This window comes from Shimia sp. R9_3 (genome assembly GCF_017743755.1).
GTDB lineage: Bacteria > Pseudomonadota > Alphaproteobacteria > Rhodobacterales > Rhodobacteraceae > Shimia.
Genome location: NZ_JAGHRP010000004.1, coordinates 114,238 through 229,580 on the forward strand (window position 1 = coordinate 114,238; position 115,343 = coordinate 229,580).

A 115,343-nucleotide genomic window follows, 5' to 3' on the forward strand; every position below is an offset into this window, starting at 1 on the left:
CCTGCGCGGTCAGTGTTTCAATCTGGCTGAGGTGATCCATCAACACGGTCTGAAGCGCCTGCCCTTCCTGTTGGCGCATCGCCTTAAAACTCTCAAGCAGCGCAGGCACCTCCGCCATCAGCGCCTGCAACAGCGCTTTGGTGTCGGTCTCCTCAGAAGTGGTTTCCAACACGCCCCGGATGCCCAGCACATCGCTGGCCTTTGACGGTGCGAGTTTCACACCGGCCTCTGCCGCCTGTGCCTCTGCCGTCTTGATCGCACTCAACACGGCGGCCAGCTGTCCGGCATTCACCGACAGTCCACCCTGCTCTTCATCTTTCTGAACACGCAGCGACAGGTTCACGCTCCCGCGCGCTAGCGCCTTGGACAAAGCGCCGCGCACCGCTGGCTCCAAACCTTCAATCCAGTCAGGCACCCGCAAACGCAGGTCCAACCCTTTGGCATTCACACTGCGCAGATCCCACGTCCAGCTGTGTCCCAGCGCGTCTCCCTTATGGGACGCATATCCTGTCATTGACTCCAGCATCAGATCCTCCTGCCGCTAAGCTATTGCTGCACCTAAATCTATTCTGAGCTGAAGAGCAATGTTAACGCGCCGATGCGTTAACCAATTTTGACTATTTTGGGCGCAAAACAAATAAAATGTGAGATAAGTGTTTTACGAGTTGTAAACGCTTTCCGTTCCGACAGATAATCAAGAAAGAACGAAAGCTTCTGCGTACGAGTAACGACTAACGCCATAGGTATTCGGGGAGAGAGTTGTGAGAATTTTTGGAGACGGAAAATCTGGTGCCGCCAAAGTGCACAGCATCGAGGTGATGCAGGAGGTGAAAGCCTACTGGGAAGGTCTCCGTGATGGCGACTCCATTCCATACCGCAGCGATGTTGATCCGCGCCGTATCCAGAAACTCCTGAAGCACGCTTTCATTCTGGAACGCATTGCACCGGGTCTCGCCCGTCTGCGCGTCTCCTGCAACACCCTTTCTGACGTGATGGGCATGGACATGCGCGGCATGCCAATGTCTGCCCTGATCAACGGCGACTCCCGCGAGGGCTTTGGCGAAGTGCTGGAAAAAGTGTTCTCCGCACCCGCCGTAGGCCGTTTGGAACTTACCTCCCGCCGCAGCTTTGGCCGTACCGGTCTGCAGGGCGAAATGATGCTCCTGCCCCTGCGCAGCGACTCCGGTGAGGTGAACCGTATCCTCGGCGCAATCACCATCGATGGCGACGTTGGCCGCAGCCCGGAACGCTTTGATCTGGAAGGCAGCTTCCTGCGCCGCATCGAAGCCGCAAGCGAGAACAGCTCTGAGCCGGTCGCGACTATCCTGCGCCCGCAGAAGATTTCCATGCCTCAGTTTGATCCTGCCGCGCAAAGCGCCAAAGCGCCCAAGACACCTGTGCAGACAACTCTGGCCCCCACCAAACACGCCCACCTGCGGCTTGTGGTGACTGACAGTTAAGACCTCTGGAGAACCCTCCACTGGTCACGAAAAAGGCGAGGTCTATTTGGTCATGGCACCTCGCCTTTTTTCGTTTTTTACCGTGAATTCAATGCACTAAAGAACACAGCTCGCGCATAGATATTGCCCTTGAGCCTCGCTGCGACTTTACCCTTCAAGATGAAGATAAACGCGGCGGTTCTGACGCCCTTTTTTCTCGATCTTGCCGATCCGCACGCGCCCAATCTCACCGGTACTCGCCACATGTGTCCCACCACAGGGCTGCAAATCCACCTGTTCCGTGTCAGAGCCGATCCGCACCAGCCGCACACGACCGGCGCCTTTAGGGGGCGCAACAGACATAGTCTTCACAAGCCCCGGATTGGCTTCCAGCTCTTCATCCGTGATCCAGGTCTCTGAAATCGCAAAGTCCTGAGAGATCAGCGCGTTAAGAGCATCCGATAAGGCCTCTTTGTCCTCCGGCGCCTCCGGCATATCAAAATCTAGCCGGCCTTTCTCGGTGCCAATCGACCCACCGGTCACCGGCAGCGGGATCACCACAGACAACAGATGCAGCGCCGTGTGCACACGCATGTGGCGGTGACGACGGGGCCAATCCAACACCTGCATCAGCTGCGCCCCGACGGGTGGCAGCTCCTCCGGTTCCGAAGGCACCAGCGCAATGCCGCCATCCGGCACCTTGACGGCCGTGGCGATTTTCAACGTCTTACCGTCCCAGCGCAGCTCGCCACTGTCGCCGGGTTGCCCACCGCTGGTTGCATAAAACAGCGTCTCATCCAGCAGGATGCCGCCTTCCGGCGTGTGTCCGATCACCTTTGCCGGTGCTTCCTTCAGATACGCATCTTTCAAAAACAACAAGTCTGTCATCGCCCCTCCCCGTCAGGCTCCCCCTCAGCGGTCCCGTCACCGCCCATATCCTCCGCGTCAGGCGGCGTTAGCTTGCTCTTGGCGGGCGCAACTGGCGCTCTGTCCTCCGCATCCACAGGCTTCGGCGCCGCAGCAGGTGCACTGCGCAAAGCTTCCGGATTGCGCAACCAGATATCGCGCTGCGCAAAGGGTATCTCGATGCCTTCCGCAACAAACCGCTCCGCTATCGCGTGGTTGAGATCGCTTTTCACGGTCAGCATCCAGTTCACATCCCGCAGAATGGCGCGGATTTCAAAGTCCAGCGCATCCGCGCCAAAGCCCTGAAACACCACCGCTGGCCCCGGATTGGCCAGCACCATCGGATGGCCTTCCGCGATTTCCATCAGGATCTTCTCAACCCGCCGCGTGTCTGTGCCATAGGCCACGCCCACCGGTACAATCACACGCCCAACCGTGTTACCGCGCGTGTAATTGGTCACCGTGCCAGAGATCAGGTCGGAGTTCGGCACCACCACATCTGTGCGGTCAAAGGTCTCAATCCGCGTGGAGCGCACCGAAATATCGCGCACATAGCCCATCTGGCCGCCGACCTCGATCCAGTCGCCCTCGCTCACCGGGCGCTCAATCAGCAGGATGATCCCGCTCACAAAGTTGGACACGATGGTCTGCAGACCAAAGCCGATCCCAACAGACAGCGCCCCGGCAAACAGCGCCACATTGCTCAGGTTGATGCCGGCAATCGACAGGGCCACCAGAATGGCGATGAAATTACCAATGTAGCCTGCACCCGACACAATCGCTGTCTGCCCACCCACATCCACGCGCGTCTTGGGCAGGATGTTGTCGCGCAGGAAGCTCTGCATCAAACGTGTGATGCCGTGACCGATCACAAACACGACAATCAGGATCAGGATCACCCGCGGTGACAGGGTCAGCCCGCTGAAGCTCAGCCCGTTGTTCCACTGGGTCCACAGCTCCTGAAGGTCTGCTGTGCGCACGCCCCAGGTCAGCGCCAGTATCGGCAGCGCGGCAATCACCATGGCGATGCCCGTGATCACCGCCGCCAGCGAACTTTCATCGTCATCACGCCCTTCGAGCGCGGCGTAGACCTTCTGGATCACCCGTTGGGAAACCAGCAAGAAGCCCACCAACAACATGGTCTTGGCGGTGGAGAAAATCAGGAAGCTGCCGCCGCGCACCAGACCAGCCAGCGACACCGCAATCCCGACAACCGCAGCGCCCATGGCAAAAACCGCCAGAATGCGCAGCATCTGCTCAAGCGCCGAGCGGCTCAGCGAGGTTTCATCGGTCAGGCTATGGGCATGCTTCTTGCCCAGCAAAGCGATCTGCACGAGGCAGACAGCCGCCAGAACGCAGAGCACAAAGAACACCACCGACTCTGTGCCACGATCCCAGCTTTCAAAGCGAGACATTTCGCCGGTGAGCGTCGCCAAAGCCAGCAACGCGCCCAGCACTGTCGCCGCCCGGCGTCCGCGACGTTTGTCCTTCTCCGTCAGATTGACCGGCATCAAAGGACGCTCATGGCGCGAGAAAAAGCGCTCTCCAAGCCATTTTGCCACCAACAGCTCAAAGGTCATCTGCGGCAGCAGTGACAGGATAACGCCACCACGCAGCCCCGCCAGATCAGTGGCATAAACCGCCTCTGCCAAAGCCACCGCGCCCAGCATCGGCAACAGCACTTGACCAAAGGACAGCAAAAAGACCGAGATCCAGCGCAGCGCCGACATATGCTCGCTTTGAGAAACAATCCGGCTCAGGGCCGCATCGGTCCAGCGCATACCGCGCGTCACCAGCAAGGCGCCAATCGCCAGATAGAACAGCATCAGCGGCAATGACTTGCGCAGCTCATGGCGCAGGCGTTGCTGCTTCCAGTTGCCCTCAAACTCCAGCGTCAGCAGGCGGATGGTCTTGCCCACTTCAACAAAGGCCGCAGGCCAAAGCGAGGGGATCAACGGGATTGGCCCCGGCTCCAGAAGCAGATCTGTCTGCCGGTCCCGCAGCAAAGCATCTATCGCACGGATCAGCTCATTGGCCTCCGCTTGAGCGAGCACTGCTTGCCGGATGGGGGCCTGCGCCTCAGAAAGCTGGGTTTCCAATCGCTGCCGCTCGGCGGCCACATCTGCGGCTTCACCGCCCTCAGGCACCGGCCCCAGACGGTTCAGCTGTGCCTCCAAGGTCTGAGAAGACACGCTGCTGCGCGAACTGTCGGCGGCAAACTGTCGGCGCCAGTCCACCAACTGTTTGCGCAGCTCGGTCATCGCACCTTCAGAGGCGCGATTGTTTTCAATGGCCAATTCGGCACGGGCCGCGACGGAGCGCCAATCCTCGTAGTTTGGCCCGGCATCTGGCCCGCTGGCGCTTTGCGCCCAGACCGCCGTCATCCAGACAACCAAACACAGGGTTGCCGCTAGCAGGGTCCGGGCGAAAGCGCGCATCGTCAGTTGCCCTTAGACGTCTTCAAACACGCCCGGAATGCTGGATGGGCCTTTGTTGCCCAGCCATTCCGGGGTCGGCAGGCCTTTTTCCTTCAAGAACGCCGGGTTGAAGAGTTTTGACTGATAGCGTGTGCCATAGTCACAGAGGATGGTCACAATGGTGTGGCCCGGGCCCATTTCTTTCGCCATGCGCACCGCACCGGCGATGTTCACACCGGAGGAGCCGCCAAGGCACAGGCCTTCGTCCTGCAGCAGATCAAAGACATACGGCAGCGCCTCTTCATCAGAAATCTGATAGCTCATGTCCGGGGTGAAGCCCTCAAGGTTGGCTGTGATCCGGCCCTGACCGATGCCTTCGGTGATCGAGCCACCTTCGGATTTCAGCTCACCTGTGGTGTAGAAGCTGTGCAGCGCCGCGCCCATTGGGTCGGCCAGACCGATTTTCACGCCTTTGCCCTGAATGGCTTCGGCCACACCGGCCAGCGTGCCGCCGGAGCCGACCGCACAGATAAAGCCGTCCACTTTGCCGCCGGTCTGTTCCCAAACTTCGGGGCCGGTGGTTTCCACGTGGGCGCGACGGTTGGCGACATTGTCAAACTGGTTCGCCCAGATCGCGCCGTTTGGCTCGGTCTTGGCCAGCTCTGCGGCCAGACGGCCAGAGTAGCGCACATAGTTGTTGGGGTTGCGGTAAGGCGCGGCGGGCACCTGCACCAACTCCGCACCCGCAAGGCGCAGCATATCTTTCTTTTCCTGAGATTGCGTCTCAGGGATCACAATCACGGTCTTGAACCCCATGGAGGCGCCCACCAGCGCAAGACCGATCCCGGTGTTGCCGGCGGTGCCTTCCACAATGGTGCCACCGGGCTTCAGCTCACCGCGCTCAAGCGCATCTTTGATGATGTAAAGCGCCGCACGGTCTTTCACCGACTGGCCAGGGTTCATGAATTCCGCCTTGCCGTAAATCTCACAGCCGGTCGCCTCGCTCACTTTGTTGAGACGGATCAAAGGGGTGTTGCCGATCGCTTGGGCAAGATCACGGGCAATATGCATGTTGCGCGGTCCTTTTATGGATGTTTGAAAACCTGTGTAGGCAAGGGCGCGCCGGAACTCAAGCGGTCCTGCGCAGACGATCACGATGGCGTGCCAACCACAGCGCCGCCAGCACCAGCGGCGCATTCACCGCCTGCATCTGATCCACCATCTCCATCAGCCTGTCATAGCTGAACAGATACGAGCGGATATCCTCTGCCTCCTGATCCAGACCAGAGACGCCGATCACGTCATCCGGCAGATCCGCAAGCCCGACAAATATGTTGTAAAATTCGGTCGTACAGCCCGGCGAAGCATAGCAATTGGCCACCTCATGCAGCGCGCCCAGCGTCAGTCCCGCCTCTTCTTCCGCCTCCCGACGTGCGGTGTTCTCCGCTGTTTCTCCGGCATCAATGCGCCCGGCAATCGGCTCCAACTGCCAAGGCAGCGCATCGCCACGCACATATGGGCCGGGACGGAACTGCTCAATCAGCATCACGCGGTCACGCACCGGATCATACGGCAGCACGATCACCGCGTCAGTCGCCACAAATACCGCTCGCTCCACCATTTCGCTTTGCGCACCGTCATAGCGGCGAAAGCTCAGCGTCAGCTCCTCCAGCGTGAAATACTTTGCATAGGGGCGGTTCAGCGTCACATCGCTGACGTCATCGCGGGTCATGCCGCTTGGGCTGACGGCGAGATTGCGCGCTTGCGCCTGCGCTTTGGATGTCGCCCGCGCCCGGATCATCGGCAGCATCCGGTCCACGTCCTCGCGGCTGCGCGCGCCGAAATAACTCATCTCCTCGATGGCACCGAATACTGCCGCCACACCATATCGTTCCTGCCACGCGCTGAGTGACCAAGGCCCATCCGGCACCCAACCCGCGTCCTCGCTTTTGAACACCTCCGTGGTCTGGGCCGTTCCCTCCAGATCCACAGTGACCGGCTCAAGATCATAATCAAAGCCGCCTTCATAGAACTCCAGGCGCGCCACATCCGCCTCGGTAAGTGCGCCGATCCAAAGCCCCTCGGCAACCTCTCCCGGTGCATCCTTGATGATCGGAAAATCCTGCCCCTGCACCGCGTAAACCGCGTGACCCTTCAAGCGCGCTGGCGCCAGCTTCAGGGCTTCGGCGGTTTTCCCAAGCACAGCCTCAAGCAAAGGCACGTGTCGCAACGTGCCATAAACAAACAGATTTTTCATAAATCAACCCCAGCGGCGATAAGCAAAGTTGGTGACATATCCGCTGATCACAATGCCAACCGCAAGGGTGATATAGACCGGCGTCGCTGCGAGATATTGCCCATATTTCAACGCGATGGTCACAATCATCTCAAGCGCCTCAACCGGTTCGTCAAACCGTCGGCGCATGGCAAGTCTCAGCATCTCGATGGTGCCAAACACCGCCAATCCCCAGAAAACCAAGGACACCACACCAAGCATCCCCAAACCGAAGGAGCCGCTGCGCCCGGCGCGCGGCCCCATAATGCGCCAGCCAACACAAAGCCCCACAGCTGCGGAGATCAGCGTCATATAGCCGGGGTTTGAGCCTTCCGGCATTTGCGGCTTGGCGAATTCCGCCACAAACCCGCCGACCACGGCGAGTGAGATGGCAGCAATCAGTTTGTTGGATGAGATCATGCGCCCGGTTTGGATATTGTGATTTGCGTTACGTCACAACTTCCACTGTGAAACGCCGCGGCACAAGAGGTTAGGTAAAAATTCCACATCCGGCGGAACCTTTCATCAAACCCCATGGGCTGTATGCGCTCCCATTGCGCATTAAACGTGTCATACCAGCGCCGCAGGGTCTGGCTGTAGCTCTCGCCAAACTCAATCGACCCGGTGAACAGTAGACCGGCCTTCTTGACCTCATCCTTAAGCGCGGTCGGGCTTGGCAACATGCCACCCGGAAAGATGTATTTCTGAATGAAATCAACACCTTTACGATACTCTTCAAAGCGGCTTTCGGTGATCGTGATAATCTGCAGCGTGGCCTTGGCACCGGGCTTCAGACGATCCCGGACGGTTTGGAAATAGACCGGCCAGTATTTCTCGCCCACGGCCTCAAACATCTCGATGCTGGCAATCCCGTCATAATGCGCGGTCTCGTCGCGATAATCCTGAAGCTTGAAGTCCACAAGGTCAGAAAGACCAGCCTTTTCAATGCGATCCTGCGCGTATTTGAGCTGCTCTTCTGAAATGGTCAGCCCTGTCACACGCAGCCCGCGCTCCTTGGCGGCATATTCCGCAAAACCGCCCCAGCCACAGCCGATTTCCAGCACATGATCGCCGGGCTTCACGCCCATCTGATCCACCATGGAGGCGTATTTTGCGGTTTGCGCCGCCTCCATGCTCTCTTGACCGGTTTTGAACAGGGCCGAGCTGTAGGTCATCGTGTCATCCAGCCACAGACCGTAAAATTCATTCCCCAAATCATAGTGATAGCTGATGTTCTTCTTGGCCTGCGTCTTGGAATTGTTGTTCATCCAGTGCCGCATACGTTCATAGGCGCGCACAAAAAACATCCCCGGAAAACCATCATAAAGAGCGTCATTATCCGCGCGCAGAAAATCAAAAAACGCCTGCAAGTCCGGTGTGCTCCACCAACCTTCCAGATAGGCCTCAGAGAACCCGAGCTCGCCTTCGCGCATCAAACGGCCAAATGTATCGCCATTGTGCACATGCATCTCGCAGACCGGACCGGGCTTTGGACCTTCGGCTCGGAACACACGGCCATCCTCCATCACAAAATCAATCCGCCCGTGATTGATCTTTTGGGCTGTCGCAAAAACAGCGGAAAAATAGCGCGGCAAGTTGGTCTCACCTTGTGTTGAAGTCAGGAACATCTTTCTCCCTCCTCTTAGCGTGGTCTGAATCCTAGGCGCAGAAACCGCCTAGCGGCAAGAAATTATTAAGCTTTGAAAGCCTCATAGGCGGCCAAGGCCCGTGCGCGCCCTTCTGGCAGGCTGACAATCGGCTGTATCTGCGGGCGGCCAAAACCGGCCTGCCAACTGAGCGGCATCGCCTCAAAAAACAGCTGCGCAGTCGCGCTGCCCGCACCGGCCTCATGCGCCAGCCAGCGGCGGCGATAACGCTGGTCGGGGTCAAATTTGTCGGCCTGCGTGTCTGGATTGAAGATGCGAAAATAAGGCGCCGCATCCGGCCCGCAGCCAGCCACCCATTGCCAGCCCATGGCGTTGGAGGCCGGATCCCAATCCACCAGACAGTCCTCAAACCATTTCAGGCCAAGCTTCCAGTGGATGCGCAGATGTTTGGTCAGATAGCTGGCCACAATCATGCGCGCGCGGTTGTGCATCTTGCCGGTGATGTAGAGCTCGCGCATCGCGGCATCCACCACCACCACCCCTGTGCGCCCCTGACACCAGGCCTGAAAATGCGGATGCTCCGGATCCTCGATCCAGTCAAACTGATCCCAGCTCTCGCGCCAGTTCGCCTCCGGCAGCTGCGGAAAATGCCACAGCAAATGCCAGGCAAACTCACGCCAGACGACCTCTTTGAGGAAATGCTCCGCACCCGCCGCACCACTCTGAAGCGCTCGCTGGCCACCGTGCCACATCTGCGCCGGGCTGATCTCCCCAAAGGTCAGCGCATCAGACAGCTCAGAGGTCGCCGCCTGATCCAACTGGTCCCGCGCCTCTTTGTAATCCGCGATTTTTTCTCCCAGAAACCGCGCCAGAGTTTCCTGAGCTGCAGCTTCGCCAGCGCTCACAAACTGCGCCACCACAGCGCCGCCGCGGCGCATGCCAGCCGAAAGACCCCAGTTTTCCAAATCGTCGCTTTCAGGCCAAGCCTGAGGAGCTGTCAGCTCTGGCGCCGCAAGCGGCGCCTCAACAAAGCGCCCCCGCACAGCCTTCCAGAACGGCGTATAAACCCGATAGGGCATGCCCTGCCCGGTCTCCACCGTCCAGGGCTCAAACAAAAGCGTGCCAGCAAAGCTTTGCGCATCAAGGCCTGCGGCCTTTAATGTCGCTTTGACCTCAGTGTCCCGCGCCACCCAATCCGGCGCATGGGCCCGGCTCCAATGCACCGCATCTGCGCCGGTTTCCTCTGCGATCTCTCGGAGTATGTCCGCTGGCGCGCCACGGCGCAGGATCAGCCGCATTCCGTGCGCGTCCAGATCCTGCGCCAGCGCCCTTAACGACATCTCAAGCCGCAGCTTTGACGCTGCCCCCAGTCGCTTGACTGCGTCGTCATATACAAAGACAGGCACCACATCGCCGCGTGCGGCCGCAGCCGCAAGGCCAGGGTTGTCGCACAGCCGCAAATCGCGCCGGAACCAAAAGAGAGTGGTGGCTTTGGAGTTTTGGTTCTGGGCCAAGTCTGGTTGTCCTATCCCGTATGTTTCTGAGTTTACGGGATTTTACAGAGAGTGGATCACACGAATTTTCACAAAACCGCGTCCAGCGCGTCAATCAGCCGTGAGACCTCCTGTTCAGAGGTGTAATGCACGAAGCTGACCCGCAAAACGCCATGGGTCACATCCACATTCATACCCTTCAGCGCGCGCACCGCGTAGAAATCTCCGCCCCCCGCCATGATGTCATGCGCCGCCAGCCGTTCGGCCAGGGCAGCACCGGGCGCTTGGGCAACCATTGCAACGGTCGGCGCGCGGTTTTTCGCATCTTTGGGCCCCAAAAGACGCACCGAATTGCGCGTGGAGGCAAAATCAAGAAGCGGCTTTAAGAGCTTGATTTCATGATCTCTCATCAGATCATGCACCGCTGACCCCGTGGCCGCTGCGGTGCTGCCCATCACTCCGTGGTGGGCGGCCAGCGCCTCAAAATAATCCACCATTCCGGCACAGGCCGCAACCTGCGCGTGGTCCGGACCTGCCGGTGTGAACCGTTTGTAGAGTGTGCCCGCGTTGAAGTAATGCGCCTGATTGGGCAACAGCTCCCCCAGCGTGCGCCGGATCACCATGATGCCCTGATGCGGACCATAGGTCTTGTAGCTGGAGAAAAGGTAGATATCAGGCCCCATCGCGCCCACATCCGGCAACCCGTGAGGCGCATAGCTCACGCCATCGACACAGACAAACGCCCCCGCCGCATGCGCAAGCGCCGTGATCTCGGCCACCGGATTGATCTCTCCAATCACATTGGAGCAATGCGGAAAACACACCAGCCGCACGCGATCATCAAGCAGCGCGGACAGCGCCTCAAGGTCCAGATGCCCGCTTTCAGGATCAATGCGCCATTCGCGCACCTCGATGCCCTCATCCGCCAGACGCCGCCAGGGGCCGCTGTTGGCCTCATGGTCCTGGTTGGTGACGATGATGGCATCGCCCGGGTCCATCCACTGGCGAAAGGCCTGCGCAAGAACATAGGTGTTTTGCGTGCTGGACGGGCCAAAAGACACTTCGTCGGTGTCCACGCCCATCACAGCGGCAAGGCGCGCACGGGCCTCATCCATCTCCGCTCCCGCCAGCTCTGAGGCGCGGTAAGGCGCATAGGGCTGCACCTTACGTTCCCGATAAAACCGTGAGAGCCGCTCGATCACTGGCGCGCAGGTGTAGCTGCCCCCGGCATTCTCAAAAAACGCCTGACCCTTCAGCGCATCCTCACCAAAGGCCGGGAACTGGCTGCGTACAAACTCCACATCAAGCATCAGGGCTCTCCACTTTTGATTGCGTCAGAGAAGAGCCTTGATGCGGGGGAAGGTCAAGCGGGGATGCACCCCGACAAAACAGATTAAGCCAGCGTGGCCCGTATCTTATCGGCCTGCGCCTTCAGCACGTCAAAATCGGCCATGGTGCCCGGCGGGCGCACGCCCACGCCCTCATGGCGCGGCAACACATGATAATGCAGGTGGAACACCTCCTGACCGCCCGCAGCCTCATTGAACTGCTGAACGGTCACACCATCCGCCTCAAACGCCTTCATCACCGCATGGCCCATCTTCTGCACCGTTTTCAGACAGGCGGCGAGCTGTTCGGGTGTTGCGTCCAGCATATTGCGGCACGGCGTTTTGGGTATCACCAGACAATGGCCATCCGCGCGCGGCATGATGTCCATAAATACATAGGTGTCTTCATCCTCATAGAGTTTCTCGCTCGGGATTTCGCCCCGCAGGATTTTCGCAAAAATATTGTCGCTGTCATAAGACATGGCCACGCCGCTCCGCTGTGGTGGTGTTCGTTGGCCGCCAACGTGCCTCTGCCACCCCCCGAGTGCAAGCCGATTTGCAATCGTGCGTGCCGTGGGAGATGAACAGAAAGCCGCGTGGACGGATCAGAAGCTCATACGCGCATCTGCCGCCATCATCGCATGCGCCATGGCACCGGGTTTGGCGACACCCACACCTTCCAGAAGGATCTCCGGCCCCTGCCCCAATCCCGGCAGATAAAGCGCGCAGACCTCAACCTTTGCACCGGGCATGGTCATGATCTTCTGCATCAGCCCCTGCGGGCTCACATCCATAGGGGGTTGCCCGGCAGTGGCGCTCTCCGGCGCATCTTTCAGCGCCAGGTCACCGCCCGCATCGCACAGCAACACATGCGGAGCCGCCCCCTCTTGCGCCGCCTGAAGGGTCAACACCATCGCCATCAACTGCGTCTGCGGTGCGGCCTCGGTCAGAATGGTCACGAGCTTTGGCGCCTCCTGCGCTGTCGTATAGCCAGCACAAAGGCAAAGCGTGGCGGCAGCGGTCGTAAGGTGTGTTTTTAATCGGGTCACAATGGCATCCTTTCATCCAAAAATCAGACAGATGCCCGCAAAGGGATAATGCGGAGACATCTCTGGATGTCACACCACCACAAAGCTATCTCCGCGCCTTTGATCGAAATCATATACATTCCTTTTTATGAATGTGATTCTCCTCAGAAAAGAAAAGGCACCCCCGAAGGGATGCCTTAAAACGTTCACGCTCAGTGTATGTCAGGCGTTCACATCCACCACAACACGCCCCTGAACCTGACCTTTCAGAATATCGGCGCCCAGTTGCGGCAGATCCGATAGGCTCGCTGGCTTCACCATTGCTTCCAGCTTCTCCATCGGCAGATCTGTGGCGATCCGTTGCCAGGCCCGCACGCGGTCCTCATAGGGGCGCATCACAGAGTCGATACCAAGGAGGTTCACACCTCGCAGCAGGAAGGGGATCACGGTCGCAGGCAAACCAGCGCCGCCCGCGAGACCAACAGCGGCAACCGAGCCGCCGTATTTCACCTGACCCAGCACACGGGCCAGCATGGCGCCGCCCACGGCATCAATACATCCCGCCCAGGTCTCGCTTTCCATGGGGCGCTTGATGGTCTCGTTCAGCTCTTCACGCGCCACAATCTGGGTCACGCCCAGCGACTTCAGATAGTCCGCTGTCTCCGGACGCCCGGTGACACCGGCAACCTCATAGCCAAGGTTGGCCAGGATCGCCACAGCCACAGAGCCGACGCCCCCTGCCGCACCGGTCACCAGAACCGGGCCTTTCTCAGGTGTAACACCGTGATCCTCAAGCGCCATCACCGACAGCATGGAGGTAAAACCCGCCGTGCCCACAGCCATGGCCTGTTTGGTGCTCAGCCCTTCCGGCAGCGGCACCAGCCAATCGCCGTTCACGCGCGCTTTCTGGCCGTAACCGCCCCAATGGACCTCACCCACGCGCCAGCCGGTCAGCACAACCTTGTCGCCCGGCTTGTAACGCTCATCCTCAGAGCTCTCCACGGTGCCGGCAAAATCGATGCCTGGCACATGTGGATAGGCGCGCACCAGACCGCCGCCTTTGGGGGACAGGCACAGCCCGTCTTTGTAGTTCACCGTGGAATATTCTACCGCAACGGTCACATTTCCTTCGGGCAGCTGGCTCTCGTCCAACTCCTGAATGGCCCCGCTGGCAAGACCATCCTCGCCCTGCGTCATCACCAATGCCTTAAACATCTCATCTCTCCTAACTGTTGCGCCAAACGCCCTAGGCGCATGTCATTTCAGGTTTCTCATTCTCAAAATATCCCCGCCGGAGACATCCAACCTCCGCCGCAGGTGTCAGCTCCAGAAAGCTTCCCAGACCGTGACCGCACGCACCCCATCCGGTGTCAGTACATCCAGCTCGGTACCGCCATTCCAATGGGTCATGCGCACCATGCCGATGGCCACATTGGTGTTAAAGTCCGGCGACCAGGCTGCACTGCTCACATTGCCCACATGCTGATCTCCATCCATCACCGGCCAGAGCCGGTCACAAGGCGGCACGGCCTCCCCATGGATTTCAATCGGCCGGTTCTGACGCACCGGCCCTTCCTGTGCCACCCGCAACAATGCATCGCGCCCGACACAGCCAATCGCGGTATTGGTGTTACAGAACCGCCCAAGCCCGCATTCATGGGGCGTGTTGTCGTCAGTCATGTCATTGCCATAGCTCAGCAATCCACCCTCAATCCGTTCAATCAGATTGGGACAGCCCGCGTGCACATCCAGATCCTTGCCCGCCTCCATCAAGGCGTTCCACAGGGGCATGCCAATGTCGCTGCCTTCCACGTAGATCTCAAACCCGCCCTGTTTGGAGTAGCCCGAGCGCGCCACCACCAGATTGCGGCCCTGAAAATCAAACCAACCGAAGCGGAAGAATTTCACGTCGCGGATCTTGTCGCCAAACACCCGCGCCATCAGCTCTTCGGCCTTTGGGCCTTGCACCGCCAGAGGGCTCACATCCGGCTCATCCACCAGCACGTCCAGACGATAACCATAGGCAATGCCCTTGACCCAGAACAGCAAATCACTGTCGGCAATCGAAATCCACCAGCGGTCTTCGGCCAGTTTCACCGCCACCGGATCATTCAGCATCCCGCCGGTCTCATCGACAATCGGCACATAGAAACACTGCCCCGGCAGCATCGAGCGCAGATCGCGTGGGGTCAGCATCTGCATCAAGCGCCCGGCATCAGGTCCGCGCAGCTCAACCTGCCGCTCCACAGCCACATCCCAGACTTGTACGGCAGTCTTGAGGTGACGGTAATCTTCCTCAACCGAGCGGAACACCGTCGGCAGAAGCATGCGGTTGTAAACCGTATAGGCTTTCACACCGGCCGCTTCGACACCGTCAGAGAACGGCGTGCGGCGCAGGCGCCGGGATGGAGAAATCAAAGCCATGTCGCGCCCTCCGGCAACAAAGCCACATCTGTATCGCCGGGATCATGTCCAATGCTGGTCAGCATGGCATGGATCTGGCCACGGTGATGGGTCTGGTGGTTAAAGAGCTGCACCACACATTGCGCAACCGGTTTTTGCATATCCGCATTCAGCATTTGGGCGTGCCATTTCAGATCACCTTCCAGTTCCTCCGCACGCAGCGCCTCGGCCCACGCTGCGATCCGCCGGTCCACGGCCAAGCGCTCCTCAGACCAAAGCGCATAGGTCGCACAGAGCTCCGCATGCTGCTTGGCGGGCACTTTGGGCCCTGCGCCCCCGTCCAGACGGCTGATCCACAGGGTATCGCCCCACAGAATGTGGTTCAGCGTCGCCATGATCGAGCCAAAAAATGCCCCGCGATCCTCGCGCAGCTCTGCATCGCTCAACGTGTCGCAAACACTGCGCAACTGACTGTTTTGCCAAGCATTATAACGCGCCATCATCTGACAGTACGCAGGCGAAATCATTACCGCGGGCCTTTCCAGTCAATTGGGCAGATCTCTGCAGATTTGCCGCCAAAGTCCCAGACCCGGCCAAAGTCGCGCACTTTGGATTTTGTGCCCACAGCAGCAATGATGTCCGGCCCCATCCAGTATTTGGAGTTGGAAATCATCACAGGATGATCCGGGCTTGCGCCCTCCAGCATCTCCACCTCACCCTGAATTTTGCGCCCCACATAGAGCGCACGCTTCTTGCCGTCGCGAATGATGTCGACCTTTTCACGCTCTGCGGAGAAGATGTCGCTCACCAGCATGGTAAAGAGGCCCGTGGTGCCGCCCGCTTGACCCGAGAAAATCTGCAACAGACCGTTGTAAGCCTTGCCGCTGGCGCGCTCATCCACATAGGCCGCCACACGCCAGTCACCCTCGGCCATCTTGCCCGGGATATAGACCATCAGGCCCACATTAAGCCCGCTCAGGTCTTCGCCCTCATAATGCCCCTCATCAATGGCAATCGCCATCCAGGCCTTACAGTCGCCTTCGGTGGGCGGATGCTGGCCCAGCGACACCACGCAAGGACAGAAGACGGTGCAGGAGCAGTTCAGGATCAACTCGCCCTTGATCGCCCATTCCGTCGGCGTCATCTTGCGGCGCTTGGGGTTGCTCATCCGGTTGTCGATCCGCTGCGACACCGGCAGTTTTTCTGCGTCAGGTTTACGCTCCAAAGCCATGTTTATCCTCCATAAAACAAGCTTGGCATGGCGATCAGAACGCCACCCCCAGCAATCAGCGCCACGCCCATGGGTTTGGTCACCCGATGGCCAATCTGTGGCAGTTTCTCAAGCACCATGAAAAGCGTGGCGAGGCCCATCCACAACAGGCTCATCACGCCGCCGACAAAACCCAGCGCCATAAAGCCCCAGCAACAGCCGACACAAAACGCCCCAAGCCCAAGCCCCATGCGCAGCCCACCGTCAAAACCGGTGCGCCAGTGGCCAAGGAAATAGGTCATCGGGCTGTGGCACACGCCATGGCACACCTCTTTGGCACGGGTGAACTGAAACGCGCCCACGACAATCAGCAGACCTGCTGACACCCAGGGGCTTTTCGCAATGCCGAGCATGTCCACCACGCCGCCAAACAGCAGAGCAAGCTGCACTCCAGTGATCACTGCCGCAAAGGCCACCCAGACAATCAGATAGCCCAGCAAAACACCAACCCAGCCGCCCCAGCTGCCATCCGCAGAGGTCATCAGGCGCTGATAATTGGTCAAAGTGGGCACCATGGTCGGCAGCATCATCGCCGCCATCATCACCGCCCACATCACAAAAAGCGGGCCGAAATTCGCCATTGGCATATACATCGGCATGCGCGGATCCATCGCCGCCATTCGCGCGCCCATCTCGCCAGGGCGCCCGATCAGATCCACGTCCATCGACATGGCCATATCGTACATGACCCACCATGCAGCCAGAATGGCGGCAAAGAAACTAAGCCATAAAATGCTTCTTACGGAAAGAAAATCAAAGCGCGACATCTCCCCTCCCTTGGCGACTCGTGCATTTCCCTATTTAATGTCAGACAATTGAAGGTGCAGCAAACATTAAATGTCAGACAAATGAAAATTGACCCCAAAAGCTCCGCCGACCTTTCGGCGCAAATCGCCAAATCGATCCGGGACGCCATCATTTCTGGGGAGATGATCGTGGATGAGCGCCTGCCCTCAGAGGCGGAACTGGCAGATCAGTTTCAGGTCTCCCGCCCCACAGTGCGCGAGGCGCTCAAACGTCTGGCCGCGCAAAACCTGATCCGCACACAGCGTGGTGCGTCCGGTGGGGCCTTTGTGCGCAGGCTGTCTTATGACGAGGCCTTTGCCCAGCATATCACAACCAGCACGCTTTTGCTCTCTATGAATGCGGTGGATTTTGAAACCGCCTGTGAGGCCCGCTTTGCGCTGGAGCGCGCCTGCGCACCCCTATCAGCAAAACGCCGCACGCCGGATCATCTGGCCACGATGCGCGCCGAAATTCACCGTCAGGCCCAGCCCGGCCTGTCAGACGAGCGGTTTTGCGATTCAGATGTGGCCTTTCACCGCGCGCTGGTGGATGGGGCCTCTAATCCGGTGCTGTCTTATCAACTGGCCGGCGCAGTTGAGGCGATGCAGCCTCTGATGAACATGATCACTTTCACCCAGCGCAACCGCGATGTGATCATCGGTTTGCACACCCGCATCGCAAACGCTCTGGAGGCGCAGGACGGCGCCGCCGCAGACACCGCGCTGGCCGAACTCACGGCCTACACCCTGACACTTGGAGAAGAGGCCATGGCCGCCCGCGCCGCTGCCAAGGCGCAATCAGAACGATAAGCCATCTCCTGCCTTTCCAAGGCAGCTCACGAATTTGTGTGCACTCCCTTTTCGGAGCTGTGGCACACTTTTGAGGACCGCACCTGTTCTTTCCGAGAAAGGAGCCACCTCATGAATGCCCCCTACTACAACCGCCGCCGCTTCTTTATCGGGGCGGGCCTTGCTGGCACAGCACTGGCGGCAGGCCTTGTGTCCCCCGCGCAAGCCGCAGGGCTGAAACCCACCCAAACCATGCGCGGCGGCTCAAACAACTACCGCCCCAACGCGCCATTGGTGGATCGTCTCGGCTCAGGTTTCATTGTCTCCGGCACCGTTCTGCGCGCTGGAAACGGCGCACCGGTCGCCAACACCCGCATCCAGATCTGGGCCGCAACCACGCTTGGCGGAGAGCGAGAGCCGCGCAATCACGGCTCGGTGCTGACCCGCGCGGACGGCACCTACAGTCTGGAGATGGAGCAGATCGTGCCAAACTTCGGAGAGCCGCATGCCCATCTCGCCTACGACGACGGTGCGTATAAAACGCTCTTCCTGCGCCCGGTGATGCCAAGCGCGCAAGACACCTCGCTCACCGTCGATTTTGTGCTGCAGCCTGCCTAGCATGGCAGAAGTGACAGAGAAGCCCATCGCCACGCCCGGAAAGGCCGCACTCATCTGGAGTGCGCTTGGCATGGCCTTGCTGTTGCCGCTGATCATAGCCTCCCAGAGCCCCTATCTCGCCTATCGCAACCTCGCCTATATCCTGGCCGGGTTTGCGGGCATCATCGCGCTGCTGCTGTTTTTTGTGCAACCTTTGCTGGCAGCCAATCACCTGCCCGGCCTGCGCCCGCGCAGCGCCCGCCTCTGGCACCGCGCCACGGGCAGCCTGATCCTGATCGCCGTGGCCGTGCACATCGGAGGTCTCTATCTGACCAGCCCGCCGGATGCTTTGGATGCGCTCCTGCTGGTCGCTCCAACGCCATTTTCCGTCTACGGCGCGATTGCCTTCTATGGGCTGATCGTCACAGCGCTGCTGGTCACGCTGCGCCAGCGCCTGCCGCTGCGGTTTCTGCATTGGTCGATCCTGCACAACACGCTGGCCCTGATCATCGTGATCTCCACCGTGGTCCATGCGCTTCTGATCGAAGGCACCATGGGCACGGTCTCAAAATGGCTCACCTGCATGGCGGTGCCTGCCATCACCCTCTGGGTGCTTTGGGACGTTCGGGTGCGCCGCCCGCGCCGTCGCCGCTAAAACCTGCTTGCGGTTTTCCGCATCAAACGCTTTTCTCCGCCAAAACGGGCAAAACGCCCAACGGACAGGAGACCCCCATGCGCCCCACTGATCATCTGCGAGAGCTTGCCGGAGAAGACTGGATCGCCGCCACAACCCACCCGTTTTGCGCAGAGCTTGCAGAGGGCACATTGGATCTGGACAAGATGCGCTGGTATCTGGCGCAGGACTACCAGTTCATCGACGGCTTTGTCCGGCTCTTGGCCAGCGCCATTGCCCATGCGCCGTCACTCGCTGATTCTGTTCCAGCGGCGCAGTTTCTGGCTTTGGTCACAGGTCCGGAAAACACCTACTTCCTGCGCTCCTTTGAGGCGCTGGGCATGGACGAAGCCGCCCAGACCCCGCCGCCTGCTGCCCCCACCGAAGGTTTCATCGCGCTGATGGCAGAGGCCGCGGCCTCCAGCCGCTATGAGCTGATGCTGGCGGTGCTTGTGGTCGCGGAATGGGTCTACCTCAGCTGGGCCAGCCCGGTGAACCCGCCCAAAGAGGATCTGCCGTTCTATTTTGCCGAGTGGATCACCCTGCACGCAGGCGAAGGCTTCGAAGGCGTGGTGGACTATCTGCGTGGCCAGTTGGATGCGGTTTGGGCAACATTGTCTGATGAGGCCAAAGCCGAGGTTGAGGCGCTGTTTCTGCGCGCTACCAAACTGGAGCGCGCCTTCTGGGATGCGTCCTACGCGGCCTAATTGGCCAGCGGCGGCGCAACGTACGGTCGAATAACACAATTCAGCCGACCGAAATTCGCACCGCCGCGATACAGCCGCAATACAGACGCAGAAAAAACTCGTTAACACCCGCTTGCACAGGCAACGGCTCCGGACTATCTAAAGGGTGTCTCCTCGGGGACTATGGACATAAACGCGCTTGTAATAAACGGATCGGACCCGGGGGCGGTACCCGGCGTCTCCACCAAACATCCTTCATTTGGGGATCATGGGGACGAAATAGGATCGACGGACGTCTAAAGAAGTTAGCTTTGTCTCGGCTGTCTGCCACCGTTATCGGCGAAAATCGTACAATTGCAAATGACAATCGTGCACCGGTAGCAGTCGCTGCGTAAGCAGTGCCTAACACCGAACTCTAAGCCCTGACGCTTGCAGCTTCAGGCGGGGTTCGCAGGTACCTGGCAACAGAAACCTGCACTTAAGTTACGTTAAGACACTACCCACAAAACTGGCGAGAGCTTTGGAATCCAACGTGAAATTGGTTAACAGCTCAACCTTGGCGAGTGGTTACTAATGAATTAGATCTCAAAAAGCGGCGTGAGGTGCAAAAAACACATTTTCGCCACCTTTTGATCTAATTTTTTAACCTTTCACTTACTCTTTAAAACCTAGCGTGGTTGTGGGGATAACAAAGTAGGGTACGAAACAATGACTGTGGACAAGCAGCAAATCATCAAGGACTGGTTTCGTCGGGTTTGGATCGAACAAGATATGGACGCCATCGACGAGATGTTCCGCCCGGACAGCACTGCCGAAGGGGTACTGCCCGGCTTTGGCGTTGGCCCTGACGACTTCCGGGAAATGGCGACCATGTATCTGGCGCTCGTCGAGGATCCGATCGTGACCGTGGACAAGGTGATGGATGATGGCGATTGGGCCGCAGCACTCTGGACCATGAGCATCGCCAACCCGACCGGCGGGGACCGCATCAAAGGCTTTGGCCAGCTTTTCGTCCGCTTTGAAGGCGAAGTTATGGTCGAAGCCTATAACAACTTTGATATGGTTGGATTTTTCCAGCAGCTCGGCCTTCTGCCAGAGCAAACCATCGCACTCTGCCTGACCGGACAAAAGGTCGCCTAAGACTGAAACGAATCTCTTGCATCTGTGACCCGCGTCGCTAGCCATGAGCGCATGTCACAGACGCCGCTTCTTTCCGATCTTTTTCGCGTTTTTGGACGCATAGGTCTGCTGTCCTTTGGGGGTCCGGCGGCGCAAATCAGCTTGATGCATCAGGAACTGGTCGAGCGTCGCCCCTGGCTTGAGGAACGCGAGTTCCTTGGCGCCCTCTCCTTTTGCATGCTTTTGCCCGGCCCTGAGGCCATGCAGCTCGCAACTTTCTGTGGCTGGAAGCTGCGCGGCACTCTTGGCGGCCTCATTGCTGGCAGTCTGTTTGTCCTGCCCGGTGCGGCGCTTATCTTCTGCCTTGCAGCCGGTTACGCCGCTTATGGCAACTTGCCTCTGGTCGCTGCCGCCTTTGTGGGTGTCAAAGCCGCCGTGGTTGCGATCATTCTGCAAGCGCTGTTAGGTTTGTCACGCAAGGTGCTGACAAACAAACTAAATACCGCCGTTGCACTGGCAAGCTTTCTGGCGCTTTTCTCAGCTCTCATGCCTTTTCCGGCGGTCATTCTCATCGCTGCGGCAATCGGCTTTCTGATCCCGTCCAAAGACAGCACACATGTCGCGGCAAGCCCGACACCATCCAGCGGCAAGCCCATCACAACGTCGCTCAAGGCCATTCTGGTCTGGGGCAGCCTTTGGGCCGCTCCCGCACTCTTTCTGTGGATGCAGGGAGGCTTCTTAAAAGACGTCGCGCTGTTCTTTTCAAAACTGGCGGTCGTCAGCTTTGGCGGTGCCTATGCCTTGCTCGCTTACATGGTGCAGACCGTGGTGCAAGACTTCGGCTGGCTGTCGACCGATCAGATGATGGATGCGCTCGGCCTTGCCGAAACCACTCCCGGCCCGCTGATTCTTGTCACACAATTTGTCGCAACCCTTTCCGGCGCTTTGCAGGGCGGACCATGGCTCGCCTTCACCGCAGGGCTGACAGCGCTCTGGTGCACCTTTATCCCTTGTTTTCTATGGATATTTGCAGGTGCCCCTCATGTTGCGCGCATCCTATCCGAGCCACGCCTCAGCCACGCCCTCAGCCTGATCTCCGCAGCCGTTCTTGGAGTGATCCTCAATTTGAGCCTGTGGTTCACGCTCAATCTGCTGTTTGGAGAAACCGTGCAAACCGGCTTTGGCCCCCTGCCCGTTCTAACGAGTTTTGACCCGCAATCCGCGCTGCTTTGCGTCCTCGCAGGCCTCGCTCTGCTCACCCTTCGGTTGCCACTCATCACAACACTGTTTATCAGCGCCGCAAGCGCGACAGCTTTGGGTTGGATATGATGCACTTTTTGACATGCATCATCTTTCGTTTCCCGCTCAATGAGCTATTGTCGGAATTGTAGACCATCGGAGCTAGCCCATGTCCGGAACCATCGACTACGGAAACCTTATGCACCGCGCGATGCGCAGTCTGATCCAGACGGTTCTGACCGACGTGCAATCCAATGGACTTCCGGGCGAGCACCACTTCTTCATCACCTTTGACACACAGCACCCGGATGTGGAGATCGCCGAATGGCTGGCAGACCGCTACCCCGGCGAAATGACCGTGGTGATGCAGCATTGGTATGACAATCTCACAGTCTCAGACGAAGGGTTTGCGGTCACGCTGAACTTCGGCGATTCACCTGAGCCTCTCTACATTCCCTACAACGCCATCAAGACCTTCGTAGATCCGTCCGTTGAATTTGGCCTGCGCTTTGAAACGCAGGAGGACGAGCTGGAAGATGAAGAGCTCGACGAGCTGCCTGAGGAAATCAACCTCGAAGAGATTGTCGAAGAGCCCCGCAAAGACGCCGAAGTTGTCTCACTGGACAGTTTCCGCAAGTAAGGCCTCACCGCGCCAATCGTCGCGGGCTTGGCCAAATTGCACCAGTTTGCTTGAAGTTTCAGGGCTGCGTTAGCGGTATCCCACGGTATACTGTATTGCACTTTGGCCCCATTCCGCTATGACACTCCTGACATATTTTACCGGAGGTCACGATGGCAGATACCCGCACCGAAACCGACAGCTTTGGCCCGCTGGAAGTTCCTTCTGACAAATATTGGGGCGCACAGACCCAGCGTTCTATCATGAACTTCCCAATTGGCTGGGAAAAGCAGCCGGTCGCCATCGTGCGCGCGCTTGGCGTGATCAAACAAGCCTGCGCCATGCAGAACAAGGCAACCGGAAAGCTGGAAGAGAAAATCGCAGACGCGGTGATCCAGGCAGCCTCCGAAGTGGTTGCAGGCAAGTTTGATGACAACTTCCCGCTGGTTGTCTGGCAGACCGGCTCCGGCACCCAGTCCAACATGAACTCCAACGAGGTGATCGCAAACCGCGCAATCGAAATTCTTGGCGGCGTGATTGGCTCCAAAGACCCAGTGCACCCCAACGATCACTGCAACATGGGTCAGTCCTCCAACGACACTTTCCCAACCGCAATGCATATTGCGGCCGCAATGACCGTGCGCGATGTGCTCCTGCCCGGCCTCAATAAATTGGCCGAAGGTCTTGAGGCGAAAGCCGAAGAATTCAAAGATATCATCAAAATCGGTCGCACCCACACCCAGGACGCAACTCCGCTCACCTTGGGCCAGGAATTTGGCGGCTACGCCCACCAGATCCGCCAGGGCATCGCACGTGTTGAAGCGGCGCTTCCGGGCATCTACGAGCTGGCACAAGGCGGCACCGCCGTTGGCACCGGCCTGAACACGCAGAAAGGCTGGGGCGAAGCTGTGGCGGCCAACATGGCCGAAATCACCGGCCTGCCCTTCGTGACTGCGCCAAACAAATTCGAAGCACTTGCGGCCCATGACGCAATGGTCTTCATGTCCGGCGCGCTCGCCACTGTTGCTGGCGCAATGTACAAAATCGCCAACGACATCCGCTTCCTCGGCTCCGGCCCACGCTCCGGTCTGGGCGAGCTGATCCTGCCGGAAAACGAGCCAGGCTCCTCCATCATGCCGGGCAAAGTGAACCCAACACAGGCCGAAGCGATGACGCAGGTCGCCGCGCATGTGATGGGCAACAACGCAGCGATGACTTTTGCCGGGTCTCAGGGCCACTTCGAGCTCAACGTCTACAACCCGATGATGAGCTACAACCTACTGCAATCCATGCAGCTTCTGGGTGACGTGGCCGACAGCTTCACCGAGCGTATGCTCAACGGCATCAAAGCCAATGAGCCACGCATCGACAAGCTGATGAAAGAGAGCCTCATGCTGGTGACCGCTCTTGCCCCAACCATCGGTTATGACAACGCTACGACCGTTGCCAAAACCGCGCATAAAAACGGCACCACCCTCAAAGAGGAAGCCATCGCGCTTGGCTTTGTGGACGCGGAAACCTTTGACGCCGTTGTGCGCCCGGAGCAGATGATCGGCCCCAAGGACTGATCTCTCAGGCTCCACTAAACAACAAGGCGGTCCATCTCGGGCCGCCTTTTCTTTTGGAAATGTCAAAAATCAGCGACGGAATTCAACGCCGCGCCCGTATCACCTCCATATCCTGATCAACGAGCGCCCTATGAAACGTCAATTTCTTCCCCCACTCTTTCTGCTGATCATCTTTGTGCTTGGCGGCCTGTCCCTCGCCTCTTCGCCGGTCTTTGCCACCGATGGCGGCTTGGCCTGCGCAACATCTCTTGATGTGATGGGTCTCTGAAAAGCTTGCAAAAAGCGTTTTGGATCAAATGCAAAGGCCTCTATGCAAATCAGGCACGCCGCGATACCTTGGGTCCATGGCCGAGATTATCAACCTGAACAAATTCCGCAAAGCGCGCGCACGCGCCGACCAAAAAGCGCAGGCAGAGGAGAACGCCGTGAAATTCGGACGCACCAAGGCGCAGAAGCAATTGGAAGAGGCGCAGGCGGATAAATCCGAGCGGGATCTGGACGGCAAAGAACGCAGCAAAGATCCGGAATGAGCCGCCCTCAAAAACGCTCGCTGACCCTGCGCGGCCACCGCACGAGCGTTTCCCTGGAAGAAGATTTCTGGCGCGCCTTCCGAGAGATTGCCGAGGAAAAATCAATTCCAATCAACGAATTGGCAGCGCAAATTGATGCAGATCGAGACTTGGAAACGGGCCTTGCCACAGCCATTCGCCTCTACATTCTCAACCACTATCGCAGCAAATCGCAGCACGCCGCGCTTTAGCCCGCAGGCTTCCTCTTGCCCAAAATATCCCCGCCGGAGGCAGCGCCCTTTTTGGGGCGCTTTCAAGTGATCAGGCCGCTTCACCGGCCACAAGACGGATACGTTCAATCATCGCGCGCAACCCGTTGGAGCGTTGCGAAGACAGATGCTCATTCAGCCCCAGTCGCTCCATTTCCGCGCGGGCATCTACTGCCAAGACCTCAGCCAGCGACAGCCCGTTGTAGAGTTTGCGCAACACCGCAATCAGACCGCTCACAATCATCGCGTCGCTTGCGCCCTCAAAGCTGAAAACACCGTCTTCGATCTTGGGATGAAGCCAAACCTGACTGGCACAGCCATCCACCTTGGTCGCCGGAACGCGCAGCGCCTCATCCAGCGGGGCCATATCTTTGCCCTGCTCGATCACATAGCGATAGCGGTCTTCCCAATCCTCGATGAACTCGAAGTCTTCGACAATGTCTTCAAACGCTTGCGCAGCCATAGGGTCGGCTCTCCTTCTGTCTGTCTTTCACCTAAGTGGACAGTCACAAAAGGTCCAGCCCCGCTATCCATGCTTTTCAAGCCAATACGAATAGGATAACCCATGGTGTCAAAGAATGAGGCTTATCGATGCGCACTCCAGTCCTGATTTTGCTGACCTCCACCTTGGCTTTGACCGCCTGTCAATCCCGCCTCAACCCGGTCAACTGGTTTGATGGCAGCGGCAAAAGCAACCAAGTCGTGGAAGGCAACCCTCTGATTCCCGATGCGGAGGAAGAAGGCGGCCGCTCGATCTTTGCCCGCGACGAGATTGTCGCCTACGTCGGGCAGCCGGTTACGCAGGTCTCCAATGTCGAAGTGCACCGCGTGACCGAGGGCCAGCTTGTTATGGCGGTTGGCGTCTCTTCTGTGCATGGCACCCATGATGCCCGCCTGATTGCCCGCGACGGTGGCGTCGAAGGCGGCGTTCTGACGCTTGATTTTCTGGCGATCCCCCCCGAGAACCCGATCCTTGGCGGCTCGGATCTGACACGTGAGATCACCACCGCGGTGGTTCTGACGGATCAGCAGATGGCAGGCGTGCGCACCATTCGCGTGGCTGCAGCAAACAACACCCTGGATCGCCGCGCACGCTAAAGGCGCGGCAGCTAACATCCTCACGTCAAAGGCATTTCGCCTTTGGCAGAGATTTTCTGTGTCAGATGTTTGGGAGAGACAGGCGGTGTTTGGTAGGCCCGGCAGGATTTGAACCCGCAACCAAAGCGTTATGAGCGCTCTGCTCTAACCGTTGAGCTACAGGCCCGCCTGATGCTTGGTTATGAAATGCCAAAGACGGCGTCAAGCGGTCAGTTTGTTATTCGTGTTCGCCGCGACCGCCTGCCTGTGGATCGCGGCCAATTTCGCAACAAACGTATTGATCACCAGCTCGACCTTGGAGCCTGGAATGATCCGCGTTGGCGTCACTGCAAACAAATCTTTTGTCGGCGCAGCAAAGCTCGGCAGAATCTCTTCATACACGCCGTCATCCAGCTCTTTCTGGATCAACATGCGCGCAACCCGCGTGTAGCCAGCCCCTGATTTCACCGCTTTGAAAATGATGTCGGGATCATCCGCAGTGAAACCGATCCGGACCGGAGCCTGATATTCGATCCCGTCCCGCGTCACTGAAAACGAGCCCAGCGATTTGTCCTCATGGTGCTGAATGAACTTGAGCCGCTTGAGGTCTTCAGGCTTCTCCGGCCGCCCATGCTGATCCAGATAGCTCGGGCTTGCAAAAAACACCGTCTCCAACGCCGCAATCTTCCGGCCGTAGCCTGAAGTTTCACCCAGCTTTCCAGCACGAATGGCCAGATCATAACCTTCACGCACCACATCCACAAAACGGTCTTCCAGCTTCAGCACAATATCCAGCTCGGCATGTTCGTTGCCAAGACCGATCAGAACCGGCCCAAAAACCTCGCGCCCGAGAAAATGCCCCACGCTGATCCGCAAGGTTCCCGCAACCTCGCTGCCAAGCGCATCAAGCTCCGCCAGCATCAGATCATGGCGTTCAAGCAGCTTCAGCGCATGTTCCCAGACCAGCACCCCTGCCCGCGTCGCAGAAACCCCATTGGGTGAGCGGTGCAAAAGCTGTTGACCCATGGCCGCCTCCAGCTGCCTGATCTGCTGGCTCACCGCAGACTGGGTGAGCCCCCGATGCTGCCCCGCCGCAGACAAGCTGCCCTCAGCAATTGCGCTCACAAATGTTTCCAGCAGTCCCAGACGATCCATGGTATTAGCACCTCTTATATCAACTATCAGGCGCAGCCCGGTACTGCACCATATTAGCAATGCTATTTCATCATCACCAGCACAAGCTGGCGAATTAACCCCTGTGAACGATATCGGAGTTCCTTATGTCTTTGTCCCGCAGACGTTTCCTCATGTCCTCAATGGCAGCACCCGCATTGATCAGCCTGCCGAAAGTACTCCACGCCAAAGGCCCCGCCGCCAAAGCCTTGCCAGCCACTGTGCGCTTTACGGTCGGAGAGGCCACCGTGACGGCACTTTTGGACGGCTATCTCGACGCAGCACCCGGGCTGTTGTCTGATTTTGACGAACCAGCCGTTACTTCTGCACTGGCAGACGCGCAGCAAACGCTCCAACCGGGCGGCGTGCGCATTCCTGTAAATGCCTTCTTGATCGAACAGGGCGCCAGAAAAACCCTGATCGACGCTGGCTCTTCCAACCTGATGGGAGACACGCTTGGCGCGATGGGCGCAGCCCTTGAGGCCATCGGGGTGTCTGCCATGGACATCGACGCCGTTGCGCTGACCCATATGCACCCTGACCACGCTGGCGGGCTGCTCAACACCGATGGCAGCGCCGCTTTCCCCAATGCGCAGATCGCTGTTTCTGAAACCGAATTTAACTTCTGGCACGATGATGCCATCATGGCCAGCGTGCCTGAAAGCAGCCGTAGCTTCTTCCAGATGGCGCGCAACAGTGTGGCACCTTACAAGGCTCAGCTTTTGTTTCATACCAATGAACAGGAGCCTTGGGCGGGGCTGGTCGCTCTGCCCCTACCGGGACACACGCCGGGGCACACCGGCTACCTCCTGCAATCCGGTGGTGAGCAATTGCTGTTCTGGGGCGACATCGTGCATATGACCGCCTTGCAGTTCGCAAATCCCGGCCTCACCCTCGCCTTTGATGGAGATCCGAAACAGACCGTCGACACCCGCCTGCAGATGTTTGACCGCGCCGTCGCTGACAACCTGCTGGTCACCGGCGCGCATCTGGATTTCCCGGGCTTTGGCAAGGTGCAGAAATCGGCGAATGGCTTCAGCTATCAGGCCGCTCCGTGGCAATACGGCGCCTAAATACTCAGATGCACCGTCTGTTAGCGCAGACGGTGCAATCCATGGTTCCCTTTGCCCAAGTGATCCTTTAAGCAACGCGCCAAGTATTGATTGAGAGGACACGCCCCATGAGCGACGGCAAAAACGGCATCACCTACGCAGATGCAGGTGTGGACATCGACGCAGGCAACGCGCTGGTGGAGCGCATCAAGCCCGCTGCCAAACGTACAACACGTTCCGGCGTGATGGCGGGCCTTGGTGGCTTTGGCGCGCTCTTTGATCTCAAAGACGCAGGCTACAACGATCCGATCCTGGTTGCGGCCACCGATGGTGTGGGCACCAAGCTGCGCATTGCCATCGACACCGGCAATGTTGACGGCGTGGGCATTGATCTGGTGGCCATGTGCGTGAACGATCTGGTGTGTCAGGGCGCTGAACCTCTGTTCTTCCTCGACTATTTTGCCACCGGCAAACTCGAAACCGAAACCGCCGCCCGCATCATCGAAGGCATCGCAGAAGGCTGCTACCAGTCCGGCTGCGCTCTGATCGGCGGCGAAACCGCTGAAATGCCCGGCATGTATGAAGCGGGCGATTTTGACCTTGCCGGCTTCTCTGTTGGCGCGATGGAACGCGGCGCGGACCTGCCCGCCGGCGTGAAAGAGGGCGATGTGCTTCTGGGGCTCGGTTCCAACGGCGTACACTCCAACGGCTACAGCCTTGTGCGCAAGCTTGTTGAGGTTTCCGGCCTTGGCTGGGATGACACCTGCCCATGGGATGACAGCCAAACCCTCGGTGCTGCGCTGCTCGCGCCAACCCGTCTTTATGTGAAACAGGCTCTGGCCGCCGTGCGCGCGGGCGGCGTGCATGCTTTGGCCCACATCACCGGCGGCGGCCTCACCGAAAACCTGCCCCGTGTGCTGCCAGAAGGTCTGGCCGGTGCGATTGACCTCTCCAGCTGGGAGCTGCCTCCTGTGTTCCAATGGCTCGCCAAAACCGGCGGCATGGAGGAAGCTGAGCTGCTCAAGACCTTCAACTGCGGCGTGGGCATGATCCTGTCTGTGGAAGCGGATCAGGCCGATGCGCTTGCGGCGCTTCTGCGCGAGCAGGGTGAAACCGTTTACACCCTTGGCACCGTGACCAAAGGCGAAGGCGTCACCTACAGCGGATCGCTTCTGTGAAAAAACGCGTTGCGATTTTTATCTCCGGCGGCGGGTCCAATATGGTCCGCCTGCTGGAGGATATGGCCGCACCCGGCCATGAGGCGGAGCCTGTTCTGGTGCTTGCCAACAGCGCCGATGCTGGCGGTCTCTCCAAAGCGTCGGCCATGGGCGTGCCAACGGTGTCGGTTGATCACCGCCCCTTCAAAGGCGACCGCCCGGCTTTTGAGGCCGCGCTTCAGGCAGAGCTTGATAAGGTCCAGCCGGACATTCTTTGCCTTGCCGGGTTCATGCGTGTGCTCACCGAAGGCTTTGTCGCTCCATGGGAAGGCCGGATGCTGAACATTCACCCGTCCCTGCTGCCCAAATACAAAGGCTTGCAGACACATGCGCGCGCGCTCGAAGCGGGCGACGCAGAGCATGGCTGCACCGTGCATATGGTCACGCCTCTGCTGGATGACGGCCCCATTCTGGGCCAGGCGCGTGTGCCGGTCCTGCCTGACGACACCCCCGAAACTCTCGCGGAACGCGTTTTGGTACAGGAGCACCGGCTTTATCCCGCCGCTCTGCGCCGTTTCGCCGCCGGAAATACCACACCCTTCACGCTTTAAGGGTTGGTGAATTGCTTTCCCCTATGTTTCTGCTTAGTGCTGGTTAGAAGAGCACGGCAATACGGACGAAGAAGATACGCCACCTATGAAGACCATCACCACCACTGAAGAGCTTGCGCAGTTCTGCGAAATGGCGCGCAAGGCCCCCTACGTTACCATCGACACCGAGTTTCTGCGGGAACGCACCTACTACTCCAAGCTGTGTCTCGTTCAGCTCGCTGTGCCCAGCGACATGCCCGGTGACGAAGAGGACAAGGCGGTTCTGGTCGACCCACTGGTGGACGGCATCTCCCTTGAACCGCTCTATGAACTCTTCCGCGATACTTCTGTGGTCAAGGTCTTCCACGCCGCGCGTCAGGACCTTGAGATCTTCTTTGTTGAGGCCGGTGTTTTCCCGAACCCGCTGTTTGACACGCAGGTTGCAGCCATGGTCTGCGGCTTTGGCGAGCAGGTTGGGTATGAGACCCTCGTGCGCAAGATTGCAAAGCAGGGCTTGGACAAAAGCTCCCGCTTCACCGACTGGTCCCGCCGTCCGCTGACCGAGGCGCAGAAAACCTACGCGCTGGCGGATGTGACCCATCTGCGCAAAATCTACGAATTCCTTGCTGCCAAGCTCAAAGAGACCGGCCGCGCCCATTGGGTGGAAGAAGAGATCCAGATGCTCACCCGTCCGGAGACCTACATCATCGATCCGGAAAATGCGTGGAAACGGGTCAAAACCCGCACCACCTCCCCCAAATTCCTTGCGATCGTGCGCGAGCTTGCAAAATTCCGCGAAGCATATGCGCAAGAGCGCAACGTGCCGCGCAACCGCGTGTTCAAAGACGACGCTCTGGTAGAACTGGCCTCAACCAAACCCGGCAATATGCAGGATCTGGGCCGTTCCCGCCTTCTGCTGCGCGAAGCGCGCAAGGGTGACATTGCCGATGGCATTCTCGCCGCTGTCAAAGCGGGGGTGTCTTGCCCGTCTGATGAGATGCCACGTCTGCCCAAACGCGATGACAAACAACAGGTCAACCCGGCATTGGCTGATCTTCTCCGCGTGCTTCTGAAAGCCAAAACCGAAAGCTCCGGTGTGGCGCCAAAGCTGATCGCGACTTCCGCTGATCTGGATACTCTGGCCTCCGGCGGGCGCGATGTTGCCGCGCTGCATGGCTGGCGGCATGAGGTCTTTGGTGCAGACGCCCTGCGTCTCTGCACAGGCGAAGTTGCCCTCGCCGCCAAAGGATCCGCGATCAAAATCGTGAAGCTCTAAGGCGTCCAAGCCTCAGCAAACATGGCCTGCAAGACGTTGCACTGCACCGTCTTGGCCAAAACAGTCGCGGCCAAACTTGGCGCGTACTATCGGCTCGCCTGTCCGAAACTGTCGTCTGCATGACCGAAGTCAACATTCAGATGCAGCGCGGCCTGTTCCTATCATGGAGATACACCGCGCCCATTGCCGCACCTCAATGAGAGCCAGCTAAAAGCCCTTGGCACATGAGTATCTCGGCGCAACCGCTTCTTTGCGCGAAAGGAATTGCGACATGTCCAAGACAGCCCCAAGTGCCTTCTTCACGCTTCCGGCCACCCTCGCCCTTGCCGCCACACTCTCCACGCTCTCGGCCAGTGCCGCAGCCAAACAGGATCTCGCCACATTGCTGGCCACCTACGGTTCAAGCTGGGCAAGCCACGACATGGACGCGCTTGTCGCGCTCCAACCCGAGGACACCGCCTTTCGTCTGGTCGCAGCCGGCATCAATCCCGCGCAGGACAACGACAGCCTGAACGCCTTACTCGCCGCGCTCTATGCCGCAGCTCCGCCAAAACAAACCGGCCGCAAGACCATTCTCTCCGGAGCACACTATACGGCTCTCAAACACGATCTGACGGTTGATGCCGAAACCGTCGTGCCCGGCTGTCCACGGCGGCAAACAAATTCAGAGGCGTCAGTTATTCTCCCGGCTTTGGATGTGCTCGTCTTTGAAAACGGGCTGATCAAGGAAAAGATCACCTACCTCGATGTGAAATCCCAACACCCGCTGGCCAATCCGGCAGAGTCGCAAACTGGAGCAGACCGCGAGCCTTCCTACCAAACACGCAAAGCGCGCCCAAAGTTTACTCAAATCCACCTGAAAGGGCATGAATTTGCCTCAAAGCAAGCCTGCCGGCCGCACATTGCGGCGCAATGTTAGGAGACACCTCACGCCTGTGCCCAAGGTTGGATCACAGGCACACCAAAAGAGATCAGACACTTAGATCAAAAGGAGCAGGATCATGGCCACATCAAAACCTGAATCACAGCACCCCTCCCAGAACGCACAACAGCCACAAAGTCCTGCTTCTGCAGCAAAACCTGCGCCAAACGCGGATGCAAAATTCACTGACTGGGCGATGATCTAACATCCCCTCTTGTTCACGATTTGGTCCCACCTTATGGTTGGGCCATGTCAGACCCGATTTCCTCCATCCGCAACCTCGGCCCGGCCTACGAAGAAGCCTGCGCCCGCGCCGGTATTCACACCGCTGAAGAGCTGAGGGCGCTGGGGGCCGATGAAACCTATGCCCGTCTGCTAAAGACCGGCACCAAGCCTCATTTCATTGGGTACTACGTGCTGGTCATGGGGCTGCAAGGCCGCCCTTGGAACGACTGCAAAGGCAAAGAGAAAGACGCCCTGCGCAAACGCTTTGATGCACTCAAGGCCCGCGCCCATGACAAGGGGCGCTCAGAACTCGAAGACATGCTCAACAAAATTGGCGTGATCGAAAAACGCTAGAGCCGAAGGCGCGCCATGCCCCAGGCCGCCACATGGTGCGTGACCGCCAGATCACCGTTCAACATGGCGCGATCCAGCTCTTCTATCGTCCAAAGCTCTTCCTGCATTTCCTCCAGATCACCGGCATCCGGCGTGGCAACCCGCCGACATCCCTGCGCAAGAAAGTAGTGGCCTTCACATCCTTTCTGATTGGCATTGTCGACATAGCTGCCCATAGGGGTCAGCGTGCCAACCGCCAAACCGGTTTCTTCCATCAACTCGCGCTTTGCTGCCACCTCCGGCTCCTCGCCCGGATCAATGAAACCCGCCGGAAAAGTGACAGAGACTTTGCGCGGCCCGTGTTTGTATTGCCGCAACATCATCACACTGCCGTCTTCCATAACCGGCACAACCAGCGCAAACGACCGCAGCTCCAATTGGTAGAAATCGTCGATCAACCGCCCATCGGGCAGCTCCACCGTTTCTTTGGCAACCTTCACATAGGGCGCAGCCTCAAAAACCGTTTCCCGCGCCTTTGTTTTCCAAACGTCCATCAGCACCCTCTCAGAACAAAAAATGGGCCGCGGCATTCCCGCGACCCATCCGTAAATTCATAGTGGCGATAATCTCGCCCCGGGGCAATGCTTAGCCCACCAGCTCCAACCCGGAGAAGAAGTATGCGATTTCTACCGCTGCGGTTTCTGGTGCGTCAGAACCGTGTACGGAGTTTTCGCCAACGGATTCAGCGAACTCGGCGCGGATGGTGCCTGGTGCTGCGTCTGCTGGGTTGGTTGCACCCATTACTTCGCGGTTTTTCGCGATTGCGCCTTCACCTTCCAGAACCTGTGCCACGATTGGCGCAGATGCCATGAATTCGCACAGTTCGTCGTAGAAAGGACGCTCTGCGTGCACGGCGTAGAACACACCTGCCTGCTCTTTGGTCAGGTGAATGCGCTTTTGCGCCACGATGCGCAGGCCAGCTTCTTCGAACTTGGCGTTGATTGCGCCGGTCAGGTTGCGGCGGGTGGCATCAGGCTTGATGATCGAGAAGGTGCGTTCCAGAGCCATGTCTCTTTTCTCCATATAAGATTGGGGCCAGCACCACGCCCGCCCCGCATTCGAATTGCCGCTCCGATAGCACGCGATTAACGACTTGAAAAGCGATGATTGACGCCGCCGTAATACTGCGCCAAACCCGCGTCATGCTTAAGATCTCTGACATCTCCTATTCCGTCGAAGGCCGCCCACTGTTTGAAGGCGCTTCCGCGACCATTCCCACCGGCCACAAAGTGGGTTTGATCGGCCGCAACGGTGCCGGAAAAACCACCCTTTTCCGCCTGATCCGCGGCGAGTTGTCTCTGGAAGGTGGCAGCATCACCCTGCCCCAACGCGCCCGCATTGGCGGTGTGGCGCAGGAGGTGCCCTCAAATGAGGTGTCACTGATCGACACGGTGTTGGCGGCCGACACAGAGCGCGCAGCATTGCTGGCTGAATCAGAAACCGCCACCGACTCAGATCGCATTGCCGAAATTCAAACCCGCCTCAGCGACATTGACGCCTGGAGTGCAGAGGCCCGCGCTGCCTCCATCCTCAAGGGGCTTGGCTTTGATCACGAAGATCAACTGCGCCCCTGTTCCGACTACTCCGGCGGCTGGCGCATGCGTGTAGCCTTGGCGGCTGTGCTGTTTTCGCAGCCTGATTACCTGCTGCTTGACGAGCCGACCAACTATCTCGATCTCGAAGGCGCGCTGTGGCTGGAGAACTATCTGGTCAAATATCCGCACACCGTTCTGATCATCTCGCACGACCGCGAGCTTCTGAACCGCTCCGTCGGCGCGATCCTGCATTTGGATGAGCGCAAGCTGGCTTACTACACCGGCCCCTATGATCAATTCGCCCGCCAACGCGCCGAACAGCGCGCCGTTCAGGCTGCGGCCGCCAAAAAGCAGCAGGCGCAGCGCGAACACCTGCAAGCCTTTGTGGACCGCTTCAAGGCCAAGGCCTCCAAAGCCAAACAGGCGCAAAGCCGCGTGAAAATGCTGGAAAAGATGACCCCGATCACCGCGCCCGAAGATGCGGCGCGCGTGGTCTTCACCTTTCCAAAACCCGAAGAGCTGTCCCCGCCCATCATCGCGATTGAAGGAGGCTCGACCGGCTACGGCGAAACGGTTGTGCTTAAAAACCTAAATCTGCGCATAGATCAGGATGACCGCATCGCACTTCTGGGCAAAAATGGTCAGGGTAAGTCGACTCTCGCGAAATTATTGTCCAGCCGACTTGAGCCGATGGGAGGCAAATTCACCACCTCATCCAAGCTGCGCATCGGCTTCTTTGCGCAGCATCAGGTTGATGAGCTTTACGTGGACGAGACACCTATCCAGCACCTGATGCGCGAGCGTCCGGCGGAAGGTCAGGCACACCTGCGTGCACGACTTGCAGGATTTGGCCTGGGTGCCGCACAGGCGGAAACCGAAGTCGGGCGCTTGTCAGGTGGCCAAAAGGCGCGTCTGTCGCTGCTGCTTGCGACCTTGGATGCGCCACATCTTCTGATCCTCGACGAACCGACCAACCACCTCGACATTGAGAGCCGCGAGGCCCTCGTTGAGGCGCTTACAGCCTATACCGGCGCGGTCATTCTGGTCAGCCACGACATGCACCTGCTCACCTTGGTGGCCGATCGCCTCTGGCTGGTCAAAGATGGCACGGTGAAGCCCTATGAGGATGACCTTCAGGCTTACCGCAAACTTCTGCTCACCTCTGACAAGCCGGTCAGTGGAAAACCAAAAGCCAAACCCGTGGCCAAAAAAGCCAGCCGCGACGAAATTCTGGCTCTGCGTGCCGAGGTGCGAAAATCAGAGCAGCGGGTCGAAAAACTCAACGAGATGGCAGACAAGCTGGCAACCAAACTGGCGGACCCGGCTTTCTATGAGGGCGAGAAACTTGGCGAAATGGAAGTCTGGCAGAAGAAATATGCCGAAGTCCGCGATGCTCAGGACCGCGCCGAAGATCTTTGGATGAAAGCGCTGGAAAAGCTGGAAAAAGCCGAAGGCTGACCTTAGCCTTTTCTCCATCATTAAAAGGAAAACCCAACCACCATGGACAGCGCCGCCTTTATCACGGCCTTTGTGACGCTTTTTGTGATCATCGACCCGATTGGCCTTTTCCCGATCTATGTGTCGCTGACACAGGGCGTGCCCGCGCGCGAACGGCGCACAATCGCCATCCGTTCCTGCGTCACGGCCTTTGTGATCCTGTCGCTCTTCGGCTTCCTTGGCGAAGCTGTGCTAAACGGCATTGGCATCTCCATGCCTGCGTTCCGGATTGCGGGTGGGATCCTGCTTTTTGTAACAGCTTTCGACATGCTCTTTGAACGCCGCACCAAACGGCGCGAGGATCAGGCCGAAGAAGCTGAGGAAGACTACCCGGATCCTTCGATCTTCCCGCTGGCCATTCCGCTGCTGGCAGGCCCCGGCGCGATCACCTCTGTGATCCTGCTCGCAGGTCAGGATACCGGCGTGCAGGCCACGCTCGCGGTGCTTGGCGTTGCGCTTTTGGTTCTAGCCATTGTGTTCTGTCTGTTCCTCACAGCAGGCTATCTGGAGCGCCTTCTTGGCCGCACCGGCATCACCGTGATCACCCGCCTTCTCGGCATGCTGCTCGCAGCGCTTGCCGTGCAATTTATCCTTGATGGCCTCAAAGATTTTGGGCTTGTTGGCTAGCAAAGCGCATCTGGGACAACCGCATCATGAGCGAATTTGAGATCGGCCACCTCGCATATCTGAGCCTGCTACTGGTGATGGTTCTGATGTGGTACATCTCATCGGGCCGCCTTGCACTTGGCCAGACCCTGCGCAACGCGGCCATATGGGTGCTGATATTTCTGGGGGCCATTGCGGTGGCTGGCATGTGGGAAGACATCCGCTCCACGGTGCGTCCCATGCAAACCGTGCTGGATGACGGCAGCCGCATCGAAATCCCGCGCAGCAACGATGGCCACTACTATGCCACACTGCGTCTCAACGGAGCCAACATCGACTTTGTGGTGGATACCGGTGCATCTGAAATCGTGCTGTCCAAAGCAGATGCCCGCCGCGCCGGTCTTGATCCGGACAACCTCACCTATTGGGGCCGCGCCATGACCGCAAACGGAGAAGTCCGGATTGCGCCTGTCTGGATCGAGGAAATCTCTCTGGGAGATTTTACGGACCGCGACGTGCGCGCCACGGTGAACGAAGGCGAAATGCCGCAGTCGCTCCTCGGCATGTCCTATCTGCAGCGCTATGCGCAGATCACCATCGCCGGAAACCGTTTGATTCTAACGCGGTAAGCCGGGGGTCTTAACTTCCGCCGCTCTCCGCTTTCTTCTGCCAGACACCGGTCTCTTCAGACCAGTATTGCGCCGGGCAACCCGCATCGGTCAGCGCTTTCCACTGCCCCCGCGCATGCTGAACGGCCTCCGGGTCATGCCCGTCAAACAGAATACAGACACGCTCGGTTGTGTTGACCTCTTCCGCGCTCACCGCCGCGCCATCCACTGACATGATACACGCCGCTTCATTGGGCGTATCAGACGACGTCGTCAGCAAGATGGGCTGCAACCTGTCATAGGGTCCACCTGCCAGCCCATGCGCCAGAAAGCTCTCATCGCCCAAAAGCCAGAGCTTTTGATCCAGCCATTCCATGCGGCCCGGGTCCACCCCCCGCACCGCAATCGCCCAACCCGCGCCCCGCGCCTTCTCCAGAAGACGCGGCAGCGTGGTATCAAGCGGTGCTTGTGTCAGGTGATAAAAATAGGCCGCGCCCAAGGGCTTATACCTCGAAGTTGTCCGCCACCAACCGGCTCAGCGCGCTCACGCCCCAGCCGGTCGCACCAGCAGGTGCCAGCGCTGTTTCCGACTTCACGCTGGCCACGCCCGCGATATCGAGGTGAATCCACGGCATGTCTTCTTGCACAAAGCGCTGCAGGAATTCCGCCGCTGTGATCGACCCCGCCGGACGGCCACCGACGTTTTTCACGTCTGCAATCCGCGATTTCAGCTGTTTGGCATAACCTTTGCCCAGCGGCATCCGCCACGCGCCTTCCCCTTCCGCATCCGCTGCTTTCAGGAAGGCGTTGCACAGCATGTCATCGTTGGAGAAAACGCCTGCATTTTCATGGCCAAGACCGATGATGATCGCACCCGTCAAAGTGGCCAGATCAATCATACCTGCCGGTTTGAAACGCTCCTGCGCGTAATGCATCACATCGCACAGCACCAAACGCCCCTCAGCATCAGTGTTGATCACCTCAATGGTGTCCCCCTTCATAGAAGTCACCACATCCCCCGGACGGGTCGCGCGGCCAGAGGGCATGTTTTCCACCAGCCCTACAAGGCCGACCACATTGGCCTTTGCCTTGCGCAACGCCAGCGCCTTCATGGTGCCGGCCACAACACCTGCGCCGCCCATGTCCATGGTCATGTCTTCCATGCCAGCAGCAGGCTTCAGCGAAATGCCACCGGTATCAAACACCACACCTTTGCCAACCAACGCCAACGGTGCGGCCTTGGCATCGCCGCCTTTCCATTGCATCACAACAACTTTGGACGGGCTTTCAGAACCTTCACCAACAGAGAGAAGCGCGCCCATACCCAATTCCTTGAGTTGGTCCTCTTCCAGCACCTCAACCTCAAGGCCGATGTCCTTTAGCGCAACCAGACGGTCGGCAAATTCGGTGGTGGTCAGCACATTGGCGGGCTCATTGGTAAGGTCGCGTGTGAAAAACGCCCCATCTGCCACGGCCAACAAGGGGCTGGCGGCGGCCTCAACATCGTCAGGCTTGCTCACCATCATGCGCACCGCGCGCGCATCATCCTTGGCCTCTGCTGTTTTGTGGTCATCAAAACCGTAGTCACGCATCGCAATGCCAAAAGCGATCTGCGCCGCTTTGGGATGGGTGCCAGCCAAAACGGTCAGTGCCGCTTTGCCACGCGCCTTACCAAGCGCAGCCCCAGCCTTGCGCGCCTCTTCCACACTGCAACGGCGCGGCAGCACCACAACATCAACAGCTTCTGCGGCCAAACCAGCCGGAAACGCGAGGCTGATCAGATCGCCATTTGAGGCTTTCTCAACCTTTTCTTCACGCAAACGCTCAATAGCGCCACGGGTCAGCCGGTTGATCCGGCGTGCGCCCTGATCGAGGTTACCCTCCTGAGGCACAAAAATCGCGATCCGCCCCTCTGCCTTTGCAATTTCATCCAATAGGGTTTCTTCAAAAGCAAACTGCACAGGGCGCATTCTGGTGTCTCCGTTTTACTGATGCCAAACACCTAGCGCGCCCGATCTGGCTTGACCAGTGGCCATCGCCAGATTGCAGTTTCACCGCGCAATCAATTCCACTAAACTGCGCCGAAAGAATAGGCACTTGAGGGAGTCCACGGCGTGAGCAGATTCGACAGATACATCCTGTCGCAGTTCCTAACCCTGTTTGGCTTCTTCGCACTGATCCTTGTGTCGGTCTATTGGGTCAACCAGGCGGTGTCGCTGTTTGACCAGCTGATCGCCAGCGGCCAGAACGTGGCTGTCTTTCTGGAACTCTCGGTTCTGACCCTGCCAAACGTGATCCGGCGCGTGCTGCCAATCGCGGTTTTCGCGGGCACGGTTTATGTCACCAACCGTCTGTCCAATGAAAGCGAACTGACCGTCATGCAGGCCACCGGCTTCAGCCCATGGCGTCTGGCCCGCCCGGTGGCCATCTTTGGCCTGATCACCGCTCTGATGATGAGCGCCCTGACCCATTTTCTTGTGCCTGGCTCTACCAAAGAACTGAGCCAGCGCCAGTCCGAGATCAGCGAGAATGTCACTGCACGCCTTTTGACGGATGGCACTTTTCTGCATCCCATTGACGGGGTCACTTTCTACATCCGCGAAATCACCTCCGATGGTGTGCTCAGAGACGTGCTGATGGCTGACAGCCGCAACCCCGGCAGTTCTACGGTTCACACCGCTGCGGAGGCCTATCTGGTACAGGACGAAAGCGGCCCCAAACTGGTGATGGTCGACGGCCTCATGCAGCTCAACCCCACCGGCACGGATCGCCTGATGACCACCAATTTCGCTGACTTCTCTTATGACATCAGCGCCCTTGTTGACCCGGATGTCGCCTCCCGCGGCTCTATCGACTTCATGCCAACCTGGGATGTTATTGGCGCCCTGGCCTCTGTGTCTGCCGAAACCGGAGAAAGCCTTGGGAAAGTCACAGAAGAATTCCACGCCCGCTTCACGCAGCCGATCATGTGTATCGTCTTTGCCTTGATCGGCTTTGGCATGCTGATCATTGGCAGTTTTAGCCGCTTTGGGGTCTGGCGGCAGATCCTGTCAGCCTTCGCCATCCTCGTTGTGCTCGAAGCGCTCAAAAACGTGGTCTCTGATCCGGTTCTGGACGCCCCGGACCTCTGGCCACTGCTTTATTTGCCCGCGGCCCTTGGCTTCTTTGTAGCCTTTGGCTTGCTATATTTCGCATCAAATCCTCTGCGCCTGCGGAGGGCAACCGCATGACCACGCACCTCTATTTCGCGCGCAAATTCCTCTGGATGTTCCTCAGCATCCTGACCGTCTTCTTTGTGTTGACCATGCTTTTGGACATGATGGAACAGCTGCGCCGCTTTGATGTGGATGAGGTTGGGTTTTACCGCGTGCTCGGCCTCACGCTCCTGCGCGCGCCACAGGGGCTTTATCAGCTGCTGCCGTTGATTGTTATTCTGGCCACCGTGGCCCTATTCATCGGCCTGGCCCGCAGCTCAGAGCTGGTGGTGGTACGCGCCGCGGGCAGATCCGGGATCGTCGCCGTACTCTCACCTGTTGTTGTGGCCATGCTGCTGGGGCTGCTTGCGGTGACAGTTCTCAACCCATTGGTCGCAACGACATCTCTGGAATATGAAAAGCAAAGCGACGCCTTGCGCAACAATGGCGGCGAGGCGCTCTCCCTTACCGAAGAAGGCATCTGGCTACGCCAAGGCGGACCAGAAGGTCACGCCGTCATTCACGCCGACCGCACCAATTCGGATGCAAGCCAGTTCATCAACCTCAGCGTCATCACATACGCTGAGAACGGCGGGCCGCAATCGCGCATCGAAGCAGAAACCGCGCGCCTGCTTGAGGAAGGCTGGGAACTCACCAACGCCCGCGTCTGGAACCTCAACCGCAGCGTCACCGAAGGTGCCGAGGCCGTGCATCACGAAACGCTCCACCTCGCCAGCAATCTCACGCCCGACCGCATCCGCGACCGTTTCGGCAGCCCCTCAGCGATATCCGTGTGGCTCTTGCCTCAATTTATCAAAGAGCTTGACGAAGCAGGGTTTTCATCGCGCCGCCACACCGTTTGGCTGCACATGGAGCTGGCCCAGCCTCTGTTCCTGATGGCCATGGTTCTGGTCGGCTCCGCTTTCACCATGCGCCACACCCGTTTTGGCAACACCGGCGTCGCCGTTCTGTTTGCCATCCTTGTTGGCTTTAGCCTCTATTTTATCCGCAACTTCGCCCAGATCCTTGGGGAAAACGGTCAGATCCCTGTGCTCCTCGCAGCCTGGGCGCCACCTTCTGCAAGTGTCTTATTGGCACTGGGGCTGTTGTTGCATATGGAGGACGGATGACGAAGCTCCTCTTCCGCCTGATGGCGGCCACCGCACTGACTTGCGCTTTTACTCTGCACACTTACGCGCAATCCGCCCCCGCATCGGCGGCAGGTTCAAACACCGCCCAAGAGGCGCCGCAAAATGTGGTGCTGATTGCCGATAGCGTGGAATTGGTCGGCCAGAATATCCTCAAAGCGCGCGGTAATGTCGAAGCCGTCTCCGGTAACACCCGTCTGCAAGCCCGTGAGGTCACCTACAACAATGAAACTGGCGAAATCAGCCTCATTGGCCCCATCCGGATCAGTGATGGGGATGAGGTCTCCATTGTTGCAGACACTGCCGAGCTTGATGCCGATTTCCGTTCAGGACTGATCCGCAGCGCACGCCTTGTGCTTGCCGATCAGGTGCAAATGGCCGCCCAACAGCTCAATCGCGTTGAGGGCCGCTACAACGTCCTGACCAAAACGACAGTTTCATCCTGTCGGATCTGCGAAACCGGCGAAGCCCCCCTTTGGCAAATCCGTGCCAAACGGGTGATTCACGATCAGCAAGAGCGGCAGGTGTATTTTGAGCAGGCGAGCTTTCTCGTCCGCGATGTGCCCGTGTTCTATTTCCCCTACCTGCGGATGCCCGATCCAACGCTGAAACGCAGCAAAGGCTTTCTGTTTCCGCAATTCACACGCACGTCGCTGCTCGGCAACGGGGTGAAGCTGCCTTACTTTTTCCCGATCGGCGAAGACAAAGACATCACGCTCACGCCTTATATCTCCACCGAATCCCGCACGCTGGAGTTCCGCTATCGGCAGGCGTTTGAAAATGGCGGATTTCAGGTTGATGGCGCGATTTCTGATGACGACCTGCGCCCCGGAGAAACCCGTGGTTACGCCTTTGCAAATGGACTCTTCCAGCTGCAAAGAGACTACAAACTTACCTTTGATATCAAAGCCGTATCAGATGATGCTTATCTCTCTGACTACGACTATTCAGATCTCGACCGCCTCAACAGCAGCGTGAAGGTACAGCGCGCCTCTCGCTACGAGAACACCAGCTTTGGCGTGTACCACTTCCGCTCGCTGCGCGATGACGAAGACAACAACACCCTGCCAACGCTGGTGTTTCAGGCCGAAACCGAGCGCCGCTATTTCCCAAGTCTTATTGGCGGCGAGCTGCGCACCCGGCTAGAGGCGCATTCCCACCAGCGGGATTCAGGTGCGGATGGTGATGACGGCCGTGATGTGGCGCGCACCAATGCCTCTGTTGAATGGCTGCGCAACTGGACGATGGCCGGCGGTCTGCGTGTGGGCGCAACCGGTGGGTTGGCCTTTGACGCCTATAAAACTCTGAACGACTCAAATTTCAGCTCTTTCGACAGCGGCTTCACCCCCACAGTCGCCGTGAGCCTGCGATACCCGCTGGTCAAACGCGGCACCGACGGGGCAACCTATCTGCTGGAACCTCTTGCACAGGTCGGCTGGACCGGTGGCAGCGATCTCGACATTGCCAATGATGAAAGCACCCGCGCGGAATTTGACGAGGGCAACCTGCTCGCCCTGTCCCGCTTCCCGTCTTATGACCGGCGCGAACGCGGCCTGGCTGCGGCTCTCGGCGTGAACTGGTCGCGCGTCACCTCTGAGGGCTGGGAAGGGCATTTCACCTTTGGCCAAGTGTTCCGCGATCAGTCCCAAGGTGATTTTTCTGAAACATCCGGCCTGTCCGGCAAGACCTCAGATCTGCTGATCGCAGGTCAGTTCAACAACCAAAACGGTTTGGTGGCCTCTGCCCGAGGCCTGCTGGATTCTGGTGGCACCCTCAACAAGGCAGCCGCCCGCCTGGGCTGGAGCAATCCGATGCTGATGGTGGATGCCAGCTACATTTGGCTTGCAAGAGATCCCGGCGAAGCGCGTGACGAGCGCATCTCGGAATGGACCTTGGACAGCAGCTACCGTTTCTCGCGCCATTGGACCGGACTGGTCGACTGGCGCTATGACGCCGTGGCCGGAAAATCGGCCCGCGCGGGCCTCGGACTGCAGTATCGTAACGAATGCGTGCAGGTCGAACTTTCGCTCTCGCGCCGCTTCTCCACATCCGATACCGTACAATCCAGCAACACCTTTGGCATCAACGTGGCCCTGCTTGGATTTTCGGTCAATTCAAACGATAAGAGCTATAGCCGCACCTGTGGCTGAATTACAGGAAGACGACACTCTCATGACGCGACGCCCTTTCATCCGCTCCCTTCTGCGCGCCTTCACTGGCACCGCCAGCACACTCGCGGCAGCTGCCTTGTTGACCGGACCCGCCTCCGCGCAAAGCGCTTTCAGCCCAGCGATTTTGGTGAACGACTCCGCCGTCAGCTACTACGAGCTTGATCAGCGCGCGCGCCTGCTTGCCATCATGAATGCGCCGGGTGATCCCGGCAAACTGGCGCGCGAACAGCTGATCGATGACCGCTTGAAATTGCAAGCCGCCCGCCTCACCGGCATCGCGGCCACGGATGAAGGCATCCAGAACGGCCTCGACAACTTCGCCGCCCGCATCAACATGAACATCGACGATCTGGTTCAGGCGCTATCCGGTGAAGGGATCGACGAAGAAACACTGCGCGACTTCATCATCTCCAACATCACCTGGAGCGGTGTTGTGCAGTCCCGCTTCGGGGGCAATGCCCAGGTCAGCGAGGAAGAGATCGACCGCGCCATTGCCCAGAATAGCGGCTCCGGCGGCGTGCGCGTGCTGTTGAATGAAATCATCATTCCTTTGACGCCGCAAAACCAGCGTCAGGTGCTTAGTCTGGCAGAGCAGCTTTCAGAGCTCACCAGCTTTGAAAGCTTTGAAAACGCCGCCCGCACCTATTCCGCCGCCGCGACCAAAGCCGAAGGCGGACGTGTCGACTGGATGAACGTCACCAATCTGCCCGCCGAATTGCGCCCTGTTGTGACTGCTCTGCGCCCCGGCGAAGTGAGCCGTCCGCTGCCGCTGCCCAACGCCGTGGCGCTGTTCCAGCTGCGGGATGTGGCTGAAACCGGCCGCTCAACACCGACCTATTCCGCCGTCGACTACATGAAGTATTATCTGCCGGGTGGCCGCACCGAGGAAAACCTCGCAAAAGCCAACGAACTTGCTGGCAGCCTTGACCGCTGTGACGATCTTTTTGCCATTGCACAGGATCAGCCCGCGGAAATTCTGGTGCGTGAAACACAGGCGCCTAATGAAATTCCGCAGGACGTGGCATTGGAGCTGGCCAAGCTCGACGACAACGAGGCCTCCTACAATCTGACCACCGCAGATGGGCAGAACCTCATTCTTCTGATGCTCTGCGGCCGCACAGCCCAGCTGGCTGAGGAAATCTCGCGCGAAGACGTGGCCCAGGCCCTGCGCAACCAGCGTCTGGAGAGCTACGCCAACAGCTATCTCAGCCAGCTGCGCGCCCAAGCCCGGATCATTGAAAAGTGACAAACCCATCATCGCGCGCGCCCATTGCCCTCACCTGTGGTGAGCCGGGGGGCATTGGCCTTGAGATCGCCGAGAAAGCTTGGCAGTCCCTGAAAGAGGAGCTGCCGTTCTTCCTGATCGCCGATCCCGATCATTTGCCCGGCACGGTGCCGCATCAGATGATAGACGACCCGGCGGAGGCTGCGGGTTTGATGCCAGAGGCCCTGCCGGTCTTTCCCCATCCATTTGGCGCGCCACGCACACCCGGTCAGGCAGATCCTGAGAACGCCGAAGGCGTGATTGATGTGATTTCCCAAGCGGTTGACATGGCCATGTCCGGCAGCGCCAGCGCGGTCTGCACACTGCCAATCCACAAGAAAGCCCTGAAAGACGGCGCTGATTTCGCCTATCCGGGCCATACAGAATTTCTTGCGGATCTCGGTGGCGTGGACAATGTGGTGATGATGCTGGCCTCCGAAATGCTGCGCGTTGTGCCCACCACCATCCACATTCCAGTGTCTGAGGTTCCTGCCGCACTCACACCTGAACTGCTGGAAGACACCATCCGCATCACCGCCAAAGGCCTCACAGATCAGTTTGGCCTCGGCAATCCCCGGATCGCGGTGGCGGGACTCAATCCGCACGCGGGTGAGGGAGGCGCAATGGGCCATGAGGATGCCAGCGTGATCGCCCCCGTTCTCGACAAACTGCGCGCTGAGGGCTTTGACATCGCAGGTCCATTGCCCGCTGACACCATGTTCCATGCCGCCGCCCGCGCGCGTTATGACGTGGCCATCTGTGCCTACCACGATCAGGCGCTGATCCCGATCAAGACATTGGATTTTGACGGCGGCGTCAATGTCACGCTGGGCCTGCCGTTCATCCGCACCTCACCGGATCACGGCACCGCCTTTGACATCGCAGGCACAGGTCAGGCCAACCCGTCCAGCACCATTGCCGCGCTGCGCATGGCCGCTCGCATGGCCGACAGCCGCCCACAAAGCGCTTGACGCGTCACAGGGCGGCACATATCCCCGCCCAAGGCCAATATCGCGCCCTGCGCGCGCAATCACACAGGTAAGCCACAGGTAACACCATGAGCGCCATTGATGATCTTCCCCCGCTGCGTCAGGTGATCGACACCCATGGCCTCTCTGCCCGCAAGTCTCTGGGGCAGAACTTTCTGCTCGATCTCAACCTGACCGCCAAGATTGCCCGTCGCGCAGGCGATCTCACCGAATGTGACGTGTTGGAAATCGGCCCTGGCCCCGGCGGCCTGACCCGCGGCTTGCTCGCCGAAGGGGCACGTCGCGTGCTCGCCATCGAGAAAGACGACCGCTGCATCCCAGCGCTCGCAGAAATCGAAGCCGCCTACCCCGGCCAGCTCCAAGTCATCAACGGCGACGCGCTTGAAGTGGACCCGCTTGCCCATCTCACACCGCCGATCCGCGTGGCGGCCAACCTGCCCTATAACGTCGGCACAGAGCTTCTGGTGCGTTGGCTCACGCCAAAGGAATGGCCGCCGTTCTGGCAGAGCCTCACCCTGATGTTTCAGCGCGAAGTGGCCGAACGTATCACCGCGCAACCGGGTTCCAAAGCCTATGGCCGCCTTGCGATCCTCGCCCAATGGCGTGCCAACGCCAATATCGTGATGTCCCTGCCACCCGGCGCATTTTCCCCGCCACCCAAGGTGCATTCCGCTGTGGTCCATCTGACCGCTCTGGAAGAGCCGCGCTATCCCGCTGATGCCGCAACGCTGTCGCGCGTGGTCGCTGCCGCCTTCAACCAGCGCCGCAAGATGCTGCGCGCAGCCCTGAAAGGTCAGGCACCAGATATCGAGGACCGGCTCTTGGCCGCAGGCATCCAGCCCACCGAACGCGCCGAACAGGTTTCACTGGAGCAATTCTGCGCGCTTGCACGGGTTATGAAAGAAACTTGAGCCCACAACGCGCTTGCCCCTGCGCATAGAGATATACACCGGCCAGGGGCATCTTTTGTGACAGCTTTTCCGAGTATTGCACGCCGCGCAGCAAGGCCTGCTCGACATCTTCAGCAGGCATCGGCGCGACATCGACGGTCACCAGCCGCGCGCCCAAATCCGTATCCTCTCGCACCTCATTGGCAGGCGCTCTTTTGATCGCCGGATGCCCGGGCACATCCACGTGATTGGCAATCAAGGTTGCCGCCACATCCGCCTCTGCCGCCGTATGCGCCAGAACGGTCACCGCATCCGCAATGCCAAGGGACAGGCTGCGCCCTGACCAACCAGAGGTCGCCACGCCACGGATCGGGTCTTCCGCGTTCACTTTCACGCCTGCTGAGTTGCCAATCACCTTGGCGCGCAGGGTTTCCCCCTCCGTCAAAACCAGCGCCACATCGCCACCGTTGTTGACATAGGCCCGTGCCACACCGGGGACATTGGCGATGATATTGGCGATTTCATCTGCCACCGCACCGGCCACTGCCATCATTGGCGTGACAAAATCAGGCAACCCGACCCGCGCAGCCTTTTGCATTTTTTGGGCAATCTGCCCCTCAAAAACGATTTCCTGATCGGCCGATTGCCTCAGCCCCGGCAGCTCATCCACCAATTCCTGCAAAACCGTCTCAAACCGCTGCACCACCGCAACATAGGCCTCAGCGCGCCCGTCGCCCCAGATTTCAATAATCAGATCAATAGGCCCATGATGCAGATGCAAGCGCCGCCCGTCCGGCAACCACGCCACCTGTGGCATAACAGTCATTCACTGTCCTCACCTTTACCAAACACATGGCTGTCGCGCGCATAAGCGCCACCGCTTTGCAAAATATCCAGAACATCCCGCACCGAGTCAACATGCCCGCCAAGCGCCTCATATTCCTCCTTGGACACGGTAAACTCCAACGGCGCGACAATGGCTGGGGTTGGCACCATGCCAAAGGCCCCCTTGGGCGTTTGCGTCACATCCGCCATCAGCGTGATGCCGCCACCCGGCCAGACAAATGACTTCGCACCGCCCACGGTGACATCCGCGCGCCCGGCCTGAACAGCATCGGTCAGCTTCACCGGATTACGGGTCACGCCGGATCGCAACGAGCCACCGGCACCGCCCATGAACATCACCGTGCAAAGCGCGGGCTCGCAGTTCTCGGCGATCAAGGCCACCGACGGCTTCAACGCCTCCGGCATCGGCTTGGCCTGCGGTTCCAATTCCGCGTCGAGCTCAAAATAAGCCGCATGCTCCCCGGTGGTTGACACCATCAACAGGCTCAACCCCTCCCGCGCGCCTTTCTTTTCAAGCCACGGGCCAAGGATCGACAGCGGATCATCAATATTGGTGCCGCCCCAGCCCAGCCCCGGCTCTGCCACCTGAAAATAACGCCCCGGCGTGCTGCGCCGTCCTTTGATGCGAATGCCCGTATCCGGCCAGCCAAGCACTTTGCCCGCCTGATGCTCGCTTACAACGCCGGTGATGTGGTCATCCACCACCACCACCTCGTCAACCAGCCCCTGCCACTGACTGGCAAACATGCCAATGGTGGCCGACCCGCAGCCCACCCGCATCCGCGCTTCTTGCTGCCCGTCCACAATCGGGGCAACACCGGCCTCCACCACCACTTCCGCACCGCCATCAACGGTCAGAGTCACCGCCTCACGGTTCAGCAGCCGTAACAGCACATCACAGGTCACGCGCCCTTCCAACTTGCTGCCGCCGGTCAGGTGATCAACCCCGCCAAGGCTCATCATCTGAGAGCCATATTCACTGGTGATCATCAGCCCGACAGCTTCCCCCTGGTGGCGGATCACCGCGCCCTCATGTCCAAGATGCCGATCCGTGTCGATTTTTACCTTAACGCCGCAATAGGAGAAGATCGCCTCCGTCACCACGGTCACAAAATCCGCGCCATCCACCTCGCGGCTCGCCAGAAACGGCGCGGGTTTATAGTCCGGATAGGTGGTGCCTGCGCCCACGGCCGTCACAAACAGATCATCGGTCGACAGCCCGTCGTGCCAGTCGCGCCCCAGAAACGGACGAACCTCTCCGCCATGTTCCAGCGTGCGGTCCAGCACCGTCAGCGGGTCACAGCGAACGATCTCACCGCCCTGGTTTGCATAGCGGTCACAGGCTCCGATTTTGCCTTCACCGATATAGCACATCACCGGGCAAGCATCACAGCGGATCTTCTCCTCCCGCATACGTGTCTCTTTGCCCGATGTCGTGTTCATCTCACCCAGACCTCTTTTTTGCTGCTTTGATCGCCGCCAAAACCCGATCTGGCCGCGCAGGCAACTGCCTCAACCGCGCCCCGCAACCATCTGTGATTGCGTTCAAAATGGCGGGTGCAGTTGGAATGAGAACATGCTCACCAAGTCCTTTGGCTCCCATCGGTCCTTCCGGATCCGGCATCTCAATCAGATGCGATACAACCTCCGGCATGTCGCCGATTGTCGGGATCAAATAGTCATGCAGGTTCTCGGTGCGCCCCGGCACAAACTCTTCCATCAGGGCCATGCCAAGGCCTTGTGCGATGCCCCCCTCAATCTGCCCCTCTGCGAGCAGCGGGTTGATCACCCGACCCAAATCATGCGCGGCGGTGATCTTTAGCACCTTCACCGTGCCAAGCGCCAGATCAACCTCCACCTCAGCCAACTGCGCTCCGTAACCATAAACCGCATAGGGCACACCCTGCCCGTTTTCATCCAATGCTTCGGTGGGCGGATCATAAGTCTCCTCCGCCATCAATACATAGCCCTCAGGCCCCGCAGGCAACGCGCTCAGATCTATCCCTCGCGTCGCTCCGGCCTCAGAAATGCGCAATTGGCCTCCTTGCAAGGAAATCCGCGCATCCGGCCCCATGTTGGCCATCTGCAATATCTGCGCCCGCAAGCTTTGCCCCGCCAAAAGCGCAGCTTTGCCGCTTACCACTGTTTGCCGGCTGGCCGAAGTCTTGCCGCAATCCGGTGTGACGCCCGTATCCGCATCCAGCACCTCAAGCTGATGCACCGGCAGGCCCACCGCATCCGCAGCAATCTGCGCGATCACCGTATTGGCCCCCTGTCCAATATCCATCGCGCCTTGATGCAGACAAATCCGCCCGTCCGCTGTGATCCCCATCCGCATGGTCGAAGGGTTCGGCAGAGCTGTATTTCCGCAGCCATACCAGCAACTGGCCACCCCGATCCCGCGCGCCTTGCCACTGTTTTGCGCATTAAAGCCCGCTACTGCGATTTGCGCCGCATCCCAGCGCGGCTGCAGCGCCTCAAGACAAGCGCCAATCCCAACGCCCTGCACTGTTTGCCCACAAACAGTCTCTGCAGACTCACTCAGAGCGTTTTTACGCCGGATCGCCAACCGATCCATGCCAACTTTACCCGCCAATTCATCCAGCAGGGTTTCCTGCAGTACCGCCGCCTGCGGCACACCAAAGCCGCGAAAGGCGCCTGCCACCGGCCCATTGGTATGGATCGCCCGCGCCTCGGCGGCATAGTTGGGCACCGCATAAGGCCCGCTGGCGTGCACCGGCACGCGAACCGCCACCGTCGGTCCCCAACTCGCGTAGGCTCCGGTGTCAAAATCACCGTCAAAGAGCATTCCTGTCAGCTGCCCATCCGCATCTGCGGCCAGCGTTGCGGTCATCTGCGCCGGATGCCTTTTGGTGGAGGCCAGCATACTTTCCGCACGTCCATAGACCATCACGCTGGGCCGCCCTGTCAGCAATGTCACCAGCCCGATCAGTGGCTGCACAGACAGATCCAATTTCGCACCAAACCCGCCACCCGTCGCGGCTGGCCGGATGCGCAGCTTGTCCTGCGGCAGCCCCAACACTGCCGCCGTTTCATCGCGATCCAAAACGGGCGCTTGCGTGCAGGCCCGGATATTGAGCACATCGCCCTCCATCCACGCCGCCCCGGCCTCCGGCTCGATATAGGCGTGCTCAACATGCCCTGTGGTGAACTGGCCTGACACCACATACTCAGCTTTGGAAACCGCATCCGCAGCCTGACCTCGACGCACCACACCTGCGATCAAAAGATTGTCCGCACGGCTCGCGTGCAGTTGCCTTACATCACTTGCGCGCGCCGAAGCCACATCCAGCACCGCAGCCTCCGGCTGCCATTCAATCGGGGCCTGCGCCAGATCAAGAGCAAGGACCACCTCCCGCGCCCCCGCCACCAGTGCCACAGGCTCTGCGGCCAGACGCACATGCCCGTCCGCCAAGGCAGGCTGATCCACAAAGGCCGGGATGACCCCCGTCACATTGCGCCCGGGCACATCCGCCGCCGTGAAAACCTCAACGCCATGCACCGCGGCCCAGCCTTTCAGATCTCCGAACACAAATCGCGCCGCCGCATGGGGGCTGCGAATGGCTCTGACCCAAAGCGCGCCCTCTGGCAGCACATCCGCTCCAAAAGCCTCTGTTCCCAAGACCTTAGGCACCCCATCCAGGCGTTCAACCCGTGCACCCACCGAGGCCGCCGCATCCGGTTCAGGGCCCGCACCGCTGCCGCTTGCATCCAGCACCGCATCAATGATCTTTGCATAGCCGGTGCAGCGGCAAAGCACCCCACCAAGCGCCGCTTCAACCGCCGCCCGATCAGGTTTTTGCTCTCGCCGCAGAAGTGCTTCAGCCGCCATCACCATGCCCGGCGTGCAAATCCCGCATTGCGCAGCTCCGTGTCGCAAAAATGCCCGCTGCAGGGCACTTGGCCCCGAATCAGACAGCCCTTCGATGGTTTCAATGTGACGCCCCTGTGCTTGCGCCACAGGTGTCAAGCAAGCGCAAGTCGCAGCTCCATCCAGCAACACGGTACAGGCGCCGCAATCTCCGCCATCACAGCCCACTTTGGTGCCCGTCAGCCCCAAATCATGACGCAACACATCTGAAAGCCGCCGCCCCGGCGCGGCAGCCACTTCATGATGTGTTCCGTTCACCTTCAGATGGAACATCCCGCAGCCTCCGCTGCGGACCGCAGGGCGCGCCGCACAAGCTCGGGAACCGCCTCGAAGCGGTACTCCGCACTGCCCCGCACATCTGAAATCGGACTTAGAGCCGCGCTGATCTGCGCTTCCCCGACCACGTCCTCAATATCATCAACCACCACCCCGATCAGCGCGGTCTCCAACGCGCTCAAGCGCGCAGCCACTGGGCTGCAGGCCCCCACGGCAACCGCTGCGCCGGTCACTTGTCCGTCGCTCACCTCCAAACACGCGGCCACCATCGCGATGGAAATCACCAAATGGCTGCGGCTGCCAAGTTTCTCAAACGCGCTGTGACCGGAGATGCTCCCCTCCGGCACCAACAAAGCGCTCACAATTTCATCGTTTTCCCGCGCAGTCTGGCGCGGGCCGGTCACAAAATCACGCAAAGCAACCCGGCGGATACCACCGGGCCTCAGCAATTCGACCTCCGCATCCAAGGCAAGCAACGGCGGCACGCCATCCGCCGCAGGTGAGGCGTTGCAGATGTTGCCAACCAAGGTGCCTGCGTTCTGCACCTGTATGCCGCCAACCTGCCGTGCGGCCTGCTTCAGCATGTCAAATGCCGGCGGCAAAGAGGCCGCCACAAGATCGCTCCACGTGGCTGCAGCACCGATCCGCCAACCTTTGGCAACCTTTTGAATACCTTGAAGTTCCGAAAGCGCCGTCACATCCAGCACCACATCGCCAGACCCACTGCCCAGCTCTTGGGCCTCCGTCGCCGCAAAGAGATCCGTACACCCCGCCGCAATGATCACCCTCTCGGCCTCAAGCAGCGCGAGCGCATCTTTCAACTTGTCGGGGCGGTGATAAATCCCCATGCTGTCCTCTCAGCCCTTAGGGCGCATTGCTCAAAATCTTGTTGGTATACAAACGGATTTTGCGGCAGGATCTGCGCCTGTGTCAACAAATCCCAGCCATCGCGCCCTCTTGCGCGACCGCAGTCAGGCCCAGCACATGCCCCCGATGGACACGTCTCAGCCCCCAATTCCACCGCACACAGCGGCAGAGCGTTATGATCTGGACGATCAGGTTGGCTTTCTTTTGCGGCGCGCGACACAGCGCCATCTCGCGATCTTCGCCGAAAATATCACCGATCTGACCCCCACACAGTTTGCCGCTTTGGCCAAACTCTGCGCGCTTGGAGCGGTGTCGCAAAACGCCTTGGGCCGCGCCACCGCCATGGATGCTGCCACCATCAAAGGCGTGGTGGACCGTCTGCGCAACAAATCTCTGGTGGCCAGCGCGCCCGACTCCGAAGACCAGCGCCGCGTCCTGCTGAAACCGACCGCCGAGGGCTGGGCACTTTATGAAGAGCTTGCCGCCGCCGCCGAACAAATCACCAAAGACACGCTTGCCCCGCTGAATGAGGCCGAACAGACGATCTTCGCTCTGCTCCTGAAAAAACTTATCTGAGTGTTTGGCACCTACGCCGTCATACCGCATCGTCAGACACCCAGATGACGGGCAAGTATGCTCGGGTCATCACGCATCTCTGCTCCAGAGACCACACCGCGCATCCGTCCGTTTTCAAGCAACGCCGCACGATCTGCGAGCGCTAAAATCGCCTCGACCCTCTGCTCGACCAAAACCACGGCAACGCCTTGATCTCTCATGGTTTCTGTCACGTCGCGAATGGCCGCAATCATGGAAGGCTGCAGCCCTTCTGTCGGCTCATCAAGCAAAACCACCTTGGGCCGCAAACTCAGCGCCCGCGCCATGGCGAGCATCTGCTGCTCCCCACCGCTCAACGTGTTCGCACGCTGAGAAAAGCGCTCTCTAAGCCTCGGAAAAAGTTGCAAAACCTCTTCCAAAACGCCCTCGTTATCCGGCTTGGAAAATCGCCCCACTTCGAGGTTCTGCCCAACCGTCAGTTCCCCAAACAATCGCCGCCCCTGCGGCACATAGCCGACGCCACAACGCGGAACCTGATGCGCGGGCAGTGCGGAGAGCGTTTCCGCCTCCAGCCGCACCTGCCCGCCCATCAGCGGCAGCAGCCCCATAATGGCTTTCATTGTGGTGGTCTTGCCTGCACCGTTACGGCCCAAAAGACATGTGATTTCACCGGCTTGCGCCTCGAATGACACCTGCCGAAGCACCTGCGCACGACCATAACCTGCATCCACCGCCTCAAGCTTCAGCATTTTCGCCTCCGAGATAGGCGCCCTGCACCGCCGCACTGGCTTGAATCTCTTCTGGGGTGCCTTCAAAAAGCACCTGACCGGCATTCAAAACTGTCACAAAATCAGCAACTTGCATCACCACATCCATGTTGTGTTCAATCAGAAGCACGGTTGTGGTTGCCCGCAATTCTCCGATCAAACGGTTGAACGCCGCAACTTCTCCATCCGCCAGGCCCTGCGTTGGCTCATCCAGGATCAACAGCTTTGGCGCCTGCGCCAACCCCATCGCGATCTCCAGCAACCGCTGATGGCCATAGCTCAAATCGCCAGCATCCTCTGACGCGCGATCCAACAGGCCCACACGGCTCAACGCGGCTTCTACTTTGCGGTCTGCCTCAGCTGCCGAAGCAAACACCCGGCGCGCGCCCAATGCGACATTCTCCCAGACCGGCAGGTTCGGAAAAATCGAAGTGATCTGAAATGTATAGGCCATTCCCATCGCAATCCGTTTGTGAGCAGAGAGCGCCGTAAAATCCTGCCCATCAAAGGAAATTTCCCCGCCGCTGCTCTGCAAACGGCCAGACAGAAGGCCCACCAAAGTGGTCTTGCCCGCCCCATTTGGCCCAATCAACGCGCGCACCTGACCATGCGGAATATCCAAGCTTACATCGTCAACGGCCAGCAAGCCATTGAATTGCTTGGAAAGCCCCTTCGCAACAAGCAAACTCATGGCAACCACCTCCAGAACCGGTTGCGGATCTCTCCCATCAACCCTTGCGGGGCAAACAGCGTCAGACAGACCAGCACCACCCCGGCGATCAGCATGTAAGCCGTGGTAATGCCGGAGCTTAAGTCTATGAGGTAAAACATAAATACCGTCCCCACCAAGGGGCCGAGCGCGGTTCCAGCGCCACCAAGAAGCACCCACAGCAGCGGGAAAATGGAGTATTGCACCGAGGCAAAACTCGCCCCGACGTAGCCGAACAGCAGCCCATAGGCCGCGCCCGAAAGCGCAGACAAAGTCGCTGACAGCACCACCGCCATCAGTTTGTAGCGCATCACGTCATAGCCCAGCATCATCGCGCGTTCTTCGTTTTCCCGGATCGCGATCAAAACGCGGCCAAACCGCGATCTCAGCACAGCCAGCAGCGCCAGAAAAGCCACGGCGAATACGGCAAAGGCGGCAAAATACCGGTTGCTCGGATCAGACAGATCAAAGCCCAACAACATGCGGTCCGCCTGCTGGATCACAAATCCTTCGTCTCCGCGCGTGTAGGCCCCAAAGTAGAGCACCGTCAGGTATCCGGCCTGCGCAAACATCAATGTCACAATCATGAAGGCCACGCCTTCGGTGCGCAGCGCCAACGCGCCGATGACCGCGCCGACCGTGGCCCCTGCCAACACACCAAGCAGCAAAGCGCCCCCGGCGCTTAGCCCAAGCTGGGTCATGCCAAGCCCCATGCCATAGAGCCCCGCCGCAAAGAAAAGTGCATGCCCTAGGCTCAGCAACCCTGTGTAGCCAAACAACAAATTGTAACCGATGGCATAGGTCGCAAGCACCATGATCCGCGCGAGATTGCCATGGTGATAGGCTGGCAGCACGAATTGCAGAACCAAAAGGATTGCCAGAACACCTCCATGCAACCCTAAGATTTTCCTCACTTCTGATGTCATGCGCGGCTGGCTCCGAAAAGACCCTGCGGGCGGAACACCAGCACCAGCGCCACCAGAACCGTGGCCATGATTTTGGCCAGCGTGGGTGAGAAGAACACCGAAATGATCCCGTCGGACAGACCAATCAACAGCGCGGCCAGCACAGTTCCCGGCAGGCTACCCAAACCGCCGATGATCACCACGATGAAGCTCAGCAGCAGCGGATCGCCCCCCATCAGGTAGTGGGCCTGCTGGATCGGCACGATCAACACAGCCGCCAACGCCGCAAGACCTGCCCCCAGACCAAAGACCAGCGCATAGACGCGCTCAACCGGAATGCCAAAGGCCAATGCCATTTCCCGATCCTGCTCGGTCGCTCGCATCATCAGACCAAGCTTGCTGCGCGTCATCAACAGCCAGAGCGCGGCCAACACGCCCGCCGCCGCACCAATCACCGCAAGTTTGTAGCTCGTAATGCTCAACCCCCAGGGCCAATAAAGGCTGAGCCCCGTGTCCGTCATCTCCACCCAGGGCAAGGCCAACCGCGTGTTAAACGGCGGCGTAACCGGCCGCGCATCCGGGCCGTAAGTCATCAGCGTAACTTGCTGCAAAATATAGAGAATCCCGATGGTGGCAACGATGGTGCGCTCTGGATCATAGGACAGGCGCTTCAACACCGTGACATCCGCCAAAGCGGCCAAAACACCTACCATTACCGGCACAATCAACAGCGCCAGAGCAAACCCAGGCGCGGCATAGCCATCCAGCCAGCTTGTCACCCACCAGGCCAGCACCGCGCCCAGCATGAAAAACTCACCATGCGCCACATTCACCACGCGCATCAGGCCAAACACTAGCGCCAAGCCGCTCGCGGTCAGCGCCAACACCGCCGCTGTCACCGCGCCTTCCAGCGTGGCGAGCATCAAATAAGGTCCAAAATCCATTGCCGCTCCTGCCGCATCCTATACGAAGGGTGCGCCAAACCCTTGGCGCACCACAACTTTTCTCAATCAGAGCGGTTGTGTGGTGTAGTCCACTTCGTCCGGATAATACGTATCCTCAATGGAGGTCGTGTGCACCAGAAGCAGTTTTCCGTCAGTCACCTTGGTGATGTACTGATGGCCAAACACCTGGTGCGTCTTGCCGTTGAACACCTTCGCGCCTTGTGGATGCGCATTGGAATGCGGCATGTCGGTCATCGCCTCGACAGCTTCAATCAGCTTGGCGCGATCAGCGGTGCTTTGATAGCCTGCCGCTTCCATACCCGCCTTGACCACATGCAAGGTCTCCCAGCAGCCAAACATATGCGCATAGGTGGACACATCCTTGGGATCACTCACCGAGGCCCCATTGGCATCCACCCCAACCCGCTCGCGGAAGAAGGCGTCATAAGAGGATTGATCCGCCTGCGCATAGCGTGGATTGCCCTCCCAGAAATAGGTGCCTTCAAGGAACTCTAGCCCCGGGCTGCCAATGTCTACCGCTTCAAGACTGTCGATAAATCCAAATATTTCAGGCCGTTGCGGACCAAAGAACTCACCAAGCTCTTTCACAAATGTCAACACAGCCGGGCCAACCATCACGTGGTAGATCACCTCGGTGTCGCGCGGGATCTTGGGGAAGTACTTGGTGAAAGAGGTCTCTGTGGGCGGAATGGCAATATGCTCCAGCACCTCACCACCCTGTGCTTCAATCGCGGCGGTGAAGAAATCCCGGTGGTCATGACCAAAGGCAAAATCCGGGAAGATCATCGTGACCTTCTTGCCAAGGTTGCTGGCCACAAACGGCGCCATCGCCTGCACCTGGCTTTTTACATCGGTGATGCCGGGTTGCAGTGTGTAGCGGTTGAGCATGCCGCTCGCCACATGATGGCCTTCGCTGACCACAAAATACGGCAGTTTCAGCTCACCCGCGCGCGGCGCGGAGCCGATCACCACATGGGAAAACAGCGTGCCAAAGCCAATATCGCAATTGTGCTGATTGGCAAATTTTTCAACCACTTCGGCGCCACGCTTCGGGTCGGTGCCATCGTCTTCCGCGATGATCTCAACGGGGCGGCCATTGATCCCGCCCTGCTCGTTGATCAGCGCCGCTGCCGCTTGTGTGGTGCGGTCATACCAGCGCCCGTAGGCCGCGCCGATGCCGGTTCGGTGGACTTGAAACCCAATCTTGATCGGCTCCGCACTCTGCGCGCCTGCATAGCGCGCCCACATCGGCAAAGCCGCCGCCGCGGTCCCGCCAAGCGCCAGAGTTTTGAGCGCGCCGCGCCGGGTTGTCTGTTGTGAATTAGGCGTAATCGTCTTCGATTTGGTCATCTTGTGTCCCCCTGTGTTCACATGGTTTTGTGACCGTAAATATCGCAATCAGAATGCTTGTTAGAGTGCAAACGATTGGCGGTTGTGTCTAGAGGGCGCGGTTTGTGTCAGAAGCCGCGAGGTGATGCAAGCAGCCAAAGTCCAAAAAACGTGCAGAAAATCATAAAGATAGCGACCGGCACTTGCGTAAGGGCGGCACGCGTTTCAACGTGGCACAGCGCCACCGCATGGGCCAGCAGCAGTGCCACCACATGCCCAATCACCACACTTCCGGCCTGACAGAGCCACAAGACACGCACGCTGTCTTGGGTGTTGAAAAAACCGGTGGAGACATAAAATGTGCCAAGTCCCAAGAGGTCCTGCCCCCGCGCCCAGGGATCGGTCGCCGCTGCCAGCGCATATTGCGCCTGCACCAGAAAGCTCGTGAAGTAATGTGCCACGTGATAGCCCAATGCGATCGGCAAAACCGTTGGCGCAAAGAGGCAAAGCGCACGGCGCAACGGCATCTGTGAGCGCCCCACCCGCAAGCCCAGCCAAAGCGCCAAGGCGAACAGCGCCACAACGGCCAGATTGGTCAGCGCGAGCCCAATAAGCGTTTGCCAGATCACCGCAGACCGCCCCGGAAACTCCAGTGGATTGAGGCCCAGCTGATCCAGCCACCAAAAAGTCTCGTTTAACCCGTCAAAAATGCCGCTGCCCAATATCAGCAGGCACAGCACCGCCACGCCAAAGGGCACCGACCGTAGGCTAATCAGCTGCCAACCGTTCAGCCCCAGCCGCAAATGCGCGCCACGCCGGGCAAAAAGGCCAACCTTGCCATAAAGCCCCAGCATCATGCTCGCGCCATCTGCGCGGTGACCCCAACGCGGGCCAAAGAGGATCAGGCCGAGGAATGTCACCGCCCAATAGGCCGCCACCACCCGCGCCAGCCGCGCCGGATCAGTGGGCGCCGGATCCGCCAGAACAAAGCCCACCAGCGCCAGAAACACGCCAACCCCAACCCAGTGGCCAAGCCAGCTTGGATACCTCAACCTGAAGGAGCGCCCAAACAGCGCTTGAAAACACCAAACCGCCCCGCGCCACGGGTTCACCCAGCGCCAGAGGTTCCCAAAGAGCCCCTGCAACGTCACAAAGGCGATCCACCACAATGTCCAGACCGTCAAAGGCAACGGATTTGCCAGCGGATCTCTTGGCCCCTCAAGCCCAATATAGATCAGCCAGAAGAGAAACAGCGCGGACAATAAACTGCTGAGATGATGCGGCCTAACCGGCAACATCCGCAGATTTGGAGCGTGACACAACCTTATGTTTTTAAAAGACAAAGAAACAAAACTTTCCGGCAAAACCAACAGCATCGCTACCGTCAGCGCAACGGCCAACACGCCTGAAGCGATATAGATGTCCGTGGGCAGCAACAGCACAAATCCACCTTCCGCTGTGTGGGCAACCGCGCCACCCGCGCACAGCAGGTTGATCACAAACGCAAGGGAAGCCTTTGCAGCGATCCCTTTGAAGCTTAGAATGGCAGGCAGATTTTTCTGGAGCATGGGCGGATAATACTGAGGGGCCTTTGGGATGAAAGCGCGAAAACCACTGGGGCTTCTCCTCATCGCTCTCTGTGTCTCTGGCGCCGCTTGGACGCTGATGCGCCCTGCAGGCTCAAACGACGTGCTGCTCACCAATGCCACCGCCGCCCCGCTTGTTGACGAAGACAAAGCGGTCGCCGTCTTCCTCAAAATTGCCAACAATGGCCATCCCGACCGTCTGCTTTCTGTCTCAGCCCCCGACGCTGAGGAAGCCATATTCAGCGGTCTGGACACCCGGCGCGCGATCCCTGCTGACTCGGCGGTTTCACTGGCGGCTGATGGGATGTTTGTCCACCTCAAAGGCGTGTCAGGTGCTTTGAGCGACGGGCGCACCCTGCCCGTTTCCCTCACCTTTGAGAACGCAGGCACACTCAACACCCGCGCCCGCATCGTCGCACCGCGCGCCACCGGCGAAGCGCCCGATTTTGGCCTCTTTGGCATCGGCGACATCTGCCGCGTCGGAGAAGGCGAACCTGCGCCGGAAATCACCCTTTCAGCCACCCAGAACGGTGATCAATGGGTGGTGCAGGTGCTGTCACAGGACTTCGAGTTCACGCCGCATCTCGTGGACGGACCCCATGTTCCCGGCACCGGGCATGGTCACATCTACCTCAACGGCATGAAACTTGGTCGGCTGTATGAGCCAAGCACCACCATCGGCGCGCTGCCTCCCGGAGAGCACGACATCCGCGTGACCCTCTCCACCAACGACCACAGGGCGTATGTGGCCGGAGAGCAACCCATCAGCGCAGCGATTCGTATTCTGGCCGATTGACAGCGGCCAGCCGCGCCCTCCATCATTTGTATGCAAATGAATTTGCCGTGGAGGACACGTTATGCCCGAATCTGCTCCGGAGCCGATCCAAACGCCCAAAGCGGCGGTGGCCGGCATTGATGTAGGCGGCACATTCACCGATCTGGTAGCGCTGGATGCGCACGGGCGCCTGCAGCTCGCCAAAGTGCCCAGCACCCGCGCCAATCAGGCGGAGGGCGTGCTCAACACCCTGGCCGTGGGCGGATGCAACCCCGCCGATCTTTCCCTGATCGTGCATGGCACCACCACAACGACCAATGCCGTTCTGGAGCGCCAACTGGCCCGCACCGGGCTGATCACCACCATGGGCTTTCGCGATATTCTAGAGCTGGGCCGACGTACCCGCCCGCAAGCCTATGGGATGCACGGCACCTTCTCTCCCTTGATCCCACGGGATCTGCGCCTGGAAGTGCCGGAACGCATGGACAGCAGCGGCCAAGTTCTGACCCCCCTGGACAAAGCCGCCGTGCGCGAGGCGGCCAAAACGCTTCTGGATGCGGGGTGTGAGACCATTGTGGTGCATTTCCTGCACGCCTACGCCAACCCCGCGCACGAGCTTGAGGCCATCGCCGAAATCCAGTCCCTCTGGCCCAACCGCTACATCACCGCAGGCCACCAGCTTCTTTCGGAGAACCGCGAATATGAGCGCGGTGTCACCGCCGCCGTGAATGCCTCCGTGCAGCCTTTGCTCGATCGTTATGTGCAAAGGCTCGCCGCCACCCTTGCCCAGAAAGGCTATCCCGGCGAGCTGCTTGTGATGAATGGCAACGGCGGCATGGTCAGCGCGGCCCATGTGGCCAAGGAGGCAGCCAAAACCGTGATGTCCGGTCCCGCGTCCGGTGTCATGGCCGCCGCCTACACTGCGCGCCGGGCGGGAATCGCCAATGTCATCACCTATGATATGGGCGGCACCTCCACCGATGTCGCCCTGATCCGCGACACCACGCCTTCGGTCTCAAATGAGATCGACGTGGAATACGGCATGCCCATCCATGTGCCCATGGTTGATGTGCGCACCGTCGGCGCGGGCGGCGGCTCCATTGCCAAGATCAACAGCGGCGGCTTGCTTGACATCGGCCCGCAAAGCGCTGGCGCGACACCGGGGCCGATCTGCTACGGGCTGGGCGGCACCGCCCCAACCATCTCTGACGCCAACATGCTGCTTGGCCGGCTAAACCCATCAGGCCTCAGCACCATCACCGGAGAGGCCCAACGCGCAACGGTCGAAGACATCTTTGAAACCAAGATCGCCTCTGCGCTGGGCTGCAGCGTCACTCAGGCCGCCGCTGCCGTGATCCAGGTTGCCAACACCAAAATGGCCGGAGCCATCCGCATGGTCTCGCTGTCACTGGGCACCGACCCCCGCGATTTTGCGCTCTTTGCCTTTGGCGGCGCCGGGCCGCTGCACGCCTGCGCGCTTGCGCGCGAACTCAATATCCCCCGCGTGCTTGTGCCTGCGCGCCCCGGGTTGACCAACGCGCTCGGATGCGTCGTCGCTGACCTGCGTCATGATTTTGTACAAACAATCAACACGCCTCTCAAAGATCTGCAGCCCAACGAAATCTCCGAGATCCTCACCGCGCAAACATCACGCGGCAAGCGCTTGATTTCAGGTGAAAACCTGCCTGTCACTGACATTGACACGCTATATTCACTGGATATGCAGTTTGTCGGCCAAACCCACCTGCTTCGCGTGCCCCTGTCCAGCCCCTATATCGCGCAGGACGCCCTGCAGACGCTCTTTGAGAAAGCCTATCACGACCGTTTTCATGTCGCCTTGAAAGACATCCACGCCGCCGTGGTGAACGTCAACTGCTCTGTGATCGGACGCCGCGAAACGCTGGATCTCAGCCTGCTCTTTGACCCCGCCAAACGCCAACCCACGCTGCAGGCCGCCCAAACCGGCACCCGCGATGTGTTCTTTGAGGACAAGTGGCACACAACACCCGTTTATGAGCGGGATGCCCTTCCCACCTCCTTCACCCTCGCCGGTCCGGCGGTGATTGAACAGCTCGACACCACCGTCCTCATCCAGCCCGGCGACCAAGCCACACCAGATGAAGACGGCAATCTGATCATCACCATCGGGAGCGCATCATGACCGTTGATCCGATCACCCTGACCGTCATCCAGGCCGGGCTTCAGCAGGTTTGCGACGAGATGGATCTCAGCTTTTCCCGCGCAGCCTTCTCCCCTGTGATTGCCGAGGCCAACGACCGCTCTGATGGCATCTATGCCGCCACCGACGGGGCGCTGATTGCACAGGGCAACGCAGGGCTGCCGGTCTTTGTCGGCACCATGCAGTATTCAACCCGCACACTGGTTGAGATGATTGCCGCAGGCGACGTGGCTGCCCCCGAGCCCGGCGACATCTACATCGTGAACGATCCCTATCTGGGCGGCACGCATCTGATGGACGTGCGCTTTGCCACGCCGCTTTTCCGCGACGGAGAGATCTTCTGCTGGCTGTCCAACACCGGCCATTGGCCCGACACGGGTGGCGCGGTCCCCGGCGGGTTTTCCGCCTCTGCCACCGCTGTGGAACAAGAAGGCCTGCGCCTGCCCCCCGTGAAACTCTTCAAACAGGGCGTCTTGGATCAGGAGATCTTTTCGATCATCAAATCCAATATCCGCGTGGCCGATCAGCGCATTGGCGACGTACAGGCACAGGCCGCCGCCCTGCTCGTGGGTCAGGACCGCCTGTGCACGCTTCTGGACCGCTATGGGGATGCGCAGGTAGCAACCGCCATCAAAGAGCTGCGCGCCCGTGCCGAGACCCAGATGCGCAGCTGCCTTGATGAGATTGCGCCGGGCCATTACCGCGCCACCGCCTATGTCGACAGCGACGGCGTGGTGAACACCCCGCTTGAAATCGCGCTTTCGGTCACCCGCAACGCCGCTGGTCTGACCTTTGACTTCAACGGCAGCAGCGCCCCCTGTATGGGGCCGATGAACTCCGTACGCGCCACCACGCTCAGCGCGGTCTATCTCGCCATGCGCCATATCTTCCCCGAAGTCCCCATGAACGCCGGAGCTTTTGCGCCTTTCACGGTCACCGGCATCGAGGACACCTTTCTGGATGCCCATTACCCGCGCCCGGTCTCAGGCTGCGCCGCCGAAGTCTCCCAACGCATCGCCGAAGCGGTGTTTGCCGCGCTTGTGCCAGCCTTGCCCGACCGCGTCACCGCCGCGCCCGCTGGCACCAGCGGCAATTTTGCGCTGGGCGGGCATGATCCCGAAAAGGGGCGCGACTATGTGATGTATCAGATTTCCGGCGGCGGATATGGCGGCAATGCGGACCATGACGGGCTGGCCAACGGCTGCTCCACCATCGGCATCTCCAAAGCGCCGCCCATTGAAATCATGGAACAGGCCTACCCTGTGCTCTATCACCGCTATGCCCTGCATGAAGGCTCCGGTGGCGCGGGCACGCAACGGGGCGGCTTTGGGCTTGATTATGAAATCGAGCTGCGCCGCGGCCATGCCAAGGCAAGCTTCGTGATGGATCACGGGCGCTTTGGCCCGCAAGGCGCGCTTGGTGGCTGTGACGGCGGTATCAATCGCGTCACTGTCTGGCAGGATGGCGTGGCCTACACGCCTGAGCATCTGTCCAAAGAACAGGACATCCCGCTTGCGCCCGGAGATCGGGTGCATGTGCAAACCCCCGGTGGTGGTGGCTACGGCGACCCGCTGGCGCGGGACCCGGCGCTTGTCGTCGAAGACGTGCGACTTGGCCGCTATAACCCGCCTCAGGCGCGGGAGCTCTTTGGCGTGATGATCAACGCCGCCACCGGGGATGATAATGCCGAATGCACAGAGACCCTCCGTGCAAAAATGCGCGCCACCCGTGAGTGACGCGCATCAAATTCATGCAGCAATGCGCTGATTAAAATCAGAAAAATGCCTGCAACCCTGTCTGCGCCCGACCAAGGATCAGCGCATGCACATCATGCGTGCCTTCATAGGTGTTCACGGTCTCAAGGTTCACCATGTGACGGATCACGCCAAACTCAAGGCTGATGCCGTTGCCACCGTGCATATCCCGCGACATCCGCGCAATATCCAGCGCCTTGCCACAGTTGTTGCGCTTGATCATAGAGATCATTTCCGGTGCGGCCTCCGCCTCATCCATCAGACGCCCAACGCGCAGCGCCGCCTGCAAGCCCAGCGAAATCTCAGTCTGCATATTTGCGAGCTTCAATTGGAAGAGCTGAGTCTGTGCGAGTGGTTTGTTGAACTGCTTGCGGTCCAGACCATATTGGCGTGCCGCATGCCAGCAATACTCTGCCGCGCCCATCGCGCCCCAGGCAATGCCGTACCGCGCGCGATTGAGACAGCCAAACGGCCCTTTAAGACCTTCCACATTCGGCAGCAAGGCGTCCTCGGAGACCTCAACATTGTCCAGAACAATCTCACCGGTGATCGAGGCCCGCAGGCTGGCCTTATGCATGATTTTTGGCGCGCTCAGGCCCTTGGTGCCCTTATCCAGCACAAATCCGCGGATCTTACCACCATGCGCCTCAGATTTGGCCCAGACCACAAACACATCTGCGATTGGCGCGTTGGAGATCCACATCTTGGAGCCGTGCAGCACGTAACCACCGTCAGTTTTCTTCGCGGTGGTTTTCATGCCCGCAGGGTCAGAGCCCGCATCCGGCTCGGTCAGGCCAAAACACCCGATCCATTCGCCAGACGCCAGCTTCGGCAGATACTTCTGGCGCTGCTCTTCACTGCCGTAGGCATAGATCGGATACATCACCAGCGAGCTTTGCACCGACATCATCGACCGGTAGCCGCTGTCCACGCGCTCAACCTCACGCGCCACCAGACCGTAGGTCACATAGCTGGAGCCGATCCCGCCGTATTCTTCTGGAATGGTGGTGCCCAAAAGGCCCATCGCGCCCATCTCTGCAAAAATCGCCGGATCGGTTTCTTCATTCTCAAAAGCCGTGGTGACACGTGGCGCCAGCTTCTCTTCGCAATACGCCCGCGCAGCATCACGTACCATGCGCTCATCTTCCAGAAGCTGATTCTCGATCAGAAACGGATCTTCCCAGTTGAATGATCCCAGTTCCGGTTTGGACTGCGGTGCCAGATCTTTGGCCATGTGATCTCCTTCCTCGCGCCCTTCAGTGGACGTCCATGAGTGCCTATGTTGCGGCCCACAATGCGCCGCACTGTCCCAAGGTCAAGGCGATGGCGCATAAAGGCCGCGACGTCGCGAAATTAGCCGCGCCTTCCCTTGCCAGTCTTTTTGCGCATTGTAAGGTCGCGACACCATTTGCGCTGCGGTGATATTTCGCAGACTATCACGGAATGGCCCCGAACGATAAAGGCTCCCCATGACCCCACTACACGGTCTCAAAGTTGTTGAACTTGCCCGTATTCTCGCTGGTCCCTGGATCGGGCAATCCCTTGCCGATCTTGGCGCTGAGGTGATTAAAGTCGAGGCCCCTCAGGGGGATGACACCCGCACCTGGGGCCGGCCCTTCATCGAACGGGACGGTGACAAAACCGCTGCTTATTTCTATGCCGCCAACCGGGGCAAAACCTCCGTCGTTGCCGATTTCCGCACCGAGGAAGGCCGCGCGCAGGTGCTGGAGCTGATCAAAGACGCCGACATTCTGATCGAGAATTTCAAAGTCGGCGGTCTGCAGAAATACAGGTTGGACTACGACAGCCTCGCCAAAATCAATCCGCGCCTGATCTATTGCTCCATCACAGGCTTTGGCCAAACCGGCCCCTATGCTGCCCGCGCCGGCTATGATTTCATGATCCAAGGCATGTCCGGCCTGATGTCGATCACCGGAGAGCCGGAGCGCCAGCCGCAAAAGGTCGGCGTTGCGGTCACAGATGTGGTCACCGGGCTTTACGGCACCATCGGCATTCTCGCCGCCGTGGAGCAGCGCCACACCACCGGACGCGGCCAGCACATCGACATGTCCCTTCTGGATTGTGCCACCGCGCTGCTGGCCAATCAGGCCATGAATTACCTTGCCACCGGCGAAAGCCCCACGCGCAAGGGCAACGCCCACCCCAATATCGCACCTTATCAGGTGGTGCCCACATCAGACGGCCACATCATCATCGCCGTGGGCAATGACGGGCAGTTTCAGCGCCTCTGTGGTGTGCTCAGCCGTGGCGATCTTGGCGACAATCCCGCCTATGCCACCAACCAGCTGCGGGTCGCGAACCGTGACGCGCTCACCGCTGAAATCGAGACCGAAACATCCAAATGGTCCGCTGCCGATCTGCTCGCGGCACTTGAGGCCGCCACCGTGCCCGCAGGCCCGATCAACGCGGTGGCCGATACGCTCAATGATCCCCAGATCCAAGCGCGCGGCATGGTGATTGAGGCCGATGGCGTCAAAGGTGTGCGCGGCCCCTGGACCTTCTCAGATGCGGAACTCGCGCTGGACAAATCCGCGCCCAAGCTTCCAAAAGCGAAACCCTAGGCGGAGCCTCAAAATCTGACTCAGCCGGTCTCGACCCTCCCTTGAGAGGCGAAGCCGACCAGCCCCCGACCCTCCCCCAGGGAGGGGGCTGGTCTATGGGGCTCATTTCAGGCGTTGCAAATTTGTTGGACGAAATTTTAGACGCCCAAATAGCGGTCCGTCTCTTCTGGTCCCAAATCTGAGAACCCACCACTCCAGACCGTGCGCCCTTTTTCAAGGATCACCGCGCGGTCTGCCACCTGCCCCAGCTCACGCAGCGACTTGTCGATCGCAATGATCGCCATGCCGGTTTCCGCCTTGAGCTTGGCAATCGCCGCCCAGATTTCCTGTCGGATCACCGGCGCAAGCCCTTCGGTGGCCTCATCCAGAATGAGCAGCTTGGGGTTAGTCATCAAAGCGCGCCCGATGGCCAGCATCTGCTGTTCGCCGCCAGACAGAGACGCGGCGAGCTGATCGCGCCGTTCTTCCAGTCGCGGAAACAGCGCGCAGACCGCGGCAAAATCCCAAGCACCCTTGCGCGCAGCGGCGATCAGGTTCTCATGCACCGACAAATTTGCAAAACAGCGCCGCCCCTCCGGCACCAAGCTGATGCCGAGCCGCGCCGCCTTATGTGACGGCAAGGCGCCGATGTCCTGATCCGCGAAACTAACCTGCCCGGCGGAATGCGCCAGCATCCGGCAGATCACTTTCACCGTGGTGCTTTTGCCCATGCCATTGCGCCCCATCAGCGCAATCACCTCGCCTTCACCCACATCAAGTGACACATCAAACAGCGCCTGACTTGGCCCGTAAAAGGCCGCGATATTCTGCACAGTCAAAAGGTTCATGCTGGCACCTCATCCCCCAGATAGGCGCGCCGGATTTCCGGGTTCACCTTGATCTCTTCCGGCGTGCCTGTGGCAATAATCTCCCCGTAAACCAACACGCTGATCCGATCTGCAAGCGCAAAAACTGCATCCATATCATGCTCAATCAGCAGGATCGGCGCGGCCTTTCGCAACTCGGTCAGCAGCGCAATCATCTGCTGCGCCCCTTCCAGCCCCAGCCCCGCCATTGGCTCATCCATCAAAAACACCTTTGGTTTCAGCGTCAGCGCAACAGCCACCTCCAACTGCCGCCGCTGCCCGTGGCTCAGGTCCGCCGTGCGCGTGCTGGCAAAGTCAGACAAGCCGACCTGCGCCAGCGCCTCATGGGCCGCTGCCAGCAGGGATTCGTCTTTCATCACGGGCGCGAAAAACCGCATCACGGTGCCACGCTGCCCCAGCGCGCCAAGCACCACATTTTGCAAAACCGTGTGCTCCATCGCCAACGCGCTGATCTGAAACGTCCGCCCCAGCCCGAGCTGCGCCCTCTGCGCTGGACCAAGCCCGTTCAGAGCTGTCCCTTCCAGCGCGACCGCACCGCTGTCAGAGGCCAAATGCCCCGTGATCTGCTGGATCAACGTGGATTTCCCCGCGCCGTTCGGGCCGATCAGCGCGTGAATCTCGCCTTTGCGCAAATCCAGCGACACATCATTTGTGGCCTTCAAGGCTCCGAAACTTTTGAAAAGCCGCTCCGTGCGCAGCACCACATCAGTCATGTGCTTTCTCCCGACCCGCAATCGCGCCAATCACGCCGCCTTTGGCAAAGAGCACGATGCCAAGCAGAAGCGCTCCCAGATAGACATGCCAGAACTCTGACAGCCCGCCTAAGGTATGCTCCAGCAAGATAAACACCATCGCGCCGATCACCGGGCCAAACAGACGACCCACCCCGCCAATGATGATGAAAATCATGATCTCACCAGACATCTGCCAGCTCAGCATCGTCGGGCTGACAAAGCGGTTCAGGTCGGCAAACAGCGCCCCCGCCAATCCGGTGATCGCCCCGGAAATCACAAAAGCCACCAGCCGCAGACGGTAAGGCACCATGCCCACTGACAGCACCCGCGTCTCATTCTGCCGCGCCGCGCTCAACGCCAGCCCGAAGGCTGAATTCTGCACAAGCCACATCAGCACCAGCACCGCACACAGCACCGCGAAACACAGACCAAAGAACTGGATCGGATCCAGCGTATTCAGCCCCGGAAACCCGTTACGCACATAGATCGACAGCCCGTCCTCGCCGCCATAGGCAGGCCAGCTGATCGCGAAGTAATAGATCATCTGCCCAAAGGCCAAGGTGATCATGATGAAATACACGCCGGAGGTGCGCAGGCTCAGCGCCCCGATGGCCAGCGCCGCAAGCGCGCTTGCAACCACCGCCACCAGCCAGATCACCGGCATGGATTTTGTGCCCTCAATCAGGAAGGGCCATTCCGCCAACGGCGCATAGGCCTGCGCATGGCTTGCCAATATGCCCATGGCGTAGCCGCCGATCCCAAAAAACGCCGCATGGCCAAGGCTCACCAGCCCGCCAAGCCCGAGCGCAAGGTTCAACCCCACACCTGCCAGCGCAAAGATCGCCGCGCGTGTCGCCAGCGTGATGATAAACGGCTCATCCGCCACATAAGCCCACAGCGGCACACCCGCCAAAACGGCCAAAGCAGCGAGGTTTGTCCAGGTCTCTCGCGTCATCTCATGCCACCCCGTAAAGTCCGCGCGGGCGGAAGATCAAAACACCGGCCATCAGGATGTAAATCAGCATCGAGGCCAAAGCTGAACCAACAGACACCGCCGCCGAGGGCTCCAAGATCAGGGCAAATATCTGCGGCAGCAAAAAGCGCCCCAATGTGTCGGTCAACCCCACCAGCAAAGCGCCCACAAAGGCCCCTTTGATCGAGCCGATGCCGCCAATCACGATCACCACAAAGGCCAGGATCAGCACAGGCTCGCCCATGCCCACCTGCACCGACTGGATCGCGCCCACAAGCGCGCCGGCAAAGCCCGCCAAAGCCGCACCAAGAGCAAAAACAAAGGTGTAAAGCTTGGCAATATCCACCCCAAGTGCGGCGATCATCTCCCGATCCGCCTCACCTGCGCGAATGCGAATGCCCACCCGCGTGCGGTTGATCAGGGCAAACATGCCCACCGCCACGGCCAGTCCCACCAGAATGATGGTCAAACGGTAGGCCGGATACTGAATGCCACCGGGCAAGGTGACCGGCCCTGAAAGCGCCGCAGGCACATCCAGAAACAGCGGGAACGAGCCAAATAGCCAGCGCGTGCCTTCCGAGAAAATCAGGATCAGCGCAAAGGTCGCCAAAACCTGATCCAGATGGTCCCGATCATAAAGCCGCCGGATAATCGTCAGCTCGATCAGCGCCCCCGCCAGTGCGGCCGCCGCCAGCGAAGCCATGAGCGCGAGCAGAAACGATCCTGTCGCCGCCGCCACCGCTGCCGCCGCAAAAGCCCCGATCATATAAAGCGAGCCATGCGCCAGATTGATCAGCCCCATGACGCCAAAAACCAGCGTCAAACCGGCGCTCATCAGAAACAGCATCACGCCAAACTGAAGCCCGTTCAGCAGCTGTTCTATGAATAGAAGAGTTGTCATTGCCCCACCCCGCGCCGGTCCTAAGCGCAGCTCTGCCCATGGCATAAAGTCATACCTATCAGAAAGTTACCCACCAAAGCGCATCCATTGCCTGCGCTTGGAACATCATTGGGGAAGGCCCGCGAGCCTTCCCCAAGGTCTCTTACATCTTACACTCGGCCGCATAGGCATCGGCATGATCGGACAGGCCGGTCGCGATGATCTTATTGGTGAACACATCCCCCTCTTTGATCACTTCGCGCACATAAATGTCCTGGATCGGATGGTGGTTGTCGCCAAAGGCAAAATCCCCGCGCACGGAGTCGAACTCCGCCGCTTTCAGCGCCGCCCGGAAGGCATCCGCATCCGCCACATCCGCTTTGCCCATGGCCGAGATCAGCAGGTTTGCCGTGTCAAAGCCCTGGCTTGCATAAAGCGATGGCAGACGGCCATATTCCGCCTGGAAGGTCTCCACAAAGGCCGCGTTGGCCGCATTGTCGATGTCCTTGTTCCACTGGCTGGTGTTTTTCACACCCAATGCCGCGTCACCCACCGCTTGCAGAATGCCCTGATCAAAGCTGAAGGCCGGACCGACCAGCGGCAGATCCACGCCGCTCGCGGCATATTGCTTCAGGAAGGAAATCCCCATGCCGCCGGGCAGGAAGAAATACACGCTGTCCGCGCCGCTCGCCCGGATCTGCGCAATCTCTGCCGCATAATCCGTCTGGCCCAGCTTGGTGTAGAGCTCACTTGCCAGCTCCCCGCCAAACATGCGTTTGTAGCCCGTGAGCGCGTCTTTGCCCGCCGGATAGTTCGGCGCAAGGATGAAGCTGTTTTTCAGGCCCGCATCATTGGCATAGGCCCCGGCTGCCTCATGCAGGTTGTCATTCTGCCAAGCCACATTGAAGTAGTTCGGATGACAGCCCTTGCCCGCCAATGGGGATGGGCCCGCGTTTGGCGAGAGGTAGAATTTGCCCTGCGCCGTTGCGGCTGGCACCACGGCCATGGCGAGGTTGGACCAGATAATCCCGGTCAGCACATCGACCTTTTCCGACTGGATCATCTTGTCGGCCAGCTGCACCGCCACATCCGGCTTGCGCTGGTCATCCTCGATGACAACCTCCAGATCATCCCGCCCGGCCTGCTTGACCGCCAGCATAAATCCGTCGCGCACATCAATACCAAGCCCGGCACCGCCACCGGACAAAGTGGTGATCATCCCAACCTTCACATCTGCCTGCGCCATGGCGCCCAAAAGGGCCGTCGACGCGGCCAAAACCGCCGTCCTTAAAAACATCGCTTCGCTCCCTATCGCTTTTTATCCTGTTACCAAACCTTGAGCGCTCAGCCCCCTTTCCGTCAATAAGCAGACGAATTTTTTTCAAGCTTGAAATATCGAAGCCTAAAAAAGAGGTTTCACACGTCAATTCAGCACGTTGGCGATCAAAGCTCACATGAAGTCAAAGCGCAATCCAAAAAGAAAACGCCGGGGCAAACCCCGGCGTCTCTCATTTATCAGCCTCGTGACCACCAGCCACGCCGCTTTGGCTTAGGCGGTGCGGCAGGCTCTGGAGCCACCTCCGCCACCGCTGGCTCAGGCTCAGGTGTGGCCTCCGGTGCAGGCTCTTCTGCCACCTCTTCCACAACTGTTTCGGCAACCGGTTCCGCCGTCTCTTCAACCACAGGGGCAGCGTCCTCAGCGGGCTCTTCAGCAGGTGCTGGCGCCTCTTCGACGGCCTCAACAGCCTCAGCTTCTGGCGCTTCCACCTCTGCCGCGTCGGCCTCGACCACGGCCTCAGCAGGTGCTTCCGCTTCAGCATCTGCCTCAGCTTCTACCGGCGCAGCGTCCTCAGCGGATGCCTCCTCAGTTGGCGCTTCGGCCTCAACATTGGTCTCTGCATCTGCCTTCTTGCCACGGGAGCGGCTGCGGCGGTTGCGGGAGCGCTTCTTGGGCTTCTCTTCCGCCTCTGCGTCCTCTGCAGGCGCTTCGTCGGTTTTCGCCTCAGCATCCGCGTTGTCGGAAGCCTCTGCGTTTTCGTCCGACGCGTTGTCATTGCCGTTCGCGTCACCACCCGCGTTGTCAGACCCGCCACGACGACGGCGACGACGACGACGGCGCTTCTTCGGTTTCGCCTCACCATCCTCTGGCGCGGCCTCCTCAGCGGCGGCGGTGACCTCTTCGGCCTCTTCAACCTCAGCTTCGTCAATCGCGTCCATGATCGACATATCAGCAGACACAACCGGCGCGCTTGGCTCAGGAACCACACGGGTCGCAGTCTTGAACTTCTCGATGGTGAAGTCCGGAGACACCAGCGCAGGATCCCCTTCCACACGCACGGACAGGCCATAGCGCGCTTCGATCTGCGCAATATGCTCACGCTTCTGGTTCATCAGATAGTTGGCAATCGCCACCGGCGCTTTCACCAGCACTTCGCGAGAGCGGCCACGGGTGCCCTCTTCTTCCAGCTGACGCAGGATCGACAGCGCAAGGTTGTCATCCGAGCGGATCAGACCGGTACCATGACAATGCGGACACGGCTGTGTGGTGGCCTCGATCATGCCCGGACGCAGACGCTGACGGGACATCTCCAAAAGGCCGAAGCCAGAGATACGGCCCACCTGAATGCGCGCACGGTCGGTTTTCAGCTTGTCTTTCAGACGCTTCTCAACCGCTGTGTTGTTCTTGCGCTCATCCATGTCGATGAAGTCGATCACGATCAGACCGGCCAGATCGCGCAAACGCAGCTGACGTGCCACTTCTTCAGCGGCCTCAAGGTTGGTCTTCAGCGCGGTCTCTTCAATCGAGCCTTCTTTCGTCGCCCGGCCAGAGTTCACGTCAATCGCCACAAGCGCTTCCGTGACGCCAATCACAATGTAACCGCCAGATTTCAGCTGCACGGTCGGGTTGAACATCCCCGACAGGTAGCTTTCCACCTGATAGCGCGCAAACAGCGGCAGCGCGTCCTGATACTGTTTCACGTTCTTGGCGTGGGACGGCATGATCATTTTCATGAAGTCCTTGGCGATGCGATAGCCGCGCTCGCCTTCCACCAGAACCTCGTCGATCTCACGCGAATACAGGTCACGGATCGAACGTTTGATCAGGTCGCCTTCTTCATAGATTTTCGCAGGCGCAATGGATTTCAGCGTCAGCTCGCGGATCTGCTCCCACAGGCGCTGCAGATATTCATAGTCGCGCTTGATCTCGCTCTTGGTGCGTTTCGCACCTGCCGTGCGCACGATCAGGCCCGCGCCCTGTGGCACGTCGATCTCGCTCGCGATCTCTTTCAGCTTCTTGCGGTCTGCGGCGTTCGTGATCTTACGCGAAATGCCACCACCACGCGCGGTGTTTGGCATCAGCACGCAATACCGGCCCGCCAGCGACAGATAGGTCGTCAGCGCCGCGCCTTTGTTGCCGCGCTCTTCTTTCACCACCTGCACCAGCATGATCTGGCGCACTTTGATCACTTCCTGGATCTTGTAGCGACGTGGACGTGGCTTACGTGGAGGGCGAATGTCATCGCTGTCATCGTCATCCGCGACAGATTCGATGTTCTCGTCTTTTTCGGCCGCATCAGAGCGCTTGCCGCGACGGCGGGAGCGACGACGGCCGTTTTTCTTGCCGTTGTCTTCGCTGTCCTCGTCGTCATCCTCATCAGAAGAGTCATCGCCCTCTGCCTCAGACTCGTCCGAAGCTTCATCAGCAGCTTCCGCGTCAGATGCCTCTTCTGCAGCCGCCTCCGGCGCGTCAGCCGCAACGGTTTCCTCAGCGGCCTCTTCAGCCGGAGCCTCTTCGGTGCTTTCTTCTGCTGGGGTGTCTTCCGCAGCAACCTCTTCAGCGGCATCCGCATCAACGATCTCAGCCTCGGCCGCTTCGGCCTCAGTCGCCTCCGCCTCCACAGCGTCCGCTTCAACGGTCTCAACAGCCGCATCTTCTACCTCTGCGTCAGCAGCAGGGGCTTCTTCAGCCGCGTCTTCACCAGTGCTGGCTTCTGTCTCAGTTTCCTCACCTGTTTCAGGATCTTTGGAAACAACGGCGTCTTCGCCTTCGGTGTTGGCAGCCATGGTCTTGCCACCGCTGTCTTTGCCAGACTCATCCGCTTCTGCGCTCTCGGACGCTTCATCAGTCTCTTCGGCTACGACCTCAGAAACCTCTTCTTCAGCCGCGTCCTCAGCAGCCGCCTCAGCGTCTTCTGCAGGTGCGTCTTCAGCCGCATCACTTGCTTCAGCTTCTTCCGCAGGCGCATCTGCACCCGCATCCTCTGCCGCATCAGACGCCTCTGTTGGTTCCTCAACCGGTGTGTCTTCCACCAGCTCCATAGGAGACAGACCCTCTTCAGGATCATCGCCAGCATCTTCCACCAGATCGATGGTTTCCATGCCGGAAATCTCCGCCATGGGGGCTTCTGCAGCGGCCTCTACAGGCGCATCTGTCTCAACAGCGGCCTCGGTGGTCTCTGTGGTCTGCGCTTCTCCGGAAACCTGATCCTCGCCCTTCTTGCGGCGGGAGCGGCTGCGCGAACGCGAACGGGACTTCGGCTTCTCCTCATCCTCATCGCGCGCCTTCATCGCCTCAGCATAGGCGCGCTCTTCTTCCAGCAGCGCCTCACGGTCCGCCACAGGGATCTGGTAGTAGTCAGGATGGATTTCCGAGAACGCGAGGAAGCCATGACGGTTTCCGCCATAGTCCACAAAAGCCGCCTGAAGCGACGGCTCAACCCGTGTTACTTTTGCAAGATAGATGTTGCCGGCGAGCTGCCGCTTGTTTTCGGATTCAAAGTCGAACTCCTCAACCTTGTTTCCGTCAACCACCACGACGCGGGTTTCCTCCGCGTGGGTGGCATCGATGAGCATTTTCTTAGCCATGTTTTCCGTGTGCACCCACACAAGCGCCGTGACCCTCCCGGAGGATCAGGCCAGTAACGTTGCAGGGGGTGTCTTGTCAGAGCGAGGGGATGCGCGCCGCCGATGGTGCCGCTTGCGGCCCCCACTCGGTCTCTCAAATCAATCGCGCGCTTCATCGCGTTTCTTCTCCGACACAGCGGGCAATGATTGCCGCGTCTGCGCCTGTTCTAAGCCCTCCGCAACAGCGGTGCGGGCATCTCTATTGATCTGTCTCCAGATCCAATCGGTCTGTCTGATGCGCCGATCCCGTGCCTCTTGGGCTTTGCGGACCGTTTGAAACGCGCCAAACAGCGAAACTCATGCGGCGATGAAAAATTCACCTGCCGTCAAACTACATAAGACCAAGCCCGACCAGATTACAATGGCCAATCGCGCCACGCTGTGGATATCTCGGCGCTTTGCTCTAAATTCCTTGAAATTCGGTATATTTTCCCGGCGCCCGAACACGCAGGCTTAAGCCTTTATTAACCCCTTGAGCCGCGCAAATCGAACCTTCGGCACCCGAGTTATCCACAAGCCACTGCATGCCGACTCAATGCTCATGCAAAGGCGTGCTGCAACACAGAGATACGTCGCGCCGCATCTCCGAGGTTTGGCACAATCACCTGTCCAAGATTTGGCAGGGGTTGGTCAGCGGGTCGTAAATCAGGCACCTGAAAGGTGTAACACCCCGCCCGCACCGCCGCCGTTGTCCCCATATCGCTGTCCTCAAAGGCCACGCAATCTGAGGCAGTCACACCAAGCCGCCGCGCCGCTTCCAGATAAGGCGCAGGGTCGGGCTTGTTTGCAGCCACCTCATCCCCGGCACAGACGGTCTCAAAAAACGGCAGCAACCCCGCCTGATCCAGATGATGATGCGCCGTTTCCGCATGGGTTGATGTCACCACAGCCACAGGAATTTGCGTGGCGCGTATGGCCGTCAGGATCTCGCGCGCATGTGCTTTCACAGGCAGCCCGGCGCGCGCGTTTTCCCGGTGCAAACCGCGCCAAGCCTGATCAAAGGCCGCAAAATCGATCCCCTCAGGCAAGAACTCCACCAGCCTCGCCGTGGTGTGCGCACTGGAGGAGCCAACCAGCGTGGCAAAAAACGCCTCTGCGCACTCCTCCGCAATGCCGATTTCCGAGGTCAAAGTCACAAACGCCTGCATAAACATGCGCTCTGTGTCCAGAAGCAGACCGTCCATATCAAAAAAGAACGCGGCAGGGCGTGACAGAATCTCGGTCATTTGAAATCACCATTTGAAGCAGGAAATACGTGAAGTTGCGCTGCGCAACCCATTGCAAAGAAATGAAAACGCCACAATCCCTCTTCGGTCATGTGGCGTTCAAAAATCCTAACGGCGTGCAATAATCCCTAGAGATAATCCGCCCGCTGCAAGCCATATTTGGCCATCTTCTCGTTCAACGTCCGGCGCGGCAGGCACAGCTCTTCCATGACACCTGCAATCGAGCCGCGATGGCGACGCATGGTGTTGTCAATCAGCATGCGTTCAAAGGCTTCGACATATTCCTTCAGCGGCTTGCCTTCGGTGGTCACCACCGGCTGCATCTCCTCGTGATCGTTCATCAGAAGCGACGCGATGGTGCCGCCACCACGGCGGCTCTGCAGCACCGCACGTTCCGCCAGATTGATCAGTTGGCGCACGTTGCCCGGCCATGGGGCCTGAAGCAGCTGCGCCGCCTCCTGCGCACTGACCTTGGGCGCATCACAGCCGTATTCCTCGCTGAACTGCTCCGACAGGCGCGTGAACAGCGACAGGATGTCTTCGCCGCGCTGGCGCAAGGGCGGCACAGTGATCCGCAAGGCGGCGAGACGGTAAAACAGATCCGGACGCAGCGCATCTTCGCAGGTGCGGTCCTGCTCCTGCATATTGCAGATCGCAATGATCCGCGTCTCAGCTGGCGTGCCCTGCTCATTGATAACATTGAGCAATTTCGCCTGCAGGCTGTCACTCAGGCTTTCGATATCTTCCAGCACCAGCGTGCCGCCGCGCGCTTCCTCGACGGCCGGCAACTGGCTGTCTTCCGGGTTCATCGGCCCAAACAGACGTTTGGCCAGCGCCTCTTCCTCAAAGGCGCCACAGCTCACCAGCACAAATTTGCGCCCGCCGCGGCTGCCCACTGCGTGCAGCGCATGCGCCACCAGCGTTTTGCCGGTGCCGGTTTCCCCGTCAATCAGCACATGTCCATCGGCCAGCCCCAGATCGAGAATATCCTCTTTCAGACGGGTCATCACCGGGCTTGCGCCAATCAGCTTGCCCATGATCTGCTCGCCATCGCTCAGCTCACGACGCAGCGCACGGGCATCCAACGTCAGACGGCGCGCATTGGTGGCCTTCTTGGCCAGTTGGGTCATACGGTCGGGATTAAAAGGCTTCTCAAGGAAATCAAACGCCCCCACCCGCATGGCTTCCACAGCCATCGGCACGTCCCCATGCCCGGTGATCATAATCACCGGCAGCGCACTGTCCGTGCCCATCAGCTTCTTAAGGAACTGCATCCCGTCCATGCCGGGCATCTTGATGTCGCTGATCACAATCCCGGGGTAATCCGCCCCCAGAGACTTCAGCGCATCTTCTGCACTGCCATAGGTCTCCGTGTCATAGCCGGACAGAGCCAACCATTGGCTGATGGACTGGCGCATGTCCTGTTCATCATCCACGATTGCGATTTTCATTCCTTGAGCCACGCGTTCACTCCGCTGCTTCTATATCTTCATTTAAGATAGGGAGTTGTACTTCAAATACAGCCCCCCGTGTCTCGCCATTGCGCGCGGTGAGCCGCCCACCAAGGTCATTCACGATGCCAGAAGAGATCGCCAAACCAAGCCCAACACCGTCTCCCGGTTGCTTGGTGGTGAAGAACGGCTCAAACAGGCTGTCGAGGTCTTCAATCCCCGGCCCGTTGTCCCGCACCGTCAGCGTCGCTGTCTCCCCAACCGCCAAAAGCACCTCGATTTCAGGATCAGAGACAGACTCCGTCGCATCCAGCGCATTGCGCAAGAGGTTGATCATCACCTGCTCGATCCGCACCCGATCGCCCATCACCTTCACGGTTTCTGAGGGCACAATCTTGCTGATCTGCACCTGACGCTGGCGCAGCTGCGGCTCCATCATCGACAGGGCGGAGGCCACCGCATCCCCCATATCGACCGCATGCAGCTCGTCCCCGCCTTTGCGGGCATAGGATTTCAGCTGCTTGGTGATCGACCCCATCCGGGAAATCAGATCATCAATCCGCTGAAACGAGGTCAGCGCCTCTTCCGGGCGATTGCGCTGTACCAAAAGACGCGCGCCCGCCAGATACGTTTTCATCGCCGCCAGCGGCTGGTTCAGCTCATGGCTCACCGCCGCTGACATCTCGCCAAGCGCAGCCAGTTTGGAGCTCTGCGCAAGGCTTTGCTCCGCAACTTCAAGGCTCAACTGCATCCGCTCACGCTCGGCGATCTCGCGCTGCAAACGCTGGTTCAATCGGCGCAGCTCCACGCTCTCACGTTGGAAAAACACCATGCGGGAGGCGCTCTTGCGCCCAAGCACATAAAACGCCACAGCCAGCAGAATCGCAAAGCCCATGATCTCCAGCGCCAGAACCGCATTCACTTTTTCCCGCACGCTGGCATAGGTGGTGAAACTCGCCATCTGCCAGCCCCGGAACGGAATACGCGCGCCCATGCGCATCACCGCTTCCCCCTGCAGATAGGCATCCGCCGGCACTTGCGTCCAATCAGAGGTCACTTTGATGGCGCGTTCAATCGCCCCAAGCGCGGGCTGACGTGCCAGCGCTTCTTCCTCGGTCGCCCCACGCCAGCGCGGCTCGCTGGCAAGGATGATCACGCCTTCGCTGTCAGTCACCAGCACTGCATCGGAAATACCGGCCCAGGCCCGCTCAAACTTGTGCAGATCAACCTCTACGGCAATCACACCAAGGGTCTCCCCTTGGCTTTCCAGCCGGCGCGAATAGATGAAACGATAAGCCCCGGTCTCTTCCCGTGCAGTTGTGAACAGGGTTGCATTGGAGCGCAGCGCGTTGATGAAAAACTGCTGATCACGATAGAGCGTGCCAAGCCGCGTGCGATCTGTGGCCGCCACGGTGCGTCCGCTTTCATCCAGAAGCAAAAGCGAGGCCGCGCCGATCTCGTCAACAAAGCTGATCAGGCGGGCGGTCGAGCTGGAAAAGTCCTGTGATTCCAAAGCGCCAATCAGCTCAGGGTCTTTTGCCAAAAGCTGCGGCACAATCGCATTGCGGCGCAGCTCGCTCAGCAGGTTGCCGGAATAGAGTGCCAGACGCAGCTCTGCACGGTTGCGCGTGTTTTCCGTAAACCGGTCTGTCAGGAAGCTGTTGGTGATCCAGATCGTGGCCGCCGCAACCACAACAATAATGATCAGAGCAAAACGCGCGCGCCACCCGCTGGGGGTGGCAGGCACCATGTCATATGATCGAGAAGTCGGCAGCGTCATTGCTCAACATTACGCTGCTCAACTCTTAGCCTCAAGTCAGGCAAGCATGAACTGATCCGCCAACGCGCGGAACATTGCCACCCCGTCGGTGCCGCCATGGCCGATATCCGCCGCCCGCTCCGGGTGCGGCATCATGCCAAGCACGCGCCGATTCTTGCTGACCACACCTGCAATATCCGCAACCGAGCCATTCGGGTTGTCGGTGTAGGTGAAGGCAATGCGGTCTTCGTCCCGAAGTTCCGCAAGCTTTTCATCTGTCACAAAATAATTGCCATCGTGATGGGCAATCGGCACGTTCACCACGTCGCCTTTGCTGTAGCCGGATGTGAAGGCCGTGTCCGCGGAGGCCACGTTCAGACCAACCGTACGGCAGATGTATTTCAGCCCCGCATTGCGACGCAGCGCCCCCGGCAGCAGGCCGGTTTCGGTCAGGATCTGAAAGCCGTTGCACACCCCAAGCGCATAGCCGCCACGCTCAGCATGCTGGATGAGGGATTGGCAAATCGGAGAGTTGGCCGCAATCGCGCCACAGCGCAGATAGTCACCAAAGCTAAAGCCGCCCGGCACACCCACGATGTCGATGCCCTCTGGCAACGCGGTGTCCTTGTGCCACACCATGGTGACATCGGCACCGGCCTGCTCAAACGCCACCGCGAGATCGCGGTCACAGTTGGAGCCCGGAAAAACAATGACCGCCGCTTTCATCAGCCCATCTCCACCCGATAGCTTTCGATCACCGTGTTGGCGAGCAGCTTTTCGCACATCTCGTTCACGGTGGCCTCGGTGGTGCCTTCCGCCAGATCCAGCTCGATCACCTTGCCCTGACGCACACCATCCACGCCATCAAACCCAAGGCTGCCAAGCGCGTGGCGCACGGCCTCGCCTTGCGGGTCCAGAACACCGTTTTTCAACATGACGTATACGCGGGCTTTCATTAGCGGTCTCTCCTGTGGGGCAGATCATCACGGGCCTTTCCCGTTTCATCCTGCCGAAATTTCTCATGCCCGGCGCCCGCTACCGGACGCAGGCGCCTCAGCTTGGGATCTCAGTTCACCAAAGTCGGCTTTTGCGGTCCGGTGCCCTTGGGCATCACACCCAGACGGCGTGCAACTTCCGCATAGGCATCGGTCAGATTGCCCAGATCGCGACGGAACACGTCTTTGTCGAGCTTACGCCCGGTCTCGATGTCCCACAGACGGCAGCTGTCCGGGCTGATCTCATCAGCCACCACAAGGCGCTGGAATTCCCCTTCATAAACGCGGCCAATCTCGATCTTGAAATCCACCAGACGGATGCCGACGCCATACATCACACCGCTGAGGTAGTCATTCACCCGCAGTGCAAGGCCCAGAATGTCGTCCATGTCCTGCTGGCTGGCCCAGCCAAAGGCCGCGATGTGCTCTTCGCTCACCAGCGGATCGCCAAGGCTGTCGTCCTTGAAGCAATATTCCACAATCGGGCGCGGCAGCTGCGTGCCTTCCTCGATGCCCAGACGCTTGCTCATGGAGCCTGCGGCAAAATTGCGCACGATCACTTCCAGCGGGATGATCTCACAGTTGCGCACCAACTGCTCACGCATATTCAGGCGCTTCATAAAGTGGGTTGGCACGCCAATCTGGCCCAGACCAGTCATGAAATACTCGCTCAGGCGGTTGTTCAGCACGCCTTTGCCGTCAATCACGTCTTTCTTTTCAGCGTTGAACGCGGTGGCATCGTCTTTGAAGTATTGCACAATCGTGCCCGGCTCAGGCCCTTCAAACAGGATTTTTGCTTTGCCTTCATAGATTTTTTTGCCGCGTGCCATCGCTAGACCCTCTTTTTCCGAGAATGAGTCCCGGATTCAGCCGCCCTCATACTGGAAGGGGTGGATTGTCGCAAGCGTGCCAAGTGCTCTTGCGCTTATCTCACGCGATGCGCATATAATCTGTGCATCAGTTGAGACTTATAGGGAAAGTCATCCATGACCACATTTGATGATCGTGAAGCCGCCTTTGAGGCCAAATTCGCACACGATGAAGAAATCAAATTCAAGGCAGAGGCCCGCGCCAACAAGCTCTTGGGGCTCTGGGCAGCTGATCTGCAGGACAAATTTGGCGAAGACGCCGAAGCCTATGCGCTCACTGTGATCCGTGCAGACTTCGAAGAAGCCGGTCATGACGACGTGATCCGCAAAGTCGCCGCTGATCTGGAAGGCATCGTTGATGAAGCCGCGATCCGCGCCAAACGCCGCGAATGCCTTGCCAAAGCGCAAGAAGAGTTGATGAACGAAGCCTGATACACCGTATCAGAGCACGCAAGGCGCGCAGGACAACCTGCGCGTTTTTTTATGTCCAATTGAAGACGTTAAGCCCGCAGAAACCCTCTTTCCTGTAGCGCTGGGTAGGTGGATTTAAAATTTTGGGGCGGGAAACTTTACGATGATGCGTTTTTCAGCTGTTGGGAAAGTGCTGCGGCACATCTGGCCTTTTGCACTCGGCGCAGCCTGTTGCTTGATTCTAGCAAGACAACTCAATGGTTTGGACCTTTCCGCGCTCTGGGCGGCGGTCATGGGCGTGTCCGCGCTGCAATGGGCGCTCGCGATTGCCGCCACCATCGTCAGTTTTCTCGCCGTGGCGCGCTATGATGTGATTGCACAGCGTCACTTCCAGATGCAGCGCGCCTCAACCGAGACCATGGCCATTGGCGCCACTGCGATTGGTTTGGGCCAAACCCTTGGCGCTGGTGCAGTTGTGGGTGCCTTTGTGCGCTGGCGCATGACCCCGGATCTGTCGCTGAAAGATTCCGCGCGCATCACGGCCTTTGTCACCGTCACCTTTATGGCAGCGCTTGCTGTGACCATCGCGCTCGCCGCGCTGACCCTGCCGACCCCGCATATCCCGGCCCTGATGCCCTATTGCATCCTGACCGTGGCGCTGGGGCTTGCGGTTGTGGCCTTTGTGTTTCCGGTGCTGGCCCGTCAGGGCCGCATGTTCAGCCTGCCCACGGTTTCGGCCATGTTCAGCCTGCTGTGCCTCTGCCTGCTGGACACAGTGTTTGCCGGTCTGGCCCTCTATGTCCTGCTGCCGCCTGAGATCACCATCGGCTTTGCAACCCTCATGCCGGTCTTCCTGATTGCTCTGGGCGCGGCGATTTTCTCCGGCACCCCCGGCGGCGTTGGCCCCTTTGAGCTCACCTTGCTGGCCCTCCTGCCACATCAGCCGGAGCCCGCCCTGCTCGGCGCTGTTCTGGCGTTTCGCGCGATTTACTACGCGCTGCCTGCGATGATCGCCGGTCTGGTCTTCATGCGCCATCTGCTGCGTCCGCGCCCTGCCCGCGCCCCACGCCACATGCGCGCCTTCCAGCCGCTGGAGGACGCGCCCCTGTCCCCGATCAGCCGCGCCGAGCTGGGTGTGATCCGTCAAAACGGCGGCGCGCTCCTGTCTTGTGATGCGGGCCGCTACGGCACCGTACGCACCGGCCAGACCCTTGTGGCGCTGTTTGACCCCATCGAAGGCGATGCCAACACATTGGCCCGCCCCCTGCGCCAGGCCGCCCGCGCGCAAAACCGCATCGCCTGCAAATACAAAATCTCCGCCCGCCAGGCCGTGCGCGCCCGCGCCGCTGGCTGGGCTGTGATGCATGTCTCTGATGAGGCCATCCTGCGCCCCGCAGATCACAGCACCGACGGCTCCACCTACCGCCAGTTGCGCCGCAAGCTGCGTCAGGCCGAGAAAGCCGGCGTCACCGTCTCTGCCTCCCGCACCCGGCTGCCGCTGGCTGATATGGCCCGCGTCTCTGCCGCGTGGGAAGCGCGCAACGGCGTGCCGCGCGGCCTGACCATGGGCCGCTTTGATGACCTCTATGTGGGCCACCAAAAGGTCTTCCTCGCTTATCAGGAGGCCCGCCTTGTGGGATTCGTCAGCTTCCACGCCACCGCCCATGAATGGTGTCTGGATCTCATGCGCGTGCTGCCTGACGCGCCGGACGGCACCATGCACCTGCTTGTGCAGACCGCCATTGAAGTCGCCGCCGAGCTGAATGTCGACAGCCTCTCTCTCGCCGCCGCTCCGGCGCTGGCAACCGGCCGCACACGGCTTGAGCGATTCCTGCGCACCAAACATTTCAAACATGGCGGCGGCGCAGGTCTGCGTCAGTTCAAGGCCTGTTTTGCCCCGCGCTGGCAGCCGCTCTTCATGGCAGCCCCCGGCCCGATGCAGCTTTGTGTGGCCACGCTGGACATGATCCGCGCGGTCAACCTGCGCAGCGCTCCGGCCACGCCGATTGCCTGTATGCCTGCAAATCAACCACTTGCGCCGATCTCGCAGCCGGTTATGCAACGCGCCTCATAATTTTCTTGCAGCAAATGAAGTTGTGCTCATGTCAGTGCCATGGCACATGCGCTGAACACAACACGCGCGCGTGTTCGACGCGCCGATAGGAGGCACAGATGACAAACGCCCTGTCCAGACTTCTCGAGAAACGCGACTGGCTGATGGCCGACGGCGCCACCGGCACCAACCTGTTCAACATGGGCCTCAGCTCCGGGGACGCGCCAGAACTCTGGAACGCGACCCACCCGCAGAACATCAAGAAGCTCTACAGCCTCGCGGTGGACAATGGCTCGGACATCTTTCTGACCAACTCCTTTGGCGGCAACGCCTCCCGCCTGAAACTGCACGACGCCCAAGGCCGTGTGCGCGAGCTGAACCGTCTCGCCGCAGAGATTGGCCGCGAGGTTGCAGATGCCGCCAACCGCCCGGTGATCGTGGCCGGTTCCGTCGGCCCGACCGGCGACATCATGGAACCTGTCGGCTCCCTCAGCCACGCAGACGCGGTGGAGATGTTTCACGAGCAGGCCGAAGGCCTGAAAGAAGGCGGCGCAGATGTGCTCTGGCTGGAAACCATTTCGGCCCCTGAAGAGTATAAGGCCGCAGCCGAAGCCTTCGCGCTGGCGGATATGCCTTGGTGTGGCACCATGAGCTTTGACACCGCTGGCCGCACCATGATGGGTATGACCTCCGCGGATATGGTCCAGATGGTCAATGGCCTGCCAAATGCGCCCATCGGCTTTGGGGCAAACTGCGGCGTCGGCGCAGCAGACCTTCTGCGCACCGTGCTGGGGTTCTCCGCACAAGGCACCGAAACCCCGATCATCGCCAAGGGCAACGCGGGCATCCCTAAATACCACGACGGCCACATCCACTATGACGGCACACCAGAACTGATGGCAGAATATGCCGTGATGGCTCGCGACTGTGGCGCAACCATCATTGGCGGCTGCTGTGGCACCATGCCAGAGCACCTGAGCGCGATGCGCAAGGCGCTGGAAACCCGCCCACGCGGTGCCCGCCCGTCGCTGGAGCAGGTGACCGAAGTGCTTGGCGGCTTTTCGTCCGCAACCGATGGCACCGGTGATGACGCCGAGGCACCGGCACGTGAGCGCCGCGGCCGCCGCCGTCGCAGCGCCTAAGACCTGCCTTCACATCAAAATCCAAAAGCCCGGCCTGCGCCGGGCTTTTTTGTTTCGCTCGCTTTCACAAACAAGACGCCGGATCAGGATTCGTCGCCATCGGTGTCCTGCACGCCAGAGCCGCCCTGCAGGGTCACGCCACTTTGCGACGGGCCGGTCAGCGGCCACCGCGCGCCAAGCACACGGTTGCGTGGAAAGCGGCGGATGTTCACCGCATTGCTCTGGTTGCCGCCAAGACAATGCACATGGCTCGCATCCTCGCCCGCATAAAAGCCTACATGGCCTTTCCACGACGCCCGGCTCTCGCGCCAGAACACAATCACCGCGCCCAGCTGAGGCTCACATTCCTCACCAAAACTCATCCATTTGCGCGCGCCCAGCGGGTTGTTGGGCAGGGCTTCGGCTGGCATGGTCGAGCCGATACAATGGGCCACAAACAACCCACACCACGGCACGTCATCTCCGGCGTAGTCAATGTCCAGATCCGCCGCCATATCCATGATCACAGGGTTGTTGCCCGGCCCGGCCACTTCGCGGGTGCCCATCAGCCGGTTGGCCTCATCAAACCACGGCAGCGAGTCAAAGCTTGGCACCGTGCCGCCCGTGGCCTCACCAAACAGCGCCTCATAGGTCAGCGGTCCGACAATGCCATCGGGTACAAGCCCTTTTGACTGCTGAAAATTCTTGATTGCCCCGATGGTCATCCGTCCCCGGATACCATCCACCGGCCCTGGGTTAAACCCCAGCAAAATCAAACGCTTCTGAACCTTAATCCAATCACGTGGAGTCATTGAAACACTCCCTTTAACCTATCACTAAATCAATCGGCACAACCGCGTGCCCTGCCGCCATCCTACCACAAAACGCGCATTTTCTGAACCAGCCCCGCGCCTATAGGCTTTATCCCGCCCGAACACCTCAGTGGTACAGTGCCCATGAGGACCGCGCGACAAGTGCCTGAAACGCCGTTTAAAACAAGGCGAGCTGCCCGCCGCGCGCCAGAGGCACCGCAAACAAATCCGTTCTCAACGCAGGCAGGTCACGGGCCAGCCCCAACCGCTTGCGCGCCGCCTCAAACCGCTGCGCCACCATTTCCGCATAGACGCCCTCGCCCCGCATGCGCTTGCCCCAATCCGCCGCGTAAACCTCGCCGCCATGCATCTCCCGCACCCGCGCCATAACCTTCGCCGCCCGCTGCGGGAACGCCTCCTTGAGCCATTCCTCAAACAAAGGTGCCACCTCGCGCGGCAGACGCAGCATCACCCAGCTCGCCGCCTTGGCCCCGGCTTCCACTCCCGCCGTCAACAACGCCTCAACCTCATGATCGCTCAGCCCCGGCACCACCGGCGCCAGCATCACCCGCACCGGCACGCCCGCCGCGCTCAGTTTGCGGATCATCTCCACCCGCCGCGCTGGCACTGGACAACGCGGCTCCATCGCACGCGACAACCCCGCATCCATGGTGGTCAGCGAAATCCCGACCTGCGCCAGGCCTTTCTCTGCCATGCGCGCCAATATATCTATGTCGCGCTCAATCAATGTGCCTTTGGTGACAATCGCCACCGGATGATTGAACCGCTCCAGCACCTCCAACGTCGCCCGCATGATCCGGTAGCGCCGCTCAATCGGCTGATAAGGATCGGTGTTGGTCCCGATCGCCATCACCTCTGCTCTATAGGATTTCTTGGAGAGCTCCCGCTCCAAAACCTCCGCCGCCTTTGGTCGTGCCACCAGCTTGCTTTCAAAATCCAGCCCCGGCGACAGCCCCAGATAGGCATGTGTGGGCCGCGCAAAACAATAGACACAGCCATGCTCACAGCCGCGATACGGATTGAGCGACCGGTCAAAGGAAATATCCGGAGACTGGTTGTGCGTGATCACGCTGCGCGGGCTCTCCTCTCTCACCTCAGTGACAAAGCTGCGCCGCTCTTCTTCGATGTCCCACCCATCGGTCACCTCCTCGCGCACCGGTTCATACCGGCTCGCGTGATTGCTCAGCGCACCACGCGCGCGCCGCCGCTTCGGGTCGATTTTGGGCATCTCATCCTGGGACATGCCCTCAATTTAGAACAAAGAGAGAACACACGCAACAAACCCCATGATCTGGATGAAAAACTTTCATCGCACATGCCAATTTTGCCGCTACACGTCGCACGAGGCTTTGGCTATGTCGTTAATCAGACAGTCTGTCGCAGCAAAAAGAACGACACCTGAAAATCAGAGAGCAACCGGCGCCCCGATGAGGGCCACGCCAAGGTATGGGAGAACGCGCATGTCAGAAGAAGAAGACATCATCCTGTCCGAGCTGGACGACGAGGAACTTGTCCAGCAGATGTTTGACGACCTCTACGATGGTCTCAAAGAGGAAATCGAAGAAGGTGTGAACATTCTTCTGGAGCGCGGCTGGGCCCCCTACCGCATCCTGACAGAAGCCCTCGTGGGCGGCATGACCATCGTGGGCGCAGACTTCCGCGACGGCATCCTGTTTGTGCCAGAAGTGCTGCTGGCGGCCAACGCCATGAAAGGCGGCATGGCCATCCTGAAACCGCTGCTGGCAGAAACCGGTGCCCCACGCATGGGCTCCATGGTGATCGGCACGGTCAAAGGCGACATCCACGACATCGGCAAAAACCTCGTTTCCATGATGATGGAAGGCGCAGGCTTTGAAGTTGTGGATCTGGGCATCAACAACCCGGTAGAAAACTACATCGAAGCTCTGGAAGAGCACAAACCAGACATCCTCGGCATGTCTGCGCTGCTCACCACCACCATGCCTTACATGAAGGTCGTGATCGATTCGATGGTCGAGCAAGGCCTGCGTGACGAATACATCGTTCTGGTTGGCGGCGCGCCACTGAACGAAGAGTTCGGCAAAGCCATTGGTGCAGACGGCTACTGCCGCGACGCTGCTGTGGCCGTGGAAATGGCGAAAGACTTCGTTACGCGCAAGCACAACCAGATGTCTGCCGGCTAACACAGCCAAGTCACACTCCCCTTCCGCGGAAGCGGACTTGGCCCGCCCTTATCAGGCGGGCCTTTTTGTAACATGCGTCAGGTTCTGCCTGTTTTTGCCTGTGCGCTCCACTCAAAACCAAACCATCATTTTTTGCCGCTGATCATCCAGAGACGCCGCGAACAAGTGATTAGTCTCAAACGCAAAATGCGATAAGGTGCGCGCATGTCCGGTCTCTATTCTCCCGATCTCGCCCGCATTCACGCCGAAGGCCACACCGCAACCTTTGCCGAAGCCTTTGACTGGCTGGTGGCAGAAATTTCCGGCGGCCCGGCACCTGCCCAGCTCTTTGATGTGGGCTGTGGCGACGGCACCTGGCTTGCGGCCGCACAGGCACGCGGACTTGCTGGTGCGGGCATCGACCTCTCCCCCGCCTTTGTCGATCTGGCACGCAGCCGCGGTCTCGACGTCACCAAAGGCAACGCCGCCAGCGTAGAGATTCCGGCAGGCACCACGGCGATCACCTGTCTGGGCGAAGTGCTCAGCTACATTGATCCGGAAACCGGCCACGACACACTCTTGCCGCTGGCCCAATCCGCCTTTGTGGCTTTGCCGTCTGGCGGGCGGCTCATCGCTGATCTCATCGGCCATCGCTGCCTGCCTCAGGCGACCCGCCAAAGTGGCGAAGACTGGGCCGTGCGTGTCGAAGTCACCGTGGGCGGCGCGCGCCTGACCCGCCGCATTGAAACCCAGGTCGCTGACCGCATCGACTGGGTCACACACCACCAAACCCGCCGCGCACCACAGGCCACCAAATCCGCCCTGGAAAACATCGGCTGGCGCTGCGACATCCTCACCGCTTACGGCCCAAGCCCGCTGCTGCCCGGCCGTTTCGCCGTCAAACTGACCAAACCCTGACCCAACCCGCGACCAAGCCCATGACCCAGCCAGTTACATCGCCAAGTCCGCTTCCCGACGACAGCACCCTCACCGAAAGCGGCCTCGCCCCCACCGGCGCAACCGGTCGCGTTCTGCTGCTGGCCTGCGGCGCACTGGCACGTGAAATCCTCGATCTGATCAAGCGCAACAACTGGTCTCACATGGATCTCACCTGCCTGCCCGCAATCTACCATGTGCACCCCGAAAAGATCACCCCTGCGGTGCGCGAAGCCGTGGCCAAACACCGCGACACCCATGATCAGATCTTTGTGGTCTACGCCGATTGCGGCACCGGCGGCGGGCTGGCCCAGACCTGCGAAGAGCTAGGGGTGGAGATGATCGCAGGCCCCCATTGCTACAGCTTCTTTGAGGGCAACGATCGCTTTGCCGAACTCGCTGAGGATGAGTTCACCGCCTTCTATCTCACCGATTTTCTGGTGCGCCAGTTTGAGGCCTTTGTCATCAAACCCATGGGTTTGGACCGCCATCCGGAGCTGCGGGACATGTATTTTGGCAATTATGAAAAGCTGGTCTATCAGGCCCAAACCGATGATCCCGCGCTGACCGAAAAGGCCAAAGATTGCGCGGATCGGTTGGGCCTCGCATTTGAGCGCCGCTTCACGGGCTATGGAGATCTGGAAACCGCGCTGCAAAACCAGAGCAAAAAACTCACCTAAACCACATGAGCGGTACCGTCTACGCACCTGAAATATAGAAGAAAAGTTGCCATTTTCGCAACACCTCTCTAAAAGGGCGCGCATGATGAATTGGGCGCATCTTCATATCTTTGGGTTACGACAGGCTGTAATGGCCGCACTGCTCTGTGCATTGGCGGGCTGTGAAACCACCGGCTTCGGGCGCAGCTCACAGGTCACCAGACTGGGCGACTATGACGTGGCCTATACCGAACTCAACGATGTGGAGGTCGGCAACACCGGCCCCCTCACACCGCTGCTGTTCACATACACCTATGCCGGTCGCACGCCCATCAATGGCGTGACCGAGTCAGAGCTCAAGCGCGAGGCCAAACGGCTTGGTCTGGACATGAAAACCATGCGCATCATCTACGGCGCCAATCCCTACAAAGACGCAGATGGCACGCTGCATGTCTGCACGATCGACGCCATCCGCCAGCGCCTGTGCAAAGCCGCCCCCACCTTGACGCTGCAGGCCCGCATCAACTACGCCAAAGCCCTTCTGGACAAAGACAGGGCCTGCGACTGGACAGGATTTGACGCGGCCTACAACAAATCCGCCACCTTCTCGCTTGGCGGTGATGATCAAACCCTTAACGTCAAAGCCGCCTGCTGAAGTCATTTGCGTCTTATCTGAGGTAAGCGGATCGCTTCTTGCGTCTGCCTGCGCCAAAAGCTTTGCTCCGGAGCCACCCTGTCTGAATTCCGCACGGCCTGTCTGCTGCACGGGCGCAAGATAAATCACCGAGGGGCCCCGCCATGGGCGGGGAGACAGCTATTTGTCTTGAGGCCGAAAGCAGAGAGGTCAGTGTGTGATCAGACAGGGATGGATCAGGCGCAAAGCGGTTTTGCTCTGGTGAACCTTTCGCCTTTGCGCTCCAACCCAAAGACGCGAGCAGCTCACACCAGCGAGGTCACCCAGAGAATGGTGGCATCCTCATCGCTCACCGAGACCACATTATGGCCCATCGCGCCATCATAGTAGGCGCTGTCGCCCCGGCGCATCTCCACCGGTTCATAATACTCGGTGTAAAGCGTGATCACCCCGGTCAGCACATAGAGGAACTCTTCCCCGTCATGGCGCACCCAGCCGTCAAACTCCTCCATGGAGCGGGCGCGCACCCGCGCCCGATAAGGCAGCATGGCCTTCTTGCGCAGCCCTTCGGCCAGCAACTCGTGCTCATAGGTCGCAGTGACCTGATGCGCGCCTTCGCCGGATTTCACCACCGACATGCGGCCCGTGATTTGGCCTTTCTGCGGCGCGGTGAACAGCTGCGGCACGGAAATTTCCAACCCCACAGCCAGCTTCTTCACCGCGTCATATGTCGGTGACATCTGCCCGTTTTCGATCTTTGACAGGGTCGAGCGCGCCAGCCCCGCCTGATTGGCGGCCTGCTCCAGCGTCCATTTGCGCGCCTTGCGCAGGTCCCGCACACGTTGGCCCAGGTCAAGCGGTTCCACATGATCCTGCTCCCCGTTCTCACGGGCGATGCGGATGAGCGATTTGGGGTCTTTTTCTGTCATGCCAGCGCTTCTAGCGCGCCTGCCCCAAGCTCTGCAACCGCCACGTCGCGCTTGCGCTCTCGTCCCTGCCTGCGTACCCAATCCGCATGACCACGCTGACCACCTCACTTTTTGACCAAGGCCCGCCGCCGCCCTGCCCGCAGGCCTTCAATATGGCCGCCCATGTGCTCGCGCTGGCCGACCGGCTGGCAGACAAACCCGCCCTCGAAGTAATCTCGGAAACCGGCGTGCAAATCTGGCGCTACAGCGAGCTGCAATCCGCCATTCTCGGCACCGCCACCGGCCTTCTTGAGGCAGGTCTCACACCCGGGGACCATGTGCTGATGCGTCTGGGCAATACGGTGGATTTCCCCATTGCCTATCTGGCGGCCATCGCTGTCGATCTGGTGCCGGTGCCCACCTCAACCCAGCTCACGGAGCCTGAAGTCGCGCGTATGATCGACACGCTGGCCCCGGCCGCCATTCTACATGATCCGGCCGTGCCCACAGCCTCAGCTCCCACGTCCAAAACACTGACAACGCAAGACCTTTTGAAAATGCGCAGCCTCCTACCTGCGGATTTCGTGATGGGAGATCCCAACCGCCCCGCCTATATCATCTACACCTCAGGCACCTCCGGTCAGCCCCGCGCCGTGCAACATGCGCACCGCGCCATCTGGGCGCGTCAGATGATGTTTGACGGCTGGTACGGCCTGCGCACAGAAGACCGTCTCCTCCATGCGGGCGCGTTCAACTGGACCTTCACATTGGGCACCGGCCTCATGGACCCCTGGACCATCGGCGCCACCGCCCTCATCCCAGCCCCAGACACCGCCCCCGCCGCCCTGCCAGACCTTCTGCGTCAGCATCAGGCGACTCTCTTTGCCGCCGCGCCGGGGGTCTACCGCAAAATGCTCGACGCGCCCGCGACCCCGGCGCTGCCCGCCCTGCGCCACGGCCTTTGCGCAGGCGAGAAACTGTCTGAACCGCTGCGGAAACGCTGGAATGCCGCCACCGGCACCAAACTCTATGAAGCCTTTGGCATGTCTGAGTGCTCCACTTTCATCTCCGCCAGCCCGGAGGCCCCGGCAGCGGCAGACACCTTGGGCCAGCCCCAGACCGGCCGCCGGGTTGCGATCCTTGCAGAGGGCGCGCCCGCACCGTTGGGCACCCCTGGTGTCATCGCGATCCACAGATCCGACCCGGGTCTGATGCTCGGCTATTTTGACGCGCCCGAGGCTACCGCAGCGCGCTTTGACGGAGAGTGGTTTCTCACCGGCGATCTCGGGGCGATGGATGCGCAGGGCCACATCACCTACATGGGCCGCGCCGACGACATGATGAACGCAGGCGGCTTCCGTGTCTCCCCGCTGGAGGTCGAAGCCGCCCTCCTCAACCATCCGGAGATCGCCACATTGGCCGTCACCGATGTTGAGATAAAAGCCGACACACGGGTGATTGCCGCCTTCTATACCGCTGATCACGATCTCGTGGAGGCGGATCTGAAAGCCTTTGCGGCCGCCCGTCTGGCGCGCTACAAGCAGCCAAGGCTCTACATCCGCCTGCCGGTCCTGCCCACCAATGCAAACGGCAAGCTCAACCGCCGCGCCCTGCGCGCAGATTTTGAAACGCAAACCCTCAAGGCCACACCATGATCAAACTCGACATCATCTCTGACCCGATCTGCCCCTGGTGCTTCATCGGCAAAACCCGTCTTGAGAAAGCGCTTGCAGAGGTCGAAGACCATCCTTTCGTGATCGAATGGCACCCCTTCCAACTCAACCCGGACATGCCTGACGAAGGCATGGACCGCCGCGAATATCTGGAAACCAAATTTGGCGGCAAAGAAAACGCCGTGCGCGTCTATGGCGAAATCGAACGCCACGCCCGCGAAGAAGGGCTCGACATCGACTTCGCCGCGATGAAGCGCACCCCCAACACCATCAACGCCCACCGCCTGATCCACTGGGCCGGGATCGAGCAGAAACAGAACGCCGTGGTGGATGCGCTCTTTGCCGCCTACTTCAACGAAGGCCGCGACATTGGCGACACCGACGTGCTGGCAGACATCGCCGACAGCGCCGGCATGGACGCTGCCATGGTGCGCAAGCTGCTCGACTCTGACGCCGATGTCGATGACATCCGCGCCCGCGACGCCCACAGCCGCAAAATGGGTGTGAACTCGGTGCCCACCTTCATTGTGGCCAACCAGCACGCGGTTCCGGGCGCGCAGCCTGCCGATCTCTGGCTGAAGGTGATCGCCGATCTGAAGGCCCAAACCGCCGCTGAATAACCGTTCATTTTTGATCTTGTGACCCTTCGGGGGCCGCGCTAAGCTCTGCTCTGCGCGCGGCCCATCTGTGCCGCCGTCAAGCCAAGCACAACGCCCAATTGGTTTGGACCCGCTCCGCAGAGACGCACTGCGCCTCCCGCAAGCGCGCCCGCATCATGGGAAAGCACCGGAGACCGTCATGACCAAAGACTCCCTGCCCATGACGCAGGTCGAATTCATCGCGCTTTGCGCCATGATGTTCTCCACCATTGCGTTCTCGATTGACGCGATGCTGCCCGCGCTGCCTGAAATCGCCAGCGAGCTCAGCCCCGATGCGCCCTCCCGCGCCACATTGATCATCACCTCCTTTGTAATGGGCATGGGGCTTGGCACCTTTTTCACCGGCCCGCTGTCAGACCGCTTTGGCCGCAAACCCGTGGTGATCGTCGGCGCCATCCTGTTCTCGATCTGCGCCTTCATCGGCTGGCAAAGCACAACATTGGAATGGGTGCTCGCCGCCCGCTTCTTTCAAGGGATCGGTGCCTCTGGCCCCCGCATTGCCACCATGGCGATTGTGCGAGATCTGTTTGCCGGGCGCGAAATGGCCCGCATCATGTCCTTTGCCATGATGATCTTCACGCTGGTGCCCGCCTTTGCCCCAGCCCTTGGCATGGTGATCATTGATGTCTCCTCCTGGCGCGGCATCTTTGTGGCCTTCATTGTCTTCTCGGTGATCTCCATGATCTGGATCGGCACCCGCCTGCCGGAATCCCTCGCTCCAGAAAACCGCCGCCCGTTCAGCTTTGCCAAACTGATGGCAGGCGTGCGGGAAATGTGGGCCATCCCCGCAGTGCGCACCTCCATGCTGGTGCAATCGCTGATCTTCGCCGGGCTTTTTGCCATGATCAGCTCTGTGCAACCGATCTATGAGCAAACCTTTGACCGCGCAGACCAATTCCCGTTCTGGTTCGCCGCAGTCGCACTGTTCTCCGGCACCGCCAGCCTGTTGAACGCAAAGCTCGTGATGGTGCTTGGCATGCGCTATCTGGTCACCGTCGCCATCGCCGCACAGGCGGTCTTTGCCCTCGTCATGATTGCCGCCAGCGCCTCACCGGACATTGGCATTCAATTCATCGCCTTCGTGATCTGGCAAACCGGACTGTTCTTTTCCATCGGCATGACCATCGGCAATCTCAACGCCATGGCCATGGAGCCGCTTGGCCATATGGCCGGCACCGCCGCCTCGGTCATGGGTGCGATCTCCACCATTCTGGGCGGCCTGCTCGCCACCCCGGTTGGTTTGGCTTTTGACGGCACCCCGTTCCCGATGGCCCTCGCGCTGTTTGTCTTTGCGGTGATCAGCATTGCCATGATGCTGCACATGCGCCGCCAGGAAGCGCTGGCTTAACGAAGGGCGCAGCGGCGACTTGGGCGCACACAAGCCCGCGTTCTCATTCGGAAAATATCCCGGGGGTGAGCCGCGTCCAGCGGCGAACGGGCAGCGCCCAGCACCCTCTGCGGTGGCAGAGACAGCGTCTCTTATTGCCACCACAGCCGCCCCCGCCAGCCGCCTACTTCGCGGCTTTGGCCTTGGCGCGTTTCTTCTCATTTACAACCTTCTGGGCCAGATCACGGGCAATCGCAAAAGCCCCTTTGATCTTGTCAGAAGACTTCGCCCAATCACGCCGCACAACAATCTTGTTGTCCTTGACCTTGGCCAGACCTTTCTGATCCTGAATGAACTCCACCAACCCCTGAGGGGAGGCAAATTTGTCATTGTGGAACTGAATGGTCGCGCCTTTTGGCCCGCCGTCCAGCTTGGCAATCCCGGCCTTCTTGCACATCTCTTTGATGCGAACAATGAGCAGCAAGGTATTGACCTCTTTAGGCAATTTCCCAAACCGATCAATCAGCTCGGCAGCAAAGCCCTCAAGCTCCACCTTGCCCTGCAACCCACTCAAGCGGCGATAGAGCCCAAGGCGCACATCCAGATCCGGCACGTAATTTTCGGGGATCAGCACCGGCACACCCAGATTGATCTGTGGCGCCCATTGGTCATCCCCGTCAGACAGACCTTCCAGCTCCCCGGCCTTGATCTTGGCAATCGCCTCTTCCAGCATCGACTGATAAAGCTCATAGCCCACATCCCGCATCTGCCCGGATTGCTCTTCGCCAAGAAGGTTCCCCGCGCCGCGAATGTCCAGATCTTGTGAGGCCAGCGTAAAGCCTGCCCCCAACGTATCCAGTGAGCCAAGCACCCGCAGCCGTTTCTCCGCCGCCGGGGTCAGCTTCGCGCGTGGTTTGGTTGTCAGATAGGCATAGGCCCGGGTCTTAGAGCGCCCGACCCGTCCCCGGATCTGGTAAAGCTGCGCCAGTCCAAACATATCGGCACGGTGCACAATCATCGTGTTCGCCGTCGGAATATCCAGCCCGCTTTCCACAATCGTGGTCGCCAGAAGCACATCATATTTGCCGTCATAAAAGGCGTTCATCCGATCATCGAGCTCACCCGCCGCCATCTGCCCATGGGCGGTGACAAAGCTCACCTCCGGCACATGATCGCGCAGGAATTCCTCGATCTCCGGCAGATCGCTGACCCGTGGCACCACGTAAAAACTCTGCCCGCCGCGATAATGCTCTCGCAACAGCGCCTCACGCACGGTCACCGCATCAAAGCTGCTCACATAGGTGCGGATCGCCAAGCGGTCCACCGGCGGCGTGCCAATGATCGACAGATCCCGCACGCCTGAGAGGCTCAGCTGCAATGTCCGCGGGATCGGCGTCGCCGTCAGCGTCAGCACATGCACATCGCTGCGCATCTGTTTCAGCCGCTCTTTATGCGCCACGCCGAAGTGCTGTTCTTCATCAATGATCAGCAGTCCAAGGTTCTGAAACCGCGTGTTTTTGGCCAACAACGCATGGGTGCCGACAACAATGTCCACCGTCCCATGCGCCATGCCATCGCGGGTTTTCTCTGCTTCTTTTGCGGAAACAAACCGCGACAAGGCTCTGACTTCCAAAGGAAATCCGCGGAATCGCTCTGCAAATCCCTTGGCGTGCTGACGCGCCAAAAGCGTGGTGGGCGCAATCACCGCCACCTGCTGGCCCGACATGGCCGCCACAAAGGCCGCGCGCATCGCCACCTCGGTCTTGCCAAAGCCCACATCGCCACAAACCAGCCGGTCCATGGGACGGCCAGAGGCCAGATCGTCAATCACATCGCCAATCGCGCGCAGTTGATCATCGGTCTCCTGATAAGGGAAGCGTGCGGAGAATTCCTCCCACGCATGATGCTGAGCTTCTAGCACAGGCGCTGAGCGCAGCTCCCGCTCAGCAGCCACCCGGATCAACCGATCCGCCATCTCGCGAATGCGCTCTTTCAGCTTGGCTTTCTTGGCCTGCCAAGCGCCACCACCCAGCCGGTCCAGCAAGCCCTCGTCATGGCCGTATTTCGACAGCAGTTCGATGTTTTCGACCGGCAGGTAGAGCTTTGCGCTCTCGGCATATTCCAGCAGGATACATTCATGCGCCGCCCCGGCCGCCGTGACCACCTCAAGCCCGTGATAACGCCCGATCCCGTGGTCCACATGCACCACCAGATCCCCGGGGCTCAGCGATTGCGTTTCGGTCAGGAAGTTCTCGGCGCGCTTTTTCTTGCGCGGCGCGCGGATGAGGCGATCCCCCAGCACATCCTGCTCAGAAATCACCGTCAGACCGGGGGTCTCAAACCCATGCTCCAGCGCCCAAACCGCCAGATAGAGCCCTGTTTTGCCGATCCGGCTGGCGTCTGTCACCGGGATGGTTTCCGCAAGCCCCTCATCTTCAATAAGGCCGCTCAGACGCTCCCGCGCGCCTTCGGAATAGCTCGCCACAACCACAGGGCCATCTGGCAATTTCTTGCGAATATGATCCGCCAAAGCCCCGAAAAGGCTCAGGTTTTCCTGCTGACGCTCTGGTGAGAAATTGCGCCCGATGCGCCCGCCTGCATCTATCGTGCCCGGCCCCGACGCCTGTGGCAGAGCCGCAAAATGCAGCATACGCCGCCCCGCGACCGCCTGATCCCAGGCCTTGTCATCCAGATAAAGCAGCCCCGGCGGCACCGGCTTATAGACCGTGTCGAGCCGCGCCTTCTGCGTCATCGCATGCTGGCGGGTTTCATACTGATCCGCAATCGCCTCCCAACGGGCAAGACGCGCCGCATCTGTCTGATCATCCACGGAAATTGACGCATTGGGCAGATAGTCAAACAGCGTTTCCAGCTCTTCATGGAAGAACGGCAGCCAATGCTCCACACCCTGATGTTTGCGCCCCGCGCTGATCGCCTCATAAAGCGGATCATCGGTGCCTGCCGCGCCAAACTCGATGCGGTAATTCTGCCGAAACCGCGTGATCGCCGCCTCATCCAGAATGACTTCACTCACCGGCGCAAGCTCAATCGCGTCCAATGTCTCTGTTGTGCGCTGTGTGGCCGGATCAAACCGCCGCGCCCCATCCAGCACATCGCCAAAGAAATCCAGCCGCACAGGGCCGCTGTCGCCGGGGGGATAGATGTCAATGATGCCGCCGCGAATGGCATAATCGCCGGGCTCCATCACCGTGGGCGCTTGGGAAAATCCCATACGCACGAGGAAGTTACGCAACGCCTCCTCATCCACACGCGCATTCACCTGCGCCCGGAAGGCCGCCTCTTGCAGGATATTGCGCGCAGGCACGCGCTGCGTCACCGCATTGAGCGTCGTGAGCAGCACAAACTGCTCCGGCATGCCATGCACCAGCCCCGCCAGCGTCGCCATGCGCGTCGCCGAGATATCAGCGTTGGGCGACACCCTGTCATAAGGCAGACAGTCCCACCCCGGAAAGACAATCACCGGCATGTCGGGCTTAAAGAAACTCAGCGCGGCGCGCGTCGCCGCCATGCGCTTGTCATCGCGCGCCACATGGATCACCGGGCCGCCACTTTTGGCCACCTCATTCAAAATGAGCTGGGCATCAAAGCCTTCCGGCGCCCCACCCACAGAGATGTGCTGCGCGTCTTTCATCACTCACGCCTTCATTTTCAATGGGTTACACCCCGGTCTTACCCCAGAGGCGACACCAACAAGTTCTGATACATGCCCCACAGAGAGGTCACAAAAATCGAGATCATTCCGACCAGCTGCACCCAGAAACGGTGCCGCGTCAGCCGTTTACGCAGCGTATCACCGTTCAGATCATCGCGCTTGATGTGCCGCGAGGCGCGCACGCTCATCGCAAACACAAGGCTCATCGGCAGCGCAATCAAGAAGACCGCCTGCGCAAACTCAATCGCGTAGCCAAAGCCCAGAACCGCCAATCCGGTGAGAACAAAGCTCACAATCCCCACCAGCCACATGCCGGCGACATCCACCATGTGCAGAATGCGGTTGATATTAATCTGCACCAGCGCGTGAAAATCTTCCTCAAACTGCCCGCCCTTGCGCTTGGCGCGCAGGACCAGATCCCACGGCACACCCAGCACCCAGTGGCTGGCAGAGGACCAAAACACCGCCAATGCAATCCAGAACCACAGGTTCGAAAAGCTTCGGAAGTCGATGAGTTCTAATACGGTTTGGCTCAGGTCCAAAGTTTTCACTGCCCTTTAAATTTTTAAACGACATACCCTGCCACTGCGGCAATTCCTAGCCTTGAGATGGCGGAATTTCCGTGGCACCTACGGGGCAGCAACACATGGAGCCGATCATGCCCACTTCCCCCGCTGCCTTTCCGACCGCCCGCCTGCGGCGCACCCGCCAATCCGCGGCCGTCCGTGGCCTCGTGCGCGAAAATACGCTCACGGTGGATGATCTGATCTGGCCGGTGTTTGTGCGCGACGGCGAAGGGGTCGAGGAGCCTGTGCCCTCGATGCCCGGCGTGATGCGGCGCTCGGTGGATAAAATCGTCGAGGCTGCGCGCGAAGCGGCTGATCTGGGCATCCCTGTGATCTGCCTCTTTCCCTACACCGATCCGGCGCTCAAAACCGAAGACTGCGCTGAGGCCTGGAACCCTGAAAACCTCTCCAACCGCGCCACCCGCGCGATCAAGGCCGCGGTGCCGGAAATCGCCGTGATGACCGACGTTGCGCTGGATCCCTACAACATCCACGGCCATGACGGTTTTGTGGTGAATGGCGAGATCGTCAATGACGCCACGGTGGAGGCGCTGGTGAAACAGGCGCTCTCTCAGGCGGAGGCCGGTGCTGACATCATTGGCCCTTCTGACATGATGGATGGCCGCATCGGCGCGATCCGCACCGCCCTTGAGGCAGGCGGGCACCACAATGTCATGCTGATGAGCTATGCCGCCAAATATGCCTCTGCCTTTTACGGGCCCTTCCGCGATGCGGTGGGCGCATCCGGCGCGCTCAAGGGTGACAAAACCACCTATCAGATGGACCCGGCCAATTCAGACGAGGCCCTGCGCCTTGTGGCCCGCGATCTCGATGAAGGCGCGGATATGGTCATGGTCAAACCCGGCATGCCATATCTGGATATCTGCCGCCGCGTGAAAGACAGCTTTGGCGTGCCGACCTTTGCCTATCAGGTGTCCGGTGAATACGCGATGATCCAGGCCGCCGCGCAAAACGGCTGGATCGACGGTGACCGCGCCATGGTGGAGAGCCTGATGGCCTTCAAACGCGCCGGATGTGACGGGATTTTGACCTATTTTGCCCCCGAAGTGGCCCGCAAAATCGGGTAGAGCTTTGCAGATCTAGTGACATAGACCTTCAGGCCGTCTATACTGCCGGAAAGCCGGATCAAAACCGGTGAACTGAGCAGACTTCAACAATCACAGGCAAAGACCATGACCAATCTCACCCGACGCGGCTTCGCGCTCACCGGCCTTGCAGCCGCTGGCGTCACCGCTGCATGTGGCAACGGTGTTGGCTCCAATGGCGCAAGCGAAATTGACGCCCGCGCGGATGCAACCCTCAGCTTCCTCTATTCCGAATACCCAAACACCACCGACCTGCGCGACAAAGCCGCCGGTATTCTGGTGATGCCGCTCGTCACCGAGGCCGGATTTGGCTTTGGCGGCGGCTACGGCCGCGGCGCCCTGCGCGTGAATGACGTGACCGTGGATTACTACTCTGCCACCAAAGGCAGCGTGGGCCTGCAAATCGGCGCTCAGCAACACGCCCATGTGCTGTTCTTCATGACCGAAGGCGCACTCGCAGATTTCCGCAGCTCCAACGGCTGGGCCGCAGGTGCAGGCGCACAATATGTGGTCGCCAACGAAGCCGGTAACCTGAGTGCCGAAACCACAAACCTGCTCGCGCCGGTGATCGCCGTGATCTTTGGCCAGGCAGGCCTGAAAATCGGTGCAACTCTGGAAGGCATCAAATACAACCGCATCATCCCGTAAGCGGTTCATTTTCCAAAGAAAAAGCGCAGGGCACCCCCCTGCGCTTTTTTTGTTTCTAGAGCATCGCCCCACAAATCTGCAACCACTGTAGTGGGTCACATAGACCGGCCCCCGACCCTGGGTGGGGGTGAAGCCCCCTCCCTTGGGGAGGGTCGGGGGCTGGTCGGCTTCGCCTCCTACGCACTGGTGGAAACCAAGCGCTTCAGATTTTCTAGACGATGATCTAAGGGCTCAGAAAATCAATCCAGCGCGCGCAGGCGCTTGATCAGGCTGGAGGTGTCCCAACGCCCGCCGCCCAGTTTCTGCACGTCTTTGTAGAACTGATCGACCAGCGCCGTCACCGGCAGGCTTGCGCCAATCTCATCGCCGGTGGAGAGCACAATGCCCAGATCCTTGCGCATCCAGTCCACCGCAAAACCGTGATCAAACTCATCGTCAATCATGGTCTCATAGCGGTTCTGCATCTGCCAGCTGCCCGCCGCGCCACCCGCGATCACATCGACCACAGCGCGGCCATCCAGCCCGGCTTTCTCCGCAAAATGCAGCCCCTCAGACAGCCCCTGCACCAGACCGGCAATACAGATCTGATTGACCATCTTGGTCAGCTGCCCGGCCCCGCTGTCGCCCAGCCGTTTGATCGAGCGCCCATAGGCCTGCATGATCGGCTCCGCCGCATCGTAGGCCGCCTGATCGCCGCCACACATGATAGACAGAATGCCGTTCTCAGCCCCCGCCTGACCGCCAGACACCGGCGCATCCACAAAAGCAATGCCCTGCGCTTTGCCCGCTGCGTAAAGCTTTGCCGTCACTTTGGCCGAAACCGTGGTGTGATCCACAAAAGTGCTGCCCTCTGACATGCCTGCAAAAGCACCGTCATCGCCAAGGCAAACCGAGCGCAAATCATCATCATTGCCCACACAGCACATCACAAATTCTGCACCGGCAACCGCCTCGCGCGGGGTCGCCGCAAACCCGGCCCCATATTCCTTGGCCCAGGCCTCCGCCTTGGCGGTGGTGCGGTTGTAAACCGTCACCTCATGGCCCTCTTTCACCAGGTATCCCGCCATCGGATACCCCATCACTCCCAAGCCCAAAAACGCAACTTTTGCCATCGGCTTTCCCCTTGCTTTCATTCGTCGTAATACTTGTCTCGCCTGCGCAAGCAGAAGGCAAGGACTATAAGAGGCAGACCCATGGCGGCATTTTTCAGATGGCTTTTGCGCATTGCCAGCGGCTTGGTGATTCTCACCGTGCTCGGCGTGATGCTGATCTATTTCCTCGCCTCCCGCAGCTTGCCGGACTACGACAAGACCTTTGCCGCAGCCGGAGTATCCGCACCGCTGGAGATTGTGCGCAACAACGCCAATGTGCCGCATATCTTTGGGGAAACCGACGAGGATGTGTTCTTTGGCCTGGGCTATGCCCACGCGCAGGACCGTCTCTGGCAGATGCTCACCATGCGCCGCACGGCTCAGGGGCGGCTGTCTGAGGTCTTTGGCACCCGCACGCTGGAAATCGACAAGCTCATGCGGCGGCTTGATATCGCGGGCGCGGCCCAGCAATCGGTCTCCGCGCAGGATCTGGAAGTGTTGGCCGCACTGCAAGCCTACGCCCGTGGCGTGAACGCACGCATTGATGAGGTCAACCGCTCCGCTCTGGGCCGCGGCGCACCGGAGCTCTTCCTTTTCAAACAGGCCTTCTCCCCGTGGCAGCCTGCTGACACCATCGCCCTGCAAAAGCTCATGGCCCTGCAGCTCACAGGTCAGATGCAATCTGAGGTCCTGCGCGCCCGCACCTCGCTTGCGCTCAATGATATCAATCGCTTGGCGGACATTCTTCCAGATGCGCCAGGCACCGGTGTCGCCGCGCTGCCGGAATATGCCAGCCTTGTTCCCGGCACGCCGCGCTATGCCGCGAGCAAGCCTTTGCCCGCCCATCCGCTCTCTCCCTTCAAGATCCCCGCGCTGTCAGGGGCCTCCAACGCCTGGGCCGCCGCGCCCACCCGAAGCGCCTCTGGCGGCACCCTTTTGGCCAATGATCCGCACCTCGGCCTGACCGCCCCGTCGATCTGGTATCTCGCCCGTCTGGAGCTGCAAAGCGGCGGCGTCATCGGCGCGACAATCCCGGGCATTCCCGTCGTGCTTTCCGGCCGCAGCGAGGCTTTGGGCTGGGGCATCACCGCCGCCTATGTGGATGATCAGGACCTCTATATCGAAGAGCTCGACCCCAGCGATCCGGAGCGCTACCGCACACCTGACGGTTTCAAAACCTTTGAAACCCGCAAATCGATCATCACCATCAAAGATCACAGCCCGGTCACCCTGACCCTGCGCTGGACGGAAAATGGCCCCGTCCTACCGGGCACGGATTTCAACCTCGCCGCCATCACCCCTCCGGGCCATGTGGCCGCCCTGCGCTGGACCGCGCTCAGCCCGAAAGACCGCTCCACGACTGCACTTCTGGACCTGATGTACGCCGACTCTGTCGAGCGCGCCATTGAGGTCACCAAACAGCACGTCGCCCCCGGCCTGACGCTCACGCTGGCAGACAAAGACAACATCGGCATGGCCCTGATCGGTGCGGTCCCACGCAGAGACAGCGCGCACCAAAGCCGCGGGCGTCTGCCATCACTCGGGGCGCTTGCCGAAAACCGCTGGCAGGGCGTGTTTGATGCGGCCAACAACCCGTCATTTGTGGAACCCGTGGGCGGCATCGTCGGCAACACCAACAACAAATTCATCGACCGCCCTTTCCCCCAGCATATCTCTTATGTCTGGGGCGACAGTCAGCGCATCCAACGCTGGCAGCGCCTGATGCAGGGCCGCCGCGTCCACACCCGCGACAGCTTTATCGAGGCCCAGCTAGACACCGTCAGCTTCTCCGCCCGCTCAATCCTGCCGCTGATTGGCGCAGAACTCTGGTTCACCGGAGAAGCCGCCCCCGAAGGCAGCCGCGAACGCCAGCGTCAGCGCGCACTTACGCTGCTGTCTGAGTGGAATGGCGAAATGAACGAGCATCTGCCTGAGCCGCTGATCTACGCCGCTTGGGTGCGCGCCCTGCAGGAGCGCCTGATCCGCGACGATCTTGGCCCGCTGGCGGATGAATACACCCATGTGGAGCCGCTCTTTATCGAACGTGTCTTCCGCAACATCGACGGCGCCGCCGCATGGTGTGACGTGCGCCAAAGCGTCCCTCAGGAAACCTGCGCCGATATGGCCAAACTGGCGCTGGATGACGCGCTCATCACCATTGAGGAGCGTTACGGCCCACAGCTTGAATCCTTGCGCTGGGGCGATGTCCATCAGGCCACCCATGACCATCAGGCGCTTGGCGAAGTGCCGATCCTGCGCTTCTTTGTGAACATCCGCCAATCCACTTCGGGTGGCGACAACACACTTCAGCGCGGCAAAACCAGCGGCACCGGTGAAAACCCGTACCACAACGTCCACGCCGCAGGCTACCGCGGGGTCTATGACTTCGCCGATCCTGACAGCTCGGTTTTTGTGATCTCCACCGGCCAGTCCGGCCACTTCCTGTCGCGCTTTTATGACGACATGGCCCAACTGTGGCGCCGGGGCGAATATATTCCGATGTCATTGGATGAAGAGCTGGCCCGCGCCGCCGCTGTTGGCGTCACGCGGATTGAACCGATGGCGCAGTAATCCTGCGCCATCAATATCTTAGGATGTGATCTTAAGGCCTCTGTCAGAGGCTTTCAAACTGCGCCCGCTGCTTGGCGCTCCACAGCACGGTGATCTCAAAGCCCTCGTCCGTCTGGGCCTCTTCCTCCACGATGCCCTCTTTGAAGAGCCACGCCCGTGCCTTGCCCGCCGCAAAGCTCAGCTTCAGCGTTTCGCGACTCTTCTCGCTGGCCAAAGCCTGCTGGATCGCCGCAAACATCTCATCAAGACCCTGCCCGCTCACAGCCGACACCGCAAAGATATCCTCTTCGCGCTCCGCCTTGGCGACCATCGCATCGCGATCATCCGCGCTCAGCAGGTCAATCTTGTTCCAGACTTCGATCTGAGGGGTGTCCTCACTCAGCCCGAGGGTTTCAAGGATCGTGCGCACGTCCTCGGCCTGATGCTCTGTTTCCGGATGCGCAATGTCGCGCACATGCAGCACCAGATCCGCCGCCAGCACCTCTTCCAGCGTCGCCCGAAAGGCCGCCACAAGCTGCGTTGGCAGATCACTGATGAAGCCCACCGTGTCCGACAGGATCACTTCGGGGCCGTTGTTGGGCAACTCCACCGCGCGCATGGTCGGGTCGAGCGTGGCAAAAAGCATGTCTTTCGCCATCACATCTGCACCGGTTACACGGTTGAAGAGTGTGGATTTTCCGGCATTGGTATAGCCCACCAGCGCAACAATCGGAAACGGCACCTTGGCGCGCGCCTTCCGGTGCAGCTCGCGGGTTTTCACAACCTTCGCAAGCTGGCGGCGCAACCGCACCAACTGATCGTCGATCGCGCGACGGTCCGCCTCGATCTGGGTTTCACCGGGACCACCCACAAAGCCAAGTCCGCCCCGCTGACGCTCCAAGTGGGTCCAGGCCCGCACCAGTCGCGTGCGCTGATAAGACAGCGCAGCCATCTCCACCTGCAACACACCCTCACGGGTGCGCGCCCGATCCGAGAAGATCTCAAGGATCAACCCGGTCCGGTCCAGCAGTTTGACCTTCCACTCTTTTTCCAGATTGCGCTGCTGCACAGGGGTGACTGGCCCGTCAATCAGGACAAGCTCCACCTCATTGGCCTTAAACAGCGCCTTCAGTTCTTCGATCTTACCGCTGCCAAACAACTTGCCGGGCTGGGCTTTGGGCAGGCGCACGACGTTTGAGCCCACCACCTCCAGTTCCGGCAAAGCCGCTGCAAGCGAAATGGCCTCTTCCAACGCGAAAGAGGCCTCGCGCCGCTGATCAGCGCCAGTGATATCGGGATGCAGGACCCAAGCGCGGGTGACCTGCGTGTCATGCTCCATCAAGAGGCGTCTTCACCTTCATACAGAGAAATCGGCTGTGCCGGCATGATTGTCGAGATCGCATGTTTGTAGACCAACTGGCTCTGACCATCGCGGCGCAGCAGCACACAGAAGTTGTCAAACCAGGTGATCACACCCTGCAGTTTCACACCGTTGATCAGAAAAATGGTCACCGGAACTTTGGTTTTCCGGACGTGGTTCAAAAATGCATCTTGGAGATTCTGTCGATCCGAAGCCATGTCGTGCTTGCCTTTGTTCTTGTTTGTGCATCGGGATAGGTATGCAGTCGCGAGTATGGAGCGCACATTCTGGACTTACCAGCCTAAAATGACGCCTTTTTAAACCGCTACGGGGTCAACCGCATCATTTCTGCCACAAGTCCGGAGAAATCAGGGCGATAACCGCAAGCGCTTCCAACCGTCCGGCAATCATAGCTGCACAAAGAATAAGCTTTTCCACCGGACCCAACGAGGAAATCGCAATCGGGAATTCTCCGGCCACCTGCGTCAACGGCCCCGCCGTTGTGAGCGCGGAGACCGCCAGAATAAGCGCCTCTTCAAAGCTGTTTCCGGCAAGCGCCAGCAGCAGGGTCACGGCGGCAAGCGACAGGGCAAACAGCATGAAAAACACCCAGGCGATCACCGCGCCGCGCCGTCTCAGCCCGCGCGCACCCGCCCGTTTGCGCCCCAGCACCACATTGGGATGCACCAACCGCTCCATCTCGCCCAGCCCCTGCACGTAAAGCGCATAGACCCGCAGCAGCTTCACGCCACCCGCCGTGGTCGCCACGCCGCCGCCCACCATGGCCAGCGCCAGCAGGATCAGGCCCGGCGTCTGCAATCCGCTCCAGTCTCGCGCCACATGCCATTCCGAGCTTTCAAATCCGGTGGTGGTGAGAAAGCTCATCACCGTGAAAATCCCGCCCCAGGCGGCTTTCAGTCCAGCCAGAGGATCGCTCACATCTTCTTCGCTCAGCGCCCCAAACCAGTGCCGCATGAACAGCATCACCGCCACCACCATCACGATCAGAAACCCCAGCCGCAGCTCCGGATCTTCGAGCAGGCTGTTGCGCCGCACCGCCCCCGTGTCAGAGCTGAAGGTGCTGCGCGACAGGGCAAACAGCAGGAACAGGAAGATGATCATCTCCCCCGCAACGCCAGAATTGCTGTTCTGCACGCCCACGCCCGTAGTGATCCCACTGGTCGAAAGCGTCGCCATGGCGTTCATCAACCCAACAATCGGGCGATCCCCCAGCACCACCAGCATGATCCACAGCGCGCCGGTCAGACCGACATAGATCGGCAACAGCGCCTGCGCCGCACGGCTCCAGCGTTTCATCGGGCGCGCGCGCTGCATGTGGGTCTGGCCAGTGTCAAGCTGGCCGGGTTCCCCCATGGCCGTCACTTCAAATCCGCCGAGGCTCAGAGGTGCCAGAACCGCCGCCGCAGCCACCCACATCAATAGACCGCCAAGCCAGCCCACCATCCCGCGCCACAGATGCACCGCATCCGTCAGCATGCTGGCTGGCTCATAGGTGGTCATCCCGGTGGTGGTCAGGCTGCTGACCATCTCAAAGTAGACATCCACATAGGGCACCACACCAAGTGTTTCATACATCGGCAACGCCAGCACTGCCGGTAACAGCGCAAGCGCCAGAAACAGCGCTTTGAGGTTGTCCACCGTGCGCGTGCGCCCCCGCGTGCCATGCACCGCAATCGCAATCAGCGTGCAGACAAACAGCACCATCGTGCCGGAATAGAAAAAGCTGCGCGACACAAAATGGTCGTTCTGCACCAGTGCCACCGCCGCAGGCACATACATCAGCAGCCCTGAAATCAGGACCATCTGCACAAACAGCGGGATTTGAGACAGGCGCAGCGTCATCGGCTCAGAAGAAGTCGATGGAGACCTGCAACAGCTGCTCCACCCCCGGCACATCCGCCGACAGGGAGAACAGCACAATCACGTCCCCTTCATTGATGCGCGTGCCGCCTTTGGGTTTCACAACCTCTTTGCCCTTCTGAATCGCACCAATCAGCACGCCTTCCGGGAAAGCCACATCGCGCACCTGCTGCCCTGCAATTGGCGAGGTCGACAGCACTTCGGCCTCAATGATCTCCGCCTCGGTATCGCCAACCGAATAAACCTCACGTACCCGCCCGTGCCGGATATGGCGCAGGATCGAGCTCACCGTGGTGGCGCGCGGGTTGATAAAGGCATCAATGCCCAAAGGCGGCATCAAAGGCGCAAGTGTCGGGTCATTGATCAGCGCAATCGCCAGCGGGCAACCCGCCGATTTGGAGCGCACAGAGGCGAGCATATTGGTCTTGTCATCGTCAGTGACCGCCAAAATGGCGTCTGCACGGTCCGCGCCCGCCTCTGCCAGCAGTGCGGCGTCCAGACCATCCCCGTTCAGAACAATCGTGCGCTCCAGCGCTTCGGCGGCGCGCTCCGCCACGCGGCGGTCCTTTTCGATGATCTTTGTACGGATACGATGCGCGCTCTTCTCCAGCCGCTGCGCCACCATCAGGCCGACGTTGCCACCGCCAACAATCACTGCACGCTCTTGCTTTTTCTGAACCTTGCCAAAGACTTCCATGGTGCGGCTCACGTCCTCAACAAAGCTGAAGACATAAATTTCATCACCCACAAACAGCTGGTCACCCGGCTCAGGCGCAAACAGCGTGCCATGGCGGCGCACGCCCACAACCACCGCATTCAGCGTAGAGAACAGATCGGTCAACTGCCGCAAAGGCGTGTTCACCACCGGACAATCTTCATCCAGCACCAGCCCCAGCATCTGCACCTTGCCTTCCAGGAAGGTCTCCGTGTCAAAGGCATTGGGCGCCGTCAGCCGCTTGAGCGCCGCATCCGCCACCTCAAGTTCAGGCGAGATCACCACGTCAATCGGCATGTGATCACGCCGGTAAAGATCGGAATAAAGCACATCCAGATAAGACTGGCTGCGCAGACGAGCGATCTTGCGCGGCACGGAAAACACCGAATGCGCCACCTGACAGGTCACCATATTGACCTCGTCAGAATAGGTGGCCGCAATCAGCATATCCGCATCGCGCGCGCCCGCACGGTCCAGCACATCAGGATAGCTCGCAAACCCCGCGATCCCCTGCACATCCAGCGTGTCCGTGGCGCGGCGCACCAATTCGGGGTTGTTGTCCACAACGGTGACATCGTTGTTTTCACCGGACAAATGGCGAGCAATCTGCCATCCGACCTGACCGGCCCCACAGATAATGACCTTCATATGCTTCCCTCAAGGGTTTGTCTGTCCGACATGCCAGAGAGCGCCAATCAGGTCAATTGCAAGCATTGACGCCAGTCCCGTTTGGGTTTCTTCTTAGGGCGCAAACTAAATTATGAAGTGAGATAAGAAGATGCGGCAAACTGTTGTTATATTTGCGGCTCTTGCAACGGTCGTGACGGGCTGCACCCCGACCTCTTACTCAGGCTACGCCAAATCCGGGGTCACCCGCGAAACCGCTGCATATGATGACACGGCCTGTTCTGTAGAAGCCAACAAACTCTTTCCGGCAGCCACCTTCACCACATCGGTCTATTCCGGCTACCACGGCGGCTACGGCGGTTATGCTGGCGGCTACTGGGGCGGCTACCCCGGCTATTGGGGCGGCAGCCATGTTCAGGTTCAGGACGCCAACGCCGGTATGCGGGCCGAGCATCGCGCCGACTGCATGACGCTGAAGGGATATACACCCGTGACCCACCCGATCTGCACCGAGGATCAACTCGCCGGGCGCCAATATGCGGCCATTCCCGGCGCCCCTGTCCCGGCAACCAACATCTGCGCTCTGCGCGCCAAGGGCGGCGGTGTCGCCCTGATTGATCTCAGCAAACCCATCTAACCCCAAACAATCTAACAAAAATACAGTAAAGGTTCATTGTGTCCTTCGTAAAATACCCCGCGTTTGCCGCCTCGCTCTTTGTTGTTCTCAGCGGCTGCACCGAGTTTGGCACCTACTACAAAGAAGGTGTCACCAAATCTGAACTGAACATCGACCGTGGCCAGTGCAACAGCGCCGCCGCAGCCGCCTATCCGCCCCGCATCGTCACCGACTGGTGGCCGATTTATGACGGCAACGGGCGCATTGTTGGCCAACGGCCAGAGCAATATGACATCAACGAAGGCGCCCGCCATTCTGCTGTGCGCAGCTGCATGGCCGAGAAAGGCTATGAGAAAGTTCAGATCCCTTACTGCAAGGACGAGCAGCTTGGCGAAAATCACTATGCCAAAATCGAGGTCGCCCCGGAGCTGAGCCCCAGTATCTGCGGTCTGCGCACCGAAGATGGCGGCCGCGTGCTGATCGATCTGAGCAAGCCGATCTCAAGCAAATCCAGCGGCTAGATCATCGCACAAAACAAACGCGCGGAGCTTCTGCCCCGCGCGTTTTGTCTTTGCCCCTCTGCGGTGCGGCTTTATTCAGCCGCTTCGCTTTCCTCTTCAGGCACATGCGCCACACGCGCACCTGCCTTGTTGGAGGTCACAACCCCCAGCGATTTTAGCTTGCGGTGCAGCGCGCTGCGCTCCATGCCGACAAAGCTCGCGGTGCGGCTGATATTGCCGCCAAAGCGGTTGATCTGGGTCAGCAGATACTCCCGCTCAAACGCCTCACGCGCCTCCCGCAGCGGCAGCGTCGCCAGCGTGCCGGACAGCACCACGCGGCCATCTTCCGCAGGCGTATCGGTTTCACCGGGCAACTCGCGGCTCTCAATCGGCCCCTGCCCGTCCCCAAGGATCAGCACCCGCTCAATCAGGTTCTTGAGCTGGCGAACATTGCCCGGCCACACCATGGTCTGCATCAGCGCAATCGCATCCGCACTCAGCTCGCGCAGCGGCAGGCCTTGGCTCTCATGCAACTGTCCGAGGAAATAGCTCGCCAGCGCAGGGATGTCTTCGCGCCGCTCTTCCAGCGACGGCACCGCAATCGGCACAACATTCAGGCGGTGATAGAGCTCCTCGCGGAAGGTGCCCTCTGCAATCGCCTGCGTCAGATCCTGATTGGTCGAGGAAATCACCCGCAGATCCACGCGTACCTTCTTTGAGCCGCCCACGCGGGTGAATTGCTGATCCACCAGCACCCGCAGGATCTTACTCTGCGCCGCCAGCGGCATGTCGGCCACCTCGTCAAAATAGACAATCCCGCCGTTGGCCTGCTCCAGCAGGCCGGTCTCGATGCCGCGCTCGGCACTTTCGCGACCAAAGAGGATTTCCTCCACCCGGTCCGGATCCATCCCCGCACAGGAGACGGTGACAAACGGCGCGCTGGCGCGGTTGGAATTGGCGTGGATATACCGCGCCGCCACATCTTTGCCGACACCCGCAGGCCCGGTCAGCATCACCCGCCCGTTGGAGCGCGTGACCTTATCCAGTTGCGACACCATCGCGCGATAGGCCGCGCTGTCACCGATCAGATCAGCCGGCTTGCCGTCCTGACGTTTCAGCTCGGTGTTCTCACGACGCAGACGGCTGGTCTCCATCGCCCGTTTGATCACCACCAGCAACTGATCAATGTTAAACGGCTTTTCGATGAAATCATACGCGCCCTGCTTGATCGCCGCGACCGCAATCTCGATATTGCCGTGGCCCGAAATGATCACCACCGGCACTTCCGGATAGTCGTTTTTCACAGCCTTCAGGATGTCGATGCCATCCATATTGCTGTCCTTCAGCCAGATATCGAGGATCATCAGCGCCGGTTGCTCGCTGGTCACCTGCGCCATCGCCTCATCCGAGTTGCCCGCCAGCCGCGTCGAAAACCCCTCGTCTTTCAGGATGTCCGAAATCAGTTCCCGAATGTCGCGCTCATCGTCAACGATCAGAATGTCACTCATAATACTCGCTCGCTCTCTTTGATGTCCTCAGCAGGTGCAGCGCCCAAAGGGGCCAAAGGCAGTTTGATCTCTGCCATTGCACCAACATGAGAAGACTGTTCAAACACCGGCGCATCCAGCAGCGAAAGCTGCCCGCCATGCTCTTCAATGATCTTTTTCACAATGGGGAGACCCAGCCCCGTGCCCTTGTCGCGTGTCGTGACATAAGGCTCAAACAGTCGGGCACGATCGGCAGGCAAGCCAATGCCATTGTCTGCAATCCGCAGCACCGCGTGCTCTTCTTCAATCTTCAAACTCACCCGAATTTCCGGAGAGATGACCTCCTCAGGGTTTTTTTCCTGATAGGTTTCAATCGCTTCACCGGCATTCTTGATCAGATTGGTCAGCGCCTGTGAGATCATCGTGGCGTCCAGATCCACGGTCATCGGCCCTTTGCAGATGTCGCGCTCAAACCGCACATCCGGCTGGCCGGTCTCCTGCAACAGCACCGCCGCCTGCACCAGCTCCACCAGATCGGCGGCCTTGCGATCCGGCTCCGGCATCCGCGCAAATTTGGAGAACTCATCGACAATCCGGCGCAGATCATTGGTCTGGCGCACAATCACATCGGTCATCTGTTCCAGCGTGTCGCTGTCCTCGCCCAGTCGGCTGGCAAACTTGCGGCGGATACGTTCAGCCGACAGCTGGATCGGGGTCAGCGGGTTCTTGATCTCATGGGCGATGCGGCGTGCCACGTCGCCCCAGGCTGCCGTCCGTTGTGCCGTCACCAGATTGGTCACATCGTCAAAGGCCACCACATAGCCCTCAAGCGTGCCATCGTCGCGACGCCGCGTGGACATGCGCACCAAAAGATGTTCCAGCCGCCCGCCGCGAACCACCTTCACCTCTTCCTGCGCCACTTCCTTGCCGCCCGAGGTCAGCTCCTCAAGCACCGGACCAAACTCCGGCACCGCCACCGCCAGAGGCATCGCCTGATGGTCATCCGCCCAGGCCAATAGCCGTTCTGCGGAGCGGTTCACAAAGGAGACCTTGCCCTCCGCTGTTAGCCCGACAACACCGGACGTCACCGAGGTCAGCACGCTGTCAAACATGCGGCGGCGGCGGTCAATCTGGCGGGTGTTGTCCAGCAGCGTCTCGCGCTGCACCTTCAGCTGGCCGGTCATCTGGTTGAAGTAGCGCCCCAACATGGCGATCTCATCATCGCCTTCTTCCTCGCGCACTTTGACATCCAGATCGCCCGCCCCAACGCGCTGTGCCGCCTGCATCAGGCGCCCAACCGGACGCGACAGCCGTTCCGCCATCCACATGCCCATCCAGATCGCCGCAAGCACCAAAATCAGCGCAAATCCGAGATAGATCAGACCAAACTCAAACAGCCGCTGCCCGCGCTCGCTCTCCAGCTGCGAATACAGCCGCGCACTGGCCTGCGTGTCATCCAGCAGCTGGAAAATCTCCGCATCCACCTCGCGGCTGATATAGAGATAGCGGTCCACAAAGGCCTCAAGCCGCACCAGCGCGCGCATCTCATTGTTGTCCAGATCACGGATGATGACATAGCCATCCTCCACGGTCTCGGCCATCTCCGCCTCGGTGGGCTTTTCAAAGTCAAACAGATAGGAGCGCTCACCCCGCGCGCGCAGCTCGCCTGTGCCATCGATCACAAAGGCTTCTTTCAGACCGCGCTGGATCTGCACCTGCCCCGCGGCCAACAGAACCCGAAGCTCACCCGCATCCATAAAGAAGGTCGCACGCCGCCGATTGTTGAGAAACTCTGCCAGCGCGCCCGCGTCTTCTTTGAGCGCCTCAATATGCTCTTCTTCATAGGCCTGCGCTGCCGACAGCGAATTGCCCACCACCAGCCGCACACGCTCGCTGAACCAGCCCTCAAGGCCGATGTTCAGCGTCAGCCCAGCAAACACCGCCACCGTCACCGCAGGCACCACAGCCAGCACGGCAAACGCCCCGGTCAGCCTCAGATGCAGGCGCGATCCGGCAGAGCGGGCACGGCGCGAGGAAATCGCGCGCACCACATTCTGCAGCACCAGCGCGGCCACGATCAGAACATAGGCAAAATCGGCAAGAAAAATTGCACGCAATGTGCTGGAGGAGGCGCCAAGCCCAAACGGACCAAGCGCCAGATAAGTCGCCAAAGCCAGCGCCGGAGCCAGCACCACCAGCCCGAAAGCTGCGGCATTCTGGACACGCCTCTGACTGCGCAGGCGCTGAAAACGCGCCCAGTGACTCGTCATTGTCCGGCTCGACACCCGACTTCCCCAATTGATTTGGTGGCGCTTGCGCGCCCCACCGCCATATCAGGTGGTGCATTCTATGAGCCGTGCCGTTTTTTGACGACTGCGGCTCTGGCACCACATTTATGTGGCCTTTTTACATCAATTTGCGGCGGCGTGTCACGTGAATATCCAGATCGGTGATCTTTTTACGCAAAGTATTCCGATTTATCCCCAACAAATCAGCACATTTTGCCTGATTTCCGCCGGTTGCATCCAGCGCGATTTCGATCAGAGGCAGCTCAATCTCGCGCAGAATCCGCGCATAGAGCCCTGCCGGGGGCAGCATATTGCCGTGCAAATCAAAGTAACGGCGCAGATGGCGCGCCACGCTGGCGGAGAGCTTTTCATTGTCCTCACCACCCATCAGCGGCCCCGCCTGCGGCGCGGTGCCCAGCACCATTTCCGCTTCGGTTTTGATCACCTCTTCGGCCTGCGCGGTCAGCACAAGACGGCGCACCGCATTTTCCAACTGGCGCACGTTGCCCGGCCAGCTGTAGGTGCGGAACATTTCCATCGCATCTTCCGAGAACACCCGCATCGGTGCGCCTTCGCGCTCTGTGCGGTGCAGGAAGTGCTCCACCAGCAGAGGGATGTCATCCACCCGCTCCCGCAGTGCCGGCACATGGATCGCCGCCCCGTTCAGACGGTAATAAAGATCCTGCCGCACGGTGCCGTTCTCCATGGCGGTGTTCAGGTTCACTTGACTGGTCGCCATAAAGCGCGGGTTCTGGTCGCCCGGAGTGTCAATCATCCGCACAATGCGGGCCTGCACCTCGTCTTCAATGTCGCCGATCTCATCAAACAGGATCGTGCCGCCCTTGGCTTTGGCCAGCACACGCGCGGGGCCTTCCAGATCGCTCAGATCCGCGGCATTGACCACCACAAACGGCAGATTGCGCCGATCAGAGAAGTCGTGAATTTCTTTTGCAATCAGGGATTTACCCGTGCCACTTTCACCTGAAATCAGCACCGGCAGATCGGTGTTCATCACCCGGGCCACAAGCCGGTAAAGCGCCTGCATTGCAGGGGTACGCCCCACCAGCGGCAGCTCGTCAGGCCGGTCTTCCTCCACCGCAGGTGCGGCAGGCGCACGGCGCTTCTGCTCCAGTGCCTTGCCGGTGCGCTTCATCAGATCAGGCAGGTCAAACGGTTTGGGCAGATAGTCATAGGCCTCCGCTTCCGCAGCCTGAATCGCCGTCATGATGGTGTTCTGAGCGGAGATCACGATCACCGGCAGGCCCGGGCGATCCTCGGAAATCTTGGGCAGCATCTCAAGGCCATTGCCATCCGGCATCATCACATCGGTGATCACCACATCGCCTTTGCCTTCGCCGACCCAGCGCATCAGCGTGGTCAGCGAGGAGGTGGCATGCACCTTACAGCCCGCCCGCGTCAGCGCTTGCGTCAATACTGTGCGGATTGTGC

General features: G+C 59.7%; 106 protein-coding genes, 1 tRNA gene and 1 other RNA gene (2 of these 108 only partly in view). 49 read left to right on the forward strand and 59 right to left on the reverse strand.

What is annotated here, in order from left to right; all coding sequences use genetic code 11:
• Positions 1-526 carry the 5' portion of a YicC/YloC family endoribonuclease gene (locus J7412_RS11925; protein ID WP_247743905.1) on the reverse strand. It extends 365 nt beyond the left edge of the window, so only the first 526 of its 891 coding nucleotides appear in the window; it begins with the start codon at positions 524-526; its stop codon lies beyond the left edge, outside the window.
• A 235-nt stretch (positions 527-761) separates the two neighbouring features.
• Between J7412_RS11925 and J7412_RS11930 the strand changes: the two genes are divergently transcribed.
• Positions 762-1,460, forward strand: a complete 699-nt coding sequence (locus J7412_RS11930) for a PAS domain-containing protein (RefSeq protein WP_209078857.1) — start codon at positions 762-764, stop codon at positions 1,458-1,460.
• A gap of 147 nt (positions 1,461-1,607) precedes the next feature.
• On the opposite strand, the gene J7412_RS11935 is transcribed toward J7412_RS11930, so the two are convergent.
• The 15 genes from J7412_RS11935 to J7412_RS12005 all read right to left on the reverse strand — a co-directional run bounded on the left by J7412_RS11935 (position 1,608) and on the right by J7412_RS12005 (position 16,933).
• Positions 1,608-2,327: an alanyl-tRNA editing protein gene (locus J7412_RS11935; RefSeq protein ID WP_209078858.1), complete on the reverse strand. Its 720-nt coding sequence runs from the start codon at positions 2,325-2,327 to the stop codon at positions 1,608-1,610.
• Complete coding sequence (locus tag J7412_RS11940) at positions 2,324-4,783, reverse strand: DUF3772 domain-containing protein (RefSeq protein WP_209078859.1); 2,460 nt, start codon at positions 4,781-4,783, stop codon at positions 2,324-2,326. The genes J7412_RS11935 and J7412_RS11940 overlap by 4 nt, the downstream gene beginning before the upstream one ends.
• A 12-nt stretch (positions 4,784-4,795) precedes the next feature.
• Positions 4,796-5,833, reverse strand: a complete 1,038-nt coding sequence (locus J7412_RS11945; protein WP_209078860.1) for a cysteine synthase A — start codon at positions 5,831-5,833, stop codon at positions 4,796-4,798.
• A gap of 58 nt (positions 5,834-5,891) precedes the next feature.
• A complete protein-coding gene (locus J7412_RS11950) occupies positions 5,892-7,019 on the reverse strand; it encodes a gamma-glutamylcyclotransferase (RefSeq protein WP_209078861.1) in 1,128 nt (375 codons plus the stop codon).
• Positions 7,020-7,022: 3 nt separating this feature from the next.
• Positions 7,023-7,457 carry a TrgA family protein gene (locus J7412_RS11955; protein ID WP_209078862.1) on the reverse strand — a complete coding sequence of 145 codons (435 nt, stop codon included), beginning with the start codon at positions 7,455-7,457 and terminating at the stop codon, positions 7,023-7,025.
• On the reverse strand, positions 7,454-8,665 hold the full coding sequence (locus tag J7412_RS11960; protein ID WP_209062671.1) for a cyclopropane-fatty-acyl-phospholipid synthase family protein: 1,212 nt from the start codon (positions 8,663-8,665) through the stop codon (positions 7,454-7,456). The genes J7412_RS11955 and J7412_RS11960 overlap by 4 nt, the downstream gene beginning before the upstream one ends.
• Positions 8,666-8,730: 65 nt before the next feature.
• Positions 8,731-10,158, reverse strand: coding sequence for a deoxyribodipyrimidine photo-lyase (locus tag J7412_RS11965; protein WP_209078863.1), 1,428 nt, complete (start codon positions 10,156-10,158; stop codon positions 8,731-8,733).
• A gap of 68 nt (positions 10,159-10,226) precedes the next feature.
• The gene (locus tag J7412_RS11970; RefSeq protein WP_209079109.1) at positions 10,227-11,450 is read right to left on the reverse strand and encodes an aminotransferase class V-fold PLP-dependent enzyme; all 1,224 of its coding nucleotides are present in this window, start codon (positions 11,448-11,450) and stop codon (positions 10,227-10,229) included.
• A gap of 80 nt (positions 11,451-11,530) precedes the next feature.
• On the reverse strand, positions 11,531-11,947 hold the full coding sequence (locus J7412_RS11975) for an HIT family protein (RefSeq protein WP_209078864.1): 417 nt from the start codon (positions 11,945-11,947) through the stop codon (positions 11,531-11,533).
• 123 nt (positions 11,948-12,070) lie between these two features.
• Complete coding sequence (locus J7412_RS11980) at positions 12,071-12,514, reverse strand: hypothetical protein (protein WP_209078865.1); 444 nt, start codon at positions 12,512-12,514, stop codon at positions 12,071-12,073.
• A 201-nt stretch (positions 12,515-12,715) separates the two neighbouring features.
• Positions 12,716-13,708, reverse strand: coding sequence for an acryloyl-CoA reductase (gene acuI, locus J7412_RS11985; RefSeq protein ID WP_209078866.1), 993 nt, complete (start codon positions 13,706-13,708; stop codon positions 12,716-12,718).
• Between the two features lie 105 nt (positions 13,709-13,813).
• Positions 13,814-14,917, reverse strand: a complete 1,104-nt coding sequence (locus J7412_RS11990; RefSeq protein WP_209078867.1) for a dimethylsulfoniopropionate demethylase — start codon at positions 14,915-14,917, stop codon at positions 13,814-13,816.
• Entirely contained in the window at positions 14,908-15,423 is a 516-nt protein-coding gene (locus J7412_RS11995) for a DinB family protein (RefSeq protein WP_209078868.1), read from the reverse strand. The genes J7412_RS11990 and J7412_RS11995 overlap by 10 nt, the downstream gene beginning before the upstream one ends.
• On the reverse strand, positions 15,423-16,127 hold the full coding sequence (locus tag J7412_RS12000; protein WP_209078869.1) for a DUF1326 domain-containing protein: 705 nt from the start codon (positions 16,125-16,127) through the stop codon (positions 15,423-15,425). Before J7412_RS12000 ends, J7412_RS11995 begins: the two co-directional genes overlap by 1 nt.
• 2 nt (positions 16,128-16,129) lie before the next feature.
• Positions 16,130-16,933, reverse strand: a complete 804-nt coding sequence (locus J7412_RS12005; RefSeq protein WP_209078870.1) for a DUF2182 domain-containing protein — start codon at positions 16,931-16,933, stop codon at positions 16,130-16,132.
• Positions 16,934-17,014: 81 nt separating this feature from the next.
• On the opposite strand from J7412_RS12005, the gene J7412_RS12010 reads away from it, so the two are divergent.
• From J7412_RS12010 to J7412_RS12065, 12 genes are all read left to right on the forward strand, one after another.
• Entirely contained in the window at positions 17,015-17,761 is a 747-nt protein-coding gene (locus J7412_RS12010) for a FadR/GntR family transcriptional regulator (RefSeq protein ID WP_209078871.1), read from the forward strand.
• 111 nt (positions 17,762-17,872) lie between these two features.
• Positions 17,873-18,358, forward strand: coding sequence for a twin-arginine translocation pathway signal (locus J7412_RS12015; protein WP_209078872.1), 486 nt, complete (start codon positions 17,873-17,875; stop codon positions 18,356-18,358).
• A 1-nt stretch (position 18,359) separates the two neighbouring features.
• A complete protein-coding gene (locus tag J7412_RS12020; RefSeq protein ID WP_209078873.1) occupies positions 18,360-18,992 on the forward strand; it encodes a ferric reductase in 633 nt (210 codons plus the stop codon).
• A 77-nt stretch (positions 18,993-19,069) separates the two neighbouring features.
• On the forward strand, positions 19,070-19,717 hold the full coding sequence (locus tag J7412_RS12025) for a TenA family protein (protein ID WP_209078874.1): 648 nt from the start codon (positions 19,070-19,072) through the stop codon (positions 19,715-19,717).
• A 108-nt stretch (positions 19,718-19,825) separates the two neighbouring features.
• Positions 19,826-20,175, forward strand: a transfer-messenger RNA (tmRNA) gene (ssrA, locus tag J7412_RS12030).
• A 229-nt stretch (positions 20,176-20,404) separates the two neighbouring features.
• A complete protein-coding gene (locus tag J7412_RS12035; RefSeq protein ID WP_209078875.1) occupies positions 20,405-20,836 on the forward strand; it encodes a nuclear transport factor 2 family protein in 432 nt (143 codons plus the stop codon).
• 51 nt (positions 20,837-20,887) lie between these two features.
• Complete coding sequence (chrA, locus tag J7412_RS12040) at positions 20,888-22,144, forward strand: chromate efflux transporter (RefSeq protein WP_209078876.1); 1,257 nt, start codon at positions 20,888-20,890, stop codon at positions 22,142-22,144.
• A 79-nt stretch (positions 22,145-22,223) separates the two neighbouring features.
• A complete protein-coding gene (locus tag J7412_RS12045) occupies positions 22,224-22,694 on the forward strand; it encodes a ClpXP protease specificity-enhancing factor SspB (protein WP_209062642.1) in 471 nt (156 codons plus the stop codon).
• Between the two features lie 152 nt (positions 22,695-22,846).
• The gene (gene fumC, locus J7412_RS12050) at positions 22,847-24,241 is read left to right on the forward strand and encodes a class II fumarate hydratase (RefSeq protein ID WP_209078877.1); all 1,395 of its coding nucleotides are present in this window, start codon (positions 22,847-22,849) and stop codon (positions 24,239-24,241) included.
• 130 nt (positions 24,242-24,371) lie between these two features.
• Positions 24,372-24,509, forward strand: coding sequence for a hypothetical protein (locus J7412_RS12055; RefSeq protein WP_209078878.1), 138 nt, complete (start codon positions 24,372-24,374; stop codon positions 24,507-24,509).
• A gap of 76 nt (positions 24,510-24,585) precedes the next feature.
• Positions 24,586-24,771 carry a DUF4169 family protein gene (locus J7412_RS12060; protein WP_209078879.1) on the forward strand — a complete coding sequence of 62 codons (186 nt, stop codon included), beginning with the start codon at positions 24,586-24,588 and terminating at the stop codon, positions 24,769-24,771.
• Positions 24,768-25,001, forward strand: coding sequence for a ribbon-helix-helix domain-containing protein (locus J7412_RS12065; protein WP_209078880.1), 234 nt, complete (start codon positions 24,768-24,770; stop codon positions 24,999-25,001). The genes J7412_RS12060 and J7412_RS12065 overlap by 4 nt, the downstream gene beginning before the upstream one ends.
• Positions 25,002-25,071: 70 nt before the next feature.
• On the opposite strand, the gene J7412_RS12070 is transcribed toward J7412_RS12065, so the two are convergent.
• Positions 25,072-25,482 carry a SufE family protein gene (locus J7412_RS12070; RefSeq protein ID WP_209062633.1) on the reverse strand — a complete coding sequence of 137 codons (411 nt, stop codon included), beginning with the start codon at positions 25,480-25,482 and terminating at the stop codon, positions 25,072-25,074.
• Positions 25,483-25,610: 128 nt separating this feature from the next.
• Here J7412_RS12070 and J7412_RS12075 point away from each other — a divergent pair, with 128 nt between their 5' ends.
• Positions 25,611-26,117, forward strand: coding sequence for a hypothetical protein (locus tag J7412_RS12075; RefSeq protein WP_209078881.1), 507 nt, complete (start codon positions 25,611-25,613; stop codon positions 26,115-26,117).
• A gap of 90 nt (positions 26,118-26,207) precedes the next feature.
• Here the strand turns inward: J7412_RS12075 and J7412_RS12080 are convergent.
• Both J7412_RS12080 and J7412_RS12085 read right to left on the reverse strand, forming a co-directional pair.
• Positions 26,208-26,283, reverse strand: a tRNA-Ile gene (locus J7412_RS12080).
• A 35-nt stretch (positions 26,284-26,318) separates the two neighbouring features.
• Positions 26,319-27,251 (reverse strand): LysR family transcriptional regulator, encoded by a 933-nt coding sequence (locus J7412_RS12085; RefSeq protein WP_209078882.1) that lies wholly within the window; start codon positions 27,249-27,251, stop codon positions 26,319-26,321.
• Between the two features lie 125 nt (positions 27,252-27,376).
• Between J7412_RS12085 and J7412_RS12090 the strand changes: the two genes are divergently transcribed.
• From J7412_RS12090 to J7412_RS12115, 6 genes are all read left to right on the forward strand, one after another.
• Positions 27,377-28,342: an MBL fold metallo-hydrolase gene (locus J7412_RS12090; protein WP_209078883.1), complete on the forward strand. Its 966-nt coding sequence runs from the start codon at positions 27,377-27,379 to the stop codon at positions 28,340-28,342.
• Positions 28,343-28,449: 107 nt separating this feature from the next.
• The gene (gene purM / locus J7412_RS12095) at positions 28,450-29,499 is read left to right on the forward strand and encodes a phosphoribosylformylglycinamidine cyclo-ligase (RefSeq protein WP_209078884.1); all 1,050 of its coding nucleotides are present in this window, start codon (positions 28,450-28,452) and stop codon (positions 29,497-29,499) included.
• A complete protein-coding gene (gene purN, locus J7412_RS12100; RefSeq protein ID WP_209078885.1) occupies positions 29,496-30,089 on the forward strand; it encodes a phosphoribosylglycinamide formyltransferase in 594 nt (197 codons plus the stop codon). Before purM ends, purN begins: the two co-directional genes overlap by 4 nt.
• An 85-nt stretch (positions 30,090-30,174) precedes the next feature.
• The gene (rnd, locus tag J7412_RS12105) at positions 30,175-31,344 is read left to right on the forward strand and encodes a ribonuclease D (RefSeq protein ID WP_209078886.1); all 1,170 of its coding nucleotides are present in this window, start codon (positions 30,175-30,177) and stop codon (positions 31,342-31,344) included.
• Positions 31,345-31,615: 271 nt separating this feature from the next.
• Positions 31,616-32,263 (forward strand): hypothetical protein, encoded by a 648-nt coding sequence (locus J7412_RS12110; protein ID WP_209078887.1) that lies wholly within the window; start codon positions 31,616-31,618, stop codon positions 32,261-32,263.
• A gap of 252 nt (positions 32,264-32,515) precedes the next feature.
• Entirely contained in the window at positions 32,516-32,845 is a 330-nt protein-coding gene (locus J7412_RS12115; protein WP_209062617.1) for a TfoX/Sxy family DNA transformation protein, read from the forward strand.
• Here the strand turns inward: J7412_RS12115 and J7412_RS12120 are convergent.
• Together J7412_RS12120 and ndk are read right to left on the reverse strand one after the other, a co-directional pair.
• On the reverse strand, positions 32,842-33,378 hold the full coding sequence (locus J7412_RS12120; RefSeq protein ID WP_247743906.1) for an NUDIX hydrolase: 537 nt from the start codon (positions 33,376-33,378) through the stop codon (positions 32,842-32,844). The two genes, J7412_RS12115 and J7412_RS12120, sit on opposite strands and share 4 nt — an antisense overlap.
• A gap of 91 nt (positions 33,379-33,469) precedes the next feature.
• Complete coding sequence (gene ndk, locus J7412_RS12125) at positions 33,470-33,892, reverse strand: nucleoside-diphosphate kinase (protein ID WP_209062611.1); 423 nt, start codon at positions 33,890-33,892, stop codon at positions 33,470-33,472.
• Positions 33,893-34,026: 134 nt separating this feature from the next.
• Here ndk and J7412_RS12130 point away from each other — a divergent pair, with 134 nt between their 5' ends.
• The 3 genes from J7412_RS12130 to J7412_RS12140 are packed head-to-tail and all read left to right on the forward strand — an operon-like array spanning position 34,027 to position 37,151.
• Complete coding sequence (locus tag J7412_RS12130) at positions 34,027-35,877, forward strand: ATP-binding cassette domain-containing protein (RefSeq protein WP_209079110.1); 1,851 nt, start codon at positions 34,027-34,029, stop codon at positions 35,875-35,877.
• Positions 35,878-35,919: 42 nt separating this feature from the next.
• Entirely contained in the window at positions 35,920-36,543 is a 624-nt protein-coding gene (locus J7412_RS12135) for a MarC family protein (RefSeq protein WP_209062609.1), read from the forward strand.
• 26 nt (positions 36,544-36,569) lie between these two features.
• On the forward strand, positions 36,570-37,151 hold the full coding sequence (locus tag J7412_RS12140) for a TIGR02281 family clan AA aspartic protease (RefSeq protein WP_209078889.1): 582 nt from the start codon (positions 36,570-36,572) through the stop codon (positions 37,149-37,151).
• Between the two features lie 10 nt (positions 37,152-37,161).
• Here the strand turns inward: J7412_RS12140 and J7412_RS12145 are convergent, their stop codons facing one another.
• Entirely contained in the window at positions 37,162-37,629 is a 468-nt protein-coding gene (locus J7412_RS12145) for a DNA polymerase III subunit chi (protein WP_209078890.1), read from the reverse strand.
• A 4-nt stretch (positions 37,630-37,633) separates the two neighbouring features.
• The gene (locus J7412_RS12150) at positions 37,634-39,100 is read right to left on the reverse strand and encodes a leucyl aminopeptidase (RefSeq protein ID WP_209078891.1); all 1,467 of its coding nucleotides are present in this window, start codon (positions 39,098-39,100) and stop codon (positions 37,634-37,636) included.
• A gap of 144 nt (positions 39,101-39,244) precedes the next feature.
• Between J7412_RS12150 and lptF the strand changes: the two genes are divergently transcribed.
• The 6 genes from lptF to rsmA all read left to right on the forward strand — a co-directional run bounded on the left by lptF (position 39,245) and on the right by rsmA (position 46,807).
• Positions 39,245-40,360, forward strand: coding sequence for an LPS export ABC transporter permease LptF (gene lptF / locus J7412_RS12155; protein WP_209078892.1), 1,116 nt, complete (start codon positions 39,245-39,247; stop codon positions 40,358-40,360).
• Positions 40,357-41,454 carry an LPS export ABC transporter permease LptG gene (gene lptG / locus J7412_RS12160; protein WP_209078893.1) on the forward strand — a complete coding sequence of 366 codons (1,098 nt, stop codon included), beginning with the start codon at positions 40,357-40,359 and terminating at the stop codon, positions 41,452-41,454. The genes lptF and lptG overlap by 4 nt, the downstream gene beginning before the upstream one ends.
• Entirely contained in the window at positions 41,451-43,622 is a 2,172-nt protein-coding gene (gene lptD, locus J7412_RS12165) for an LPS assembly protein LptD (RefSeq protein WP_247743907.1), read from the forward strand. Before lptG ends, lptD begins: the two co-directional genes overlap by 4 nt.
• Before the next feature lie 22 nt (positions 43,623-43,644).
• Entirely contained in the window at positions 43,645-44,889 is a 1,245-nt protein-coding gene (locus J7412_RS12170) for a peptidylprolyl isomerase (RefSeq protein WP_209078894.1), read from the forward strand.
• Positions 44,886-45,878: a 4-hydroxythreonine-4-phosphate dehydrogenase PdxA gene (pdxA, locus tag J7412_RS12175; RefSeq protein ID WP_209078895.1), complete on the forward strand. Its 993-nt coding sequence runs from the start codon at positions 44,886-44,888 to the stop codon at positions 45,876-45,878. Before J7412_RS12170 ends, pdxA begins: the two co-directional genes overlap by 4 nt.
• 86 nt (positions 45,879-45,964) lie before the next feature.
• Entirely contained in the window at positions 45,965-46,807 is an 843-nt protein-coding gene (gene rsmA, locus J7412_RS12180) for a 16S rRNA (adenine(1518)-N(6)/adenine(1519)-N(6))-dimethyltransferase RsmA (RefSeq protein ID WP_209062593.1), read from the forward strand.
• On the opposite strand, the gene J7412_RS12185 is transcribed toward rsmA, so the two are convergent.
• From J7412_RS12185 to J7412_RS12200, 4 genes are read right to left on the reverse strand one after another with little or no spacing between them, the layout of a single operon-like run.
• Positions 46,791-47,612 carry a UPF0280 family protein gene (locus tag J7412_RS12185; protein ID WP_209078896.1) on the reverse strand — a complete coding sequence of 274 codons (822 nt, stop codon included), beginning with the start codon at positions 47,610-47,612 and terminating at the stop codon, positions 46,791-46,793. The genes rsmA and J7412_RS12185 overlap by 17 nt on opposite strands.
• Positions 47,609-49,075: a 6-hydroxynicotinate reductase gene (locus J7412_RS12190; protein WP_209078897.1), complete on the reverse strand. Its 1,467-nt coding sequence runs from the start codon at positions 49,073-49,075 to the stop codon at positions 47,609-47,611. The genes J7412_RS12185 and J7412_RS12190 overlap by 4 nt, the downstream gene beginning before the upstream one ends.
• Position 49,076: 1 nt before the next feature.
• Positions 49,077-51,797: a molybdopterin cofactor-binding domain-containing protein gene (locus J7412_RS12195; protein WP_209078898.1), complete on the reverse strand. Its 2,721-nt coding sequence runs from the start codon at positions 51,795-51,797 to the stop codon at positions 49,077-49,079.
• A complete protein-coding gene (locus J7412_RS12200; protein ID WP_209078899.1) occupies positions 51,785-52,648 on the reverse strand; it encodes an FAD binding domain-containing protein in 864 nt (287 codons plus the stop codon). Before J7412_RS12200 ends, J7412_RS12195 begins: the two co-directional genes overlap by 13 nt.
• A 79-nt stretch (positions 52,649-52,727) precedes the next feature.
• Between J7412_RS12200 and J7412_RS12205 the strand changes: the two genes are divergently transcribed.
• Positions 52,728-53,243 carry a MarR family winged helix-turn-helix transcriptional regulator gene (locus tag J7412_RS12205; RefSeq protein WP_348540497.1) on the forward strand — a complete coding sequence of 172 codons (516 nt, stop codon included), beginning with the start codon at positions 52,728-52,730 and terminating at the stop codon, positions 53,241-53,243.
• Between the two features lie 32 nt (positions 53,244-53,275).
• Here J7412_RS12205 and J7412_RS12210 read toward each other — a convergent pair whose 3' ends face one another.
• From J7412_RS12210 to J7412_RS12235, 6 genes are all read right to left on the reverse strand, one after another.
• A complete protein-coding gene (locus tag J7412_RS12210; RefSeq protein WP_209078900.1) occupies positions 53,276-53,971 on the reverse strand; it encodes an ABC transporter ATP-binding protein in 696 nt (231 codons plus the stop codon).
• Positions 53,958-54,680 (reverse strand): ABC transporter ATP-binding protein, encoded by a 723-nt coding sequence (locus tag J7412_RS12215; RefSeq protein ID WP_209078901.1) that lies wholly within the window; start codon positions 54,678-54,680, stop codon positions 53,958-53,960. Before J7412_RS12215 ends, J7412_RS12210 begins: the two co-directional genes overlap by 14 nt.
• Positions 54,677-55,624 (reverse strand): branched-chain amino acid ABC transporter permease, encoded by a 948-nt coding sequence (locus J7412_RS12220; protein WP_209078902.1) that lies wholly within the window; start codon positions 55,622-55,624, stop codon positions 54,677-54,679. Before J7412_RS12220 ends, J7412_RS12215 begins: the two co-directional genes overlap by 4 nt.
• Positions 55,621-56,547 (reverse strand): branched-chain amino acid ABC transporter permease, encoded by a 927-nt coding sequence (locus J7412_RS12225; protein WP_209078903.1) that lies wholly within the window; start codon positions 56,545-56,547, stop codon positions 55,621-55,623. Before J7412_RS12225 ends, J7412_RS12220 begins: the two co-directional genes overlap by 4 nt.
• A gap of 66 nt (positions 56,548-56,613) precedes the next feature.
• Positions 56,614-57,918 carry an ABC transporter substrate-binding protein gene (locus tag J7412_RS12230; protein ID WP_209062575.1) on the reverse strand — a complete coding sequence of 435 codons (1,305 nt, stop codon included), beginning with the start codon at positions 57,916-57,918 and terminating at the stop codon, positions 56,614-56,616.
• 107 nt (positions 57,919-58,025) lie between these two features.
• Positions 58,026-59,465: a hypothetical protein gene (locus J7412_RS12235; protein ID WP_247743908.1), complete on the reverse strand. Its 1,440-nt coding sequence runs from the start codon at positions 59,463-59,465 to the stop codon at positions 58,026-58,028.
• 28 nt (positions 59,466-59,493) lie between these two features.
• Between J7412_RS12235 and J7412_RS12240 the strand changes: the two genes are divergently transcribed.
• The 3 genes from J7412_RS12240 (at position 59,494) to J7412_RS12250 (ending at position 64,173) form a co-directional block, all read left to right on the forward strand.
• A complete protein-coding gene (locus tag J7412_RS12240) occupies positions 59,494-60,279 on the forward strand; it encodes a copper chaperone PCu(A)C (protein ID WP_209078904.1) in 786 nt (261 codons plus the stop codon).
• A 61-nt stretch (positions 60,280-60,340) separates the two neighbouring features.
• Positions 60,341-62,419: a hydantoinase/oxoprolinase family protein gene (locus J7412_RS12245; protein WP_209078905.1), complete on the forward strand. Its 2,079-nt coding sequence runs from the start codon at positions 60,341-60,343 to the stop codon at positions 62,417-62,419.
• On the forward strand, positions 62,416-64,173 hold the full coding sequence (locus J7412_RS12250; protein WP_209078906.1) for a hydantoinase B/oxoprolinase family protein: 1,758 nt from the start codon (positions 62,416-62,418) through the stop codon (positions 64,171-64,173). The genes J7412_RS12245 and J7412_RS12250 overlap by 4 nt, the downstream gene beginning before the upstream one ends.
• Before the next feature lie 37 nt (positions 64,174-64,210).
• Here J7412_RS12250 and J7412_RS12255 read toward each other — a convergent pair whose 3' ends face one another.
• Positions 64,211-65,425 (reverse strand): acyl-CoA dehydrogenase, encoded by a 1,215-nt coding sequence (locus tag J7412_RS12255; protein ID WP_209078907.1) that lies wholly within the window; start codon positions 65,423-65,425, stop codon positions 64,211-64,213.
• Positions 65,426-65,660: 235 nt separating this feature from the next.
• Here J7412_RS12255 and J7412_RS12260 point away from each other — a divergent pair, with 235 nt between their 5' ends.
• Positions 65,661-66,773 carry a CaiB/BaiF CoA-transferase family protein gene (locus tag J7412_RS12260; RefSeq protein WP_209078908.1) on the forward strand — a complete coding sequence of 371 codons (1,113 nt, stop codon included), beginning with the start codon at positions 65,661-65,663 and terminating at the stop codon, positions 66,771-66,773.
• Between the two features lie 137 nt (positions 66,774-66,910).
• On the opposite strand, the gene J7412_RS12265 is transcribed toward J7412_RS12260, so the two are convergent.
• From J7412_RS12265 to purC, 12 genes are all read right to left on the reverse strand, one after another.
• Complete coding sequence (locus J7412_RS12265; RefSeq protein WP_209078909.1) at positions 66,911-67,600, reverse strand: ABC transporter ATP-binding protein; 690 nt, start codon at positions 67,598-67,600, stop codon at positions 66,911-66,913.
• Positions 67,597-68,352: an ABC transporter ATP-binding protein gene (locus tag J7412_RS12270; protein WP_209078910.1), complete on the reverse strand. Its 756-nt coding sequence runs from the start codon at positions 68,350-68,352 to the stop codon at positions 67,597-67,599. Before J7412_RS12270 ends, J7412_RS12265 begins: the two co-directional genes overlap by 4 nt.
• Positions 68,345-69,328 carry a branched-chain amino acid ABC transporter permease gene (locus J7412_RS12275; RefSeq protein ID WP_209062560.1) on the reverse strand — a complete coding sequence of 328 codons (984 nt, stop codon included), beginning with the start codon at positions 69,326-69,328 and terminating at the stop codon, positions 68,345-68,347. Before J7412_RS12275 ends, J7412_RS12270 begins: the two co-directional genes overlap by 8 nt.
• Position 69,329: 1 nt before the next feature.
• Positions 69,330-70,247 (reverse strand): branched-chain amino acid ABC transporter permease, encoded by a 918-nt coding sequence (locus J7412_RS12280; RefSeq protein WP_209078911.1) that lies wholly within the window; start codon positions 70,245-70,247, stop codon positions 69,330-69,332.
• 142 nt (positions 70,248-70,389) lie between these two features.
• Complete coding sequence (locus J7412_RS12285; protein WP_209078912.1) at positions 70,390-71,523, reverse strand: ABC transporter substrate-binding protein; 1,134 nt, start codon at positions 71,521-71,523, stop codon at positions 70,390-70,392.
• A gap of 218 nt (positions 71,524-71,741) precedes the next feature.
• The gene (locus J7412_RS12290; protein ID WP_247743909.1) at positions 71,742-75,092 is read right to left on the reverse strand and encodes a ribonuclease E/G; all 3,351 of its coding nucleotides are present in this window, start codon (positions 75,090-75,092) and stop codon (positions 71,742-71,744) included.
• A 578-nt stretch (positions 75,093-75,670) separates the two neighbouring features.
• On the reverse strand, positions 75,671-76,357 hold the full coding sequence (locus J7412_RS12295) for an HAD family phosphatase (RefSeq protein ID WP_247743910.1): 687 nt from the start codon (positions 76,355-76,357) through the stop codon (positions 75,671-75,673).
• A gap of 128 nt (positions 76,358-76,485) precedes the next feature.
• Complete coding sequence (locus tag J7412_RS12300) at positions 76,486-77,820, reverse strand: sigma-54 dependent transcriptional regulator (protein ID WP_209062552.1); 1,335 nt, start codon at positions 77,818-77,820, stop codon at positions 76,486-76,488.
• Positions 77,821-77,824: 4 nt separating this feature from the next.
• A complete protein-coding gene (locus J7412_RS12305; protein WP_247743911.1) occupies positions 77,825-79,588 on the reverse strand; it encodes an ATP-binding protein in 1,764 nt (587 codons plus the stop codon).
• A gap of 36 nt (positions 79,589-79,624) precedes the next feature.
• Positions 79,625-80,293, reverse strand: coding sequence for a phosphoribosylformylglycinamidine synthase subunit PurQ (purQ, locus tag J7412_RS12310; RefSeq protein WP_209078913.1), 669 nt, complete (start codon positions 80,291-80,293; stop codon positions 79,625-79,627).
• Positions 80,293-80,523 carry a phosphoribosylformylglycinamidine synthase subunit PurS gene (gene purS / locus J7412_RS12315; protein ID WP_209062546.1) on the reverse strand — a complete coding sequence of 77 codons (231 nt, stop codon included), beginning with the start codon at positions 80,521-80,523 and terminating at the stop codon, positions 80,293-80,295. Before purS ends, purQ begins: the two co-directional genes overlap by 1 nt.
• A 110-nt stretch (positions 80,524-80,633) precedes the next feature.
• The gene (purC, locus tag J7412_RS12320) at positions 80,634-81,392 is read right to left on the reverse strand and encodes a phosphoribosylaminoimidazolesuccinocarboxamide synthase (RefSeq protein WP_209078914.1); all 759 of its coding nucleotides are present in this window, start codon (positions 81,390-81,392) and stop codon (positions 80,634-80,636) included.
• 156 nt (positions 81,393-81,548) lie between these two features.
• Here purC and J7412_RS12325 point away from each other — a divergent pair, with 156 nt between their 5' ends.
• From J7412_RS12325 to bmt, 3 genes are all read left to right on the forward strand, one after another.
• Positions 81,549-81,863: a DUF1476 domain-containing protein gene (locus tag J7412_RS12325; RefSeq protein ID WP_209078915.1), complete on the forward strand. Its 315-nt coding sequence runs from the start codon at positions 81,549-81,551 to the stop codon at positions 81,861-81,863.
• Positions 81,864-82,104: 241 nt separating this feature from the next.
• Positions 82,105-83,916 carry a phosphatidylglycerol lysyltransferase domain-containing protein gene (locus tag J7412_RS12330; protein WP_209078916.1) on the forward strand — a complete coding sequence of 604 codons (1,812 nt, stop codon included), beginning with the start codon at positions 82,105-82,107 and terminating at the stop codon, positions 83,914-83,916.
• 98 nt (positions 83,917-84,014) lie between these two features.
• Entirely contained in the window at positions 84,015-85,037 is a 1,023-nt protein-coding gene (bmt, locus tag J7412_RS12335; RefSeq protein ID WP_209078917.1) for a betaine--homocysteine S-methyltransferase, read from the forward strand.
• Positions 85,038-85,120: 83 nt separating this feature from the next.
• Here bmt and J7412_RS12340 read toward each other — a convergent pair whose 3' ends face one another.
• Positions 85,121-85,828 carry a TIGR02594 family protein gene (locus J7412_RS12340; RefSeq protein ID WP_209078918.1) on the reverse strand — a complete coding sequence of 236 codons (708 nt, stop codon included), beginning with the start codon at positions 85,826-85,828 and terminating at the stop codon, positions 85,121-85,123.
• 178 nt (positions 85,829-86,006) lie between these two features.
• On the reverse strand, positions 86,007-87,077 hold the full coding sequence (locus tag J7412_RS12345; RefSeq protein ID WP_247743912.1) for a PA0069 family radical SAM protein: 1,071 nt from the start codon (positions 87,075-87,077) through the stop codon (positions 86,007-86,009).
• A gap of 232 nt (positions 87,078-87,309) precedes the next feature.
• Here J7412_RS12345 and J7412_RS12350 point away from each other — a divergent pair, with 232 nt between their 5' ends.
• From J7412_RS12350 to J7412_RS12365, 4 genes are all read left to right on the forward strand, one after another.
• Positions 87,310-88,011, forward strand: a complete 702-nt coding sequence (locus J7412_RS12350) for a B12-binding domain-containing protein (RefSeq protein WP_209078920.1) — start codon at positions 87,310-87,312, stop codon at positions 88,009-88,011.
• A gap of 204 nt (positions 88,012-88,215) precedes the next feature.
• A complete protein-coding gene (locus J7412_RS12355) occupies positions 88,216-88,908 on the forward strand; it encodes a class I SAM-dependent methyltransferase (RefSeq protein WP_209078921.1) in 693 nt (230 codons plus the stop codon).
• 20 nt (positions 88,909-88,928) lie between these two features.
• Positions 88,929-89,606, forward strand: coding sequence for a DUF1638 domain-containing protein (locus J7412_RS12360; protein WP_209078922.1), 678 nt, complete (start codon positions 88,929-88,931; stop codon positions 89,604-89,606).
• Between the two features lie 130 nt (positions 89,607-89,736).
• A complete protein-coding gene (locus J7412_RS12365) occupies positions 89,737-90,240 on the forward strand; it encodes a hypothetical protein (RefSeq protein ID WP_209078923.1) in 504 nt (167 codons plus the stop codon).
• Positions 90,241-90,524: 284 nt separating this feature from the next.
• Here J7412_RS12365 and J7412_RS12370 read toward each other — a convergent pair whose 3' ends face one another.
• On the reverse strand, positions 90,525-91,148 hold the full coding sequence (locus tag J7412_RS12370; protein WP_209062522.1) for an XRE family transcriptional regulator: 624 nt from the start codon (positions 91,146-91,148) through the stop codon (positions 90,525-90,527).
• A gap of 86 nt (positions 91,149-91,234) precedes the next feature.
• On the opposite strand from J7412_RS12370, the gene J7412_RS12375 reads away from it, so the two are divergent.
• The 3 genes from J7412_RS12375 to J7412_RS12385 all read left to right on the forward strand — a co-directional run bounded on the left by J7412_RS12375 (position 91,235) and on the right by J7412_RS12385 (position 94,807).
• On the forward strand, positions 91,235-92,782 hold the full coding sequence (locus J7412_RS12375) for a class I adenylate-forming enzyme family protein (protein ID WP_209078924.1): 1,548 nt from the start codon (positions 91,235-91,237) through the stop codon (positions 92,780-92,782).
• Entirely contained in the window at positions 92,779-93,420 is a 642-nt protein-coding gene (locus J7412_RS12380) for a DsbA family oxidoreductase (RefSeq protein ID WP_209062518.1), read from the forward strand. Before J7412_RS12375 ends, J7412_RS12380 begins: the two co-directional genes overlap by 4 nt.
• 178 nt (positions 93,421-93,598) lie before the next feature.
• Entirely contained in the window at positions 93,599-94,807 is a 1,209-nt protein-coding gene (locus tag J7412_RS12385; protein ID WP_247743913.1) for a multidrug effflux MFS transporter, read from the forward strand.
• A gap of 163 nt (positions 94,808-94,970) precedes the next feature.
• Here J7412_RS12385 and mfd read toward each other — a convergent pair whose 3' ends face one another.
• Positions 94,971-98,438: a transcription-repair coupling factor gene (mfd, locus tag J7412_RS12390; RefSeq protein ID WP_209078925.1), complete on the reverse strand. Its 3,468-nt coding sequence runs from the start codon at positions 98,436-98,438 to the stop codon at positions 94,971-94,973.
• A gap of 38 nt (positions 98,439-98,476) precedes the next feature.
• Positions 98,477-99,010 carry a component of SufBCD complex gene (locus J7412_RS12395; RefSeq protein ID WP_348539461.1) on the reverse strand — a complete coding sequence of 178 codons (534 nt, stop codon included), beginning with the start codon at positions 99,008-99,010 and terminating at the stop codon, positions 98,477-98,479.
• A gap of 107 nt (positions 99,011-99,117) precedes the next feature.
• On the opposite strand from J7412_RS12395, the gene hemB reads away from it, so the two are divergent.
• Together hemB and J7412_RS12405 are read left to right on the forward strand one after the other, a co-directional pair.
• Positions 99,118-100,113, forward strand: coding sequence for a porphobilinogen synthase (hemB, locus tag J7412_RS12400; RefSeq protein WP_209078926.1), 996 nt, complete (start codon positions 99,118-99,120; stop codon positions 100,111-100,113).
• Positions 100,114-100,218: 105 nt separating this feature from the next.
• Positions 100,219-100,779 (forward strand): YSC84-related protein, encoded by a 561-nt coding sequence (locus tag J7412_RS12405; protein WP_209078927.1) that lies wholly within the window; start codon positions 100,219-100,221, stop codon positions 100,777-100,779.
• 239 nt (positions 100,780-101,018) lie between these two features.
• Here the strand turns inward: J7412_RS12405 and J7412_RS12410 are convergent, their stop codons facing one another.
• On the reverse strand, positions 101,019-101,891 hold the full coding sequence (locus J7412_RS12410) for an NAD(P)-dependent oxidoreductase (RefSeq protein ID WP_209078928.1): 873 nt from the start codon (positions 101,889-101,891) through the stop codon (positions 101,019-101,021).
• Between the two features lie 81 nt (positions 101,892-101,972).
• On the opposite strand from J7412_RS12410, the gene J7412_RS12415 reads away from it, so the two are divergent.
• Positions 101,973-104,441, forward strand: a complete 2,469-nt coding sequence (locus J7412_RS12415; RefSeq protein ID WP_209078929.1) for a penicillin acylase family protein — start codon at positions 101,973-101,975, stop codon at positions 104,439-104,441.
• A gap of 43 nt (positions 104,442-104,484) precedes the next feature.
• Here the strand turns inward: J7412_RS12415 and hflX are convergent, their stop codons facing one another.
• The 4 genes from hflX to trkA form a co-directional block, all read right to left on the reverse strand.
• Positions 104,485-105,759, reverse strand: a complete 1,275-nt coding sequence (hflX, locus tag J7412_RS12420) for a GTPase HflX (protein ID WP_209078930.1) — start codon at positions 105,757-105,759, stop codon at positions 104,485-104,487.
• Positions 105,759-105,998, reverse strand: a complete 240-nt coding sequence (gene hfq / locus J7412_RS12425; protein WP_008204623.1) for an RNA chaperone Hfq — start codon at positions 105,996-105,998, stop codon at positions 105,759-105,761. The genes hflX and hfq overlap by 1 nt, the downstream gene beginning before the upstream one ends.
• 124 nt (positions 105,999-106,122) lie before the next feature.
• Complete coding sequence (locus J7412_RS12430) at positions 106,123-107,643, reverse strand: potassium transporter TrkG (protein ID WP_209078931.1); 1,521 nt, start codon at positions 107,641-107,643, stop codon at positions 106,123-106,125.
• Positions 107,644-107,647: 4 nt separating this feature from the next.
• On the reverse strand, positions 107,648-109,024 hold the full coding sequence (trkA, locus tag J7412_RS12435; protein WP_209062495.1) for a Trk system potassium transporter TrkA: 1,377 nt from the start codon (positions 109,022-109,024) through the stop codon (positions 107,648-107,650).
• Between the two features lie 130 nt (positions 109,025-109,154).
• Here trkA and J7412_RS12440 point away from each other — a divergent pair, with 130 nt between their 5' ends.
• Together J7412_RS12440 and J7412_RS12445 are read left to right on the forward strand one after the other, a co-directional pair.
• Positions 109,155-109,640 (forward strand): hypothetical protein, encoded by a 486-nt coding sequence (locus J7412_RS12440; RefSeq protein WP_209078932.1) that lies wholly within the window; start codon positions 109,155-109,157, stop codon positions 109,638-109,640.
• Between the two features lie 38 nt (positions 109,641-109,678).
• Positions 109,679-110,140: a hypothetical protein gene (locus tag J7412_RS12445; protein WP_209078933.1), complete on the forward strand. Its 462-nt coding sequence runs from the start codon at positions 109,679-109,681 to the stop codon at positions 110,138-110,140.
• 71 nt (positions 110,141-110,211) lie between these two features.
• On the opposite strand, the gene J7412_RS12450 is transcribed toward J7412_RS12445, so the two are convergent.
• The 3 genes from J7412_RS12450 to J7412_RS12460 form a co-directional block, all read right to left on the reverse strand.
• Positions 110,212-111,627: a sigma-54 dependent transcriptional regulator gene (locus tag J7412_RS12450; protein WP_209062485.1), complete on the reverse strand. Its 1,416-nt coding sequence runs from the start codon at positions 111,625-111,627 to the stop codon at positions 110,212-110,214.
• Positions 111,624-113,876, reverse strand: coding sequence for a PAS domain-containing sensor histidine kinase (locus J7412_RS12455; RefSeq protein ID WP_209078934.1), 2,253 nt, complete (start codon positions 113,874-113,876; stop codon positions 111,624-111,626). The genes J7412_RS12450 and J7412_RS12455 overlap by 4 nt, the downstream gene beginning before the upstream one ends.
• A gap of 136 nt (positions 113,877-114,012) precedes the next feature.
• Positions 114,013-115,343, reverse strand: the 3' portion of a protein-coding gene (locus J7412_RS12460) for a response regulator (RefSeq protein WP_209078935.1). Its footprint extends 34 nt past the window's final position; 1,331 of the gene's 1,365 nt are visible here — the last part of the coding sequence; its start codon lies beyond the right edge, outside the window — the gene reads right to left on this strand; it ends in the stop codon at positions 114,013-114,015.

Coding starts and splice junctions, on each gene's coding strand:
- J7412_RS11935 (WP_209078858.1), bottom strand. CDS start 2,327: ATGACAGACTTGTTGTTTTTGAAAGATGCGTATCTGAAGGAAGCACCG.
- J7412_RS11940 (WP_209078859.1), bottom strand. CDS start 4,783: ATGCGCGCTTTCGCCCGGACCCTGCTAGCGGCAACCCTGTGTTTGGTT.
- J7412_RS11945 (WP_209078860.1), bottom strand. CDS start 5,833: ATGCATATTGCCCGTGATCTTGCCCAAGCGATCGGCAACACCCCTTTG.
- J7412_RS11950 (WP_209078861.1), bottom strand. CDS start 7,019: ATGAAAAATCTGTTTGTTTATGGCACGTTGCGACACGTGCCTTTGCTT.
- J7412_RS11955 (WP_209078862.1), bottom strand. CDS start 7,457: ATGATCTCATCCAACAAACTGATTGCTGCCATCTCACTCGCCGTGGTC.
- J7412_RS11960 (WP_209062671.1), bottom strand. CDS start 8,665: ATGTTCCTGACTTCAACACAAGGTGAGACCAACTTGCCGCGCTATTTT.
- J7412_RS11975 (WP_209078864.1), bottom strand. CDS start 11,947: ATGTCTTATGACAGCGACAATATTTTTGCGAAAATCCTGCGGGGCGAA.
- acuI (WP_209078866.1), bottom strand. CDS start 13,708: ATGTTTAAGGCATTGGTGATGACGCAGGGCGAGGATGGTCTTGCCAGC.
- J7412_RS11990 (WP_209078867.1), bottom strand. CDS start 14,917: ATGGCTTTGATTTCTCCATCCCGGCGCCTGCGCCGCACGCCGTTCTCT.
- J7412_RS11995 (WP_209078868.1), bottom strand. CDS start 15,423: ATGATTTCGCCTGCGTACTGTCAGATGATGGCGCGTTATAATGCTTGG.
- J7412_RS12000 (WP_209078869.1), bottom strand. CDS start 16,127: ATGGCTTTGGAGCGTAAACCTGACGCAGAAAAACTGCCGGTGTCGCAG.
- J7412_RS12005 (WP_209078870.1), bottom strand. CDS start 16,933: ATGTCGCGCTTTGATTTTCTTTCCGTAAGAAGCATTTTATGGCTTAGT.
- J7412_RS12010 (WP_209078871.1), top strand. CDS start 17,015: ATGAAAATTGACCCCAAAAGCTCCGCCGACCTTTCGGCGCAAATCGCC.
- J7412_RS12015 (WP_209078872.1), top strand. CDS start 17,873: ATGAATGCCCCCTACTACAACCGCCGCCGCTTCTTTATCGGGGCGGGC.
- J7412_RS12020 (WP_209078873.1), top strand. CDS start 18,360: ATGGCAGAAGTGACAGAGAAGCCCATCGCCACGCCCGGAAAGGCCGCA.
- J7412_RS12025 (WP_209078874.1), top strand. CDS start 19,070: ATGCGCCCCACTGATCATCTGCGAGAGCTTGCCGGAGAAGACTGGATC.
- J7412_RS12035 (WP_209078875.1), top strand. CDS start 20,405: ATGACTGTGGACAAGCAGCAAATCATCAAGGACTGGTTTCGTCGGGTT.
- chrA (WP_209078876.1), top strand. CDS start 20,888: ATGTCACAGACGCCGCTTCTTTCCGATCTTTTTCGCGTTTTTGGACGC.
- J7412_RS12045 (WP_209062642.1), top strand. CDS start 22,224: ATGTCCGGAACCATCGACTACGGAAACCTTATGCACCGCGCGATGCGC.
- fumC (WP_209078877.1), top strand. CDS start 22,847: ATGGCAGATACCCGCACCGAAACCGACAGCTTTGGCCCGCTGGAAGTT.
- J7412_RS12055 (WP_209078878.1), top strand. CDS start 24,372: ATGAAACGTCAATTTCTTCCCCCACTCTTTCTGCTGATCATCTTTGTG.
- J7412_RS12060 (WP_209078879.1), top strand. CDS start 24,586: ATGGCCGAGATTATCAACCTGAACAAATTCCGCAAAGCGCGCGCACGC.
- J7412_RS12065 (WP_209078880.1), top strand. CDS start 24,768: ATGAGCCGCCCTCAAAAACGCTCGCTGACCCTGCGCGGCCACCGCACG.
- J7412_RS12070 (WP_209062633.1), bottom strand. CDS start 25,482: ATGGCTGCGCAAGCGTTTGAAGACATTGTCGAAGACTTCGAGTTCATC.
- J7412_RS12075 (WP_209078881.1), top strand. CDS start 25,611: ATGCGCACTCCAGTCCTGATTTTGCTGACCTCCACCTTGGCTTTGACC.
- J7412_RS12085 (WP_209078882.1), bottom strand. CDS start 27,251: ATGGATCGTCTGGGACTGCTGGAAACATTTGTGAGCGCAATTGCTGAG.
- J7412_RS12090 (WP_209078883.1), top strand. CDS start 27,377: ATGTCTTTGTCCCGCAGACGTTTCCTCATGTCCTCAATGGCAGCACCC.
- purM (WP_209078884.1), top strand. CDS start 28,450: ATGAGCGACGGCAAAAACGGCATCACCTACGCAGATGCAGGTGTGGAC.
- rnd (WP_209078886.1), top strand. CDS start 30,175: ATGAAGACCATCACCACCACTGAAGAGCTTGCGCAGTTCTGCGAAATG.
- J7412_RS12110 (WP_209078887.1), top strand. CDS start 31,616: ATGTCCAAGACAGCCCCAAGTGCCTTCTTCACGCTTCCGGCCACCCTC.
- J7412_RS12115 (WP_209062617.1), top strand. CDS start 32,516: ATGTCAGACCCGATTTCCTCCATCCGCAACCTCGGCCCGGCCTACGAA.
- J7412_RS12120 (WP_247743906.1), bottom strand. CDS start 33,378: ATGGACGTTTGGAAAACAAAGGCGCGGGAAACGGTTTTTGAGGCTGCG.
- ndk (WP_209062611.1), bottom strand. CDS start 33,892: ATGGCTCTGGAACGCACCTTCTCGATCATCAAGCCTGATGCCACCCGC.
- J7412_RS12130 (WP_209079110.1), top strand. CDS start 34,027: ATGCTTAAGATCTCTGACATCTCCTATTCCGTCGAAGGCCGCCCACTG.
- J7412_RS12135 (WP_209062609.1), top strand. CDS start 35,920: ATGGACAGCGCCGCCTTTATCACGGCCTTTGTGACGCTTTTTGTGATC.
- J7412_RS12140 (WP_209078889.1), top strand. CDS start 36,570: ATGAGCGAATTTGAGATCGGCCACCTCGCATATCTGAGCCTGCTACTG.
- J7412_RS12150 (WP_209078891.1), bottom strand. CDS start 39,100: ATGCGCCCTGTGCAGTTTGCTTTTGAAGAAACCCTATTGGATGAAATT.
- lptG (WP_209078893.1), top strand. CDS start 40,357: ATGACCACGCACCTCTATTTCGCGCGCAAATTCCTCTGGATGTTCCTC.
- lptD (WP_247743907.1), top strand. CDS start 41,451: ATGACGAAGCTCCTCTTCCGCCTGATGGCGGCCACCGCACTGACTTGC.
- J7412_RS12170 (WP_209078894.1), top strand. CDS start 43,645: ATGACGCGACGCCCTTTCATCCGCTCCCTTCTGCGCGCCTTCACTGGC.
- rsmA (WP_209062593.1), top strand. CDS start 45,965: ATGAGCGCCATTGATGATCTTCCCCCGCTGCGTCAGGTGATCGACACC.
- J7412_RS12185 (WP_209078896.1), bottom strand. CDS start 47,612: ATGACTGTTATGCCACAGGTGGCGTGGTTGCCGGACGGGCGGCGCTTG.
- J7412_RS12190 (WP_209078897.1), bottom strand. CDS start 49,075: ATGAACACGACATCGGGCAAAGAGACACGTATGCGGGAGGAGAAGATC.
- J7412_RS12195 (WP_209078898.1), bottom strand. CDS start 51,797: ATGTTCCATCTGAAGGTGAACGGAACACATCATGAAGTGGCTGCCGCG.
- J7412_RS12200 (WP_209078899.1), bottom strand. CDS start 52,648: ATGGGGATTTATCACCGCCCCGACAAGTTGAAAGATGCGCTCGCGCTG.
- J7412_RS12210 (WP_209078900.1), bottom strand. CDS start 53,971: ATGCTGAAGCTTGAGGCGGTGGATGCAGGTTATGGTCGTGCGCAGGTG.
- J7412_RS12215 (WP_209078901.1), bottom strand. CDS start 54,680: ATGAGTTTGCTTGTTGCGAAGGGGCTTTCCAAGCAATTCAATGGCTTG.
- J7412_RS12220 (WP_209078902.1), bottom strand. CDS start 55,624: ATGACATCAGAAGTGAGGAAAATCTTAGGGTTGCATGGAGGTGTTCTG.
- J7412_RS12225 (WP_209078903.1), bottom strand. CDS start 56,547: ATGGATTTTGGACCTTATTTGATGCTCGCCACGCTGGAAGGCGCGGTG.
- J7412_RS12230 (WP_209062575.1), bottom strand. CDS start 57,918: ATGACCAAATCGAAGACGATTACGCCTAATTCACAACAGACAACCCGG.
- J7412_RS12235 (WP_247743908.1), bottom strand. CDS start 59,465: ATGCTCCAGAAAAATCTGCCTGCCATTCTAAGCTTCAAAGGGATCGCT.
- J7412_RS12240 (WP_209078904.1), top strand. CDS start 59,494: ATGAAAGCGCGAAAACCACTGGGGCTTCTCCTCATCGCTCTCTGTGTC.
- J7412_RS12245 (WP_209078905.1), top strand. CDS start 60,341: ATGCCCGAATCTGCTCCGGAGCCGATCCAAACGCCCAAAGCGGCGGTG.
- J7412_RS12250 (WP_209078906.1), top strand. CDS start 62,416: ATGACCGTTGATCCGATCACCCTGACCGTCATCCAGGCCGGGCTTCAG.
- J7412_RS12255 (WP_209078907.1), bottom strand. CDS start 65,425: ATGGCCAAAGATCTGGCACCGCAGTCCAAACCGGAACTGGGATCATTC.
- J7412_RS12260 (WP_209078908.1), top strand. CDS start 65,661: ATGACCCCACTACACGGTCTCAAAGTTGTTGAACTTGCCCGTATTCTC.
- J7412_RS12265 (WP_209078909.1), bottom strand. CDS start 67,600: ATGAACCTTTTGACTGTGCAGAATATCGCGGCCTTTTACGGGCCAAGT.
- J7412_RS12270 (WP_209078910.1), bottom strand. CDS start 68,352: ATGACTGATGTGGTGCTGCGCACGGAGCGGCTTTTCAAAAGTTTCGGA.
- J7412_RS12275 (WP_209062560.1), bottom strand. CDS start 69,328: ATGACGCGAGAGACCTGGACAAACCTCGCTGCTTTGGCCGTTTTGGCG.
- J7412_RS12280 (WP_209078911.1), bottom strand. CDS start 70,247: ATGACAACTCTTCTATTCATAGAACAGCTGCTGAACGGGCTTCAGTTT.
- J7412_RS12285 (WP_209078912.1), bottom strand. CDS start 71,523: ATGTTTTTAAGGACGGCGGTTTTGGCCGCGTCGACGGCCCTTTTGGGC.
- J7412_RS12290 (WP_247743909.1), bottom strand. CDS start 75,092: ATGGCTAAGAAAATGCTCATCGATGCCACCCACGCGGAGGAAACCCGC.
- J7412_RS12295 (WP_247743910.1), bottom strand. CDS start 76,357: ATGACCGAGATTCTGTCACGCCCTGCCGCGTTCTTTTTTGATATGGAC.
- J7412_RS12305 (WP_247743911.1), bottom strand. CDS start 79,588: ATGACGCTGCCGACTTCTCGATCATATGACATGGTGCCTGCCACCCCC.
- purQ (WP_209078913.1), bottom strand. CDS start 80,293: ATGAAAGCGGCGGTCATTGTTTTTCCGGGCTCCAACTGTGACCGCGAT.
- purS (WP_209062546.1), bottom strand. CDS start 80,523: ATGAAAGCCCGCGTATACGTCATGTTGAAAAACGGTGTTCTGGACCCG.
- purC (WP_209078914.1), bottom strand. CDS start 81,392: ATGGCACGCGGCAAAAAAATCTATGAAGGCAAAGCAAAAATCCTGTTT.
- J7412_RS12325 (WP_209078915.1), top strand. CDS start 81,549: ATGACCACATTTGATGATCGTGAAGCCGCCTTTGAGGCCAAATTCGCA.
- bmt (WP_209078917.1), top strand. CDS start 84,015: ATGACAAACGCCCTGTCCAGACTTCTCGAGAAACGCGACTGGCTGATG.
- J7412_RS12340 (WP_209078918.1), bottom strand. CDS start 85,828: ATGACTCCACGTGATTGGATTAAGGTTCAGAAGCGTTTGATTTTGCTG.
- J7412_RS12345 (WP_247743912.1), bottom strand. CDS start 87,077: ATGCCCAAAATCGACCCGAAGCGGCGGCGCGCGCGTGGTGCGCTGAGC.
- J7412_RS12350 (WP_209078920.1), top strand. CDS start 87,310: ATGTCAGAAGAAGAAGACATCATCCTGTCCGAGCTGGACGACGAGGAA.
- J7412_RS12355 (WP_209078921.1), top strand. CDS start 88,216: ATGTCCGGTCTCTATTCTCCCGATCTCGCCCGCATTCACGCCGAAGGC.
- J7412_RS12360 (WP_209078922.1), top strand. CDS start 88,929: ATGACCCAGCCAGTTACATCGCCAAGTCCGCTTCCCGACGACAGCACC.
- J7412_RS12365 (WP_209078923.1), top strand. CDS start 89,737: ATGGCCGCACTGCTCTGTGCATTGGCGGGCTGTGAAACCACCGGCTTC.
- J7412_RS12370 (WP_209062522.1), bottom strand. CDS start 91,148: ATGACAGAAAAAGACCCCAAATCGCTCATCCGCATCGCCCGTGAGAAC.
- J7412_RS12375 (WP_209078924.1), top strand. CDS start 91,235: ATGACCACGCTGACCACCTCACTTTTTGACCAAGGCCCGCCGCCGCCC.
- J7412_RS12380 (WP_209062518.1), top strand. CDS start 92,779: ATGATCAAACTCGACATCATCTCTGACCCGATCTGCCCCTGGTGCTTC.
- J7412_RS12385 (WP_247743913.1), top strand. CDS start 93,599: ATGACCAAAGACTCCCTGCCCATGACGCAGGTCGAATTCATCGCGCTT.
- mfd (WP_209078925.1), bottom strand. CDS start 98,438: ATGAAAGACGCGCAGCACATCTCTGTGGGTGGGGCGCCGGAAGGCTTT.
- hemB (WP_209078926.1), top strand. CDS start 99,118: ATGCCCACTTCCCCCGCTGCCTTTCCGACCGCCCGCCTGCGGCGCACC.
- J7412_RS12405 (WP_209078927.1), top strand. CDS start 100,219: ATGACCAATCTCACCCGACGCGGCTTCGCGCTCACCGGCCTTGCAGCC.
- J7412_RS12410 (WP_209078928.1), bottom strand. CDS start 101,891: ATGGCAAAAGTTGCGTTTTTGGGCTTGGGAGTGATGGGGTATCCGATG.
- J7412_RS12415 (WP_209078929.1), top strand. CDS start 101,973: ATGGCGGCATTTTTCAGATGGCTTTTGCGCATTGCCAGCGGCTTGGTG.
- hflX (WP_209078930.1), bottom strand. CDS start 105,759: ATGGAGCATGACACGCAGGTCACCCGCGCTTGGGTCCTGCATCCCGAT.
- hfq (WP_008204623.1), bottom strand. CDS start 105,998: ATGGCTTCGGATCGACAGAATCTCCAAGATGCATTTTTGAACCACGTC.
- J7412_RS12430 (WP_209078931.1), bottom strand. CDS start 107,643: ATGACGCTGCGCCTGTCTCAAATCCCGCTGTTTGTGCAGATGGTCCTG.
- trkA (WP_209062495.1), bottom strand. CDS start 109,024: ATGAAGGTCATTATCTGTGGGGCCGGTCAGGTCGGATGGCAGATTGCT.
- J7412_RS12440 (WP_209078932.1), top strand. CDS start 109,155: ATGCGGCAAACTGTTGTTATATTTGCGGCTCTTGCAACGGTCGTGACG.
- J7412_RS12450 (WP_209062485.1), bottom strand. CDS start 111,627: ATGAGTGACATTCTGATCGTTGACGATGAGCGCGACATTCGGGAACTG.
- J7412_RS12455 (WP_209078934.1), bottom strand. CDS start 113,876: ATGACGAGTCACTGGGCGCGTTTTCAGCGCCTGCGCAGTCAGAGGCGT.